The sequence below is a fragment of the Roseateles sp. GW821-FHT09B06 genome (genome assembly GCF_059418245.1).
Window position 1 is genome coordinate 1 of the sequence record NZ_JBWKPM010000014.1, and the last position, 111,979, is coordinate 111,979.

Here is a 111,979-nt window from a genome sequence, read left to right on the forward strand (position 1 = left end):
GTACCCCAGCGCCACCAGCGCATACATGCTGCCCAGCACCAAGCCATTGATGATTTGCTGGAAAAAGATTTCCATAGACCCTCTGCAATTTGCGACGGATGGCCGTCTCCTGGGTGGGTACCGTTTGCAAGCGATATGCCAAAAACGGATTTCCGCGGGTAATCACCGAGGTTTGACCCCGAAAAGCGGCGCGATTCACCGAAATGACACCTCCATGCACCAGGGATCGGCACCCGACAGGGCGGAAATCCACACTCCGCCCCGCCGGATGGTGCGGCTTTCCGCATTGCCATGAAAGCCGGCCCGCCGGGCGCGACAGGCGGCGGCACATTGGGCACACTGCGCGGCATTCATCATGATCGACCGCTTCCTCCTCGACGCACTCAAGGCCCGGCTGACCCGCCGCCTGAGCCGCCCCAGCTTCTTCATCTACGCGACCGCCGGCCTGATGGTGCTGGGCATGCTCGTCGGCCAGCGCCTCAGCGAGAACGCCGGCATGGCCCATCTGGAGGCGCTGGCCAACGAGCGCCTGGAGCTCTACGCCTCCAATCTGGAGGCCGAGCTGGGCCGGCACGCCTACCTGCCCAGCCTGCTGGCCATCGACGAGCAGGTGCTGGCGCTGCTGAGCCAGCCGCAGGATGCGGCGCTGCGCCGGCGCGTGGCGCAGGACCTGGCGCGCATCAATGTGCGGGCCGGCACCATGCAGATCCTGGTGGCCGATGCCCAGGCCCAGGTGCTGGCCGCGAGCGACGCCAGCCCCGCCCCCGCCAGGCTGAGAGAGGCCATCGACGCCGATCTGCGGCATTTCTTCGCCAGCGACGCGGCCCGGCGCAGCACCGACTTCTATCTGCTGCAGCCGGTGCGTCAGCAGGAGCGGCTGCGCGGCGTGATCGTCGTGCGCCTGAGCCTGGCGCCGCTGGAAGCCACCTGGGTGGACCTGGGGCTGCGCACTCAGGGCGAGCGCCTGCTGGTGGCCGACGAGCAGGACGTGATCATCATGAGCTCGGTGCCCTACTGGAAGTATTTCGTGCTGGGCAGCGGCGACGAGGACCAGCGCCAGGCCCTGCGCGCCAGCGGTCGCTACCCCGCCTCGCCCTTCACCAGCGTGGGCGTGGCTCAGCGTCTCTTGACCGGCACCAATGCCAGCCTGGTGCGCGTGCCGCCGCTGGAGGACAAGCCACGCCTGATCGAGGGCCCGCTGCTGCTGGCCCAGGAGCGCGGCCTGGTGCCGCTGGGCCTGCGCATGGTGGCGCTGTCCGATCCCAGCGAGGTCTGGCGCCAGGCCCGCTACGCCGGCTGGAGCGGCGCCGCCTTCGGTGCCTGCCTGGGGCTGCTGGCGCTCTACCTGGCCTCGCGCCGGCGCGCCTTGCGCCAGCTGTTCCAGGCCAAGGCCGAGCTGCAGCAGGCGCATGGTCAGCTGGAGCGCGTCGTCGACATGCGCACCGCCGAGCTGCGCAGCGCCAACCAGGAGCTGAAGCGCCAGATCGCCCAGCGCATCCAGGCCGAGGACGAACTGGTGCAGGCCGGCAAGCTGGCGGTGCTGGGCCAGATGTCGGCCGGCATCTCGCACGAGGTGAACCAGCCGCTGACCGCGCTGCGCGCGCTGGCGCGCAATTCCCAGCTGCTGCTGGAAGGCGGCCGCCACAAGGCGGTGGCGGACAATCTGCGCATCATCGACCAGATGGTGGAACGCATGGGCCAGATCACGCGCCAGCTGAAGAGCTTCGCGCGCCGCGCCGAGCTGGTGACGGCTCCGGTCTCGCTGCTGGACGCCGTGCGCAATGCGCTGCTGCTGGTGCAGCACCGGCTGCGCGAGGAGCAGGTGGAACTGCAGCTGGAGGTGGCCGCCGGACTGCGCGTGCGTTGCGAGGGCAACCGCCTCGAGCAGGTGCTGGTCAACCTGCTGGGCAATGCGCTGGACGCGATGCAGGGCGAGCCCGAGCGCGTGTTGCGCATCGACGCCCTGCCCCAGGGGGCGGAGCGCGTGCTGGTGCGCGTCAGCGACAGCGGCAGGGGGCTGGACGAGGCCCAGCTGCCGCGCCTGTTCGAGCCTTTCTTCACCACCAAGCCGGCCGGTGAGGGTCTGGGCCTGGGTCTGGTGATCTCGTCGAAAATCGTGCATGAGTTCGGCGGCAATCTGCGCGCCGTGCGCCAGGAGCGCGGCCTGGCCTTCGAGTTCGATCTGGCCGTCGTGACCTGGGAAGCCGTTGAGGAAGAGACACAGCATGTTTGAGGGATACAGCATCGTCTTCGTCGAGGACGATCTGCCGGTGCGGGTCAGCCTGACGCAGACCCTGGAACTGGCGGGCCTGACGGTCACGCCCTGCCGCTCGGCCGAGGAGGCCCTGCCCCATATCAACGCCGGGGCGCAGATCATCGTCATCACCGACGTACGCCTGCCCGGCATGGACGGCCGCGCGCTGCAGGCCCATGTGCAGGCGGTGGACGCCGGCATCCCGGTGATCCTGATCACCGCCCATGGCGACGTGGCGATGGCCGTGCAGGCGATGCGCGACGGCGCCTACGACTTCATCGAGAAGCCCTTCGCGCCGGAACGCCTGATCGACACCGCCCGCCGCGCGCTGGACACGCGGCTGCTGCGCTGCGCCGCCGAGGACCTGCGCGCCCAGCTGCAGCGCGCCAACGGCATCGAGGCGGCGCTGCTGGGCAGCTCGCCGTCAATGCAGCAGCTGCGCCGCCAGATCCTGAACCTGGCCGGCACCTCGGCCGACGTGATGATCCTGGGCGAGACCGGCACCGGCAAGGAGCTGGTGGCGCGCTGCCTGCACGACCAGAGCGCGCGGCGCGACCGCAACTTCGTCGCGATCAATTGCGGCGGCCTGCCCGAGGCCCTGTTCGAGAGCGAGCTGTTCGGCCACGAACCCGGCTCCTTCACCTCCGCCGCCAAGCGCCGCATCGGCAAGATCGAGCATGCCAACGGCGGCACCCTGCTGCTGGACGAGATCGAGACCATGCCGATCGGCCTGCAGATCAAGCTGCTGCGCGTGCTGCAGGAGCGGCGCATCGAACGCCTGGGCTCCAACGAGGAGCTGCCGATCAATGTGCGCTTCGTCGCCGCCAGCAAGGCCGATCTGCGCGAGCTGGGCGAGCAGGGCAAGTTCCGCAGCGATCTCTACTACCGCCTCAATGTCGCGCTACTGCAGATCCCGCCGCTGCGCGAGCGGCGCGAGGACATCCCGCTGCTGTTCCAGCATTTCGTCGCCCAGGCCTGCGCGCGCTACGAGCGCGCCGCGCCGGAGCTGAGTGCCGAGCGCTTACGCGATCTGATGGCGCATGACTGGCCCGGCAATGTGCGCGAGATCCGCAATGCCGCCGACCGCTTCGTGCTGGCGCTGGACAACCTGGACAGCGCCGCCGTGCTGCGCGATGTGCCGGCCCTGAACCTGGCGCGGCAGATGGACCTGGTCGAAAAGACCCTGATCGAGCAGGCCCTGCGCCGTACCCAGGGCAAGGTGCCGGCGGCGATGGAGCTGCTCGGCATCGCGAAGAAGACGCTCTACGACAAGCTGCACCGGCACGCGATCGACATTGACTCGTTCCGTTGAGCCTCAGCGGTAGAAGGCGGGGTCGGGCGTGTCGGTCGGGTTCGCGATCACGCGCTTGAAGGCCTCGCTCATCGGCATCCTCAGGTTGATGCCCTTGGGAGGGATCGGCGATTCGAACCAGCGCTTGTAGATCGCGAAGATCTCGCCGCTGCGGTAGAGCCCGGCCAGCACCTCGTCGACCAGCTTCTTGAATTCGGGGTCGTCGCGGTTCAGCCCGATGCCGTAGGGCTCCACGGTCAGCGCCCGGTCCGAGATCATGTAGTCCCCGGCACTGGGCAGCTGGGCCAGCAGGCTGCGCAGCAGTACGTCGTCCATCATGAAGGCGCGCGCGCGGCCGGTCTGCAGCAGATGGAAGGCCTCGGGATCGTCCAGGCCCGCGATGATGCGGAAGCCGAGATCCTGCTGCCCGTTGACGCTGTGCAGGTACTGGATGCTGGTGGTGCCGATGGTCGATGCCACCGGCTTGCCGCGCAGCTCGGCCAGGCTCTGGAAAGCGTCGGCGCGGCGCGACATCAGCTTGGTTTCCGTGACGAAGGTGGTGACCGAGAAGGCCTGGCTGCGCGCGCGCTCGGCGGTGTTGGTGGTGATGCCGCATTCCATGTCCAGCGTGCCGTTGGCCACCAGGGGCATGCGCGTGGCCGAGCCGACCGCGATGCGCTTGACCTCCAGCTCCGGCAGCTGCAGCCAGGTCTTCAGCGCCGCGATCACGCGGTCGCACAGCTCGATCGAATAGCCGACCGGCCTGAGCCTGGCATCGAGGTAGGAGAACGGCAGCGAGGCGGGCCGGTAGCCGATCACGACGACGCCGGTGGCCTTGATGCGCGCCAGCGAGGGGCCGTCGGCGGCCCGCACGGGCGGCACGAGGCCTGCCAGCAGCGCGAGCACCAGAGCAACAAAGCGGCCGGGAAAGCGAGGAGGCATCGGCATGTGCAGGAATGGAAGCGAGCGCATTGTTCCCACAGCGCGGCCGGATCCGCATGCGCATCTTCACCGATACGAACCGGGCGGACCCGAAAGCAAAAAGCCCAGCAACTCATCGAGTCACCGGGCTTTCGTGTACCTGAGGTACCTACCGAATTTGGTAGGCGCGATTGGATTCGAACCAACGACCCCCACCATGTCAAGGTGGTGCTCTAACCAACTGAGCTACGCGCCTGAAGAGCTTCGCAGTATAGCACGCATTTTTCAGAGGTCCAGCAAGTTCTTTGGCGAAGCGACGAAGACAGCGGCGGCGGCGATCACCTGCGCCGCGCGCCGCGCACGCCGTTGACCTGGGCCACGCTGCGCAGCACCTGGGCCAGGCGCGCCGAGTCGGCCACCTCGACGGTGAAGCTCATCCAGGCGGTGTCGCCCTTCGTGACCTTGACCGACTGGGTGTTCACCGCGGTGACATTCATCTTCTCCTTGGCGAAGACTTCCAGGATGTCACGCAGCAGGCCCTGGCGGTCGTTGCTCTCGACGATCACGTCGACCGGATAGAGCGCGACGCCCTTCCCCGGCGCCTCGCCCCAGGCCACCGCGATCACCCGCTCCGGCGCGCTGCGCGCCATCTCGCGGAAGTTGCTGCAGTCCACGCGATGGATGGCCACGCCCTTGCCGCGCGTCACATAGCCGCCGATCGCATCGGGCGGCGCGGGCCGGCAGCAGCGCGCCAGATTGGTCAGCAAGGAATCGACGCCCACCACCAGCACGCCGCCCCGCGGCGCCGTGCCGCTCGCGCTCTTGGTGCGGCGCTGCGCCAGCAGCTCGTCGCTGTCCGGCTCGGGTGCGGGCGGTCGCAACAGGTTCTCGATGTTGCGCAGCGAGTACTCGTCCTTGCCCACCACCTCGAACAGCGCGTCCGCATTCTTGAAGCCCAGGCGAGCGGCCAGATCCTCCAGCTTGATGGCGGTCTTGCCCTCGCGCTGCAGCAGCTTCTCGACCAGCTCGCGCCCCTTGGCGATGGTCTGCGCCTGCACCTGGGCGTTGAACCAGGCGCGCACCTTGGCGCGCGCGCGCTGGCTCTGCAGATAGCCGAGCTCGGCGTTCAGCCAGTCCAGCGAAGGGCCGCCCTCCTTCAGCGCGATCACCTCGACCGTCTGGCCGTTCTTCAGCCGGGTGTTCAGCGGCACCATCTGGCCGTCGACCTTGGCGCCGCGGCAGCGGTGGCCTAGGTCTGTGTGCAGGCTATAGGCGAAGTCGATCGGCGTGGCGTCCTTGCACAGCTCGACCACGGTGGCCTGCGGCGTGAAGACATAGATGCGGTCGTCGAAGACCATGTCCTCGCCCGCCGCGAAATCACGCTCCCAGGCCAGCAGCTGGCGCAGCACGGCCTTGCGCGCGGCCGCCACCTGCTCCTCGAAATCGCCCGCGGCCACCACGCCGGCATAGCCGCGCGCCCCGGCCTCCTTGTAGGCCCAGTGCGCGGCCACGCCATGCTCAGCATGCTCGTGCATCGCGCGCGTGCGGATCTGCACTTCCATGGTCCTTTCGTCCGGGCCCAGCACCACGGTGTGCAGGCTCTGGTAGCCATTGGGCTTGGGGCGGGCGATGTAGTCGTCGAACTCGCCGGCCACCGGTACGTAGAGCTCATGCAGACGGCTTAAGCAGGCGTAGCAGTCCGCCACCTCGGGCACGATGACACGCAGGGCGCGCAGGTCGAAGACCTTGTCCAGGGACAGGCCCTTGCCCTGCATCTTCTTCCAGATGCTGTAGAGATGCTTGGGCCGCCCCTGCACCTCGGCCTGCAAGCCATGGGCGGCCAGGTCGGCCTCCAGCGCCGCGCGCGCCGCCTCGACGCGCTGCTCGCGCTCCAGGCGCTTCTCGTCCAGCGCGCGCGCCAGCTCCTTGTAGGCCTCGGGCCGCAGGAAGCGGAAGGACAGGTCCTCCAGTTCCCACTTGATCTGCCAGATGCCCAGGCGGTTCGCCAGCGGTGCGAACACCTGCTGCGACTCGGCCGCCACCGCGCGCGGGCAGGCGGTCTTGCTGGCGGCGAAGAAGCGCAGGGTCTGCAGGCGCGAGGCCAGGCGCAGCAGCACCACCCGCAGATCGCGCGAGAACGCCAGCAGCATCTTGCGCACCCGCTCGGTCTGCTGCTGGCGCTGCTCGGCATCGGCCTTGCCGGAGGTCTCGGCCAGGGCCTGGGCCTCGCGCGCCGCGCGCTGGATCTGCACCAGCTTGCGCGTGTGCGTCACCAGGCTGGCATAGCTGTCGCCGAAGGCCTTGGCGACGATCTCCTCGGGCTTGTTCAGGTAGTCGCCCGCGTAGACCAGGTAGGACGCGGCCTGCATGGCCGGCGCCGCGCCGATGCCGGCCAGGATCGCGGCCACGCCGTCGGCATGGGCCAGGGCCTCCTCGCCGGTGTCCAGCGGCTGACCCGACAGCAGCGGTTCGGCAAAGGCGCGCGCGCGCGCCACCGCCGCCAGATCCGCCGCGCCATCGGCAAGGTCCTTGTCGGCCAGGGCCACGATGGCCGCCGCCTGTTCGCCCCCCAGGGGCAATCCTGTCTTCATGACTCCGCCACCAGCGCTACTTCAGAAATTGCCGCACGACCTCGATCTGTTCCGCGGACACCAGGGTGGGTGCATGGCCCACGCCGACAAACTCATGCAGCACGGCGCGCGGGCCGCGCTGCGTCATCGCCGTGGCCGTCGCGTGCGACAGCAGGTCGGACTCGGCCCCGCGCAGCAGCAAGGTCGGGCAGCGCAAGGCGTCGTAGCCCCGCCAGAGCGCCGCCTCGCCGGCCTCGGCCAGCGCCGGCGTCACGACGCCGAAGGGCACGGCGATGGCCGGGTCGTAGTGCAGGCGCACGCCCTGCCCATCTGCGGGCTTGAACATCGGCCGGGACAGCGCCAGCCAGTCCGCCTCGCTGTGCGGGCCGAAGCCGGCGGAAATCTCGCGCAGATGCGCGGCGCCCTCGGCCATGTCGCCGAACACCATGCGCCGGCCCAGGTAGCCGCCGATGCGCTGCAGGGCCGCGTACTCGATGGCCGGTCCCACGTCGTTCAGGACCAGGCGCGCGATCGGGCTGTTCGGCAGCGCCGCCAGGCCCAGGCCGATCAGGCCGCCCATCGAGGTGCCGACCCAGTCGACCTTCTCCACGTCCAGGCGCGCCAGCAGGGTCACCATGTCCGCCACATAGACCGGCACCTGGTAAAGCGAAGGCTCGGGCCGCCAGTCGGAACGGCCGCGCCCCATCACGTCCGGGCAGACCACACGGTAGCGTGCGCTCAGCGCCCGGGCCAGCGCGTCGAAATCGCGCCCCTGGCGCGTCAGGCCGTGCACGCACACCAGCACGCGCGGGTTGGCGCGCTCGCCCCACTCCCAATAGGCCATGCGATGCAGGCCCGAGGTGCTCAGGCATTGCACATGATTCAGCCGCGGTTCAGACATTGTTTGTATCCTCTACACCCATCCTAACAACCCTCGAGGATCTGACATGTTGTTGAAAGGCAAGACCGCCCTGGTCACCGGCTCCACCAGCGGCATCGGTCTGGGCATCGCCCTCTCGCTGGCGCGCCAGGGCGCCAACATCGTGTTGAACGGCTTCGGCGATGCCGAAGGGCCGAAGGCCGAGGTGGCCGCGCTGGGGGTAAAGGTCGGCTACCACGCGGCCGACATGAGCAAGCCCGCCGAGATCGAGGCCATGATGGCCTATATCGAACAGGATTTCGGCGGCTGCGACATCCTGGTCAACAACGCCGGCATCCAGCATGTGGCGCCGGTGGACCAGTTCCCGGTGGAGCGCTGGGACGCCATCATCGCCATCAACCTCAGCTCGGCCTTCCACACCACCCGCCTGGCACTGCCGGGCATGAAGCAAAAGGGCTGGGGCCGGGTGCTGAACATCGCCTCGGTGCACGGCCTGGTGGCCTCGGCCGAGAAGTCGGCCTATGTGGCGGCCAAGCATGGCATCGTCGGCTTCACCAAGACGGTGGCGCTGGAGACCGCCACCACCGGCGTGACGGTCAACGCGATCTGCCCCGGCTGGGTGCTGACCCCGCTGGTACAGAAGCAGGTGGACGCGCGCGCGGCCGCCGCCGGCATCAGCGACGCGGAGGCCAAGAAGCAGCTGCTGGCCGAGAAGCAGCCCTCGCTGCAGTTCACCACCCCCGAGCAGTTGGGCGAGCTGAGCGTGTTCCTGTGCTCGGACGCCGCCAGCAATGTGCGCGGCCAGGCCTGGAGCCTGGACGGCGGCTGGACCGCGCAGTAGCCAATCAGCGACAGCGGGCCGAGCGCCGGGCCGCCCCAAGCCGGCCCGCGGCCACCGCGAGACGCGGCGGCCGCTCCAGGCGTCCGGGCTGGCGCAGGCCAGCCCAGAGCCGCGCCCTTCGCTCCCCTCGGGGGATCGCTCGACGTACCCGTCGAGCGAGGGGCCTCATTTGGTCATCACGACCACGCCGTTGACCGTCACGCTGACCGTCGCCTTGCCGGCCTCCACCGGCAGGGCCTCGTCGGCGGCCATCCCGGCGGACTTCATGCGCAGCATCGGCGCGGCCATCGGCGTCGGGCCGGAATCGGCCGTGTTCACGCTGACCTCGCCGATCTGGTAGCCGCTGAAGCCGAATTGGCGCGCATAGTCACCGGCGCGCGCCCGGTAGCGTGCGATGGCCTGCGTCACCACCTCGCCCTCGATCTTCTCGCGCGCCTCGCGCGACAGGCTGTAGCCGACCCGGGCGATGCTCAGGCTGCCGATGCGCCCGGTCAGCTGGGCGATCGCGGCCGTGTCCTTGCCTTCCACCAGCAGCTCGGCCGTGCCCTGCCAACCGGTGATCGCATTCGGCGCGCCCGGTTTGCTGGAATAGCGCGGATAGAGCGAGAAATTGCCGGTCTGCACCTCCACCTGCCCGGGCTTGGCAATCTTGCGCGCCTCGGCCAGCGCGGCGTCCAGGGCCTGCTTCAGCTGCGCCTGCACCAGGGCCGCATCGCTGCCCTCGCGCGTGGTGGAGAACACCACGCCCAGCACGTCGCGCGTCACCTCCCGGCTTGCGGTCGCGCTGAGGTTCAGCGCGTCCTGACGCGGGGACTGCGCCTGGGCCGCGGAGGCGGCACCAAGCAAGGCCAGGGCAACAAAAGTCTCGATTCGCTTCATGGTTCTCCCGTTAAATATCAAAGCGGCACCAGCTTAGCGTCTGGCCGCGGCAGACCGTTGACGACGAAACATCCATTCACAATCCCAAGGTCGGAACATGTAACAGCGGCCCAAACCCCTGCAAAATGCCGCTGTTACATATTCAGGAATGGCCATGAACAGCTCTAGCAACACCCGGCCCAATCGCGTTCTGGTGGTCGACGACGACGCCCGCATCCGCGATCTGCTGCGCCGCTATTTGACCCAGGAAGGCTTCGAAGTCCTGCTGGCCGAGGATGGCAAGGCCTTGAACAAGCAACTGACCCGCGAGACCGTGGATCTGCTGGTGCTGGATCTGATGCTGCCCGGCGAGGACGGCCTGTCGATCTGCCGGCGCCTGCGCGCCGCCAACGACAACACGCCCATCATCATGCTGACCGCCAAGGTCGAGGAAGTGGACCGCATCGTCGGCCTGGAGGTCGGCGCCGACGACTATCTCGCCAAGCCCTTCAACCCGCGCGAGCTGCTGGCCCGCATCAATGCCGTGCTGCGCCGCCGCCCGGCGATGGAGGCGCCCGGCGCGCCCTCCAAGGAGCCGATGACCGTCACCTTCGGCCCCTTCGAGTTCGATCTGGCGATGCGCCGGCTGTCGAAGAACGGCGAGGCCCTGCCGCTGACCACCGGCGAGTTCTCGATGCTGAAGGCCCTGGTGCGCCACCCGCGCCAGCCGCTGTCGCGCGACAAGCTGGCCCAACTGGCGCGTGGCCGCGAGTTCGAACCCTTCGACCGCAGCCTGGACGTGCAGATCTCGCGCCTGCGCAAGCTGCTGGAAGCCGATCCGGCCCAGCCCCGCTTCATCCAGACGGTTTGGGGCGTCGGCTACGTCTTCGTGCCCGATGACGTGAGCTGATGTCGAGGCCACAGCTTGCGCTGAACCTGTTCTGGCGCACCTTTGCCCTGCTGGCGCTGCTGCTGGTGGGTGCAGTGCTGGCTTGGCAGCAGACCTTCAAGGCCCTGGAGGCCGAGCCGCGCGCGCTGGAAAGCGCGCAGCAGCTGGCCGGCCTGGTGAACCTGAGCCGCGCGGCGCTGGCCAATGCCGATGCGATCGGCCGCGTCGCGGTGATCAGCTCGCTGTCCAGCACCGAGACGGTACAGGTGCGGGTGGCCGAACTGCACGACCGCTGGCTGGCCTACGAGGACGACCCCTTCTCCAAGCGACTCGCGGCCGAGCTGCGCAGCCGCCTGGGGCCGGACACGGTGGTGGCACGCAGCGTCAATGGCGAGCCCGGCCTGTGGGTGCGCTTCGGCATCGACCGCGACGCCTACTGGCTGCGCACCAGCCCGGCCCCGCTGTCCATCCAGCTCAGCAGCAACTGGTGGTGGATCGCGATCGCGCTGGTGGCCACGGTCCTGGGTTCGGCCACGATCGCGCGCCTGATCAACCAGCCGCTGCGCGAGCTGGCCGACGCGGCCGGCCGCATCCGCGACGGCGAGTACGACTCGCGCCTTGACGAGAGCACCCGCACCAGCGAGATCCGCGAGGTCAATATGGGCTTCAACCGCATGGCCCGCGAGCTGGCCAAGATGGAGGAAGACCGCACGGTGATGCTGGCCGGCATCAGCCACGACCTGCGCACGCCGCTGGCGCGCCTGCGCCTGGAGGCCGAGATGAGCGTCAACGATGAGCTGGCGCGCCAGTACATGGCGCAGGACATCGACCAGCTCGATGCCATCATCAACAAGTTCATGGACTACGCCAGGCCCAGCGAGCTGCAGCTGCAGCCGCTGAACCTGAGCGAACTGGTGGAGCGCGAGGCGCAGGCCTTCCGCGACCCCAGCCAGTTGCGCATCAGCCTGCAGCTGAGCAGCCAGCTGCGCATCTGGGCCGACGAGACCGAGCTGGGCCGGGTGCTGCTGAACATCTTCGAGAATGCGCGCCGCTACGGCCATGGCCCGGACGAGGCCGCCTGGGTGGAGGTCTCGGCCGAGGTGCAGGGTACCTGGGTGCAGCTGAAACTGCGCGACCACGGCCCGGGCGTGCCGCCGGACAAGCTGGCGCGCCTGACCACGCCCTTCTTCCGCGGCGATGCGGCGCGCACCGCCGCCACCGGCGCGGGCCTGGGGCTGGCGATCGTCGAGAAATCGATCCAGCGCATCGGCGGCCAGCTCAAGCTGGCGAATGCCGAGGGCGGCGGCTTCGTGACGATGATCCGCCTGCAGAAGGCCAGCTGAACGCCGGCCGGCAAGGCCGGATCCCGGGGCGCCGCGGGCTCAGGCGGCGCTGAGCAGCGCGACGGCGCGGGCCTCGATGGCCCGGCCCTCGCCCACCGGGCCCATCTTCTCGGCCGTCTTGGCCTTCACATTGATCTGGCCCGCATCGACGCCCAGCACCTCGGCCAGGCGCGCGCGCATGGCCGGGATATGGGGCGCCATCTTCGGGGCCTGGGCCACGATCGTCGAGTCGATGTTGACGAGCTGCCAGCCCGCCTCGCGCACCTTGCGGTAGGCCTCGGCGAGCAGGCGCATCGAATCGGCGCCCTTGAATTCGGCCGCAGTGTCGGGAAACAGCTTGCCGATATCGCCCAGCGCCGCCGCGCCCAGCAGCGCGTCGGTGATCGCATGGGCCAGGGCGTCGGCGTCCGAATGGCCCAGCAGACCATGCGTGTGCGGGATCGTGACGCCGCCCAGCACCAGCGGCCGGCCCGTGACGAGCTGGTGCGTGTCCCAGCCTTCTCCAATACGCAGCTTCATCGCGGGCGCCTTCATCAATGCCGGGTCACGACGAGGGGCGCGCCGTGGGTGACGATCAGGGTGTGCTCGAACTGGGCCGACAGATTGCCCTTGACGCCGGCCAGGGTCCAGCCATCGGCCTGCTCCTCCACCTGCGTGCTCTTGGTCGACAGGAAGGGCTCGATCGTGATCACCATGCCGGCCTTCAGCACCCGGGTGTCGCGCGCGTCGTAGTAGCCGGGGATGTACTCGGGCTCCTCATGCAGCGAGCGGCCCACGCCATGGCTGCACAGGTTCTCGATGATCTTGAAGCGGTGCGACCTGGCCACGCGCTCGATCGCGTGGCCGATGCGGTTCATGCGCGCGCCGTCGCGCACCTCCTTGAGCGCCTGCTCCAGCGCATAGCGCGCCGCGAACACCAGCTGGGTCTTGGTGGGCGTGGCGGGCGGCACGATGCGGGTGCCGCCGGTGTCGGCGTAGTAGCCGCCCAGCTCGGCCGACACGTCGACGTTGACCACATCGCCCTTGGCGATCACGCGCCCGCCGGGGATGCCGTGGGCGGTTTCCTCGTTGATGCTGATGCAGGTGGCGCCCGGAAAGTTGTAGCTGATGGCCGGCGCCGATTTCGCGCCGAACTCGGCCAGCCAGCGCGCGCCCATCTCGTCGAGCTCGCGCGTCGTCATGCCGGGGCGGATCGCGTCCAGCATGCGGTTCAGCACGCCGGACACGGCATGTCCGGCGGCCTTCAGGCCGGCGATGTCGGCATCGCTTTCTACAGTCATTTCAGCTTCCTCATCGGTTCGTCAGCAGGCGCTCGGCCAGCGCGAAATCGGCCGGCCAGGTCACCTTGAAATTCTCCAGCGGCGCTTCCACCAGCAGCGGCTGGTGGCCCAGCGCCTCGATGGCGCTGGCCTCGTCGGTCACGGCCTCGGCGGCGCCCGCCAGCGCCGGCTGCAGCAGGCCCAGGCGGAACATCTGCGGCGTCTGGGCGGCCCATTTGCCGGCGCGGTCCACCGTGCACATCACGCGGCCATGGCTGCCCTGCTTCAGCGTGTCGGCCACCGGCAGGGCCAGCAGGCCACCGACCTCGTCGTCGGCGCAGGCCGCGATCAGCTGCTGCACCCATTCGGGCCGCAGCAGGCAGCGCGCGGCATCATGCACCAGCACCCAGTCATGCGCCTGCGCGCCCCGCGCCTGCAGCTCGCGCAGGCCGCTGGCCACCGTGTCGGCGCGCGTGGCGCCGCCGCTGCGCGCCACCCAGCCGGCGTCGAAGCCCGGCACCGCGGCCTCGAACTGGTCGTCCTCGGGTGACAGCACCACCAGGGTGCCGGCAAGACCCGGCACCCGGGCCAGCGCGTCCAGCGTGTGGGCCATCATGGCCCGGCCCGCCAGCGCCACATATTGCTTGGGAATCGCGGCGCCCGAACGCGCGCCGACGCCGGCCGCGGGCACCAGGGCGTAGCAGCGCGGCTGCAGGCCCATTGCATAGTCACTCATGGCTTGATTGTAGGGAGTGCCTCTCCGCGCACGATGAGCCGGACCGCGCGAAGGCCGCAGATCCGGCCTCGCCGGGCTGCCGGCCTTGCCCTCTCGAGGGGGCGCGCGCAGCGCGTAGGGGGTGGATCACATCAAGCAATAGTCGACCGGCTTCAGCGGCGGCGGCAGCTCGGTGTCGCCCAGCGCCTGGCGCAGGTCGATTTCGATCGTGCGGCAGATCGCGTCCAGCGGCAGGTCGTTCGGCTCCAGGCCGAAGGGCTCCTCGATCTCGTCGCCCAGCGCATCCAGGCCGAAGAAGGTGTAGGCCACGATGGCCACGACAAAGGGCGTCATGAAGCCGATCGCATCGACCAGGCCGAAGGGCAGCAGGAAGCAGTAGAGATAGGCGGTGCGGTGCAGCAGCAGGGTGTAGGAAAAGGGCAGCGGCGAACTCTTGATGCGTTCGCAGGCCGCGGCCGCCGCGGTCATCGCCGACAGGGTGTTGTCGATCTGGGCCGTCAGCACGCTGTCCAGCCGGCCGTCGCGGCGGCATTGCGCCAGGTCGGCGCCCATCGTCATCATCAGCGCCGCCGAGGGGTTGGCGGCCGGGGCCAGGGCTTGCCATTCGGCCGGGCGCAGCAGCGCCCTCACCTCGCCGGCGGTATCGGCGCTGCCGCGCAGCTGGTGCTTCAGCGCCTGGCAGAAGGCCACGGCACGCAGCACCATGCGCACCCGCAGGTCTTCCGGATCGCGCGGCCCCGCCGGCGGCGCCGGCGCCTCGACCAGGCTCAGCACCTGACGCGCCAGGTTGCGCGCGCGCAGCAGCAGGTCGCCCCAGAGCTTGCGGGCCTCCCAGTAGCGGTCGTAGCAGGCGCTGTTGCGGAAGCCCAGGAAGATGGCCAGCGGCAGGCCCATCAGCGTGAAGGGAATCGTGGTGACGACGATCTTCTGGTGGAACAGCGGCGCGCCATGGGTCCAGGTCACCAGCACCGCCACCGCGACATTGGCCAGCAGCGTCCAGCGGATCTGCTTCAGGATCGAGCCGCGCAGCAGGAAGAACAGGCGCAGCCCGGAGGGCCGCTCGCGCACGATCATGATGCGCTCGTCGGCAGCATGCGGCCCTCGCGCAGATAGCGCGTATGCCAGCCGAGGGCCTCGTCCAGCAGATGCGGCGTGTGCTGGCCCGGCGCGCCGCGGCGCGCGCGCTCGAAATAGTCGCGCAGGGCGGGCCGGTAGTCCGGATGGGCACAGCGCTCGATCAGCAGCACGGCACGCTCCTTCGGCGAGAGGCCGCGCAGATCGGCCAGGCCCTGCTCGGTGACGACGATCTGCACGTCATGCTCGGTGTGGTCCACATGCGAGGCCATCGGCACGAGGCAGGAGATCTTGCCGTCCTTGGCGGTCGAGGGCGTCATGAAGATCGACAAGTAGGCATTGCGCGCGAAATCGCCCGAGCCGCCGATGCCGTTCATGATGCTGGAGCCCATCACATGGGTGGAGTTGACGTTGCCGTAGAGGTCCACCTCGATCATCGCGTTCATCGCGATCAGGCCCAGGCGGCGGATCAGCTCCGGGTGGTTGCTGATCTCCTGCGGGCGCAGCACGATGCGCTGGCGGAAGAACTCGATCTCGCGCTCGAAACGCGCCGCCGCCGCGGGGCTCAGCGAGAGGGCCGTGGCCGAGGCGCTGGCCAGCTTGCCGCTGACCAGCATGTCCAGCATGCCGTCCTGCAGCACCTCGGTGTAGGCACTCAGGCGCTCGAAGGGCCCGTCGTTCAGCCCGGCCAGCACGGCATTGGCGATATTGCCCACGCCCGATTGCAGCGGCAGCAGCTCCGGGCCCAGGCGGCCGCGCTGCACCTCGTGCTGCAGGAAGTCGATGATGTGGCCGGCGATCGCCTGCGACACCGCATCGGGCGCGGCGAACGTCGAATTGCGGTCGCCCTGGGCGGTTTCCACCACCGCGATCACCTTGTCCGGGTCGCAGCGCAGATAGGGTTCGCCGATGCGGTCGTCGGGCCGGATCAGCGGGATCGGCACGCGATGCGGCGGCAGCTGGGTGCCGTAGTAGATGTCGTGCATGCCCTCCAGGCCCGCGGGCATCTGGCCATTGACCTCGAGGATGATCTGGTCGGCCTGGTCCAGCCAGGTCTTGTTGTTGCCCACCGAGGTGGACGGAATCAGGCGCCCGTCCGGCAGGATGCCGGCCACCTCGATCACCGCCACGTCCAGCTTGCCGAAGAAGCCGAACCAGACATACTGGGCCACATGGCTGAGGTGGATGTCGGTGTACTCCATCCTGCCGTCGTTGATCAGCGCGCGGCTGGTCGGGTCCGACTGGTAGGGCATGCGCAGCTCGACGCCGTTCACCTTGGCCAGGGCGCCGTCCAGCTCCGGCGCGGTGGAGGCGCCGGTCCACAAGCCGATGCGAAAGCCCTGGCCCTGTGCGTTCAGGCGCGCGATGCGCGCCGCCAGCGCCTGCGGCACGGCCTTGGGATAACCTGCGCCGGTGAAGCCGCTCATGCCCACATGAGCCCCCGCCGGGATCAGCTCGGCGGCCGCCTCGGCCGACATCAGGCGCCTGCGCAGGCCCTCATGGTGGATACGGGAGACGGCTGACATCGGCAACTCCTGGACAATCGAGGGCAAGACGCAAACCATGCAGCATAGCCCGAACCTAGGGTTAACACCGACAATGGCCTCCACTCCTCGCCCATTCTTCGCATGCAGCTCCAAGATCTCCAGCAGCGCCTGAGCGCCCTCGGCGCCAAGCCCGCCCATCAGCAGCGGGTGCTGCGCCACTGGGTGCAGGCGATCCCGCTGAGCCAGGGCCGGCGCGCGCTGGAGGATTTCCTGCCGCTGGCGGTGCGCGAGGCCCTGCCGGGGCTGATGGCCCAGCTGCAGGGCCTGGCACGGCTGCGCTCGGCCCATCCGGCCGAGGACGGCTCGGCGCGGCTGCTGGTGGACCTGGCCGACGGCCAGATGGTGGAAAGCGTGCTGCTGCCGCGCGACGGGCTGTGCGTCTCCAGCCAGGTGGGCTGCGCGGTCGGCTGCCGCTTCTGCATGACCGGGCGCGATGGCCTCGTGCGCCAGGTGACGAGCGCCGAGATCGTGGCCCAGGTGGCGCTGGCGCGCGGCCAGCGCGCCGTCAAGAAGGTCGTGTTCATGGGCATGGGCGAGCCGGCCCACAACCTCGAGCATGTGATGGAAGCCATCGAGCTGCTGGGCACGCTGGGCAATATCGGCCACAAGAACCTGGTGTTCTCCACCGTGGGCGACCCGCGCGTGTTCGAGCGCCTGCAGGGACCGGACTCGGGTCCGGTGAAGCCGGCGCTGGCCCTGTCGCTGCACACCAGCAAGCCCGGGCTGCGCGAGCAGTTGCTGCCGCGCGCACCGCGGCTGACGCCGGCCGAGCTGGTCGCGGCCGGCGAGCGCTATGCGCGCGCCACCGGCTATCCCGTCCAGTACCAATGGACCCTGCTGGACGGCATCAACGACGGCGAGGACGAGCTGGACGGCATCGTCGCCCTGCTGAAGGGCAAGTACGGCGTGCTGAACATGATTCCCTACAACAGCGTGCCCGAGCTGCCCTATGTGCGGCCCGGCTGGGACAAGGCCCGCGACATCGCGCGGCGCCTGCACCAGCGCGGCGTGCTGACCAAGCTGCGCGACTCGGCCGGCCAGGACGTGGACGGCGGCTGCGGCCAGCTGCGCGCGCGCGCCGAAAGGCCGGCCATGCGCCGCACCGTCGCCATCAAACCGGCCTGAGCCCGCCGCCCGGCGCGCCGCCGAAAGCCCTTTTGCGCCGCTTTTTGCGCCGGATACTCCGGCCTGCCCCGAGCGCGCGTCGGTAGCCCCCCGTAAAATCGCCGCCTTCCCTCAATCAGACAACGCACGCGATGTCCCACGCCCCCGAAGACAGCCACAAGCCCCACAACTTCCTGCGCGCCATCATCGAGCGCGACCTGGAGGGGCAGGAACAGGGCCAGGGCCAGTTGCAGGGGGAGCGCCGCTTCGCGGGCAGCCCGGGCGACGCGGCCCACCATGGCGCCGGAGCGCTGGACCCGGCCAGGATCCGCACCCGCTTCCCGCCCGAGCCGAACGGCTATCTGCATATCGGCCATGCCAAGAGCATCTGCCTGAACTTCGGCCTGGCGCGCGACTACGGCGGCATCTGCCATCTGCGCTTCGACGACACCAACCCGGAAAAGGAAGAGCAGGAGTATGTCGACGCGATCAAGGAGATGGTGGCCTGGCTGGGCTGGAGCTGGGACGCCCAGTCCGACGGTAGGACCACCTCGCACCTGTTCTACGCCAGCGACTACTTCGACTTCATGTACCGCGCGGCCGAGCACCTGATCTCGGCCGGTGACGCCTATGTGGACGAGCAGACACCCGAGCAGATGCGCGCCAACCGCGGCGACTTCACCAACCCGGGCAGCAACAGCCCGTTCCGCGACCGCACGCCGGCGGAGAACCTCGCGCGCTTCCGCGAGATGCGCGACGGCAAGCATCCGGACGGCGCGATGGTGCTGCGCGCCAAGATCGACATGGCCGCGCCCAATATCAATCTGCGCGACCCGGCCCTCTACCGCATCCGCCGCGCCACCCACCACAACACCGGCGACCGCTGGTGCATCTACCCGATGTACACCTATGCGCATCCGATCGAGGACGCGCTGGAGCGCATCACCCACTCGATCTGCACCCTGGAGTTCGAGGACCAGCGGCCCTTCTACGACTGGCTGCTGGAGCACCTGGCCGACGGCGGCCTCTTGGCCCGCCCGCTGCCGCACCAGTACGAGTTCGGCCGCCTGAACCTGAGCTATGTGGTCACCAGCAAGCGCAAGCTGCGCCAGCTGGTCGAGGAAGGCCATGTGTCGGGCTGGGACGATCCGCGCATGCCCACCCTGGTCGGCATGCGCCGGCGCGGCTACACGCCCGCGAGCATCCGCGCGATGGTGGAAGGCTCCGGCACCACCAAGGCCAACAGCTGGCTGGACTACTCGGTGCTGGACGGCTGCCTGCGCGCCGACCTGGAAGGCAAGGCGGCACGCGCCAGCGTGGTGCTGGAGCCGCTGAAGCTGAAGATCGGCAATTTCGCCGAGGTTTTCGGTTCGCTGGAGCACCGCGAGCCCTGCTCGGCCCCGGCCCATCCGCACCTGCCCGAGCTGGGCCAACGCAGCTTCTCCTTCGGCCCCGAGCTGTGGGTCGAGCGCGAGGACTTCATGGAGGTGCCGACCAAGGGCTACCACCGCCTGTTCCCCGGCAACAAGACGCGCCTGAAGTACGGCTATGTGGTCGAGTGCACCGGCTGCGAGAAGGATGAGCGGGGCAATATCACCGCGGTGCTGGCCCAGGTCGTGCCCGACACCAAGAGCGGCACGCCGGGCGCCGACGCGGTCAAGGTCAAGGGCGTGATCACCTGGGTCGGCGCGCACGACGCGGTGGCCGCCGAGGTGCGCCTGTACGACCGCCTGTTCAGCGTGCCGCAGCCGGGCGCCGGCGAGGCCGACTTCCTCAGCGAGATCAACCCGAACAGCTGCAAGACCGTGCAGGCCTGGCTGGAACCGTCGCTGGCGAACGCGGCCGCCGGCACGCATTTCCAGTTCGAGCGCCACGGCTATTTCATCGCCGACGCGGTGGACCACCGGGCCGACAAGCCGGTGTTCAACAAGATCACCGGGCTGAAGGACGGCTGGGGCAAATAAGCCCTGGCAACGGCGCCCGAAAGGGCGCCCCCAACAGCGTCAGCCGCGCAGCTGGGCGCTGCGCACCAGGGTCTCGACGCGAGACTGGTAGCGCGGGAAAAACACCAGGCGCGGCGCGCTGTAGTGGATCACGAACAGCTCGCCGTTGCGCACCGCGCCATAGGCCAGGCCGCGCAACGGCACGTCGTCGACCTTGCGGTTCAGCGAGTATTCGAAACGGAAGCCCTTGCCGCCGAGGAAGTCGGTCGGTTCCAGCTTGTCCAGCTGGAAACTGGAGCCGTCGCGCGTCAGCATGGCCTCGTACAGGGCCACGATCTCGGCCGGCTGCATTGCGGTCCTGAAGTTCAGCGGCTTCTGGCTCTTGGCCCCATTGGGCAGCTGCGCGATCGGCTGGCCATCCTTGATGCCCACATAGAACTGCAGCGCATCGACCGTCACCCCTTCGACCGTCCAGGTCGGCACGTTGTTGCCGAAACCGCGTTCGAACTGATTCCAGGCGGTGTCCAGCTTCAGGGCCATGCGGTTGCCGACGACCGCATCGCCGGTGGCAACCTTGCTGACCGCCGCGCAGCCAGCCAGCACGGCGGCCAAAGTCAACGCCGCCAGGCGCAGGCCCAGCGCGCCACGGCGGGAGGTCTTGTTCGTCATCGTCTGGTTCTTCATCACTTGTCCTGCCCTCACAGAAAACTCTTGATCATGGCGGCATCCGCAGCCTGCGGTACCCGCTCGATATAACGCGCGAAGGCCTCGCGGGCCTGCGCCGCCTGGTCGCGCCCCTGGTAGAGATAGCCCAGCGCCCGGTGCAGTTCCGGCGGCTCCTGGCCAAGGCCCAGGGCCTGCTCGAAATCACGCAGCGCCAGATCGCCGTCGCCAGAGGCGGCGCGCAGGCGGCGCGTCTCGCCGCGGAAGTACAGCAGATCGGCGCGCTGGGGCGAACGCCCCACCAGCCGGTCGAGCAACACCAGGGTCTCGCCATGCTGGCCGCGCCGCAGTTCGTCCTCCAGCATCAGCTGCTGCAGGCCCGCCAGACGGCCGTCCAGTTCCGTCGTGCCCAGGAAGCCGCCGTTGTCGGCCTCGGCCAGCCGGCTCAGCGTCGCGCTGCGCTCCTCCGAAGCCGGATGGGTGGCGAACATCGGGCTGCCCTTGGCCGGGTCATGGGCCGCAGCCGCCTCGGCGCGCAGGTTCTCCCAGATCTTGCTCGCCTCGCGCGTGTCATAGCCAGCCTGGCGCATCAGTTGCAGACCAATGGCATCGGCCTCGCGTTCATGCTCTCGCGAAAAGCCGAAGGCGCCGGCCAGCGCCGCCATCTGGCCGACCAGGCCGACAACGCCGAACATGCCGATAAACATGCCAAAGGCGCTGCGTGCCTTCATGTCACGCAGCCGCTCCAACGAATGGCGCTGCAGGTAATGCCCGATCTCATGCCCCAGCACCGCGGCCAGTTGCGCTTCGTTGTCCACCCGCAGCAGCAGACCGCTCCAGACCTGCATCATGCCGTTGGGCGCCATGCTGGCGTTGAAAAAGGGCGTGCGCACCGGATAGACGCGGATGTCGACCGCATGTTCGCCGGCGAGTTTGGCGACGATGCTCTGCAGATAGTCGCGCAGCGGCGCATCGCGGAGCATGAAAGGGCTGCGCCGCAGCCGCGTCTCCTCGCGGTCCATCAATGCCCAGAGACCGCCCTCGTCCGAGCTCAGGTCGGGTTTGGAGAAACGTGCCGGTGCGGCCCAGTTGGTCTGAGCCCAGCCCACGCAATGCGCGCAGCCCGCGCCCAGCGCGAGCAACCAGTCGCGGCGTTTCAAATGAGGGGTATGGAGGCAGCGCCGTCTTGCGGCTCGCTGCATTCGTCCTCAGTCGTCCGTCTCGCGCAGTTCCGGCGTCGCGTACTCGCGCCCCACCACCGCGCGGGCGAACAGGTAGTTGTCCAGCGCGCGTTCGCTCAGCTGGTCCATCTGCACCTGGCCCCGGGCATCGCAGGGAAAGGCCAGGGCCTTGCCGGCGTCGAACAGGGACTGAAAACGCAGCTCGAAGTGGCGGGCATGCAGCAGGGGGGCGGGGGCGGTGTTCATGGCGACGGGTTCCTGAAAGCTCTGATCCGAGCCTAGGCGCCCCGGCGCCCGGCGCACGTGAATAGTACGCAAGCTGCTTTCGCCTTCCCTCTCTTTGGGGACAGGGGCTGCATTAGTTCACGCCGCGCTCAGTCCAGTTCGGCCAGGTCCGCCATGCGCCGCACCTTCACCTTGCGGCCCTTGAGTTTGCCGTTCGAGAGGCGCTTGACCACCTCGCGCGCCAGCTCGCGCCGCACCGCCACATAGCTGTGGAAGTCGGTGATGTTGATCTTGCCGATGTCGGCAGACTCGAAGCCGGCCTCGCCGGTCAGCGCGCCCAGGATGTCGCCGGCGCGGATCTTGTCCTTGCGCCCGCCCAGGATCTGCAGCGTGTCCATCGCCGGCTGCAAGGCCTTGCCGCCGGCGGCGGGCGTCAGCATGTCCAGCGCCTGCCACTGGAACTCGCGGCCCAAGAGCTGCTCGATGCGGCCCACCCGGCCCATCTCGTCCAGGCTGGCCAGGCTCAGGGCCAGGCCCTCGGCACCGGCGCGGCCGGTGCGGCCGATGCGGTGCACATGGGCCTCGGCGTCCTGGCTCATGTCCACATTGATCACGCATTCCAGCTGCGCGATGTCCAGGCCGCGCGCCGCCACGTCGGTGGCCACCAGTACCGAGCAGCTGCCGTTGGCGAACTGGATCAGCACCTGATCGCGCTCGCGCTGCTCCAGGTCGCCGTGCAGGGCCAGCGCGGCAAAGCCCTGGGCCGTCAGCACGTCCACCAGGTCGCGGCATTGCTGCTTGGTGTTGCAGAAGGCGATCGTGCTGGCCGGACGGAAATGCAGCAGCAGGGTCGAGACGGCATGCAGGCGCTCGCCCTCGCCGATCTCGAAGGCCAGCTGGCGGATCTGCGCCGGCGCCTGCACGGCATTGGCCGCGGCCTGCAGCTTGATCTCGGCCGGCTCGCGCATGAACTGCTTGGCCAGCTCGGCGATGCCCTCCGGATAGGTGGCCGAGAACAGCAGGGTCTGGCGCTGCTTCGGGCATTGCCTGGCCACCTTGGCGATGTCGTCGTAGAAGCCCATGTCCAGCATGCGGTCGGCCTCGTCCAGCACCAGGGTGTTCAGCGCGCCCAGCGCCAAGGTGCCGCGCTCCAGATGGTCCATCAGCCGGCCCGGCGTGCCGACCACGATATGCGCGCCGTACTGCAGGCTTTCCATCTGCGGCCGCATCGGCGCACCGCCGGTGAGGGTCAGCACCTTGATGTTGTCGGCCGCGCGCGCCAGGCGGCGGATCTCCTGCGTCACCTGGTCGGCCAACTCGCGCGTCGGGCACAGCACCAGGGCCTGCACGTCCATGCGCGCGGCGTCCAGCCGGTGCAGCAGCGAGAGCGCGAAGGCCGCCGTCTTGCCGCTGCCGGTCTGGGCCTGGGCGATCAGGTCGCGGCCCTGCAGCGCCAGCGGCAGGCTGGCCGCCTGGATCGGCGTCATCTGCGCATAGCCCAGCTGGGCGAGATTGGCCTGCAGGGCCGGGCTCAGCGTGAGCTGGGCGAAGGAGAGCTTGTCATTCATCGCCGGATTATCCCAGGCCCCACCGGGCCGGCCGATCCCCGCGACTTGTCCACCGGTTGAGGGACGGCGTCACCTTTCAATCTCCGGCCGCATCGCCGAATACTTCTGCGCATGGCGCTCTCAGGAGCCACTCCGGCCCCGGCACCATGGATGAGTCGGGAGTTCAAGATGAAGAAGGAAGGATCACGCCGGCCCCTCCCCGCCCCGCTGTCGTCCCTGATCGGCGCGGCCTGCCTGCTGGCCGCCTGCGGCGGCGGCGACGACGCAGCGCCGCCACGGGCGCAGGCGCTCGCGGCCAACGCAAGCATCGTCATCGACTCGAAGGGGCCGAACGCCGTGTCGATCTGGAACGAGATCGCCGTCAACACGATGCTGATGCCTGCCTCGCCCAGCGGGGCCACGCCCTCCGAGCGCATGCCGCGGGGGGTGGATGTCGTCACCGTGCAGCTGGCGGTGTACGACGCGGTCATCGCGATCGCCGGCACTCACCAGCCCTATGCGATCCGGCCCGCCACGCCGGGACGGGGCGCCGAACCGCTGGCCATGGAGGCGGCGGCGATCGAGGCCGCCTACCGGGTGCTGAAGGCCCTGTTCCCGAGCCGCGGCGAGCGCTACGAGGCGGCCTATGCCGGCGCCATCGGCGCGCTGCCGGACGGTGCGGCCAAGCACCTGGGCATGACCATCGGCCAGGAGGTCGCGGACGGCATGCTGGCGCTGCGCGCCGACGACGGCCGCGAAACCCCGCTGCCGCCCTTTGTGCCGGGCGCCGAGCCGGGCCAGTTCCGCGGCCTCAACCCGGTCAACCGCAGCCTGCCCCTGATCCGCCCCTTCACGACCCGCAGCCATGCGCAGTTCCGCGCGCCGCCGCCCTACGGGCTGGACAGCGCCGCCTATGTCGCCGATTTCGACGAGGTGAAGGCGATGGGCAGCGCCGGCAGCGCCCGGCGCAGCGAGACGCAGACCGGGATCGCGCGCTTCCACACCGAGTTTCCCGACGCCTTCTGGCCCCGCAATCTGCGCCAGTTCGCCACCGCCAACGAAGGGCTGGCCGACAACGCCAGGCTGCTGGCGATGCTCCTGACCGCCCAGAGCGATGCGATCGGCGCCTGCTTCGAGTCCAAGTACCACCATGGCTTCTGGCGCCCGAGCAGCGCGATCCGCCTCGCCGACACCGACGGCAATGCGGCGACCGAGCCCGACCCGGCCTGGACGCCCGTGCTGCCGACGCCCAACCACCCCGAGTACCCGGCCGCCCATGGCTGCGCCAGCGGCTCGGTGATGGAGGTGGTGCGCAGCTTCTACGGCAGCAAGAACGTCACGTTCGAGTTCAGCAGCACCGCAACGGGCACGACGCAGCGCTATGCACGCACCGACGATCTGGTGCACGAGATCCGCGACGCGCGGGTCTGGGGCGGCATGCATTTCCGCAACTCGGTGGATGCCGGGGCCGAGCAGGGCAAGGCCGTCGCGAAATGGCTGCTGAAGCAGCATTTCCAGGCGCTCGACTGAAGCGGGGCAGCGTCCGCGGCTGTCCGGAGGCCTGTCCGGACTGCCCGCGGACACCGTCCCGGGCCGAGCGGAAGCCTGCAAGCCCTTGATTCTTCTACTGCCAGATCGCCGTCGCGGACCGGCACGGGGCTTGCGGATAGAGCGGCCATGATCCGCGGCGCCTCCGCCCAAGACCTTCCGCTGCCGCAGCGGCACCACAAGCGTCGCCGCCTGCTGCTGCTGGCCCTGCCCGCCGCCCTGCTGCTGCCCTTCGCCACCTTGGGCGGCAGCAGCCTGCTGGACTTCCTGACGATGGCAAAGATCTAACCGGGCATCACGTACCTCACCCTACACTGCCCTGCATGCATCCATCATCGCCACCCCGTCTTCTTCGTCCCGCCCCGGCAGGCGGGCGATTGAATGGTCCAGCCCGCGCGGCAGACTGACCGAACGCCGATGGACACCTCGCACCGCGGCCGATGAGGATCTTGACGACACCGCGGCTCACGCTGGAACCCCAGCTTGAGACCCATGCCGCCGAGATGTTCGCGGTGCTCGCCGATCCGGCCATCTACGAGTACGAGAATGCGCCGCCGGCCTCGGTCGAGGCGCTGGCCGCGCGCTACCGGCGGCAGCAGGCGCGGCGCTCACCGGACGGCCGGGAGCAATGGCTCAACTGGGTGGCACGGCTGCGCGCCGGCGGCGCGGCCATCGGCTATGTACAGGCCACGATCTTCGCGGACGGCCATGCCGCCATCGCCTACGAGCTGAACAGCCGCTACTGGGGCCGGGGACTGGCGCAGGAGGCGGTGCGGGCGATGCTGGCCGAGCTGCTTGGGATCTATCGTGTACGGCTGTTGAGCGCAACGCTGAAGCAAGCCAACCAGCGCTCGCAGCGACTGCTGCTGCGGCTCGGCTTCGAGCGCGCCGACGAGGCGCTCGGCCCGGCCCGCGGCAGGGCGGCGGACGAGTGGGTCATGTGGCGGCCGGCGTAGGCAACGGACAGGGCGGTCCGGCTCGCCAGCTTGCCTCGCTGCTCAACGACGGCAGGAGCGCTGGAATGCCCGGTTCGCGGGATTCGGCAAGCTGCGCATTCGATTCGAGCGCGGTGCCTCGACTCACGTCGCCTTGCTCAGCTTGGCTTGTTGCATCATCTGCGCTCGGCCCTTGCGGCTCTGTTTGGTTAGCCGCTCCTAGGCCGCCTCCCGCACCGCAGCGGGCACCGATTCCGTCGCCACCCGGCACTGCAGGTCCAGCGCCCGGATGCGGATGGTCATGTAGTCGATGAAGACACGCACGCGGGACGGCAGATGTTGCCGGCTCTGGAAGCAGATGTAATGGCCGGTGCCTCTCGGCGCATACTGCGACAGGCAGGCGACGAGCTCGCCGCTGCGCAGGCCCTCGCAGACCATGTAGTCCGGCAACTGCGCCAGGCCGCGGCCGCTGAGGACGGCGCGCAGCACGAGCTCGGCATCGTTGCAAGTCAGAATGCCGCACGGCGCGAACCGCCTCGATTGGCCATCCACCAGGAATTCCCAGTCGACCACCCGCCCTGATGCGTGCCTGTACTTGACGCAAGGGTGCAGGGCAAGATCGTCGATCGTGGCCGGCAGCCCGCGCGTGCGCGCGTATTCGGTCGAGGCGCAGACCAGCGTCTGCATGGGCACGACATGCTTGGCGATCGTCTGGGTATCCTCGAGGAGGCCGTTGCGGAACGCAATATCGATCCGGTCGGCGACGAAGTCCGGAGCCCTGTCGTTCAGCAGCAGTTCGATCGTGACCTCGGGTTGATCCCGCTGGAACTCGTTCAACAGCGGGGCAACGACCCGGCGCCCGAAGCCTACCGACGCGTTGATGCGCAGGTGGCCGCGCGGCGGGCCGTCGCGCAGGTCACGCATCTCCTCGACGGCCTGGACGATGTGGTCGACCCCGGCACGGCAACGGGCGTGAAAGAGTTCGCCCTCACGCGTTAGCGACGTGCTGCGCGTGGTGCGTACGAACAATCGCGCCGACAACTGGTCCTCGAGCCGCTGCACGCTGCGGCTGACCGCCGAGCGGCCGATGCCCAGGCGCTCGGCGGCTCGGGCGAAGCTGCCCTCCGCCACAACGGCGATGAAGGCGATCACGCCGGCATAGGTGGTGGCGAAGCTGGAGGCCAGCGGATCGGAGCGTGCCGGGCTGGCGCGCGGCGGCGAAGCGGAGAAGGGAAGGTCGTTCATGAGGCAGCTTCGCGGAAGTGGCAGTCACGCCCGGGGGACGATGGCGGTGGATCCCGGCGAGCCCGCCACTCTGTGCGACGCGGCAGCACGTCGCCAGTAAAAGCTCGTCAAAGCCCGTAAATCCCATTTGACATGCGCATATCGCACTTTTTGACACAATCGCCCCCCCCTTCCACAATTTGAGGTAACGCGCTGCTCGCCGTTCACTCCAGCCACGTCATCGGGGCGCTTCCCGCTGGATCCCCCATGTTGCCGCCACCAGATTCGCCGATCACACCGCCCGCCGCCGAAGTGCGCTGGCATTTCGGCAGCTTCGTGCTGTCGGAGACGGCCCGGCGGCTGGAGCAGTTCGGGAAACCGGCCCGTATCGGGCCCCGCTCCTTCGATCTGCTGGTGCAACTGGTCCGACGCGCCGGCGAGTTTGTCGCCAAGGAAGAGTTGCTGGCCACCGTCTGGGCCGGCGTCGTGGTCGAGGAGGCCAGTGTGCGGGTGCACATTTCCATGCTGCGCAAGGCGCTGGGCGACCCCGGGCAGAGCGACGACTGCCAGGAATGGATCACCAATGTGCCGCTGAAGGGCTACCGCTTCAACGGTCGCGTGCGATACGAGGCGGTGGACGGCGAAAGAAACCTGCGCACACCATCGGACGAGCCAAGGTTCACCGCAGCGCCGGTGCGGCTCACCGAGCTTGTCGGCCGCGACGACGACGTCGAGGCCGTGCTGTGCGCGATCGACACACACCGGCTGGTCACGATCGTGGGCCCCGGCGGCATCGGTAAGACCAGCGTGGCGATCCGTGCTGCCGAATGCCTGCGGCAGCGCCAGGCAGTGCAGACCGCCTTCGTCGACCTGGCGCCGCTGATCTCCAAGGACCATGCGCTGGACGCCATCGCGAGGGCGCTGGGGGCCGCGCCCGACCTGCCCGACACGCTCCAGGTGCTGACCCAGCGGCTGGCCGGCAGCGCCGTGCTGCTGCTGATCGACAACTGCGAGCATGTCATTGACTCGCTGGCACAGCCGCTCTCCTGCCTGCTGTCGATGCTGCCGCGCACGCGCATCCTGGCCACGAGCCGCGAGGCCTTGCGTCTGACGGGCGAATATGTGTTCAGGCTCTCGCCGCTGGCGGTTCCGCAGGAAGAGCAGCTTGTGCTCGACGAGGCGCTGCGATGGCCGGCGGTCGAGCTGCTCGTCGGCCGGGCGCGGGCGGCCGGTGCGCCCGCCTTCCATGAGTCGCAGGGGCCGTTGCTCGCCCGGGTCTCGCGTCACCTCGACGGCATCCCGCTGGCCATCGAGCTCGTGGCCGCCCGCCTGGGCGCGCAGTCGATCGCAGACCTATCGCAGCGCCTGGACGACAAGATCCGGCTCTTCTCGGTCGGCGGCCGGTCCGTGCTGCCGCGGCACCGCACACTCGCTGCGGCGCTGGACTGGAGCGTGGCGCTGCTCAGCGACGACGAGCTGCGGCTGTTCCGTCGTCTTTCGGTGTTCCGCGGGCGTTTCGACATCGAGTCCGCGCTTGAACTGGCGATAGACATGGACCCCGATGTGGCCATGGAAGCCCTGATGACGCTGGCCGGCAAGTCGCTGGTGCACTTCGACGGGCTGGACGCGGTCGCGCCGTACCGCCTGCTCGACACGACGCGCAGCTACGCTGCGGCGCTGCTCGCGCACAGCGAGGAGCGCGGCGAGGTGATGCGGCGCTATGCCTTGCTGATCCTCGACCTCGTGAAGGCGGCCAGCGCGGAAATTCAGGGGCTGGACGAGCGCGCCTGGGACGAGCGCTATGCATTCCGGCTCGACGACGTGCGCTTTGCGCTCGAGATCTGCGTCACGCAGCAACCGGAACACAAGATCGCCACGGCGCTGGCGGTCGCGTCGATGCCGCTGTGGTTCCACCTGTCGCAGGTCGTGGAGTACCGCGACCAGGTCGCGGTGGTGCTGCGGCTGATCGACCGGCAGCCAGATCCGGACGACGAGGCGGTGGCGTGGCTGAACACCTCGCTGTTTACCGCGCTGCTGCACACCGGCGTGGTCGATGACGAGATGGACATGGTTTGCAGCCGGGCGCTGTCGGGCGCGCTGAAGTCGGGCGTGCCGGCGCTGGAGCTGCGCGCGCGCTGGGCGAGCTGCACGCGCGACCTGTTTCGCGGCGATTACGCCGCCGCGCTGCATCATGCCAAGGCGCTGGAGGCGTTCGCGCAGTCATGGAGCGAGCCATCGGCGCTGATCCTGTCGCACCGGGTCAGTGCGATGGCGCTTCATTTCGGCGGCCAGCTGGCCGCCTCGCGGCAGCACAGCCTGCGGGCGGCGGCCATCGCCATCTCCGGCCACACGCAGGTCAATGTCGTCGGTCCCGACGCCCTGGCGGCGGCCCGGAGCCTCCTGTGCCGCACGCTGTGGCTGCAGGGCGAGCAGGCGGCGGCCCTGGACATGGCGCGCGGCGTGGTCGAGCGCGCCGAGTCGCTCCGCCACGCCGTCTCCGTTTGCGCCGCCCTGTTCGGGGCCTGCCCCGTGGCCTTGTGGTCGGGCGAGATCGAATTGGCGACGCGGTGGATCGAGCTGATGCGGGAAGAGGCCCTGCGGCGCGGCCTGATCGGTTGGCTGCGCTACGCCGAATGGTTCGCGCAAGGCGCGCGCTTGCAGACGGCGCCCGACCGGGACGCCTATGTGCGCAAGATCGCGAGCGAACTGCACGCCTACGGCGCGCCGCACAAGGAGATGCTGGTCACGTTCTGCCCGGACTGGCTCGACGACGACTTGACCGAGCGGCTTGCGCGCGGCGAGGCCCTGTGGTGCGCGCCCGAGATCTGGCGGGCGCTGGGCTGGCGACGGGAGCGGCGCGGCGAATTCGCCGACGCCGAACGCTTTTATCTCCGCGCCCTGGAGACCGCGCGATCGCAAGGCGCAGGAGGCTGGGAAATCCGGGCCGCGCGCAGCCTGGCGGCGCTCCGGGCCCTGCCGCGGGAGCGCTGACGCCACCGCGACGCCATCCCGGCGCGGGCGACGGCCGGCGCTTGGTGCGAAGCGCTCAGATCGTCTCTTCGATCGAGCCGCCCTTCACGGCATTGTTGAACTCGATGCACTTCTTGAACAGCTCGGACGCCTGCTGCGCGGCGCTGAGGTGCCGGGTCATGATGCTTCCTTGCTTGGCTTCCTTGCTTGAGGCGAGCGGACGACTGCCAGGTAGCCGTCGAGCGCGCCACCGGGTGGCCAGCCATCAAATCAATGTTGTCCGGCATGCGCGGCCGTCGGCAGCGTCATCAGGCCGCCGAGGCACAAGCCCAGCAAGCCCCGATGATCTCCTGCATGGGGCGGCTCGCTGGAGAAGCGATGTGCAGTCGATGTGGGGGCGGTGCATTCAATGCGGGCGCGGGCATGCGCCGCGATTGGTGCCGCGGATTCAACGCTGCGGTCCAGGCCGCGGACCTAGTCCGCGCGACAGGGCCTGCCTACGATTTGCTCGAGCCGATGGCAGCGGCGCAATTGCCGGCCCGTGCCGTCCTCGTCATCCCCTCCCCAATCGCCACCGAAGGAAACGTCATGACCGAACGTATCAATTACATGAAGCAATCGCCGGAGCTCTTCAAGAAGCTGGTCGAGTTCTCCCAGCTGGTGCATGGCAGCACGATCGAGGCTTCGATCGCCGAGCTGATCTCGATCCGCGCCTCGCAGCTGAACGGCTGCGCGTTCTGCGTCGACATGCACGTCAAGCAGGCGCACCTGCATGGCGAGCGCGCGCTGCGCCTGCACCACCTGGCCACCTGGCGCGAGTCGACGCTGTTCGCGCCGCGCGAGCGCGCCGCGCTGGCCTGGACCGAAGTCCTCACCAGGCTGCCCGAGCAGGGCGTGGCCGACGACCTCTACGAGCGGGTGCGCACGCAACTGTCCGAGAAGGAACTGTCCGACCTGACCTTCCTCGTCATGTCGGTCAATGCCTGGAACCGCGTCAACGTCGCCTTCCGCCCCGTCCCCGGCAGCTACGACAAGGCCTTCGGCCTCGACAAGGCCGACCTGAACTGATGGACGACCGCCCGCAGGCTGAACTCGATTCCGCCCGCGCGGCGGGCCGCCCCCTTGTCGGCGCCGCCGAACTGCCGGACCTGTCTGTGCACGAGAACCTGTTCCGGCGCATCGAGGAACAGCAGTTGGCGGCGCTCGTTCATTCGTACCGGTCGAACGGCGGCCTGCTGGCCGCCGATGACTGGACTCGCCGGATGCACGGCGTCTGCGACCGGCCGATCTCGCGGCTGGCCAAGTGGATCGTGCATGGAGAAATCGTCCATGTGTCCGGCCGGTCGGGGCTGCTGCTACCGATGTTCCAGTTCGGCGCGAGCTTGCAGGAGCTGCGTCCCGCGGTCCGCGGTGTGCTCGCGGAGCTGCACGGCGTGTTCGACGGCCGGGAGACCGCGCAATGGTTCGTGCAGCCGAACTGCTGGCTCGACGACTGGTGGCCGCTCGACCTGCTGGACGTCGACGATGCGGCCATCGTCGAGGCGGCGCGCGCCGACCGCTACATCGCCCGCGGCTGAGCGCCGCGGCGGCGAGCCTTCTCTCGATGGATGAGGCGCCTCCTCCGCGAGGGAACGCCGCAGAATTCACATCGATCAAGAGCCGAGGCGTTCGATCGCCGTCGCCACGCCGACGCCGTATTCCGGATCGACCCTCATGCAGTTTGCGACATGCCGCTGGCCGATCTCCGCGCCGGCGCCCGCGATGGCGCGCGCGGTGTTGTCGTAGAGGCGCTGGCGCTCCGCCGCCGAAAGCAGCTGGAACAAGGCACGCGGCTGCGAGTAGTCATCCGCATCGACCCGGTGGTCCCAATGCCGGGCCTCGCCGCGCAACGCCAGCGGCGGCTCAGACATCTGCGGGCTGTCCTGCCAGCCGCCGAAGCTGTTGGGCACATAGCCGGGCATGCGGCCCTGGTTGCCGTCGACGCGCATCGCGCCGTCGCGGTGGTAGGGATGGAAGGGGCAGCGCGGCGCGTTCACGGGAATCTGGTGCGCGTTGACGCCAAGGCGGTAACGCTGCGCGTCGCCATAGCTGAACAGGCGCGCCTGCAGCATCTTGTCCGGCGAGAAGCCGATGCCGGGCACCACATTGGCCGGCGTGAACGCCGCCTGCTCGACCTCGGCGAAGTAGTTGTCCGGATTGCGGTTCAGCTCCAGCACGCCGACCTCGATCAGGGGGAAGTCGCCGTGCGGCCAGACCTTGGTCAGGTCGAACGGATGGAAGGGGCTGCGCTCGGCCTGATCCTCGGTCATGACCTGGATGTACAGGGTCCAGCGCGGGAAGTCGCCGGCCTCGATCGCGTTGAACAGATCGCGCTGCGCGCTCTCGCGGTCGCCGGCGATGAGGCCGGCGGCCTGCGCGTCGGTCAGGTTGCGGATGCCCTGCCGGCTCTTGAAGGTGAATTTGACCCAGACCCGCTCGTTGTCGGCATTGATCATGCTGAAAGTGTGGCTGCCGAAGCCGTGCATGTGGCGGTAGCCGTCGGGCAGACCGCGGTCGCTCATCAGGATCGTGACCTGATGGATGGCTTCGGGCAGCAGCGTCCAGAAATCCCAGTTGTTGCGCGCGCTGCGCAGATTGGTGCGCGGGTCGCGCTTGACCGCGTGATTCAGGTCGGGGAAGCGCAAGGGGTCGCGCATGAAGAAGACCGGCGTGTTGTTGCCGACCAGGTCCCAGTTGCCTTCCGCGGTGTAGAACTTCACCGCAAAGCCCCGGATGTCGCGCTCCGCGTCGGCCGCGCCGCGCTCGCCCGCAACGGTGGAGAAACGCACGAAGACATCGGTCCGCTTGCCGATGCCGGCGAACAGCCGCGCCTTCGTGAAACGCGTGATGTCCTTCGTGACGGTGAAGCTGCCGAAGGCGCCGGATCCCTTGGCATGCATGCGACGCTCGGGGATCACCTCGCGGTCGAAGTGGGCGAGTTTCTCGAGCAGCCAGATGTCCTGCAGCAGAGCGGGGCCGCGCGGGCCGGCGGTGACGATGTTGAGGTTGTCGGCGACGGGCGCGCCGTTGGCGTGGGTGAGTTTTTTCATGCGGTGTGTGATGTGGATGATTGGGATGACGGACCCGATGCGGCTGCGCGGGGCGCATTTCGGAAAGGGGGCGTGGGCTCTTGAGGGTCCGTGCCTCAGAGCGAGGCCAGAACCACCCGGATCAGGAAGGACAACACCGACAGTACGAACGTCGCGAGGATCCTTGCCATTGCTCTTCTTCTCCTGCCGGCCGTGAAGGGGAGTGGCTGCGACCGCCCGATCGACGATGTCGACGGCCTTGCTGCGGCCGAGCGCATGCTAGGGAAAGCCTCGCGCGGCCGGTAGACGGCGCGCAGCGCTCACTGCGATGAGCGATCGGAACCAATGTCGCGACGATCGCCGGAACCGGCTTGCTGATTGCGCGGCGAACCACGATCACTGTGCCGCAATCGATGCGCGCCATTGATGCCGGCGAGGCAACACTCCAACGCTCCAAGGATGGCTGGTTTGCGGCGGGCGCGATTCCTAAGATCGACGCCGACACAGATGCGGCCCTTCATTGAATTGCCGCAGATCGCTGTGCGCATCCCGTGACACAAGGAATCCACACATGATGAATACGAACGCAATCGACCCGAACGACGGCACGGCGCGCCGCAAACTTCTGATCGGCGGCGGCGCCGCCGCGCTGGCCGCGGCCTCGCTGTCGATGGGCATGTCGCAGGCCGAGGCGGCTCCGGCGAAGGCCGAGGGCTCGCGCGGCGGCTCGCCCTACATCACGACGAAGGATGGCGTGCAGCTGTACTACAAGGATTGGGGGCCGCGCGATGGCCAGCCGATCGTCTTCAGCCACGGCTGGCCGCTGAGCTCGGACAGCTGGGACGCGCAGATGATCTTCTTCGCCAGCCAGGGCTTTCGCGTCGTCGCGCACGACCGCCGCGGCCATGGCCGCTCGAGCCAGCCCTGGGATGGCCACGACATGGATCATTACGCCGACGACCTGGCCGCGGTGGTCAAGGCGCTGGACCTGCGCAAGGCGGTGCACGTCGGCTTCTCGACCGGCGGCGGCGAGGTGACGCGCTACATCGGCCGCCACGGCACAAAGCGCGTGGGCAAGGTCGCGCTGGTGTCGGCCGTGCCGCCTCTGATGGTGAAGGGGCCGACCAATCCGGACGGCGTGCCCATCGAGGCCTTCGACTCGACGCGCGCAGCCCTGCTCGCGAATCGTGCGCAGCTGTTCAAGGACATCCCGAGCGGCCCCTTCTACGGCTTCAACCGGCCCGGTGCGAAGGCATCGCAGGGCATGATCGATTCGTGGTGGCTGCAGGGCATGCAGGGCAGCCACAAGGCGACGCACGACTCGATCAAGGCATTCTCGGAGACCGACTTCCGCGAGGATCTGAAGAAGTTCGACGTGCCCACGCTGGTGGTGCACGGTGACGACGACCAGATCGTGCCGATCGACGTGGCCGGCCGCATGAGCGCGAAACTGGTGAAGGGCGCGCGCCTGGTCGTCTACGCCGGTGCGCCGCACGGCCTGGCGGAGACGCACAAGGACCAGCTCAACGCCGACCTGCTGAGCTTCATCCGGTCCTGACCGGGCCGCTCTGCGGCCCGTGGCCGCTCCGGCACTCTGCGGCGATGCGGTCGTTCATCAGGACGATTGCGCCGTCGAACCGCGGTGGTCAGGGGCGGGCCGAGGGGATGCAAGGCAAGGAGATGATGCTGACGCGGCGCGGCCCGGGCTAGCCGCCCGCGCGCTTGACCCTGTGCCCGGCCTGGCTGAGCCGCGCCATCACGGTCTCCACATGGTCGCCCTGCACCTCGATCACGCCGTCCTTGACCGTGCCGCCGGAGCCGCAGGCGGCCTTCAGCTGCTTGGCCAGCTCGGCGAGCGCCGCCGCGTCGAGCGCCAGGCCCTTGACCAGGGTGACGCCCTTGCCCTTGCGGCCCTTGGTCTCGCGCGAGACCCGCACGATGCCGTCGCCTGCAGGCACGGCCCTGCTCTTGAGCTGCTTGCAGACGCACTGCGCCAGCGGGCGGCGGCAAGCCGGACAGGTGCGGCCCAGTTCGGTGGAATAGACGAGTCGGCTGTGGGCATCGGAGGACATGGGCCGTATTTGACCCCATGCCGGCCCCGACTTCAGGACGGCGCCGTTCCGGTCCCCCTGGGCCGGGGTGGTGCAGGCCCGGACGGCGGCGCACCGCCCCCCACCTTGCCGGGCGGTGGCGAGCCTTCTGCGGTGAAATCGCTTTGCTGCTGGCGCAGGCGCTTGGCGGAAGGCGCGGGGCGCTCGGGCGGCGGCGGCTTGGTGCTCATGGTGGCTCCCGGCGCGCGGCTCAGCGCTTGCCGAAGCGGGCCTCGGCGGCCGCCAGGCAGCCGGCCTTGGCATCGCCGGCCAGGCCCCCGCATTTCTCGATGGCAACGCGATGGTCGGCGTCGCGTCCTGCCCCGACCGCGTCCTGGCGGGCCGTGTCGATCTGCTGGCCCATGTGGGCATCGGCCAGCGCCTTGGACTGCTGAGCCTTGGCCTCCTCGACGCAGACGTTCTTGCGGGTGCCGGCCAGCTCATCGCATTTCTCCTTGGCCACCGCATAGGCGGCATCGGCCCTGATCTCCCCGAGCCTGCGCTGGTCCGCCGGCTTGGCGCTGTAGCCATACTCCAGCTCGGCCATGGCCACCTTCTCACGCCCCTTGGCCTCCACCACACAGACGTCCTTGTCGTTGCGGGCCAGGCCATCGCAGGCGCTGCGCTGCGCCTTGTAGTCGGCGTCGATGCGGGTCTTGCCGGCCTGGTAGTCGCCCTGACTCATCGGCCCCCCGGCCTGGACCGTGGTCGACAGCATCAGCCCCGCGACGATGGCCCAGTGCAGAGGAAAACTCAGTGACTTGTTCATGGTGTTCGTCTCGAAAGTGATGAAATCGATCTAGCCGCGCGGCTCGCCTTGACGGTTGACAGTCACGGTGGCGCCGGGCGGGCGGTCCATCTGGACGCGATGCTCCTGGCCGCGGAAGCGGTAGCTGACGTCCCAGTACTCGGTACGGGCATGGCCCGGGTTTTCGGTGCAGCGCCGCACGCCCGCGCGGTCGCCGCCGTCCCGCAGCTCTTGTTCGTCACGGCCCACCTGGGCGCCGATCAGGCCGCCCGCCACCACACCGCCGGCCGTGGCCAGATCACGGCCGCTGCCACCGCCCACCTGGTGGCCCAGGATGCCGCCGATCACGGCTCCTGCGATGGCGGCCGGCACGTTGGCACGCTGGCGCTCGGGAGGCAGCTGATCGCGCTCCAGCCAGCAACGCTGATCGGGCGTGGCCACCACGGCTCTCGAGCCGATGACCTCGGCCTGGTAGAGGCGTTCGTTGTTGCGCCGCCGGGCGTCATAGACAGGGGTGGGCGTGTCACGCCACTCGCCCTGCCGCGCGGCACGGCCGAGCGGGCGCAGCGAGGACAAGCGCTCGTCCAGACCCACCGAGCTCAGCGAGGGATAGCGGCCCTGGCGCAGCAGCACGCAGCGGCCGCCAAAGTCGGCATGCTCGCAGGCCTCCCAACGGCCGCTGTCGACCACCGCGGACGAAGCACGGTCGTTGAAACCCAAGCGCTGCAGATCCGCTACCGATCGGCTGATGCGCCAGTTGCGGCCTTCGAAGCCCTCGCGTTCATACAGGGTCACCTGGGCGCTGGCCGTCAGGGCCAGCAGCACGCCGCCCAGACCCAGCCAGCGACTTGTGTGCAAGCGCAGCAGCTTCATGTTCGTCTCCGGTAGTCGCCGATCGTCGGCCTTAGAGCCGCCCCATCAGCATCAGCACAATCAGCACCAGCAGCAACAGGCCCAGGCCGCCGCTGGGCACATAGCCCCAGCTGCGGCTGTGGGCCCAGGTCGGCATGGCACCAACCAGCAGCAGGATCAGCACAATCAGCAAAATCATCGACAGGCTCATGGCAGGCTCCTCAAGGGATCAGTGAGTAGATGGAACTGGCCGGCGCGGACGCCGCCACCGGCACTCGTGGGCAGGAAGCGGCTGATGTTGTCGTTCATGCGGACTCCTGGATGGACGCCGCGGACTGTCGCCCGGTGAGCAGGCTCAGGCTTTCATGCGAGCCCTGGCCCAAGGGTTTGCCGACCACCGCCGACACGGCCAGGGTCAGCATGCGCCGCACGCGGCTGGCGGGGGCGTCCCAGTACTCGGCGGTATCGGGCATGAACTTCAGCAAGGCCAGGTTGCGGCTGCCAGGCCCGTCGGGGAACCAGGGCCGGGACAGCGGCGACCACAGGCGCTTGATGCGTTCGCGGTCCATCACCACTTCGCCACGGCCCGACAGCGAGACATAGGTCGCATGCGCGGTGTCGCAGAAACTCAGGTTCATCGCCTGCAGGCGGGACAGCTTGTCCGATTGCAGGTCGGCAAAGAACCACAAAGAGCCCAGTGCATCCATCTCCAGCGGCGTCATCGGCTGGCTCAGCAGTTGCCCCCGTGCGTCCACCCCGGCCAGCATGGCCACAGGCATGTCCTTGACGAGCTGTGCCAGCAGGATCAGGTCCGGGCTGTGTTGAGGTTGGATCTTCATGGGCCGATCTTTCGTTGGGCCGGGCAGGGTCGCCGATTCACAGCGTAGGGAGGCTGCGTCGCCGGGTCGGTGCGATAGCGCACCGACCAGTTTCCAGGCGCCGGCCCGCCCGGTCGAGCTGTGCCAGGCCCCGTTTTGCGGCCGAACGGGCATGCCCCCGATGAACGGTCGAAGGCCGAAGAGGCGGTCTCAGCCAGCGAACTGACGGGCCGCAAAGGCCCAGACCATGCGCGAGGCATCGGGCCCGCGACCATCGCTGAATGGGCGGCCGGCGGCCCCGCCGCTCCAGGCATGGCCCAGGCCTGCCACCTCGACCAGGGTGGCCACCATGGCCCGGCGATGCTTGAATTCGGTCACCTGCATCGGATAGCGCCGGCCGCGCTGGATCCGCCGCTCCCGGCCGGCTCGCGCGCCTGCCGCCGCGGCCCATTGCTGCACGGCCGCATGGCCGTTGCGGGCCGACACCACGGTGTCGGCGCCTCCCTGTATCACCAGCAGCGGCGGCCAGCCCGGGGTCAGGGCTTGCACCGGGCTGGTGGCGGCCAGCGGCCGGGTATGGCCGCGGCCATGCATGGCGCCGAAGGCCGTGAGCGTGGAGTGCGCCGTACCGGGCGGGATGCCGGAATGCATCACCACCGCCTTGAAGCGCTGCGGATGGCGTGACGCCAGCAGGGCCGCCATGCTGGCACCCGAGGACAGGCCCGCCACCGCCACGCGCTCGCGATCGGCCGGATACAGCAGGCAGACCTGGTCGACCGCCTGCAGTATCAACGCCGCCTCGCCATAGGCCAGGCCGGAGGGTGTGTCGAACCAGTTCCAGCAGCCCTGCGCATTGGCCAGGCGGTCCTGCTGGGGATAGAGCACCAGGAAGCGCTCGCGCGCCGCCACCCGGTTCATGCGCGTGCTGAGCGCGAAGTCCTTGGCGCTCTGGCCGCAGCCATGCAGCATCACCAGCAAGGGAAGGCGCTCGTTGCGCCGCAGCCCGCTGGGGCGGAACAGCCAGAAGCGGCGCAACCCGGCCGGGCCGGCCACCATGCCGGCCAGCCAGTCGCCCGCCCGGGCGGCGGCCGCTGCGCAGCGACGGCGGGCCGCAGGCTGTGCTGCAGCGCCTGCGTGCCGGCACGCAGGGCGCCGCGAGTGGCCGCGCCGAAGCCGCGTCCCAGCGCCCGGACCCATGCCGCGCCGACCCAGCGGCCGGAACGCGCCACGCCGGCCTAGCGGCGGCGCTGGGCCGAAGCAGACGGGGCCGCCTCGGCCACCGCGGCGCCGGCCTGCTGGACGCGCCGCGCCATTTCGGCCTGGCCCTGTGCCACGGCCGCCATGCCGTTCCGGCCGACCTCCAGCACGAACTCGCTGTAGTTTTTCATCACGCCCTGCATCAACTGGGCGAAGGCGCCCGACTGCAGCAACTCGGCGGCAGACTGCTGGCCCTTGCGCACCAGGTCCTTGGCATCGGCCAGTGTTTGCGACATCACTTCGGGCGACATCGAGAACTGGGTTAGCAGTTCCATATTGGCCTGAGTCAGCTTGATCAAGGGCTGCATGGCCTGCTGCAGGGCGGGCGTATCGGGATCGTCAGGCATGGAGGCTCCTCGGTTCGATAGCAAAAGGTGAAGCGTCGCCGTCGCGAGCTTCCTTGAGTCGTGCAGTCTGTCGGCCGACCGGGTGTGCGTCTGTACGTCAGCGCACGGCCGGGCGCCCTGGCGCGCCGGATCGGCCCTGTTAGAGTCAAAGCTCCGAACGGCTCGGTCCACAACAGCATCAGAAACCGGAGACAAGCCCATGCAACGCCGCACGATCCTCCTGGCCGGCGCAGCCAACCCCCTGTCCCTCGCCCTGCCCCGGCTGGCCCTGGCCCAGGCGCCCGAAAAGCCCAAGCTGACGATCGCGGTGGGCGGCAAGAATCTGCTCTATTACCTGCCGCTGACGATCGCCGAGACCCAGGGCTATTTCAAGGCCGAGGGGCTGGACGTGACGATCGCCGATTTCGCCGGCGGCTCGCGCGCGCTGCAGGCCCTGGTCGGCGGCAGCGCCGACATCGTCTCCGGCGCCTTCGAGCACACGATCAATATGCAGACCAAGGGCCAGCGCCTGCGCGCCTTCGCGCTGCAGGGCCGCGCGCCGCAGATCGTGCTGGGCGTGAACCCCAAGACGATGCCCAACTTCAAGAGCGTGGCCGAGCTGAAGGGCAAGAAGCTGGGCGTGACGGCGCCGGGCTCGTCCACCAATGTGCTGGCCAATTTCGTGCTGGCCAAGGCCGGGCTCAAGCCCGGCGACGTGTCCATCATCGGCGTGGGCGCGGGCAGCGGCGCGGTGGCGGCGATGCGCGCCGGCCAGATCGACGCGATCAGCAATCTGGACCCGGTGATCACCTTGCTGGCCCGTTCGGGCGACCTGAAGATCGTCTCCGACACCCGCGTCGTGGCCGAGGCCGACAAGGTGTTCGGCGGGCCGATGCCGGCCGGCTGCCTCTACACCGCGCAGAGCTTCATCGACAAGCACCCGGCCACGGTGCAGGCGGTGACGAACGCGATCGTGCGGGCGAACAAGTGGATCCAGCAGGCCGGCCCGAGCGACATCATCAAGGCCGTGCCGGAGAGCTATCTGCTGGGCGATCGCGCGGTCTATGTGGACGCCTTCCTGGCCGCCAAGGGAGCGCTGTCGCCGGACGGCCTGATCCCCGAGGCCGGCGCCGAGACCGCGCGCCGTGCGCTGGCCAGCGTGGACAAGGAGATCGCCGCAGCCGGCAATATCGACCTGAAGGCGGTCTACACCAACGACTTCGTCCGCCAAGCGAATGCCAAATACCGCTGAGGCACCGGCGCTCGCGCTGAGCGACATCAGCTGCACCTTTGTCGCCAAGGACGATCCCGGCCAGCGCTACACCGCGGTGCGCGAGGTGGCGCTGACGGTGGGTGCCGGCGAGTTCGTCTCGGTGGTCGGCCCCACCGGCTGCGGCAAGAGCACCCTGCTCAATGTGGCGGCCGGGCTGCTGGAACCGAGCAGCGGCACGGTCTCGGTGTTCGGCGCGCCGCTCGTCGGCATCAACCAACGCGCCGGCTATATGTTCCAGGCCGAGAGCCTGATGCCCTGGCGCACCGCGCTGGGCAACGTGATGGCCGGGCTGGAATTCCGCGGCGTGGCGGACGCCAGGGCCCAGGCCGAGGACTGGCTGCGCCGTGTGGGCCTCGGGGCCTTCGGCGACCGCTACCCGCATCAGCTCTCGGGCGGCATGCGCAAGCGCGTCAGCCTGGCCCAGACCCTGGTGCTGGACCCCGACATCATCCTGATGGACGAGCCCTTCTCGGCGCTGGACATCCAGACCCGCCAGCTGATGGAGAACGAGCTGCTGGCGCTGTGGGCCGCGAAGAAGAAGGCCGTCCTGTTCATCACCCACGACCTGGACGAGGCGATCGCGATGAGCGACCGCGTGGTCTGCCTCAGCGCCGGCCCCGCGGCGCGGCCGATCGGCGAGTTCGCGATCGACCTGCCGCGCCCGCGCGACGTGGCCGAGGTGCGCAACCAGCCGCGCTTCGTCGAGCTGCACCAGGCGATCTGGAGCGTGCTGCGCGAAGAGGTGCTGAAGGGTTATCAACAGCAACTGGCGGCCTGATCCATGTGGAAACTGATCAAACCTCGCCCCGGCAATCTGCGCGTCTGGCAACTCACCCTGCTGCTGGCGGTGTTCGGCGTCTGGCATCTGCTGACCAAGCCCGGCCTGCTCCCGCCGCTGATGTTCGAGAACGAGCAGCAGGCCGCATTCTTCTTCGGCGAGCCGCTCAAGATCTTCGGCCGCATCTGGAACTGGTTCTTCGCCAATGCCGACATCTACGAGCACCTCTGGGTGACCCTGCTGGAAACCGCGCTGGCCTTCGCGATCGGCACCGCGCTGGGCCTGGGCGGCGGGCTCTGGCTGGGCCTGTCGCCGCTGGCCGCGGCCATCTGCGATCCCTATATCAAGGCGCTGAACTCGATGCCGCGCGTGATCCTGGCGCCGATCTTCGCGGTCTGGTTCGGCCTGGGCATCGCCAGCAAGGTCGCCCTGGGCGTGACCCTGGTGTTCTTCATCGTGTTCTTCAACGTCTACCAGGGCGTCAAGGAGGTCAGCCCGGTGGTGCTGGCGAACGCCCGCATGCTGGGCGCCAGCCAGCGCCAGCTGCTGCGCCATGTCTACCTGCCCAGCGCCACCAGCTGGGTGTTCAGTTCGCTGCACACCAGCGTGGGTCTGGCCTTCGTCGGCGCGGTGGTGGGCGAGTACCTGGGCTCCTCGCGCGGCGTCGGCTATCTGATCCTGCAGGCCGAGGGCGCCTTCGACATCAATACCGTGATGGCCGGCATCCTGGTGCTGACCGCCTTCGCGCTGGCGCTGGACGCCGCGGTGGGCCGCATCGAGCATCGCCTGATGAAGTGGCAGCCCAGGCAGGGGCAGACGGAAAAGCTCTGAGCCCCGGGCGCCCGCGGCTATGCCGCCGGCCATGACCTCGACGGCCCCACCGGCGCCCTCCTTGGGCGTGAGATAGCGAGCGGCGATAGGCGGCCTCCGGAATCTCGATCCGGCCGGCCGCGCGCGTTCACTGTGACGGCGGCACCGACGCCGTCGCCGTCGCATGCACGGCGAGCCGGCCGTCGGCCCCCCACAGCTTGGCCTCCAGGAAGACAAGCTGCTTGCCGGCCTTGACCACCGCGGCCTCGCCGCGGCATTCCCCCAGCTTCATCGGGGCGACAAAGCTGCTCTTGATCTCGACCGTGGGCAGCCAAGCCCTGGTCTTGGCGAAGGCCGTCACCGAGATCAGGACATCGACCATGGCGACCGCGAAGCCCCCCTGGACATGGCCGAAGTGATTCCTGAAGGCCGGCTGGGGCGCGAAGCGCAGGACAACCCGGCCCGCGTCGAAGTCCGCTTCCTCGACGGCGAAGGGGGTCAAGGCGGCACAGTCCGGTTGAGGCTGCGTGCCGAGAAGGCCTCGGAGCTCGGCTGCATGAGACATGGTGTCGCTCCTGCTGACGACCTCGGCCCGATGCCAGGTCGAAGGCCGCGGCCTGTCGACGAACGCCGAACCGACCGGTGACTCGGGCCTCAAGCTAATCGTTCCAGAGGCTCTCGACAAGCTCGCCAACCTCGGGCGAGGCGCCGGCACGCCTTGCATTCTTCCATTCCTGAGGCGCGGGGGCCGGCCGCTTCGATTCCTTGCCGTTCCAGGTGGCAATCTTCAGGGCAAGCACGACGGGTCCCCCGAGGACCTCGAACGGTCGGACGGCCGCGACCCTCGCGATGATCTGCTGCCTGAGTTCCAGGTCCAGCAGGGCATCGAAATCGAGCCAGACTCTCGACTCCAGCCCGGGTCGGACGGCCACCACCACAAAACCGCCAACGGCCTGCTTGGCCCCGCTGGCAATCACCGCCTCGCGCGTGGCCGCCTCCACCGCCCTGACATAGCCGGCCATGGCGTCGACGCTGGGCACGCGCGCTTCGAGCGTCGAGCTTGGCTGCAGAAGAATGACGTTGAAATAGCTGACGGGCTCGGACGCCTGCGCGCGCGCCATGGCGACAAGTGAGAGCAGCAGCAGGGACAGAAAACGCATCTTGGGAAGGCCTAGACCTAAGAATCGGGTAGGTCCGAAGGACCGAGCGGGCCGAGGGGGGCCCGGATCGGCGAATCTTAGGCCTCAAGTCGAATCTCCGACTGTTCGGCTCCCTCGTGATGGGGCCTGGCGCAGACCCGAGGCTCGGCGCCGTGCCCGCGGCGCGCTGAATCATCTCTTCCGGCGAGCCCCCACTGCGACCTCTTGGACGCGTCGCTTGGCCCACAGCGGCCCCGTCTTGCATGGCGCGTCTTAAGGAATCGCAAAGCATGGCTGCCCAGAATTCGCGCCATCGTCGGATTTCACCCCGCCCATGCGCGTATTTGCTGCTCTTGTCGCCCGCCTCCCCCGGCCCTCCCCGCGCTCGCCGCTGACCCTGGCCTGGCTGGGCGCGCTCTGGCTGGGCCTGCTGTGCAACTGGCCCCTGTGGCAGCGCCTGCTGCAGCTGCCCGAACTGGCCAACCCGCGCGGCAAGCTGTTCCTGCTGGCCTTCATGGGCATGGTCACCGCGCTGCTGGGCATGCTGCTGAGCCTGCTGGCCTGGCAGCGCAGCATCAAGCCGGTGCTGGTCGTGCTGCTGCTGGTGGCGGCACCGCTGGCCCATTTCATGGGCAGCTACGGCATCGTGATGGACGCCGGCATGCTGCGCAATGTGATGCAGACCGACGCGCACGAGGTGCGCGACCTGCTGAACCTGCCTCTGCTCGCCAGCCTCGCCCTGCTGGCCGGCCTGCCGCTGCTCTGGCTGCTGCGCAGACCGGTGGCGCCGGGCCCCTTGCTGCGCCGCGCGGGCTTCAATCTGCTGGCCTTCGTGCTGGGCCTGGGTCTCGCGCTGCTGCTGGCGGCGGCCACCTTTGCCGACCTGGCGTCGACGATGCGCAACCACAAATCGCTGCGCTACATGATCAACCCGCTGAATGCGGTCTATGCGCTGGGCAGCGGCCTGTACGGCCCCGGCGCCGGCACGCCCGGGCCGGTGCAGCCGCTGGGCCAGGACGCGCACTGGCAGCCGCGTCCGGGCAAGCCGCCGCTGCTCTTGCTGGTGGTGGGCGAGACGGCGCGGGCCGACAACTTCTCGCTCAACGGCTACGGACGCGCGACGAACCCGCAGCTGGCGCAGCGCGAGGTGCTGAGCTTTCGCGAGGTGAGTTCCTGCGGCACCAGCACCGCGGCCTCCCTGCCCTGCATGTTCTCGCCGCTGGGCCAGCAGGCCTTTGCCGCGCAGAAGCAGCCGCAGGAGAACCTGCTGGACATGCTGCAGCGCGCCGGCCTGGCGGTGCTGTGGCTGGACAACCAGTCGGGCTGCAAGGGCCTGTGCGATCGCGTGCCGCATGCTCAGGCCGGCGACGGCGGGGCCGAGCTGCCGAGCGGCCTGTGCAGCGAGGGCGAGTGCCTGGACGAGGCCCTGCTGGCCGGCCTGGAGCAACGCCTGGCCGCGCTCGACCCGGCCAAGCGGCAGCGCGGCGTGGTGCTGGTCATGCACCAGATGGGCAGCCATGGACCGGCCTACTACAAGCGCTCGCCGGCCAGTGCCAAGCCCTTCGGCCCCGAGTGCACCAGCAACGCGCTGCAGCAATGCGCGCGCGAGCAGGTGCTGAACGCCTATGACAACTCGATCATCTACACCGACCGCGTGCTGGCCCGCGCGATCGACTGGCTGGGCGGCCGGCAGGCCGTCTACGACCCGGCCCTGCTCTATGTGTCGGACCATGGCGAGTCGCTCGGCGAGGGCAATCTCTACCTGCACGGCATGCCCTATGCGATGGCCCCGCGGGAGCAGACCCATGTGCCGCTGATCCTGTGGCTGCCCGAGCGCAGCGCTGCGGCGCAGGGCCTGCGGCCCGGCTGCCTGGCCGGCCGGCTCGACCAGCCGGTCTCGCACGACGCGCTGGCCCACACGGTGCTGGGCTACAGCCGGGTCGCCACCCGGCTCTACCGGCCGGAATGGGACCTGCTCCAGCCTTGCCGGGCTTGAATCGCCCGCCCCCTACGCACCGCACGCCCCCTCCCGCAAGGAGCCAGCGGGCTAGAACAGCTCGTGCTGCGCCGGGCCGGCGCCACCCGGCGGCCGGAACTGGCTCAGGTCCACGCTGCGGCGTTCGCGCCGCAGGCCCAGGCGCTCGCAGGCCTTGCGCAGGCGCTGCTGCATCAGCTCGGCCCACAGCCCCTCCCCCGTCATGCGGGTGCCGAAGCGGGCGTCGTTGTCGCGGCCGCCGCGCATGTCGCGCAGCCGCGCCATCACGCGCGCGGCGCGCTCGGGGAAGTGCTGCTGCAGCCAGTCCTGGAACAGCGGATTCACCTCCCAGGGCAGGCGCAGCGGGATGCTGAAGGCGCTGCTGGCGCCGGCCTCGGCCGCGGCCTCCAGCACGCGCTCCAGTTCCGGCTCGTTCAGGAAGGGGATCAGCGGCGACACGCTGACGCCCACCGGCACGCCGGCCTCGGCCAGGGTCTTGATGGTGCGCAGGCGCCGGTGCGGCGCGGCGGCGCGCGGCTCCATCAGGCGCGCCAGTTCCGGATCCAGCGTCGTGATCGACAGATAGACCGAGACCAGGCCGCGCGCCGCCATCGGCGCGAGCAGGTCCAGGTCACGCTCGACGCCGGAGGACTTGGTCACCAGCGAGAAGGGATGCGCGCAGGCCGCCAGCACCTCGACGATGCCGCGCGTGATGCGCAGGCGCCGCTCTACCGGCTGGTAGGCATCGGTGGCCGTGCCGATCACCAGGGACAGCGGCTTGTAGTGGCGCCCCGCCAGCGTGGCGCGCAGCCGCTCGGCCGCGTTGACCTTGGCAATGATCTTGGTCTCGAAGTCCAGACCCGGCGAGAGGTTCAGGTAGCTGTGCGTCGGCCGGGCAAAGCAGTAGATGCAGCCATGCTCGCAACCCCGGTAGGGATTGATCGAGCGGTCGAAGCTGATGTCCGGTGACTGGTTGCTGGAGATGATGTTCTGCGCGCGCTCCTCGATGATCTCGGTCTCGGGCGGCAGGTGCTCCTCGTGCGCCTCCTGGTCCAGCGAACCCCAGCCGTCGTCGTACTGCTCGCGCAGCTCGCTTTGGTAGCGATGCGCGATCGCCCAGGCGCTGCCACGGCCCTTCAAGGCCTCGGGTTTCACATAGAGCGGCTGGGCCAGGGCAGGCTTGCGCTTGGTACTGGGATCGAATGGCATACTGTGAATTTATACAGTATTCAGCCAAATTACCAGCCGGCTTCAGCTCAGGGGGATGCCCGCATCCAGCAGGAAACGCGACGGTGCCGCGGGATTGAAGGCCAGGGTCAGGCATTGCCGGGCGCGGGTCATGGCCACATAAAGGAGATTGCGGCTCTCCGCGGCACTCCCCTCCCCGACGAACTCGCCGCGGGAGAGATGGGGGATGAGCACATGGTCGAACTCCAGGCCCTTCGCGGCCTCGATGCTGGACAGCGTCAGGCGCTGCGTCGCCCGCAGGCGGGACTGAGCCTGCTCCAGCGCATGCAGGAGCTGGAAGACGCCGTCCAGGCTCTCGTCCTCGCCAAGCACCAACTGCACCAGCTGCGCGATGTTGTCGCGCACCTGATGGATGTCCTCCTGGCGCACCAGGACGGCACCGGCCAGTCCCAGCGGATCGAGCGCCGTCACAAAGTCCCGACCGAAGGCCTGCAGATCACGCGTCTTGAGCACGGCCATGGCCGCCTGCAAGCTGGCGCGCGCCGGCGCCGCTGCATTGCGCAGGACCTGGCCTGCGATGAAGTCGCGCATGCCATCCGGATGCATCGACGCGTCCTCGATGGCATGCCGCTGCGCGGTCACGGCGTCGACATGGCGCAGCTCGGCGCTGTCGATCAGGGCGCCGGCAAAGAGCATCATGGCCTCCAGCGTTTGCGCACGCAGCGCCTTACTGGCGAAGCCCGTGAAGTCGTCGATGCAGAAGGCCTGCAGGCCGCGCACCAGCAGCACCTCGCGGCGCCGCAGGAAGGGCTGGAAGCCCTCGACGGCATAGCCGATGCCCAGCTTCAGCAGCTCACGCTCGATCAGGATCGAATGCGCCGGCTGGCGCAGCAGGATGCGCAGCTCCTCATGCCGGGACTGCGCCAGGTGATCGCGCCCGATCAGGGCGATCATGCGCGCCATCACCCGATGTGACTCGCAGGGCAGCGCCCGGATCTCCGTCTCGTGATGCCGGAAGGCCGCATAGGGCTTGCGGGCCAGCGCGCCGACCGCCTGCGCCAGGGCCGGGCCGAAACGATGGCTGGCCGTCAGCGGCAGGCGCGTGGGCCGGCCGATCTCCCGGACGAAATGCTCCTGCATGAAGGCGGCCTCGGCGCCCGCCTGCGAGTGGATCACCTGATCGCGATCGCCCACGCCGACGAAGGCGGCGCGCCGGTTGTGCTCGAGCAGGGCCTTGAGGAGGGTGAACATGGCCCGGTTGGTGTCGTGCATCTCGTCCACGACGATCAGGGCCAGGCCCAGCTCAAAGGGCGACTCCCCGGCGCCAAGCTCGTCCAGCATCACGGCCCGGGCCAGGTCATAGGTGGCATCGCCCTCGAAACGGAAGGCCGGCCGATCCGGGTACCCCCCGCGACGAATGAACTCGTAGGCGGCGCGCACGCGCAGGGTCAGGTAGTCGAAGCCGAGTTCCTCGGCCAACTCCGGACTCATCGGGCTCATCGGGCTCTCGGCAGACCATTGCTCGATCAGCATCCGCCCCTTGAGCAGGGCAAAGGACTTGAGCAGGCCCTCGACCAGGGCGCTCGGCGAGCCGCCCGTCACCAGCTCGTCGGGGTAGCGCTCCTGAGGCAGGGATTGGGTGCGCTCGATCGCGCGCAGCACATAGGGCTTGACCTGCTCCTGGCTGGGCAGTTGCAGCGTTCCCTGCCCCTCCAGACCCTCCAGCAGCGACGCACCGAAAGACTCAAAGGTATGGATGCGGATCCCGGCGATCAAGTCCGCCGACACGCCGATCAGGCTCAGCTGCTGGCGCAAGGCCTGGACGGCCGGCGCCGTGTAGGTCAGCGCCAGGATCATCGACGGCCCCGCGCCGCGCATCAGCGCCTGCGCGATGCGCAGCGCCAGCGTGGTCGTCTTGGCCGCGCCGGCATTGGCCTCGATCAGCAGGTGCCGGGCGCGCGTCGCCTGGATCAGGCGCTGCTCGTCCGTGGGCGTGAGGCCCGCCGGGAGAAAGATCGGGTCGCTCATCGGATCAGAAGCCATGGCCGCGATGCATTGTGCCGAGCACATGGGACGGCAGCGAAGGGCCGTGGGCGCTCAATACTCGTCGCGGCCGGGGCCTACATAGCCCGGCGCCAGGTTCTCGAACTTGGTATGCATGCGCTGGAAGGCCAGCTTCACCGTGCCCACCGGGCCGTTACGCTGCTTGGCGATGATGATCTCCGCGACACCCGGCTCCTGGCACTGGTCCTTGGTGTAGTACTCGTCGCGGTAGATGAACATGATGATGTCGGCATCCTGCTCGATGGCGCCCGATTCGCGCAGGTCGGACATCATCGGGCGCTTGTCGGGCCGCGTTTCCACCGAGCGGTTCAGCTGCGAGAGCGCGATCACCGGGCATTTCAGCTCCTTGGCCAGCGCCTTCAGGCCGCGCGAGATTTCGCCGATCACGGTGGCGCGGTTTTCCTCGTTGCCGCCGTTGCCGCTCATCAGCTGCAGGTAGTCGATGATGATCAGGCCCAGCTGGCCGCTGATGCGGGCCTGGCGGCGCGCGCGCGCGCGCACCTCGGACGGGCTCAGGCCCGGGCTCTCGTCGATGTAGATATGGGCCTTGCCGAGCTTGTCGACGGCCTCGGACAGGCGCCCCCATTCGTCGTCGGCCAGGCGGCCCAGGCGCAGACGACTCTGGTCGATGCGGCCGACCGAGCCGACCATGCGCAGCGCCAGCTGCGCCGCGCCCATTTCCATCGAGTAGATGACGACGGGCAGGCCTTCGTTGATGGCCACGTTCTCGCCGATATTGACCACGAAGGCGGTCTTGCCCATCGAGGGGCGCGCGGCCAGCACGATCAGGTCGCCGGGTTGCAGGCCGGCGGTCATGTTGTCGAGGTCGTAGAAGCCGGTGCGCACGCCGGTCACGTCTTCCGCGCCGTTTTCGGCCAACTCGTTGACACGGTCGATCAGCGCGACCACCAGGTTGTCCATGCTCTGGAAACCCTGGCTGCCCTTGTTGCCTTCCTCGTTGATGCGGAAGATCTTGCCCTCGGCCTCGTCGACGATCTCCTTGACCGCCCGGCCCTGGGGGTTCATCGCCGCGCTGGCGATCTCGTCGCTGGCGCTGACCAGCTTGCGCAGCACCGCGCGCTCGCGCACGATCTCGGCATAGCGCCGCAGATTGCCGGCGCTGGGCACGCTCTGCGCCAGCGCGTTCAGATAAGCCAGCCCGCCGCAGTCCGCGGCCTTGCCAAGCGAGGTCAGTTCCTCGAACACCGTCACCACGTCCGCCGGCTTGCCGGCGTTGATCAGCTTGCCGACGGCAGCAAAGATCAGCTTGTGCTCGAAACGGTAGAAGTCCGTCTCCGTCAGCAGGTCGCCGGCCCGGTCCCAGGCGCTGTTGTCGATCAACAGGCCGCCCAGCACGCTCTGCTCGGCCTCGACCGAATGCGGGGGCACGCGCAGACGGGCGACTTCATCGTCGTGGGAGCCGGACGGACCGGCGGGCGAGGCAGAGAAGATGGCAGACATGACAGCGGGCTTCGGGCCCATGGCCCTGTGGACAAGGCTGTGGGCAAGATGTTCACGGTCTGGGGTTACAGCTGTATAAGTCGCAGCCCAGAAGACAAAAAGCCGACGACTGGAGAGTCATCGGCTTTCTTGATCGTTGCAGCCCGAAGGCCGCAGCGCCATAGGGGGTGACGCTTATTCCGCTTCGGCGACCACTTGCACGGTCACTTCGGCGACCACATCGGTGTGCGGAGCCACGTTCACGGCGAACTCGCCCACGGTCTTCAGCGGGCCGTTCGGCATGCGGACCTGAGCCTTGGCCACGGCGAAGCCCAGCTTGCCCAGGGCTTCGGCGATGTCGGCGTTGGTGACCGAACCGAACAGACGGCCGTCCACGCCAGCCTTCTGGCTGACGCGCACGGTCTTGCCGCTCAGGCTCTCGCCCAGGGCCGTGGCGGCTGCCAGCTTCTCGGCGGCGGCCTTTTCCAGTTCGGCGCGCTTGGCTTCGAATTCCTTGATCGCGGCCGCGGTGGCACGACGTGCCTGGCGGGTCGGGATCAGGAAGTTGCGTGCATAGCCGTCCTTGACCTTGACGACGTCGCCCAGGTTGCCGAGGTTGGCCACTTTTTCAAGCAGGATGATTTGCATGACGGGTGACTCCTCAGACCTTGTGCTGGTCGCTGTACGGCAGCATGGCCAGGAAGCGGGCACGCTTGATGGCGACGGTCAGCTGGCGCTGGAAGAAGGCGCGCGTGCCGGTCAGGCGAGCGGGCGTGATCTTGCCGTTTTCGCCGACGAAATCGCGCAGCGTGTCGATGTCCTTGTAGTCGATGGACTCGACGCCAGTGACGGTGAAGCGGCAGAAACGCTTGCGGCGGAACAGCAGCGATTGTTGGTTGCGCTTGGGCTTGCGGTCCTTGGAGAACCGACCTTTACCACGTGGCGGGGGCATAGTAGACCTCTTTCAATTCAATCCGGATTCGAACAATTCGGTGCGGGGCCGAGGCTGGCTTCCAGTTCGGTAATGTGGAAGATCGTTCCACGACCGTTGCGCATGGCGGCGAGAAAGCCCGTGAAACAGGCCGAACCTCCGACGCCAAGCGCCTGAACGCGCTTGCAGATCTCACCGATCGCCACCGCCCGGATCTCCATCGAGACCTTGCGGGGCCTGCCGGCTTCCGTCACCTGGGACTCATGCTTCAAGCTGAAGTCCAGGGCAGTCTGGCCGGCGGGTGTGTATCTGATCAGTCCCAGCTCGAGCAGTTGCGCTTGCAGAACAAGGCGGTTCACTGCGCGAGCAACACCAGCTCTTTAGGCTTCTTGAGGCGCCTTGCGGGCCTCTTCGCGCTCCACGGCCTTCATCATCACCGAAGGCGTGGTCTCGGCCTTGCTCTTCACCACGGTCATGTGGCGCAGCACGGCGTCGTTGAAGCGGAAACCGGTCTCGAGCTCAGCCAGCACTTCCTTGCTGCACTCGATGTTCAGGCACAGGTAATGGGCCTTGGCCAGCTTCTGGATCAGATAGGCCAGTTGGCGGCGGCCCCAGTCCTCGACGCGATGCACCATGCCACCGCCAGCGGTGATCAGGCCCTTGTAGCGTTCCAGCATGGCCGGAACCTGTTCGCTTTGATCCGGATGGATCAGCAGAACGATCTCATAGTGACGCATAAACACTCCTTGTGGATTCCAGGCCGGGAACATCCGGGCCCGGGAAGCCGCCCCACAGCGTCAAAGTCATGGGTACGGCAAGGGAAAGCCCGCGATTGTAGCGCGATGTCGCCCTTTGGGCAAGAAGCCCGCTTCAGGGGCCGGCCGGCCGGCGCAGCGCCTCGATCAGGGAACGCTGCGCCGGCCCCGGTGCCGGGGTCAGCAGGCTGACCAGAACCGCCGCAGCCAGGCCCGCCGGCACACCGAACACGCCGGCCGAGATCGGCTGGATGCCCCACCAGAGCTCGGGCGGCCCGGCCAGCTTGAGCGCGGCGCGCAGCCAGGGATGGGCGGTGACCATGTAGTAGCCGGTCACCGAGAGGCCCACCAGGATGCCGGCCATCGCCCCCCAGGCATTGGCGCGCGCCCAGAACACGCCGAGCAGCAGCACCGGCACGAAGGCGGCGCCGGCAAAGGAGAACGCCGCCGAAACCAGCAGCAGGATGTCGGCCGGTTTCTGCGCCGCCACCGCCGCCGCGGCCAACGCGGTCAGCAGCAGCAGGGTCTTGGACACCATCACCCGCTTGGCCGCCGAGGCGCGCGGGTTGATCACGCGATGGTAGATATCGTGCGCCAGGGCGCTGGAGATGGTCAGCAACAGGCCATCGGCGGTGGACAGCGCCGCGGCCAGGCCACCGGCGGCCACCATGCCGGACACCACATAGGGCAGCCCGGCCAGCTCCGGCGTCACCAGCATCACGATATCGCCGCCGATCTGCATCTCGCCGAGCTGCAGGATGCCGTCGCGGTTGATGTCCGATACCGACAGCAGGCCGGGGTCCACCTTGGCCCATTGCGAGATCCAGCCGGGCAACTGACCAAAGGGCGTGCCGACCAGGGTGTCAAAGATCTCGAACTTGACCATCACCGCCAGCGCCGGCGCGGTGAAGTACAGCAGGCCGATGAAGAGCAGCGACCAGCCCACCGATTCGCGCGCCTCGCGCACCGAGGGCGTGGTGTAGCAGCGATTCAGGATATGCGGCAGGCCGGCCGTGCCCACCACCAGACAGAACACCAGGGCCAGGAAGTTGCGGCGCGACTCGTCGAAGGCGCGTCGCTCGGCCGGAGCGCCCTGCGGATCACCGGCAAAGGCCTGGGCATGGGGCGGCATGCCGCCGAGCGGCTTGGCGCGCGCCTCGAAGGCCGCCTGCTGGCGCAGCCACAGCTCGCGCGCCTCGGCCGGCGTCCTGGGCATGGCCCCGAGACGCTTCTCGGCCGCCTGGATCTGCGCCAGCGGCGCATCCTCGGCCTTGAGCCGGGCCACCTGGCGCAGATTCTCGGCGCGCTCCTGGGCCAGACTGGCCGGCACGTCACGCAGCTTCCTGTCCAGCACCTGCACACGCTGCTGCAGCGCCTCTATCACCTGCAGCTCGGCCGGGTCCTCGCGCAGCTCATGCTCGCGCTCGCTGATCTTCTGCACCTGGTAGCCGTAGACCACCTGCGGCAGCGGCGAGCCGGTCTGCTTGACCGAGAGCCAGACCACCGGCACCAGGTAGGCCACGATCAGGATGATGTACTGCGCCACCTGGGTCCAGGTCACGGCGCGCATGCCGCCGAGGAAGGAGCAGACCAGCACGCCGCCCAGGCCGACGAAGACGCCGATCTCGAAGGTCAGACCCGACAGCCGCGCGGTGATCAGGCCGACACCGTAGATCTGCGCCACCACATAGATGAAGGAAACGCCGACGGCGGCCAGCGCCGCGATCAGGCGCACCGCATTGCTGCCATAGCGGTCGCCCAGGAAATCCGGCACCGTGTATTTGCCGAAGCGGCGCAGATAAGGGGCCAGGCCCAGCGCCACCAGGCAGAAGCCGCCGGTCCAGCCCAGCACGAAGGCCAGGCCGCCATAGCCGCTCAGGTAGAGCGTGCCGGCCATGCCGATGAAGGAGGCCGCGCTCATCCAGTCGGCGCTGGTGGCCATGCCGTTGTAGAAGGCCGGCACCCGCCGGCCCGCGACGTAGTACTCGTCGGGATCGGTGGTGCGGCTCAGCACGCCGATGCCGGCATAGACACCGACGGTGGCGAACAGAAAGGAAAAGCCGATCCAGCTCTTCGACAGCCCCAGCCGCTCCAGCAGCGCCAGCAACAGCACAAAACCGGCAAACCCGAGGGTGTACCAGATGTAGATGCGGTTCAGGCGCGGCAGCAGCGACGACGAGGCGGAGCGACGGATCATGACCGCGGCATCATGCGAGAGGCGATTGCCGGCTGTCGATAGCGATCAACCCGCGAACGCCCGTTCCCATCAAGCGGGGTCCGAGGATCCGGCTTCGCCGGTCCTGCGGACCCGCCCCCTTGAGGGGCGCGCGCAGCGCGGGTGGGTCAATCAGCGCTTGGCCAGCCGCTGCCAGGTCTCGATCACCGTGTCCGGGTTCAGGGAGATCGAGACGATGCCTTCCTGGGCCAGCCAGTCGGCGAAGTCCGGATGGTCGCTGGGGCCCTGGCCACAGATGCCGATGTACTTGCCGGTGGCGCGACAGGCGGTGATGGCGCGCGAGATCAGGGCCTTGACGGCCGCATCGCGCTCGTCGAAATCGCCGGCCAGTTGCTCCAGGCCCGAATCGCGGTCCAGGCCCAGGGTCAGCTGGGTCAGGTCGTTGGAGCCGATCGACATGCCGTCGAAATGCTCCAGAAAAGCCTCGGCCAGGATGGCGTTGGACGGCACCTCGCACATCATGATGATGCGCAGGCCGTCCTGGCCACCGGTGGCCGCGCGCTTCAGGCCGCGCTCGGCCAGCATGCCGACCACGCGCTCGGCCTGTCTCACGGTGCGCACGAAGGGCACCATGATCTCGACGTTCGTCAGGCCCATCTCGTTGCGCACGCGCTTCAGCGCCTCGCACTCCATCGCGAAGGCATCGCTGAACTCGCCGCTGATATAGCGCGAGGCGCCGCGGAAGCCCAGCATCGGGTTCTCTTCGTCCGGCTCGTAGCGCGAGCCGCCGATCAGCTTGCGGTACTCGTTGCTCTTGAAGTCGCTCAAGCGCACGATCACCGGGCGCGGGAAGAAGGCGGCCGCGATCGTCGCGATGCCCTCGACCAGCTTGTCCACATAGAAGGCACGCGGCGAGGCATGGCCACGCGCCACCGACTCGACCGCCTTCTTCAGGTCGGCATCGATGTTCGGATAGTCGAGGATGGCCTTGGGGTGGACGCCGATATTGTTGTTGATGATGAACTCGAGCCGCGCCAGGCCGACGCCGGCGCTGGGCATCTGGGCGAAGTTGAAGGCCAGCTGCGGGTTGCCGACGTTCATCATGATCTTGATCGGGCAATACGGCAGCTCGCCGCGGTGCACCTCGCTGATCTCGGTCTCCAAGAGGCCGTCGTAGATATAGCCGGTGTCGCCCTCGGAGCAGGCCACGGTGACAAGCTGGCCGTCCTTCAGCTTCTCGGTGGCGTCGCCGCAGCCGACCACGGCCGGGATGCCCAGCTCGCGCGCGATGATGGCGGCATGGCAGGTGCGGCCGCCGCGGTTCGTCACGATGGCGCTGGCGCGCTTCATCACCGGCTCCCAGTTCGGGTCGGTCATGTCGGTCACCAGCACGTCGCCGGGCTGCACGCGCTCCATCTCGGCCACGCTGTCGACCAGGCGCACCGGGCCGGTGCCGATCTTCTGGCCGATCGCGCGGCCCTCGGCCAGCACCGCACTGTGACCCTTGAGCTTGTAGCTCATCTCGGCCTGACCCTCGGCCTGGCTCTTCACCGTCTCGGGGCGGGCCTGCAGGATGTAGAGCTTGCCGTCGACGCCGTCGCGACCCCACTCGATGTCCATGGCGCGCTGGTAATGCTGCTCGATGGTCAGCGCGTAACGGGACAGCTCGATCACATCGGCGTCATTGAGCGAATAGCGGTTGCGCTGCTCGGGCAGGTTGTCCACCGTCTTCACCAGCCGGCCAGAGGCGGCCTTCTCCTCGGCCGTGGCGAACTCCATGCGTATCAGCTTGGATCCCAGGTTGCGGCGGATGATGGGCAGCTTGCCGGCCTTCAGCGCCGGCTTGTGGACATAGAACTCGTCGGGGTTCACCGCGCCCTGCACCACCGTCTCGCCCAGGCCGTAGCTGGAGGTGATGAAGACCACGTCCTTGAAACCGCTCTCGGTGTCGATCGTGAACATCACGCCGGCCGAGCCCAGGTCGGAGCGCACCATGCGCTGCACACCGGCCGACAGGGCCACGTCGCTGTGCGCGAAGCCCTTGTGCACGCGGTAGCTGATCGCGCGGTCGTTGTAGAGGGAGGCGAACACCTCCTTCATCTTGTGCAGCACCTCCTCGATGCCCACCACGTTCAGGAAGGTCTCCTGCTGGCCGGCGAAGGAGGCGTCCGGCAGGTCTTCCGCGGTGGCGGAGGAACGCACGGCAAAGGACACGCCGGGATTGTCGGCGGTCAGCTGGGCGAAGGAGGCGCGGATCTGCGCCTCCAGATCGGCCGGAAAGGGCTGCGCCTCCAGCCAACCGCGAATCTCGGCGCCGGCCTCGGCCAGCGCGCGCACGTCGTCGGTATCCAGCGTGAGCAGGCGGTCCTGGATGCGCTTGTCCAGGCCCTCATGCTTGAGGAACTCGCGGAAGGCATGGGCCGTGGTGGCGAAGCCGCCGGGCACACGCACGCCGGATTCGGCCAGTTGCGAGATCATTTCGCCGAGGCTGGCGTTCTTGCCGCCAACCACCTCGACGTCGGTCATTCTCAGATTCTCAAAGGGAACGACCAGGGCGGTCGCGTCATAGCGAGAAGACATGGGAGGGCTCCGTGATGTTGAAAATGCGGGGCTCCCGCCGTACCGATGACGGATACGGGCTGGACGCGCAAAGCCGGGCCACCATTGCTGGATTCTTGTAGGAGGCGGGCGGGCTGCATGGGGCGTCGCTAAGGATTTGGGGACGATTCTACGGGCAAGCCCACTTATGATGGAAACGAACTCCTGCAGGCCCCATGACCATGCCCATTCGCACCGTGTATTTCGTCTCGGACGGCACCGGCATCACCGCCGAGACCTTCGGCAACTCCATCCTGGCCCAGTTCCCGATGAAGCATCGCCATGTGCGGCGCCCCTTCGTCGACACCCCCGAGAAGGCCTATGCCGTGGTGCGCGAGATCAACGAGACCGGCGAACGCGAAGGTCAGCGCGCCATCGTGTTCGCCACCCTGGTGGACCGCGACGTGCTGAAGATCGTGCGCGACCATTGCACGGGCCGCGTGGTCGACATGTTCGCCACCTTCATCGAGCCGCTGGAGGAGGAGTTCCAGGTCAAGAGCAACCACCGGGTCGGCCGCTTCTCCGACGTGGCCCGCAGCCAGGAGTACCACGACCGCATCGAGGCGATCAACTTCTCGCTGGCCCACGACGACGGCCAGTCGGCCAAGAACCTGGCCTCGGCCGATGTGATCCTGGTCGGCGTGAGCCGCTGCGGCAAGACGCCCACCTCGCTCTATCTGGCGATGCAGCATGGCATCAAGGCCGCCAACTACCCGCTGATCCCCGAGGATTTCGAGCGCAACAAGATCCCGGCCTCGCTGGCGCCGCACAAGGGCAAGTGCTTCGGCCTGACCATCGACCCCGACCGCCTGGCACAGGTGCGCAACGAGCGCCGCCCCGGCAGCAAGTACGCCGATCTGGTGAACTGCCGCTACGAGGTCAACGAGGCCGAGAAGATGATGAAGCGCGAGGGCATCTCCTGGCTGTCGTCGACGCACAAGTCGATCGAGGAGATCGCGACGACCATCCTGCGGGACATCCGCCCCGATCGACTCATCTACTGACCCACCCCCTACTCGCTTCGCGAGCCCCCTCAAGGGGGCGCGCCCGCAGGCCCGGCAAAGCCGGAGCCTCGGGCGCCGCTTGGTGAATACCGTTCAGCCCGTCAGGCGCTGGCGGGCACTCTCGTACAGGCAGACCGCCGCCGCGCTGCCGACGTTCAGCGATTCCTCGCCGCCCGGCTGCGGAATGCCCACGGTCAGCGCGCAGCGCTGCAACAGCTCGGCCTGCACGCCCTGCCCCTCGTGGCCCATCACCCAGGCGCAGGGGCTGGGCAGCCGCAGCCGATGCAACTGCTCGTCGGCATGCGAGCTGGTGGCGACCAGGGGCAGGTCCAGCCCGTCCAGATCCTCGGGCGCCAGGCCCTCGACCAGGCGCAGGCCGAAATGCGCGCCCATGCCGGCGCGCAGCACCTTGGGCGACCAGAGCGCCGCCGTGCCCTTCAGCGCCAGCACCTGTCGGAAGCCGAAGGCCGCGGCGCTGCGCAGGATGGTGCCGACATTGCCGGCATCCTGCAGCCGGTCCAGCACCACGGTGTCGACGCCGGTCAGCGGCGCCAGGCCCGCGGCATGCGGCACCTCGAAGCCGAGCTGGGCCGGCGATTCCAGGCCGCTGAGGCTCTTGAAGAGGGCATCGGGCAGGACCAGCACCTTGGGCGCGGCGTCGGCCAATGCCCGCAGGCCGGCATCGGCATAGCCGGTCTCGGTCACCACGGCCAGGCTCACCGCATGGCCGCGCTGCAGGCAGGCGCGGGCCAGATGGTCGCCCTCCAGCCAGACCGAACCCAGCTTGCGGTAGGCGCCGCCGTCCTGGCCGAGCTTGCGCAGGCGCTGCAGCGCCGGGTTGTCGCGCGAGGTGATGTGGAGAACGGTCGTCATAGCGAATCCAGAACTTGGCGCACCGGCGCGAAGCTGCGGCGGTGCCAGGCGGTCACGCCATGCGCCTGCAGGGCCGCGATATGGTCGGCGGTCGGGTAGCCCTTGTGGGCGGCGAAACCGTACTCGGGGTGCGCCTCGTGCATCGCCAGACATTGGCGGTCGCGCGTCACCTTGGCCAGGATGGACGCGGCCGAGATCGCCTGCACCTTGGCGTCGCCCTTGACGATGGCCTCGGCCGGGATCTTCAGCACCGGCAGGCGGTTGCCGTCCACCAGCACCTTGGCCGGCCGCAGGCGCAGGCCCTCGACGGCGCGGCGCATCGCCAGCATCGTGGCATGCAGGATGTTGAGCCGGTCGATCTCCTCCACCGAGGCCTCGGCGATGCAGAAGCACAGGGCCTTGGCATGGATCTCGTCGAACAGGCGCTCGCGCTTCTTCTCCGTCAGCACCTTGGAATCGGCCAGGCCGGTGATCGGACGCAGTTCGTCGAGAATCACCGCGGCCGCCACCACCGGCCCCGCCAGCGGACCGCGGCCGGCCTCGTCCACGCCGGCGACAAGGCCCGGCGCGTCCCAGCTCAAGCCCAGTTGGGTGGGCGGCTCAGACACCGAGGACTTGCGCGATCGCATCGGCAGCCACCCGCGCCGTGTCGCGGCGCAGGGTCTCGTGTTGTTCGACAAAGCGCGCGCGCAGCCGCGCCACCCGGGCCGGGTCGTCCAGCCAGGCCAGGCCCTCGCGGGCCAGGGCCGCAGGCGTGCAGTCGTGCTGGATCAGCTCCGGCACCAGGAATTCGCGCGCCAGCACATTGGGCAGGCCCACCCAGGGCTGGTAGTTCTTCCCCTTCATGCGCCACCAGTTCAGCGCCCCCACCTTGTAGGCGATCACCATCGGCTTCTTGAACAGCGCCGCCTCCAAGGTCGCGGTGCCGCTGGCCACCAGGGTCAGGTCGCAGGCGGCCAGGGCTTCGTGCGAGCGGCCGTCGAGCAGGTCCAGCGCCAAGCCCGGCGCCTGCGCGCGCACCAGCGGCTCGACGAGTTCGCGCAAGCCCGGCGCCACCGGCATCACGAAGCGCAGGCCCGGCCGGGCCCGAGCCATCAGCACCGCCGCCTGCAGCAGCGGCGGCGCGATGTACCTGATCTCGCTCTTGCGGCTACCCGGCAGCAGCGCGACCACGGTGGCGCCGTCGTCCAGGCCCAGCGCGACACGGCTGGCCGCCTGCGGCGGCTCCAGCGGGATGGCATCGGCCAGCGGGTGGCCGACATAGGTGGCGGCGATGCCATGCTGGTGCAGCAGCGCGGGCTCGAAAGGGAAGAGGCACAGCACATGGTCGGCCGCCTTCTTGATCTTCTCGACGCGTTCGGCCCGCCAGGCCCAGATCGAGGGGCAGACGAAGTGCACCGTCTTGATGCCGGCCTCGCGCAGGCGCTGCTCCAGGCCGAAGTTGAAGTCCGGCGCGTCGATGCCGACAAAGACCGCGGGCGGTGCAGCCAGCAAGCGGTCGCCCAGTTGGCGGCGGATCGCCAGCAGTTCGCGGAGGTTCAGCAGCGCATCCACATAGCCGAAGATCGACAGCTTGTGCGAGGGCCACCAGGCCTCGAAGCCCGCCTTCGCCATGCGCGGACCGCCGATGCCCTGGGCGCTCAGCGCCGGCCAGCGCGCCTGCAGGCCGGCCAGCAGCAGGCTGGCGAGCAGATCACCGGAGGCCTCGCCGGCCACCATGCCGATACGGGGCGCGGTGTCTTGCATCGGCGCTCAGCGGACGATGCCGCGCTCGGCCTTGGCGAGGAAGTCCAGCATCAGCCGGACCTCGGCGTCGCCCCCCTGCCCGCGCAGCTCGCCGATCGCGGCCACGGCCTGCTCCAGGGTCAGCGAGCTGCGGTAGAGCAGCTTGTGCATCTGCTTGACGACCGCGATCTGCTCGGCCGAGAAGTCGCGCCGCTTCAGGCCCACCAGGTTCAGCGCACGCGCCGCCAGCGGGTGGCCGTCCGCCGTCATGAAGGGCGGCACGTCCTGGGACACATGGGCCTGGAAGCCCACCATGGCATGGGCGCCGATGCGCATGCGCTGCAGCACGCCGGTCAGGCCGCCGATGGTCACCCAGTCGCCCACCTGCACATGGCCGGCCAGCGTCGCGCCGTTGGCCAGCACGCACTGGTTGCCCAGCACCACGTCGTGGGCCAGGTGCACATAGGCCATGATCCAGTTGTCGTCGCCGACGCGGGTCTCGCCGCGGTCCTGCACGGTGCCCACATTGAAGGTGCAGAACTCGCGCACCGTGTTGCGGTCGCCGATCACCAGCGTCGTCGGCTCGCCGGCGTACTTCTTGTCCTGGTTGGCCGCGCCGATGGAACTGAACTGGAAGAAGCGGTTGTCGCGGCCGATCATGGTGTGGCCCTCGATCACGCAGTGCGGACCGATCACGGTGCCGGCACCGACCTTCACATGCGGCCCGATCAGCGTATAGGCGCCGACCTCGACCGACGCATCCAGCTCGGCCGCCGGATCGACGATGGCGCTCGGATGAATCGTCGCCATGGCGCGCTCAGGCCTCGATGCGACGCATCGTGCACATCAGCTGCGCCTCGACGGCCAGTTCCTCGCCTACCAGCGCGCGGCCGCTGAACTTGTAGACGCCGGCCTTGACGCGGTCCAAGGTCACGTCCAGGAAGAGCTGGTCGCCCGGCTCGACCGGGCGCTTGAAGCGCGCGCTGTCGATGCCAGCGAAATAGACCACCGACTTGTCGTCCAGCTCCAGGTCCATGCTGATCAGGGCCAGCACCGTGGCCGCCTGGGCCAGGGCCTCCAGCATCAGCACGCCGGGCATCACCGGGCGGTTGGGGAAGTGGCCGAGGAAATGCGGCTCGTTGATGCTGACGTTCTTCAGCGCACGGATGCGCTTGCCCTTCTCCAGCTCCAGCACGCGATCGACCAGCAGGATCGGATAGCGGTGCGGCAGCTTCTTGAGGATCTGATGGATGTCCAAATTCATGATGTCTTGTTCTCCAGCGCGCCCGGTCCCGGGCACGCGGCAATGTGGCCAAGCCGGCCTCAGGCCTTGTTCTTCTCGAGCGCACGCACGCGCTCGCGCAGCGCATGCAGTTGCTTCAGGGTGGCCGCGTTCTTTTCCCAGCTCGCATTGTCGTCGAAGGGGAAGGCACCGGTGTACTGCCCCGGCTTGGCGATCGAGCGGGTGATCAGGGTGAAGGCCGAGATGTGCACATGATCGGCAATGCGCAGATGGCCGATGATGCCGGCGGCGCCGCCGACCGTGCAATGCGCGCCGATGCGGGTGCTGCCCGCCACGGCCACGCAGCCGGCCATCGCGGTATGGGCGCCGATGCGCACGTTATGGCCGATCTGGATCAGATTGTCGAGCTTGACGCCCTCCTCGATCACCGTGTCGTCCAGCGCGCCGCGGTCGATGCAGGTGTTGGCGCCGATCTCGACAGCGTCGCCGATGCGCACGGCGCCGAGCTGCTCGATCTTCTCCCAGCGAGCCGTCCCGTCGGCCGACTTCGCCGGCGCGAAGCCGAAGCCGTCCGCGCCGATCACGACGCCGGCGTGCAGAATGCAGCGCGCGCCGATGCTGCAGTCGTGGCCCAGGGTGACATGAGCGGCCAGGCGGCTGCCGGCGCCGACGCTGGCATTGCGCTCGATCACGCAATGCGCGCCGATACGGGCACCGGCACCGATGCGCGCGCCGGCCTCGACAACCGCCAGCGCGCCGATGTCCACGCCTTCGCCCAGCTCCGCGGCGGGGTCGATCACGGCGCTGGGATGGATGCGCGGCGCGGCGGTGGGCCGCTGCCGCGCCGCCCACCATTGGGTCAGGCGGGCAAAGTAGAGGTAGGGATCGGGCGTGAGGATATGGCAGCCGCCGCGCGCCTGCGCGGCATCGCGCAGCACCGGCGCCAGGATCACGCAGCCGGCCTTGCTGCCCGCAAGCTGGGACTGGTAGCGCGGATTCGCCAGGAAGGCGATGGTGTCCGCCTGCGCCTCTTCCAGCGGCCCGATGCGCTCGATCAGCGGATCGGACTCACCAAGAAGATCGCCGCCCAGGGCGGCGATGATGGTGCTGAGGCGGACGCCGGGCACCGGCGATCACTTCTGGCTGTTGAGCGCGTCGATCACCTTCTTGGTGATGTCCACGCGGGAGCTGGCGTGCAGCGCGTCCTGCACGATCAGGTCGTACTTGTCGGCCTCGAAGATCTGCTTGATGACCTTGTTGGCGCGATCGACCAGCACCGACAGTTCCTCGTTCTTGCGCTGGGTCAGGTCTTCCTGCCATTCGCGGCGCTTGCGCTGCAGGTCGCGATCGGCCTCGACCAGATCGCGCTGGCGGCGGTTCTTCTCGGCCTCGCTGAGCGTCGGGGCATCCTTCTCCAGCTTGTCGGCGGCGCCGCGCAGCTTGGTCTCCAGATCCTTCAGCTCTTTCTCGCGCTTGCCGAACTCGGCTTCCAGCTTCGCCTGCGCTGCCCTGGCCTGGGTGGCCTCGCGCATCACACGCTCACTGTTGACATAGCCGATCTTCATTTCCTGTGCTTGCAGGGCCGCGGCCGAGGCGCACAGCGTGGCGGCAACAGCCACCGACTTCAACAGCTTGCTCTTCATCAGAATGCAGTCCCGATCTGGAATTGGAAACGTTCTATTCTATCCGTGGGCTGCTTGCGCACCGGCGTACCGTAGCTCATCTTCAATGGGCCCATCGGTGACAGCCAGCTCAGACCGATACCGGCCGAGGCTCGCACGGAATCTCCCGTGATCTTCTCCTGCTCGCTCCAGACGTTGCCGGCGTCGAAGAAACCGAACAGGCGGAAGGTCTTGTCATTACCCGCTCCAGGAACGGGCACGTACAACTCGGCGTTGGCATTGATGCGTCGATTGCCGCCCGAATAGGAACCGGTCACGTCGACCGGACCCAGCGAGTTGGCCTCGAACACGCGCACCGAGCCCAGGCCGCCGGCGTAGAAGTTCTTGAAGATCGGATAGGGCCGGCCACTGATGCCCTTGCCCCAGCCCAGCTCGCCGTTCAGGCCGATCGTGAACTTGCTGCCCAGCGGAATGTAATGCTGGTACTGCAGATTGGCGCGGGCGTAGCGCGACTCGCCGGCCGCGCTCAGCTCCAGGTTGACGCGCTGGTACTTGCCGCGCGTCGGCGAGATCACGCTGTCGCGGTCGTCGCGCTGCCAGCCGATCGTCAGCGGGATGGCGATGCTGGAGGAGCCGAACTGGTGACGGAACAGGAAATAGCTGTTGGGCAGGCCGGCCGAGGTGCTGATACGGGTCTGCTCGTAGCCGATGCCGAAGAACACGGTATCGACCTCGGAGAAGGGCACGCCGAAGCGGATCGCGCCGCCATGGCTGACCAGCTCGTACTCCTCGCCCAGCGTGTTGACCGGTTTGGTGGTGCGATAGAACAGGTCCACCGCGCGCGACACGCCGTCCACCGTGAAATACGGATCCACGGTCGACAGCACCAGCGCCCGGCCGGTCTTGGCCGTGTTGAGCTCGATGCCGAGGTAGTTGCCGGAGCCGAACACGTTCTCCTGCTTGATCGAGCCCGACAGCGATAGCCGGTTGGCGCTGGAATAGCCGGCGCCCACCATGATGTTGCCGGTCGGACGCTCGGTCACCGTCAGGGTCACGTCCACCTGGTCGGGAGCGCCCGGCACCTCGGTGGTGTCGACATTGACGTCCTTGAAGTAGCCGACGCGCTCGACGCGGTCGCGCGAGGCCTTGATGCGCTGGCCGTCGTACCAGGCCGATTCGAACTGCCGGAATTCGCGGCGGATCACCTCGTCACGGGTGCGCGTGTTGCCCGAGATGATGACGCGGCGCACATAGACGCGGCGCTGCGGCTCGGCCACGAAGGTCACCACCACCTGGCCGGTGGCGCGGTCGATGTCGGGCCGGCTGTCGACCCGCGCGAAGGCGTAGCCGAAGGTGCCGTAGAGATCGGTGAACTGGCGGGTGGTCTGGGCCACCGCCTCGCCGCGATAGGGCTCGCCCGGCTTCAGCGCCACCAGGCTCTTGAAGTCCTCCTCGCGGCCCAGGTATTCGCCCTCCAGCTTCACCGCGGTGACGGTGTAGGGCTGCCCCTCGCTGACCGTGATGGCGATGCTGATGCTCTGCTTGTCCGGCGAGATCGTCACCTGGGTGGAGGTGACGGCGAACTCCAGATAGCCGCGGTTCAGGTAGTAGGAGCGCAGCGTCTCCAGATCGGCATTGAGCTTGGCGCGCGAGTAGCGGTCGGTCTTGGTGTACCAGGTCAGCCAGCCGCTGGTGGTCTGCTCCAGCAGGCCCGTCAGCGTGCTCTCGGAGAACACCTTGCTGCCCAGGATGCGGATCTCGCCGATCTTGGCCGGCTCGCCCTCGGTCACCGCGAAGCTGACGTTGACCCGGTTGCGCTCCAGCGGCGTGATGGTGGTGCTGACCTCGGCGCCGTAGAGGCTGCGGGTCAGGTATTGCCTTTTCAGCTCCTGCTCGGCGCGGTCGGCCAGGGCCTTGTCGAAGGGCTTGCCCTCGCCGATGCCCACATCCTTCAGCGACTTGGTCAGCGCCTCGGTGTCGAATTCCTTCAGACCGACGAAGCTGACGTTGGCGATGATGGGTCGCTCCTCGATCACCACCACCGCGGACTCGCCGTCGATCTGGATGCGCACGTCCTTGAACAGGCCGGTGGCGAACAGCGCGCGGATCGCGGCGGCGCCCTTCTCGTCGTTGTAGCTGTCGCCGATGCGGAAGGGCAGCGACGCGAACACCGTGCCGGGGTCGGTGCGCTGCAAGCCCTCGACGCGGATGTCCTTCAGCACGAAGGGATCGACCGCCCAGGCCGAGCCGGCTTGCAGGGCAGCGGCCAGCGCCAGACTCAGGACAGACGGGCGCAGACGCGCGGACTTGCGAAAGGATACGGACATGCGGGTGAAGTCAGTGCAGGCCCAGCAAGCGGGCCATGTCGTTGGAAAGGGCCAGTGTCATCATCAGCAGCATGATCAGCACGCCAGCGCGCTGCAGCTGCCTGAGCCACCATTCCGAGACGGGGCGGCCGCTCAGACCCTCGAAAAGATAATACATCAGGTGTCCGCCATCGAGCATCGGCAGCGGCAGCAGGTTCAGCACCGCGAGACTCACGCTGACCAGGGCCAGGAAGCTCAGGTACTGCGTCAGCCCCATGCGGGCCGACTGCCCCGCATAGTCGGCGATCGTGATCGGGCCGCTGAGGTTCTTCAGCGAGGCCTCGCCGATCAGCATGCGGCCGAAGGTGCTCAGGGTCAGGGCCGAGACCTCCCAGGTGCGCTGCGTGCCCAGCCACAGCGACTCCAGCGGCCCGTGGCGCACCGTCACCAGCGTCGGCGGCGCCCCCACCTGCGCCTCGATGCGGCCCAGCAACTGGCCGCCCTCGCGCACGATCTTGGGCTGCACGACCAGCTCAAGCGCTTGGCCGGCACGCTCCACCTGCCAGCGCATCGCGGCCGCACGCTCGCCCTCGGCGCCCTCGCGGCCCGCGTTGCGGATGCGCTCGCGCAGCGATGCGGCATCCGCCACCGGCTGGCCGTCGACGCTGAGCACGCGGTCGCCGCTCTTCAGCCCCGCCTGCGCGCCGGCACCGCCGGGCGCCAGCTCGCCCAGCAGCGGCTCCATGAAGGGGCCGCCCAGGCCGATGCGGCGCAGCAGCTGGGCATCCAGCTCGCGCGTCTCCAGCGCGTCGGTATCCAGCCTCAGCTGGCGCTCGCCATGGCCGCGCGCATCGCTGACGCTGAGGTGCAGCCCACGCCCGTCCGAGACGGCCTGCGTCAGCTGCCAGCGCAGTTCCGGCAGCGACTGCAGCTCGGTCCAGTCCTGGCCATCCGTCGAGCTGGCCCTCACCCAGTCGCCGGCGCGCAGGCCGGCGCGCTCGGCCAGGCTGCCGGCCAGCGGCGCGCCCAGCACCGCTTTGGGCTCGTCCACGCCCATCACATTGACCAGCGCGAACAGCAGGATGGCCAGCACGAAGTTGGCCGCCGGCCCGGCCGCGACGATGGCGACGCGCTGCGCCAGCGGACGGTTGTTGAAAGCCTGCGCGCGCTCGTGCGGCGCTACCGGCCCCTCGCGTTCGTCGAGCATGCGCACATAGCCGCCCAGCGGCAGCGCCGACAGCGTGAACTCGGTGGCGTCGGGCCCGCGCTGACGGCGCAGGATCACGCGACCGAAGCCGACCGAGAAGCGCAGCACCTTGACGCCGCAGGCCTTGGCCACCCGGTAGTGGCCCCACTCGTGCACGACGATCAGGACGCCCAGGGTGAGGACGAAGGCCAGCAGCGTCGTGATCACGCGCCCAGCTCCTGCATCAGCCGGCCCGCATGGCGGCGCGCGCGCGCGTCCAGGCCCAGCAGCCCCTCGACACTGGCGCATTCGCCAGCCTCGGGATGCAGTTCCTCCAGCGTCTGGCGGTTGATCCGGTAGATCTGGTCGAAGCGCAGGCGGCGCTCCAGGAAGGCGGCCACGGCCTCTTCGTTGGCGGCGTTCAGCACCGCCGTCGCCCCCTCGGCCGCGCGCAGCGCCTGCCAGGACAGGTAGAGGCCGGGGAAGCGGCGCTCGTCGGCATCCTCAAACGTCAACGTCGGCTTGGCCAGGAAGTCCAGTGTCTCGGCGCCGGATTCGATGCGCTCCGGGAAGGCCAGGCCGTAGGCGATCGGCACGCGCATGTCCGGCGTGCCCAGCTGGGCCAGCACCGAGCGGTCGCGGCAGACCACCATCGAATGGATGATGCTCTGCGGGTGGATCACCACCTTGATCTGCTCCGGCGTCAGATTGAACAGCCAGCGCGCCTCGATCACTTCGAGCGCCTTGTTCATCATGGTCGCGGAGTCGACCGAGATCTTGCGCCCCATCACCCAGTTCGGGTGCGCCACCGCCTGCTCGGGCGTCACCTCGGCCAGGCTGGCCGGGTCACGCTGGCGGAATGGACCGCCGGAGGCAGTCAGCACGATGTGGTCGACGCGCTGGGGCCAGGTCTTGCGGTTCTCCGGCAGGCACTGGAAGATCGCCGAATGCTCGGAGTCTATCGGCAGCAGGGTTCCGCCGCCCTGTTCCACGGCCTGCATGAAGAGCGCGCCGCCGACGACGATGGCCTCCTTGTTGGCCAGCAGCAGCTTCTTGCCGGCGCGCGCCGCCGCCAGGCAGGGCGCCAGACCCGCCGCGCCGACGATCGCGGCCATCACCGCATCCACCTCGGGATGCGCGGCGATCTCGGACAGCGCGGCCACGCCCACCAGCACCTCGGTGCGGCAGCCCTGCTCGCGCAGGCGCAGGCGCAGCTGTGCGGCCAGCGTCGCATCGGGCAGCACCGCGTAGCGCGGCCGGTGTTGCAGGCATTGCGCCGCCAGTTCCTCGACGCGGCTCATCGCGCTGAGCGCGAACACCTCGTAGCGCTCGGGATGGCGCGCCAGCACATCCAGCGTGCTGGTGCCGATGGACCCGGTGGAGCCCAGCACGCTGACACGTTGGCGCAAGGATGAGGGGTTCATTTCAGGAGGCTCAGGGAACTCAGGGCCAGGGCCAGCGGGAACACCGGCAGCAGGGCATCGACACGGTCCAGCACGCCGCCGTGGCCGGGCAGCAGCTGGCTGCTGTCCTTGGCACCTACCGCGCGCTTGATCAGGGATTCGAACAGGTCGCCGACCACGCTCATGCCGGCCAGGAACAGCAGGGCCAGCACGCCGATGGCCGGGCCGAGCCCGCTCAGCAGCAGGCCGTAGAGACTCACCGAATCGACCGCCACGCGAGCATCGATCACGAAGGCCCAGACGAAGCCCAGCACCAGCACGCCAACCATGCCGGTCCACACGCCCTCCCAGCTCTTGCCGGGGCTGATGGCGGGGGCCAGCTTGCGCCGGCCGAAGACGCGGCCGCCGAAGTAGGCAAAGATGTCGGCCACCCACACCAGGCAGAAGATCGACAGCAGGAAGTTGATGCCCCGGGTCTTGGCCAAGGCGATCGCCAGCCAGGCCGCCCACAGCGCCAGCGCGCCCAGCACCAGGCGCAGCAGGCGCGAGGCATGCGGCCAGGCCGCCGGCCCGCCGCGCAGGGCATAGGCCCCACCCAGCACCCAGATCAGCCCGGCCAGCCACCAGCACCAGGGCGGCGGCGCCCGCAGTTGCCCGCCCTGCCCCAGGGCCAGCAAGGTGCCGCCGCAGGCCAGCGCCAGGCCGCCGCCGAACAGCAGGGCCGGCAGGCCGGGCGCGCCATTCAGGCGTGCCCATTCCCAGCCGGCCGCCGCGATCATCCCGAGGGTCAGCAGGGCAAGGGGCCAGGGCGAGGCCGCGGCGACCGCCGGCAGCAGCACAGCCAGCAGCACCAGGGCCGTGATCACGCGTTGCTTGAGCATGAGTGTTAGGGGGAAATGGGGTTCAGGCGCCGGCCAGGGCCGGCGCTTCCTTGACGCCGCCGAAGCGCCGGTCGCGCTCGCGGAAGGCCTCGATCGCCGCGTCCAACTGGGCTTCGCCGAACTCGGGCCACAGGCAGTCGGAGAACACGAATTCGGTGTAGGCCACCTGCCACAACATGAAGTTGCTGATGCGCACCTCGCCACCGGTGCGGATGAAGAGGTCCGGGTCGGGTGCGTAGCTCATCGCCATGAACTCACCGAGCTTGGCCTCGGTCAGTTCCTCCGGCGACACGCCGGCCTTGATCGCGGCGCGGGTGGCTTGCACGATGTCCCAGCGGCCACCGTAGTTGAAGGCGACGTTGAGGGTCAGCTTGCTGTTGTGGCGGGTTGCCGCCTCGGCCTCGTTCCAGGCGTTGCGCAGCTTGTCGGAAACCGCCTCGCGATCGCCGACGATGCGGATGCGCACGCCCATCGCGCCCATGCGCGCCAGGTAGCGCGACACCGCGGCCAGCACCAGGCCCATCAGGCCCGAGACCTCGTCGCTGGGACGTTTCCAGTTCTCGCTGGAGAAGGCGAACACCGTCAGGTATTCGATCTCGCGGTCGATGCAGGCCTGGACGATCTTGACCAGCGCATCGACCCCTTGCTTGTGCCCGAAGAAGCGCGGCAGAAAGCGCTTCTTGGCCCAGCGACCGTTGCCATCCATCACGATGGCGACATGGCGGGGCACCGCCTTGCTCTCGCTTGCCACCGCGAACTCAGACCGCCAGGATCTCGGCTTCCTTGCTCGAGATCAGCTTGTCGATCTCGGCAATGGTGCGGTCGGTCAGCTTCTGCACCTCGTCGGCGCTGCGGCGCTCGTCGTCCTCGGTGATCAGCTTGTCCTTCTGCAGCTTCTTGGCCTGCTCGTTGGCATCGCGGCGCAGATTGCGCACAGCCACCTTGCAGTCCTCGCCGGCATTGCGCACCACCTTGGTCAGTTCCTTGCGGCGCTCCTCGGTCAGCGGCGGCAGCGGCACGCGGATCAGGTCACCCTGGGAGGCGGGGTTCAGGCCCAGATCCGATTCGCGGATCGCCTTCTCGATCTTCGCGCCCATGCCCTTTTCCCAGGGCTGGACGCTGATGGTGCGGGCGTCCAGCAGGGTGACGTTGGCCACCTGCGAGATCGGCACCATCGAACCGTAATAGTCGACGCTGACCTGGTCGAGGATGCCCGGGTGGGCACGGCCGGTGCGGATCTTCTGCAGTTCGTTCTTGAAGGACTCGATCGACTTGGCCATCTTGGCTTCGGCCGTCTTCTTGATGTCAGCAATGCTCATGATTCTTGACCTTGATGTCTGCGGATCGGACTCTAACGCGCGGCCGCGCTCAGACGTGCACCAGCGTGCCCTCGTCCTCGCCCAGCACCACGCGCTTGAGCGCGCCCGGCTTGAAGATCGAGAACACCTTGATCGGCAGCTTCTGGTCGCGACACAGCGCGAAAGCGGTCGCATCCAGCACCTGCAGATTCTTGGTGATGGCCTCGTCGAAGCTGATGCGCGAGTAGCGCGTCGCCATCGGGTCCTTCTTGGGGTCGGCGGTGTAGACGCCGTCCACCTTGGTCGCCTTCAGCACGATCTCGGCGCCGATCTCGGCGCCGCGCAGCGCGGCGGCGGTGTCGGTCGTGAAGAAGGGGTTGCCGGTGCCGGCGGCGAAGATCACCACCTTGCCCTCTTCGAGGTACTGCAGGGCCTTGGGGCGCACATAGGGCTCGACCACCTGCTCGATCGCGATGGCCGACATCACGCGCGCCGTCATGCCTTCCTGGCGCATCGTGTCGGCCAGGGCCAGCGAGTTCATCACGGTGGCCAGCATGCCCATGTAGTCGGCGGTGGCACGGTCCATGCCGACCGAGCCGCCGGCCACGCCGCGGAAGATGTTGCCGCCGCCGATCACCACCGCCACTTCACATCCGAGCTGCGTGACCTCCTGGATCTCGCGCACCATGCGCACGATGGTGGCGCGGTTGATGCCGAAGGCGTCGTCGCCCATCAGGGCTTCGCCGGAGAGTTTGAGCAGGATGCGTTTGTGTGCGGGCATTCGTACCTCGTCAATGCTGTGCTAGCGTGCCGCGATTCTTCCAGACCTTGTGAGCCGAAACCGCGGGCACAAGTGTAAAGGGCGCCAGAGGCGCCCTTCTTGGTCTGCCGGAGCTTATTGCCCCTTGGCAGCGGCCACCTGGGCGGCCACCTCGGCGGCGAAATCGTCCACCTTCTTCTCGATGCCCTCGCCCACCACGTACAGGGTGAAGCCCTTCACCGCGGTAGCCTTTTCCTTCAGCATCGCGGCCACGGTCTGCTTGCCGTCGGCGGCCTTCACGAAGACCTGGTCCAGCAGCGAGACTTCCTTCAGGAACTTCTGCACCGAACCCTCGACCATCTTGGCGACGATTTCGGCGGGCTTGCCGGACTCGGCAGCCTTCTCGGTGGCGATCTTGCGCTCCTTCTCGACCAGCTCGGCCGACACGTCGGCCGACGACAGGGCGGCCGGCTTCATTGCGGCGACATGCATCGCGACGTCCTTGGCGGCCACGTCGTCACCGTCGAACTCGACCATCACGCCGATGCGGGTACCGTGCAGGTAGGAGGCCAGCTTGGCGCCCGCGGCGTAGCGCTGGAAGCGGCGGATCGTCATGTTCTCGCCGATCTTGCCGATCAGGCCCTTGCGCACGTCTTCCACGGTCGGGCCGAAGCCCTCCTGCGACAGCGGCAGCGCCGACAGGGCCTCGATGTCGGCCGGGTTCTTCTCGGCCACCAGGCCGGCCAGCGCGTTGACGAAGGCCAGGAAGGCGTCGTTCTTGGAGACGAAGTCAGTTTCGCAGTTGACTTCGATCAGCGCGCCGGCGCTGCCCACCACGGCCGTGGCGACCACGCCCTCGGCGGTGACGCGCGAGGCGGCCTTGCCGGCCTTGTTGCCCAGCTTGACGCGCAGGATTTCCTCGGCCCGAGCCAGATCGCCGTCGGCCTCGGTCAGGGCCTTCTTGCATTCCATCATCGGGGAGTCGGTGCGGGCACGCAGCTCGGCCACCATGCTTGCGGTAATTGCAGCCATATCAATCTCCGTTGTGCAGCGGGGCCGGCCTTGCATGCCAACCCCTGAATTCATTCAGCTTTGAAAAAAAGGGGCTGAATCAGCCCCCTTCGTTCCGGTTCTTCCGGGGATCCGAGAGGATCAGGCGCCTTCGTTGACTTCCACGAATTCGTCGCCATCGGCGGCCACGGCCTGCACCAGCTCGTTACTGGCGTTGGCACGGCCTTCCAGCACGGCGTCGGCCACGGCCTTGGCGTACAGGGCCACGGCCTTGGCGGAGTCGTCGTTGCCGGGGATCACGTAGTCGATGCCTTCGGGCGAGTGGTTGGTGTCAACCACGCCGATCACGGGAATGCCCAGCTTCTTGGCTTCGGCCACGGCGATCTTGTGGTAGCCGACGTCGATCACGAAGATGGCGTCCGGCAGCGCAGTCATGTCCTGGATGCCGCCGATGTTCTTTTCCAGCTTGGCGATGTCGCGCTGGAACAGCAGGGCTTCCTTCTTGATGGCGGGCTGAGTGCCGGCATCGATCTGGGCCTGCATGTCCTTCAGGTTCTTCAGCGAGGTCTTGACCGTCTTGAAGTTGGTCATCATGCCACCCAGCCAACGCGAGTCGACATAGGGCATGCCGGCGCGCTGGGCTTCCAGGGCGACAACTTCACGGGCCTGGCGCTTGGTGCCGACCATCAGGATCGTGCCGCGCTTGGCAGCCAGCTGGCGCACGAACTTCATCGCTTCCTCGAACTTGGGCAGGGTCTTTTCGAGGTTGATGATGTGGATCTTGTTGCGATGGCCGTAAATGAACGGGGCCATCTTGGGATTCCAGAAGCGGGTTTGGTGACCAAAGTGGACGCCTGCTTCCAGCATCTCGCGCATCGTGACGGACATGGGTAACTCCGAAGGTTGTGTCTAAAATCCGGCCCGAATTGCGCTGCAAAGAATTGAAGCAGCTGCAACACCTTGAAGTGGCCGGTTTGCGATTTGTTTCGCTGCAAGGAGACATTCCTGATCGCAGGAGCGACCGGCAGCAAAACCCAAAGAGTATACACGATTCATGCCCCATGACCTGAGCAGCGCCCTACAGGGCCTGCGCCAAGGCCGGCTGCACGCCGCCGAGCTGCTGCAGCAAAGCCTGGCCGCCGCCAGCGGCCCCGCCTGCCGCCATGCCTTCGTGCGGATGTTCCCCGCGCCGCCGATCGACGCGCCCCACACCCCGCTGGGCGGCCTGGCCGTCAGCGTCAAGGACCTGTTCGACGTGGCGGGCCAGCCGACGACGGCGGCCTCGGCCGCGCTGGCCGATGCGCCGGCGGCCGCGCTCGACAGCCCCGCCGTGGCACGCCTGCGCGCCGCGGGCGCCGCGCTGATCGGGCACACGAACATGAGCGAGTTCGCCTTCTCCGGCCTGGGACTGAATCCGCACCATGGCACGCCCGCCAACCCGGCCACCCGGGCGATCGACGGCCTGGAGCGCATCCCCGGCGGCTCCAGCTCGGGCGGCGCGGTCAGCGTCGCGGCCGGCGCCGCCTGGGCGGCCCTGGGCTCGGACACCGGCGGCTCGATCCGCATCCCGGCCGCGCTGCAGGGCCTGGTCGGCTTCAAGAACACCGCACGCCTGACCCCCGCCGAGGGCTGCATCCCGCTGGCCACGAGCCTGGACACGGCCTGCGCGATCACGCGCACCGTTCGCGACGCGGTGCTGCTGCACGAGGTCCTGGCCGCGCGCCGGGTGGCGCCGCAAGCGCGGCCCTGGAGCGCGCTGCGCCTGGGCGTGCCGCGGGCGATGCTGGCCGACCTGGACACCCAGGTGGCGCGCGACTTCGAGCGCAGCCTGACGCGCCTGAGTGCCGCTGGCGCCCGCATCGAAGCGATCGACCCGGTGCCGCTGCGCGATTTCTCGGCCCTGCAGCTGCAAGGCGGACTCGCGGCCGCCGAGAGCTGGGCCTGGCACCGCCAGCGCCTGGCGGAGCGCGAGGCCGACTACGACCCGCGCGTGGCCCTGCGCATCCGGCGCGGCGCGGCCCTGTCGGCCGCCGACTACATCGACACGCTGAACGCCCGGCGCGCCTGGATCGCGCAGATGGAGGCCGCGCTGCGCGGCTTCGACGCGCTGCTGAGCCCCACGGTGCCGCAGGTCGCCCCCGAGCTGGCGCCGCTGCTCGCCAGCGACGAACTGTTCTTCGCCACCAATCTGTTGATGCTGCGCAATACCTCGGTCGTCAACCTGCTGGATGGCTGCGCCATCACCCTGCCCTGCCACCAGCCCGGCAGCCTGCCGACGGGCCTGATGCTGTGGGCCCCGGCCCTGCACGACGACGCGCTGCTGGGCCTGGCCCTGCAGGCCGAAGCCTTGCTGGCGCACGAGGAGGCCTGAGCGATGCGAGTTGCAGTCGTGGGCGCCGGCATCATCGGCGTCAGCACCGCCTACGAACTGGCCGCCGATGGCCACCAGGTGACCGTGCTCGAACGCAGCGGCGGCGTGGCCGCCGAGGGCAGTTTCGCCAACGCCGGCGTCGTCGCGCCCGGCTATGTCGGCCCCTGGTCAGGCCCCGGCATGACGCTGAAGCTGCTGCGCCAGAGCTTCGGCGCCCATGCGGCGATGCGCCTGGGCGGCGCGCCCGGCCCGCGGGAGCTGGCCTGGCTGTGGCGCTGGTGGCGCGCCGGCAGCGCCAAGACGCATGAGCTGAACCGTCAGCGCATGCACCGCCTGGCCAGCTACAGCCAGCAGCGCCTGCAGACCTTGCGCCAGCAGCTGCAGCTGGACTACGAGCGCGCCGAAGGCTACCTGGTGCTGCTGCGCGGCGCGCGCGAGCTGGCGGCGGCGCAGGGCAGCTTGCGCCTGCTGAGCGAACTGGGCGTCGCGCACCGCCTGCTGGATGCGCAGCAATGCCTGGCCGTCGAGCCCGGGCTGAATGCCGAGATGCCGCTGCAGGCCGGCATCCACCTGGCGCAGGATGAGGTCGGCAACTGCCGCCAGTTCGCACAGGCCCTGCGCGTCGAGGCGCAGCGCGCCGGCGTGCGCTTTCGCTTCCACACCACGGTGCGCCGCATCGAACCCGGCAGCGCTCCCAGCCTGATCCATGAGTACACGCCGCCCGAGGAGAGTCTGGCCGCGCCAACGCGCATCGACTTCGCCTCCAGCGACGGCCCGGCCACCGTGCCGCAGGCGCCCGAGCCGCAGCAGGAGCGCTTCGACGCCATCGTCATCTGCGCCGCGCTGGGCGCACCGGCGCTGCTGCGCCCGCTGGGCCTGAAACTGCCGCTGCAGGCGGTCTACGGCTACTCGATCACCGCGCCGCTGCGCCAGCTGGAGGCGCACCCCGACCTGGGCCCGCGCGCCGCGCTGATGGACGAGCGCTTCAAGGTCGCGATCAGCCGCATCGGCCAGCGCGTGCGCGTGGCCGGCAGCGCCGAGCTGGGCGGCAGGCCCGAGGCCTTCAATCCCAAGCCGCTCGCCACCCTGCACAAGGTGCTGCACGACTGGTTCCCCGGCGCCACGCTGAACGGCCAGCTGCAGCGCTGGAAGGGCGCGCGGCCGATGCTGCCGGACGGCCCGCCGGTGCTGGGCAGCAGCGGCGCGGCCGGCGTCTGGCTGAACCTCGGCCATGGCAGCAGCGGCTGGGCGCTCGCCTGCGGCTCGGCGCGGGTGCTGGCCGATCAGCTGGCGGGGCGCGCGCCGGCCGTCGACACCGAAGGCCTGGACGTCGCGCGGCTGCGCTAGCCGCCTGCTAATCTGCGGCCATGCGTCGCGTCCTGCATGCCCCGGAGAACCTGCCCCTGCACGGCCTGGCCGCCAGCCGCGCCTGGGAGGCCGAGGCGCTGGCCCGCAGCGCGCCGCAGGCCCTGATGCGGCGCGCCGGCCTGGCCGTGGCCAAGCTGGCGTTGGCACTGAAACCCGAGGCGCGGCGCATCGCGCTGCTGTGCGGGCCGGGCAATAACGGCGGCGACGCCCTGGTGGCCGCGCGGGCGCTGGCCCAGACCGGCAAGCGGGTGGCGTTGTGGCTGTGCCCCGGCGCAGGCACCGCCCCACCCGATGCCGCCTGGGCGCTGCGGCAGGCGCTGGACATCGGGCTGGCGCCGCAGGCGACACTGCCGGACATGCTGCAAGCCGATCTGGTGATCGACGGCCTGCTGGGCCTGGGCGCAAACCGTGCGCCGGAAGGCTGGATCGCCGACGCGATCCGGCTCATCAACGCCCAGAGCGCGCCGGTGCTAGCGGTCGATCTGCCCAGCGGGCTGGACGGCCAGCATGGCCGGGCCGGGCTGGCGGTGCACGCCGACCATACCCTGAGCCTGCTGACACTGAAGCCGGGCCTCTTCACCGCGCAGGGCCGCGCGCTCGCCGGCGAGATCTGGTGGGACGCGCTGGAGCAGCACTGCCCCGCCCCGCCCGATGCCTGGCTGCAAGGGCCGCAGGCCCTGGCCGACTGGCGCTCACTCAGCGGCGCGCGCGGCCATGCCAGCCACAAGGGCCGCTGGGGCGATGTGCTGGTCGTCGGCGGCCAGCCCGGCATGCGCGGCGCAGCCTGGCTGGCCGCGCGCGCCGCGCTGGCGGCCGGTGCCGGGCGCGTCTATGCCTGCCTGCTGCAGGGCCCGGCCGGCGAAACCCCGCCGCAGGACCGACCCGAGCTGATGAGCTGGCCCGAAGCCCTGCTGCAGCAAGCCGAGCACTGGGCCCGCCACACCGTGGTGGCCGGCTGCGGCGGCGGCCAGGCCATCGCCTCGGCCCTGCCGTCGCTGCTGGCGCACGCGCATCGCCTGGTGCTGGATGCCGACGCGCTGAATGCGCTGGCCGCCGATGCGGCGCTGCGCCGGCTGCTGCAGGCGCGCCAGACCCAGGGTTGCCCGACGCTGCTGACGCCGCACCCGCTGGAGGCCGCGCGCCTGCTGGGCGGCGACAGCGGCTCGGTGCAGGCCGACCGATTGGGCGCGGCACAGACGCTGGCGCAGGAGCTGGGCTGCACGGTGCTGCTGAAGGGATCGGGCACGGTGATCGCGAGCCCCGGCCTGACGCCGGCCATCAATGCCAGCGGCAATGCGGCCCTGGCCACGGCCGGCACCGGCGATGTGCTGGCCGGCTGGCTGGGCGGATTGTGGGCCCAGTACGACGGCAAGGACCCGCAGGCCCCGCACCGGCTGGGCTGCGCCGGCGCCTACTGGCACGGCCGCGCCGCCGAGCCCGCACAAGGCGGCCCGCTGCGCGCCGCCGACCTGATCGAGCGCATGTACGCGCTGCACGCGGCCTGAGGGCCGCAGCAGCGCGTCAGCAGCGCATCAGCGGCTCATCTCAGCGGCGCTTGCGGCTTTCGCGCGCTTCACTCTTGGGCGCGCCGGCCTGGGCACGCGCCGCCTTGCGCGCGGCCTTCACCGGATGGGCGGCCGCCGTGCCGCCGGCGGGCTTGGGCACCCGGGGCGCGGCCTTGGCCTTCTTGCGGCCGGCCTTCAGCTCGCGGTCCTGACGCTTCACCTGCTCCAGCGCCGCGCTGGCCGTCTGCGGCTCGACCGGCACCATGCGCTCGCCGACCTTGTCGCCCGACTTGTCCCGCATGGCGCGCGCCACCAGCCTGGCCTCGTCGCTGTCGCGCACCAAGCGGAAGTCGATCTTGCGGCCGTCCAGGTCGACGCGGCTGACCTGCACCTGCACGCGCGCGCCGGTGGCGTAGCGCATGCCGGTGCGCTCGCCGCGCAGTTCCTGGCGCACCTCGTCGAAGCGGTAGTACTCGCCGCCCAGCTCGGTGATGTGGATCAGGCCCTCGACATAGAGCGCGTCGAGCTGCACGAACAGGCCGAAGCTCGTCACGGCGCTGACGGTGCCGGAGAACTCCTCGCCCAGATGCTCGCGCATGTAGCGGCACTTGAGCCAGGCCTCGACATCGCGCGAGGCCTCGTCGGCGCGCCGCTCGTTGGCGCTGCAATGCGCCCCCACCACCTCCCAGCGCTCGGCCTCGGTGGAGGCGCTGGCGGGATTGATAGGCTTGGCGCGGCCGGGCCGCTTGGGCGGCTCGGGCACGTTCATCTTGGCCGCGTCGAGCTGGTACTTCTTGCCGGCCAGGTTGGCCTTGATGACGCGGTGCACCAGCAGATCGGGATAGCGCCGGATCGGACTGGTGAAGTGGGTGTAGGCGGTATAGGCCAGGCCGAAATGGCCCGAGTTGCTGCCGGTGTAGATGGCCTGCTGCATCGAACGCAGCAGCATCGCATGGATCTGGGTCGCATCTGGGCGGTCCTTGGTGGCCGCGGCGATGGCCTGGTACTCGCCGGGCGTCGGGTCGTCGCTGATGGACAGGCCCAGCCCGAGCGCGCGCAGATAGGCCTGCAGCGCGGTGCGCTTCTCGGGCGTCGGGCCCTCGTGCACGCGGAACAGCGCGGCATGCTTGGTACCGGCGATGAAGTCGGCCGCGCTGACATTGGCGGCCAGCATGGCCTCCTCGATCAGGCGGTGCGCCTCATTGCGGGTGCGCGGCACGATCTTCTCGATGCGGCCGTTGTCGTCGCAGATGATCTGGGTCTCGGTGGTGTCGAAGTCCACCGCGCCGCGCTTGGCACGCTGGCCCAGCAGCGCGCGGTAGACCTCGTGCAGATGCAGCAGATGCGGCACCAGCTCGCGGCGCCTGGCGGCCTCGGGGCCATGGGTGTTGCCCAGCACCGCCGCCACCTCGGTATAGGTCAGGCGCGCATGCGAGCAGATCACGGCCGGGTAGAACTGGTAGGCACGGGTCTCGCCCGCCTCGTCCACCAGCATGTCGCAGACCATCGCGAGGCGATCCTGCTCCGGGTTCAGCGAGCACAGACCGTTGGACAGCTTCTCCGGCAGCATCGGGATGACGCGGCGCGGGAAGTACACCGAGGTGGCGCGCTCGTAGGCATCGGCATCGAGCGGCTCGCCGGGCTTGACGTAGTGGCTGACGTCGGCGATCGCGACGAGCAGGCGCCAGCCCTGGAAGGCGCTCTTGCCGCGGCCCTGCTTGTGGGGCTCGCAATAGACCGCGTCATCGAAGTCGCGCGCATCCTCGCCGTCGATCGTCACCAGCGGCACATCGCGCAGGTCGATGCGCTGCTTCAGATCCACCGCGCGCAGCTTGTCGGGCAGCTTGGCGGCCTGGGCCAGAGTCTCGGCGCTGAAGCGGTGCGGCACCTCGTACTTGCGCACCGCGATCTCGATCTCCATGCCGGGATCGTCGATCTCGCCCAGCACCTCGACCACGCGCCCCACCGGCTGCGAATAGAGCGACGGCGGCTCGGTCAGCTCGACCGCCACCACCTGTCCGGCCGCGGCATTGGCGATGCCGTTCTTCGGGATCAGGATGTCCTGGCCCATGCGCTTGTCTTCCGGCGCCACCAGCCAGATGCCCGACTCCAGCAGCAGCCGGCCGATGATGGGCCGCTTCTTGCGATCCAGGATCTCCAGCACGCGCCCTTCCGGGCGGCCACGTTTGTCGTAGCGCACGACGCGCACGCGCAACCGGTCGCCATGCATCACGGCATGCATCTCCTGGGCCGACAGATAGACGTCCTGGCCGCCCGCATCGGGCAGCAGGAAGCCATGGCCATCGCGGTGTCCTTGCACCACGCCCTCGATCTCGCTCAACAGGGCCCCGCCCTGGTTTTGGGAGGCGCTTGCAGACTTAAAATTTTTGATGATAGAATCCTTGTCTTTCCTGAAATGCCCAGGTGGCGGAATTGGTAGACGCACTAGTTTCAGGTACTAGCGGGTAACTCCGTGGAGGTTCGAGTCCTCTCCTGGGCACCAAATATCGAAGGCCAGCACATTGTGCTGGCCTTTTTCGTTTCTCCAAGCCGCAGCGGGTCGAATGCTGCCGCAGATACAACAAAGCCGGCCATCCCCTGGGGCATGACCGGCTTCGCTGTGCAATGCATCGCGTAGACGGGGATTTCTCAGACGACGAATTTCTTGGCCAGCGCGTCCGGCCGCATGTCGTCGTATTCCTCGAAGGGCTGGTGGATCCAGGGGCTGGTCTCCAGCATCTCGACATAGTAGTCCGGTGTGTAGCTGGACACGCCCTTGGTCCAGATCACCGCCGAGCGCAGCTCGCTGATCGCGGGCATGCCGCGCAGGCGCTCGACCACGGCCCGCAGGGTCACGCCCGAATCGGCCAGATCATCGACCAGCAGCACGCGGCCGGCCAGCTCGCCCTTGGGCATGGTGATGTACTTGGCAATGTCCAGACGTCCCTGGATCGTGCCGGCCTCGGCGCGGTAGGAGCTGGTGGACATGATGCCCAGCGGCTTGTCGAACACGCGCGACAGCACGTCGCCCGGACGCATGCCGCCGCGGGCCAGGCAGAGGATCTGGTCGAACTGCCAGCCGGAGTTGTGCACCTTGAGCGCCAGGCGCTCGATCAGCATGTGGTACTCGTCCCAGGATACGTACAGATGCTTGCCGTCGTCGGTCAACATGGATGGTTGCTCCTCGTTGGATTTGATTGGAGAAGAAGAGGATCAGGCCTTGAAGGGGTGCCGCAAGACGATGGTGTGCTCGCGGTCGGGGCCGGTGGAGACCATCGCGATCGGCGTGCCGGCCACTTCCTGCACACGCTCCAGGTAGCGGCGCGCATTCAGCGGCAGCTTGTCCCATTCGGTGATGCCGGCGGTGCTGTCGGTCCAGCCCGGGAAGGTTTCGTAGACGGGCCTGCAGGCGACGATCTCGTCGGCATCCAGCGGCAGGATATCGAGGGTCTGGCCGTTCAGCTCGTAGCCCACGCACATCTGCACCTCGGCCAGGCCGTCCAGCACGTCCAGCTTGGTCATGCACAGGCCGCTGATGCCATTGATGATGATGGAGCGCTTCAGCGCGGCGGCGTCCAGCCAGCCGCAGCGGCGCGCGCGGCCGGTGACGGTGCCCTTCTCCTGGCCGACGGTCGACAGGTGATAGCCGACCGTACCTTCCTTCTCCCATTCCAGCTCGGTCGGGAACGGGCCCGAGCCGACGCGCGTCGTGTAGGCCTTGGTGATGCCCAGCATGTAGTGCAGCATCTGCGGCCCCACGCCGGCGCCGGCGGCGGCATTGCCGGCGACGCAGTTGCTCGAGGTCACATAGGGATAGGTGCCGTGGTCGATGTCCAGCAGCGTGCCCTGCGCGCCCTCGAACAGGATGTTCTGGCCGGCCTGGTGGGCCTTGTGCAGCATGTAGCCGACATCGGCCATCATCGGCTTGATCTGCTCGGCCATCTTCATGGCCTCGTCGAAGATCGGCTGAAACTCCAGCTCGCCGCAATTCAGATAGCCGCACAGTGCGAAGTTGTGCAGCTCCACCAGCTCCCTGAGCTTCTTGGCAAAGCGCTCGGGATGCTTCAGATCCTGCACGCGCAGCGCGCGGCGCGCCACCTTGTCCTCATAGGCCGGGCCGATGCCCTTGCCGGTGGTGCCGATCTTGCCGCCGCCGCTGCTCTCGCGCAGGGCTTCACGCGCCTTGTCCACTGCCACATGGAAGGGCAGGATCAGCGGGCAGGACTCGGAGATGTAGAGACGCGAACGCACCTCGACACCGGCCTTTTCCAGGCGCTCGATTTCGCCCAGCAGATGGGTCGGGTCCAGCACCACGCCGTTGCCGATATAGCAGGCCACGCCGTCGCGCATGATGCCCGAGGGGATCAGCTGCAAGGCGGTCTTCACGCCCTTGATCACCAGCGTGTGGCCGGCGTTGTGGCCGCCCTGGAAACGCACCACGCCCTGGGCATGCGGCGTCATCCAGTCGACCACCTTGCCCTTGCCTTCGTCACCCCATTGGGTGCCCACCACAACCACGTTACGACCGCGCGCGATTTCGCTTTGCATGATGACTCTTGATTCGTTGAAAAGGTTGTTGGCGACGCTGCGCGCTCAAAGCGCGCGCAGCACCCACTGAGAATCGATGCGGACCAGCTCGCGGTCGCAGTCGAATTCGTCGCCTTCGTGCTCGTGCCCGGGCAGCACGCACACCACGGTCTCGCCCAGCTCGCGCAGGCGGCGGATCGCCGTGCGCAGGCCCGCGTCCCCTTGCTCACTGTCACTCCAGGGCGCACGCACCGCGGCACGCAGGGGCGTGGCCGGGCTGAGCTGCACCAGGGCCTTCAGATCCAGGCTGAAGCCCACGGCCGGACGGCGGCGGCCGAACACCGCCCCCACCTCGTCATAGCGGCCGCCGCGCAGCACGGCATCGCTGGAACCGGCGGCATAGACGGCGAAGCGCACGCCGCTGTAGTAGGCGTAGCCGCTCAGGTCGGCCAGGTCGAAGCCCAGGGCCACCTCGGGATGGGTCTGCTGCAGATGGCTGGCCAGCCATTGCAGATCGTCCAGCGCGGCGGTGACCGCCGGCGTCTTCGGCAGACGCTCGCGCGCCTGGGCCAGCACCTCGATGCCGCCGTACAGCGACAGCAGGGCCTGCAGCCCGGCCACAGCCTCTGCGGCCTCGGCCGGCAGCTCGGGCGTCAGGGCGCCCAGCGCGGCCGCATCCTTGGCCGCCAGCGCGGCCACGATCTCGGACAGCAGGGTCGGGGCCAGCTTCAGTTCGCCCAGCACCCCTTGCACCAGACGAGCATCGCCCAGATCGATCGCGATATCGGCCAAGCCGGCGCGGCGCAGCGCATCCAGCGCCGCCTCCTGCACCTCCAGGTCGGCCTCCAGGCCGGCATGGCCGTAGATCTCGACGCCGAACTGCAACGGCTCGCGCGTGGCATTCAGGCCCGCCGGGCGGGTGTGCAGCACCGGGCCGCAGTAGCACAGGCGGGTAACGCCGGCGCGGTTCAGCAGGTGCGCGTCGATGCGCGCCACCTGCGGCGTGGTGTCGGCGCGCAGGCCCAGCGATCGCCCCGAGAGCTGATCCACCAGCTTGAAGGTCTTCAGATCCAGCTCGCGTCCGGTACCGGACAGCAGCGAATCCAGATGCTCCAGCAGCGGCGGCATCACCAGCTCGCAGCCGTAGCTGCGCGCCATGTCCAGCATGTCGCGGCGCAACTCTTCGATGCGGCGCGCCTGGGACGGCAAGACGTCGGCAAGATGCTCGGGCAGCAGCCAAGCAGAAGACATGGACGTAAGGGAGGCGGTTAAAAACGGCATTGTACCGGCCCCGCAAGGCGGCCGAGCAATGCCCGAGTGGAGCGGCCCCTAAAAACGGCGCATGAGGCGGCGGCGCCTCAGGGGCAGCTCAGGCCCACAGCGCCAGCAGCAGCATCAGGCCGGCCAGCATGCTGGACAGACCGATGAAGCGGATCTGTCCGTCACTCATGGCCAACAGGCGCGCGAACAACTGGCGCCAGGCCGCGGGGTTCAGGAAGGGCAGCAGCCCTTCGATCACCAGCATCAGGGCCAGCGCCCCCAGCAGGGTCTCGCCCATGCTGCCGGCGCCGGCTTACTTGCCCTTGGCCGGGGCAGCGGGCCCGCTGCCACGCATGGCCTTGAAGAAGTCGCTGCTGGGGTCGACCACCATCACGTCGGACTTGTTGCGCCAGGCGGCGCGGTAGGCCTCCAGCGAACGGTAGAACTGCGCGAACTGCGGGTCCCGACCGAAGGCTTCGGCATACAGCGCCGAGGCCTTGGCGTCGCCCTCGCCCTTGATCTTCTGGGCGTCGCGGTAGGCCTCGGCGACGATCACCTCGCGCTGACGGTCGGCGTCGGCCTTGATCTTTTCGCCCTCGGCCGAGCCGGTCGAGCGCAGCTCATTGGCGACGCGCTTGCGCTCGGATTCCATGCGGCGGTAGACCGAGTCGGTGATGTTGGCGGCGAAGTCGACGCGCTTGATGCGCACGTCCACCACCTCGATGCCGAACTGCTTGGCCTCGTCCGCCAGGCGCCGCTGCACGTCGTTCATCACCTTCTCGCGCTCGGTGGCCAGCACGGCCAGCACGGTGCGCTTGGTGACCTCCTCGTTGAAGGCGGCCTGCACGATGGGACTGAGGCGGCTCTCGACATTGCGCATGTCGGTGCCGCTGTTGCGGATGAACTGGCGCGGCTCGGCGACGCGCCATTTGACCAGCCAGTCGATCACCAGGCTCTTTTTCTCGGCGGTGAAGATGGCGCGCGACTCGGGGCTGTCCAGGGTCTGCATGCGGCGGTCCAGGAACACCACGTTCTGGAACGGCGGCGGCAGCTTGAACTTCAGACCGGGCTCGGTGACCACGGCTTTGATCTCGCCCAGGGCATAGACCACGGCGAACTGGCGCTGATCGACGATGAAGAGGGTCGAGCTGGCCAGCATGAAGGCGATCAGGGCGCCGATGACGATGGAGGCAATGCGATTCATGTTCTTGTTCTCCTCGCCTCAGCGGCTCTCGCGGTCGCGACCACGCAGACCGTCGCGCGAACGCACGTCGGCAGCGCTGCCCTGCGACGCAGTATCCGGCAGCACGGCCGGCACGGGAGGGCTGGCGGTCACGGTGGAGCCGGCCTGCTGCAGCAACTTGTCCAGCGGCAGGTACAGCAGGTTGGAGCCGTTGCGGCTGTCCACCATCACCTTGCTGACATTGCTGTAGACCTGCTGCATGGTGTCGATGTAGAGGCGGTCGCGCGTCACGGCCGGCGCCTTCTGGTACTCGGCCAGCACGCTCTTGAAGCGCTGCGCATCGCCCTCGGCCTGCGCCTCGACTCTCGACTTGTAGCCCTCGGCCTCCTCGCGCAGGCGCGCGGCCGTACCCTGGGCCTTGGGAATCACGTCGTTGGCATAGGCCTGACCCTCGTTCTTCAGGCGCTCGCGGTCGGCGCCGGCCTTGAAGGCGTCATCGAACGCGGCCTGCACCTGCTCGGGCGCCTGCACGTTCTGCACGTTCACATTGGCCACCAGGATGCCGGCCTTGAGGCGGTCCAGCTGGTTCTGCACCGATTTGGCCAACTCGGCGGCGATGGCATCGCGCTGCTCGTACAGCACCGAGTCCATCTTGCTCTTGCCGACTATCTCTCGGACCGCCGATTCCGCGGCCTGGATCACCGCCTCGTCGGGACTGCGGTTCTCGAATAGATAGTCGCGCGCATCCTTCAGCCGGTACTGCACGGTAAAGCGGATGTCGACGATGTTTTCGTCCAGGGTCAGCATCGATGAGTCGCGCAGGCCGGTGGCCTGCACCACCGAGTTGCGCCCCACCTCGACCGAGCGCAGCTGGGTGACGGGCACGACCTCGTTGGCCTGGAAGGGGTAAGGCAGGCGCCAGTTGAAACCGGCATCCACCGTCTTGCTGTACTTGCCGAAGGAGGTGACGACCGCCTGCTGGCCTTCCTGCACGATGTAAAAGCCGCTGCCCAGCCAGCCCAGCGCCACGACGCCGGCGATCAGGCCGACGCCGATGCCGGCGCTCTTCATGTCGGGCTGGAAGTTGTTGCCGCCGCCGCCATTGCCGCCCTGGGGCGAACCACCGCCGCCCTTGCCGCCGAACAGGCCCGAAAGCTTGCGGTTGAAGTCGCGCCAGAGCTCGTCCAGATCGGGCGGGCCGTCGTTGCGGCCATTGCTCAGCAGGCGACCGGCCAAGCGTTGCCAGGGCCGCGCACGCACGGACTCAGATTTGTTCATGCTCATGCCTGTCATTCATGTTGTGGGCAGATGGGGTCGGGTCATGTCCGTTCAAGCCCGCGGCCGGCGGCTGCATGCACTGCACGATGCGCGCGCGCAGCACATCCAGGCCCTCGCCGCTCAGGGCGCTGACGAAGACGCGCGGCACGCGCAGGCCACCGGGCCGCTCCAGCCAGTCCTCGTCCGAGCGCGGGCGCTGGTTGTCTTCCAGCAGGTCGAGCTTGTTGTAGACCAGGATCTGCGGAATGCCGGCGGCACCGATCTCGTCCAGCACCCGCTCCACCTCGACCATCTGCTCGTCCAGCACCGGGCTGGCGGCGTCGATCACATGCAGCAGCAGGTCGGCCTCGGCCGCCTCCTGCAGGGTGGCCTGGAAGGCCTCGACCAGCTTGTGCGGCAGGTCGCGGATGAAGCCCACGGTGTCGGACAGCGAGACGCTGGCCCCGGCGGCCTCCAGGTAGAGCGAGCGCGTGGTCGTGTCCAGCGTGGCGAACAGCTGGTTGGCCGCATAGGCGCGCGCCTTCACCATGGCGTTGAACAGGGTCGACTTGCCGGCATTCGTGTAGCCGACCAGCGAGACCCGGAACACCTGGTTGCGCTCGCGCGCGCGCCGCTGGGTGCCGCGCTGGCGCTGCACCTTCTTCAGACGCTCCTTGGTGACCTTGATGCGGTCGTCGATCATGCGGCGGTCCAGCTCGATCTGGGCCTCGCCGGGGCCGCCGCGCATGCCGATGCCGCCGCTCTGACGCTCCAGGTGGCTCCAGCGCCGCACCAGGCGCGTGGCCAGGTATTGCAGCCGCGCCAACTCGACCTGCAGCTTGCCTTCATGGCTCTTGGCGCGTGCCGCGAAGATCTCCAGGATCAGCGCGGTGCGGTCGGCCACCGGCACGCCCAGCACGCGCTCCAGATTGCGCTGCTGGGCCGGCGAGATCGCCTGATCGAACAGCACGGTATGGGCCTGGTGCGCCTGCACCAGCAGCTTGATCTCGTCGGCCTTGCCGGAGCCGACGAACAGCGCGGCGTCCGGCGCCTGGCGACGCGCGATGACCTTGGCCACCGGCGTATCACCGGCGGACTCGGCCAGCAGGGCCAGTTCATCGAGCGTGGGATCGAAATGGCCGCTGCGGCCGATCTCGACGCCCACGAGAATGGCGCGCGCCGCCTCGGAGGGCGGCGACGCGGGAGTGGGAGAAAAGGAAGAGGAACTCAAGGGTGCGAGGGGCTCAGGCGCCCCCGAAGCGCTTTATTGGGCGTTTTCGCCGCCGTTCTCGGCCGCGTGGAAATTCACCGCACGGCCCGGCACCACGGTGGAGATCGCGTGCTTGTAGACCATCTGGGTCACGGTATTGCGCAGCAACACGACGTACTGGTCGAAGGACTCGATATGCCCTTGCAGCTTGATACCGTTGACCAGGTAGATGGACACCGGCACATGCTCCTTGCGCAGCAGGTTCAGGAAGGGATCTTGCAAGAGTTGGCCTTTGTTGCTCACGATATGCTCCGTGTTAGAGAGAACGAGGGGATGAGAAAGCGTTGGGAGGCTTCACCTTAACACAGGGAAAGCCCCGATGGTCGGACCGATCAGGCCTCTTTGTCCGCAAAGGGATTCTTGGCCGAGCGCAGCTCGATGCGCAGCGGCGTGCCGACCAGCTTGTAGTGCGTGCGGATGCGGCCTTCCAGATAGCGCTTGTAGGCATCGGTCACCCCCTCCAGCGAGTTGCCGTGGATCACGACGATCGGCGGATTCATGCCGCCCTGGTGGGCGTAGCGCAGCTTGGGGCGGAAATGCCCGCTCTTCTTGGGCGTCTGGTGCTCCACCGCTTCCTGGATCAGGCGGGTCAGCACCGGCGTGGTCATCTTCTTGAAGGCTGAAGCGTAGGCGTCGGCCATCGCGTTCCACAGCGGCCCCAGACCCTGGCGCTTCAGCGCCGAGATATGGTGCAGCGGCGCGAACTTCAGGAAAGACAGACGATGCTCGATCGAGCGCTCCAGCTGCTGACGCTGGTAGCTGTCGATCGCGTCCCATTTGTTGATCGCCACCACGACGGCGCGGCCGCTGTCCAGCACATAGCCGGCGATATGCGCGTCCTGGTCCGACACGCCCTGGGTCGCATCGATCAGCAGCAGCACCACATGGGCGTCGGCAATGGCCTGCAGGGTCTTGACCACCGAGAACTTCTCGATCGCCTCGAACACCTTGCCCTTGCGGCGCAGGCCGGCGGTGTCGATCAGCTTGAACTTCTGACCCTGGCGCTCGAAGTCCACCGCGATCGCGTCGCGCGTGGTGCCGGGCATGTCGAAGGCCACCAGGCGCTCCTCGCCCAGCCAGGTGTTGATCAGGGTGCTCTTGCCCACATTCGGGCGACCCGCCACCGCGAGACGGATCACGCCCTCCTCTTCCGGCAGCTCTTCCTCGCTCTCGGGCCCGAAGGGCTCCAGCACCGCCTCCAGCAGGCTGCGGATGCCCTGGCCATGGGCGGCCGAGACCGGATGCGGCTCGCCCATGCCCAGTTCGTGGAACTCGGCCAGCAGCGGCGATTCGCTCATGCCCTCGGCCTTGTTGACCGCGAGGTGGACGCGCTTGTTGGCCTGGCGCAGATAGCGCGCGATGTCCTGGTCCTGGCCCGACAGGCCGGTGCGCACGTCGACCACGAACACCACGGCGTCGGCCTCGGCCACCGCCTGGCGGGTCTGCTTGGCCATCTCCTTGACGATGCCCGTGGTGCTGTCCGGCTCGAAGCCGCCGGTGTCGATGACGATGAACTCGCGTGCCCCAAGGCGCCCGTCGCCGTAGTGGCGGTCGCGCGTCAGCCCGGCGAAGTCGGCCACGATGGCATCGCGGCTCTTGGTCATCCGGTTGAACAGCGTGGACTTACCCACGTTCGGGCGGCCGACCAGGGCGATGACGGGTTTCATGATGTTCTTGTTCTTCTAAGGTTGGGAAAGAAAGCTCTGCTCGGGCTTTACTCCGGGCTTCACTCGGGCCGGAGCGCGAAGAGGCCGCCGTTGCGGGTCACCACCAGCACGGTGTCGCCCAGTTGCACCGGCGCGGCCACCACCGGCGAGCCGTCGGTGGCCAGACGGGCCACGGTCTTGCCGCTGTCGAGCGCCAGGAAATGCACATAGCCCTCGTAGTCGCCCACCAGCAGGTGCTTGCCCGCCGACAGCGGCGCGCTGAGCTTGCGGTTCAGCAGTTGCTCGGCGCTCCAGACGGTGTCGCCGTTGCCGAGCTTCCAGGCAGTGATGCGGTCGGTGGCATCGGCGCCGTAGACCTGCTGGGCATCGACGCCCACGCCCAGGGTGCCGCCGACATTGCGGCTCCACAGCGTCGAGCCGCGCTCGGCGTTGACGCAGCCCACGGCCGACTGGAAGGCGCGCGCGCACAGCGTGTCGCCCTGGCGGGCCAGCGGGCCCACCAGGTCGGCCAGACGCTCCACCTCGTTGGTGCCGCGCGGCGTGGCCACATTGGCCTCCCAGCGCAAGGTGCCGCGCAGCGGGTCGATGCCGGCCAGACGCGCGCCCTGCCCCACCACCAGGGTGTCCTTGTAGGCGGCGAGCACGCCGGGCTGCGACAGGGTCAGCGGGTCGCCGGGGCGACGCAGATCCCACAGGCGGCGGCCGTCCAGCGCGTCGAAGGCCAGCACCTGGCGATCCACGGTCAGCAGGAAGACGCGCTCGCCGGCCACCAGCGGCGCGGTGCTGACGGTCGAACCGACGGTCTTGCGCCACACCGGCTTGCCGGCATCCAGCACCACCAGTTCGTTGTTGCGGGTCACGACCGCGGCGAAGCGGCCGTCGCTGCCGACGCCGGCCTGCAGCTTGGCACCGGCCTCGCCGCGCCACAGCACCGATCCATTCGCGGCCGAGAAGGCCTGCACCACGCCATCGCTGCCGGCGACCACGAAGCGGTCGCCGCGCGCCGCAACCGCCAGCGGGAACTGCACGCCATCCAGGCGCGCGTTCCACAGCTGGCGCGCGCCGACGGCGCCGCCACCGAGCGTTTCCAGCGGCGCCGGCTTGGGCGCGCTGGAGGAGCTGAACCACGCGCAGGCGCTCAGCAGCGCCGTCAGCCCCAGGATGGCGAGCGGCCGCATCAGGTGACGGGCGGCCTTCATTGCGCGGCTCCCGACGCGGCGGCGTCCGGTGCGGCCACGCCCAGCGAGGCCAGCTTGGCCTCGATCAGGCGGCGATAGTCCAGGGTCTTGTCCATCGCGGCATAGGCCTTCAGGAATTCGGTCTTGGCCGCATCGGGCTTGTTCTGCAGCAGGGCCAGATCGCCGCGGCGGTCGGCCACCAGGGCGGCGAAGTCGGCCCCCTTGACGCCGTCCAGGGACTTGGCGGCCTCGTCGAGCTGTTTGGCGTCGAGTTGCAGCGCCGCCAGGCGCAGGCGCGCGATGTCGCGGTACTCGGTCTCACCGGCGCTCTCGGCGGCCCAGGCGAGGCTGGCGCGGGCCGCGTCGGCCTGGCCCTTGTCGGCCTGCAGCTTGGCGGCCACCAGCGCGGCCTGGGCGGCGTAGACGGTGCGCGGGAAGCGTTCCTTCAGGTCGGCGAAGACGCGGCCGGCCTTCTCGGCGTCCTGCGCCTCGGTAGCCGTCTCCAGCGCCTCGAACATCGCGGCGGCCTTGGCGGCCTGGTCGCGCTGCCAGTAGTTCCAGCCGTTCCAGCCGGCAAAGGCCAGCAGGACCAGCGTGACCACCCAGGTGATCAGATTGCCGTAGCTTTGCCAGAAAGCCTTCAGCTGGTCCAGCTGTTCCTGTTCTTCGAGATCGAGATGAGACGCCATTGCGGGAGCTGTTCTAGGTGGTCGGGGTCAAAGATGCGCGATTATGCGTTGAGCAAAAGCTCGGCCGCCCAGTCGGGCACGGCCGTCAGCGCGCGGGTGTACTGGGCGGCATTGGCGTCGCGCAGCGGCTTGATGGCCACCTGCCCCTGCGCCAGCTCGTCCTCGCCGAAGATCAGCGCGAAGGCGGCACCGCTGGCGTCGGCCTTCTTGATCTGCGATTTGAAGCTGCCACCACCGGCATGCATCTGCACGGCCAGGCCGGCCGAGCGCAGCGCTTCCAGCGCAAGCTGGACCTGGGGGCTGACAGCCGGATTCGGCACGACGGCATAGACCTGCGGCGCGGCGCTGGGCACCGGCAGCTTCAGCTCGTCGATCAGGAGCAGCAGGCGCTCGATGCCGAGGCCAAAGCCCACCGCCGGCGTCGGCTTGCCGCCGAGCTGCTCGAACAGACCGTCGTAACGACCACCGCCGCAGACGGTGCCCTGCGAGCCGAGATGGTCGGTGACCCACTCGAACACGGTCAGGTTGTAATAGTCCATGCCCCGCACCAGGCGCGTATTGACGCGGTAGGCCAGGCCGGCCGCGTCAAGCACCGCACGCACCGCGTTGAAATGGGCCAGCGTCTCTTCGCCCAGGAAGTCCATCAGCCGCGGGGCGCCTTCGACAAGCGCCTGCATCGCCGGGTTCTTGCTGTCGAGGATGCGCAGCGGGTTGCTATGCAGGCGGCGCTTGGCGTCCTCATCAAGCTGCTCGGCATGGGCCTCGAAATAGGCAATCAGCGCCGCGCGGTGCGCCGCGCGTTCGGCCGGCTGGCCCAGGCTGTTCAGCTCCAGCCGCACATGCTGGCCTTCGATGAGACCCAGCTCCTTCCAGAGCCGGCGCGCCATCAGGATCAGCTCGGCATCGACGTCCGGCCCGGCAAAGCCCAGCGCCTCGACGTCGAGCTGATTGAACTGCCGGTAGCGGCCCTTCTGCGGCCGCTCGTGGCGGAACATCGGGCCGACGGTCCACAGGCGCAGCGGCCCGTTGTAAAGCGCGTTGTGCTCGACCATCGCGCGCACGATGCCGGCCGTCGCCTCGGGGCGCAGCGTCAGCTTGTCGCCGTTCATCGAGTCGGTGAACGAGTACATCTCCTTCTCGACTATGTCGGTCACCTCGCCAAGGCCGCGCACGAACAGCGCCGTCGGCTCGACGATGGGCGTCAGCATGTACTGATAGCCATAGCGGGCCAGCACCGAGCGCAGCGTGTTCTCGAACCACAGCCAGAGCTGCGAATCCGGCAGCTTGTCCTTGCGCGTGACGCTGCCGGGCAGGATGTCATTCATGCCCTTGACCGCCTGCAAGACGGTGGGCTTCTTCGTTTCTGTCATGCGGATGCGGTCGCGCCGAAGCGCTTCTCGATGTAGTTCTCGACCAGGGCGTGGAACTCGGCTGCGATGTTCTCGCCGCGCAGGGTCAGGGCCTTCTCGCCGTCGATGAATACGGGCGCGGCCGGCGCCTCGCCGGTGCCGGGCAGGCTGATACCGATGTCGGCATGCTTGCTCTCGCCGGGGCCGTTGACGATGCAGCCCATCACGGCCACCTTCATGTTCTCGACGCCGGGGTACTTGCTGCGCCAGACAGGCATCTGCGCGCGCAGGAAATCGTCGATCTGCTTGGCCAGTTCCTGGAAGGTGGTGCTGGTGGTGCGGCCGCAGCCGGGGCAGGCAGTGACGCTGGGGTTGAAGGCGCGCAGCCCAAGGGACTGCAGGATCTCCAGCGCGATCACCACCTCCTGGGTGCGCGCCTCGCCGGGCTGCGGCGTCAGCGACACGCGGATGGTGTCGCCGATGCCCTCCTGCAGCAGGATGGACAGGGCCGTGGCCGAGGCCACCGTGCCCTTGGTGCCCATGCCGGCCTCGGTCAGGCCCAGGTGCAGCGCGTAGTCGCAGCGCGCGGCCAGGGCCCGATACACCGAGATCAGGTCCTGCACGCCGCTGACCTTGCAGCTGATGATGATGTTGTCGGGGTTCAGGCCCAGTTCGCGGGCGTAATCGGCCGAACTCAGCGCCGACTGGATCAGCGCCTGGTACATCACCTGCTTGCCGTCCCAGGGCTCGGCGCGCTTGGCATTGTCGTCCATCATCTGGGCCAGGATCTCCTGGTCCAGGCTGCCCCAGTTCACGCCGATGCGCACCACCTTGTCGTACCTGGCGGCGGCCTCCACCATCATCGCGAACTGGCGGTCCTTCTTGTCGCCCTTGCCGACGTTGCCCGGGTTGATGCGGTACTTGGACAGCGCCCGGGCCATCGCCGGGTGCTCGGTCAGCAGGCGGTGGCCGTTGTAGTGGAAATCGCCGACCAGGGGCACGTCGATGCCCATGCGGTCGAGCTGCTCGCGGATATGCGGCACGGCATCGGCCGCCTCGGGCGTGTTGACCGTGATGCGCACCAGCTCCGAGCCGGCCACGGCCAGCTCCTTGATCTGGATCGCGGTCCCGATCACGTCCACCGTGTCGGTATTGGTCATCGATTGCACGCGCACCGGCGCATCACCGCCGATCGTGACCACGCGCGAGCCCCACACGACGCGCGCCTGACGGCTGCGGCGAGCCGCCGGGCTGGCGGCGGCAATGGCTTCGGCAATGCTGGTTTGGGTGTCGATCATGGGCAGACTGCTTCGGACGATTACTTCAGTTCCAGACGTGCGACATTGTCCCGGCTCTGGGCGGCCAGATCCACGGCCGCGCCGCGCAGAGTGATTTCGGTGCCGGCCACATTGCCGATGCGCAAGCGCAGCGGCGGCAGCACGGCCAGCTCGGCTACGTCGCCGGGCCTCATCAGCCGGGACAGCATGACCTGACCCCGGGCGTCGGTCACCTCGACCCAGGATTCCTGGACGGCCTTGACACGCATCGGCACCTGCCCCGCCTGCAGGGGGGCGGGCGCCATCGGCGCGGCGACGGAGGCGGCCGTGGGCATGCCGATGGCGGCCACGCTGGCCGCCGCCGTTGCGGGGGCGGCGGGGGCGGTAGATGTAGTAGGTGCGGCGATCGCGGGCAGGGCCGCCGGAGCCAGTTGCTCCGCCGCGCTGCCGGCAACGACCGGTGCCGCCGCGTCGAACTGCGGCGCCGGGGCGGGCTGGATCTCGACCGGGGCGGGCTTGACGGCCTCGGGGCCGGACAGCGGCGGCAGCCATTCGCCGGGCAGCAGGTAGACCGCCAGGGCCGCCAGCAGCAGCAGCAGCGGTGCCCAGACCACCGGACGCTTGAGCCATTCCAGCGAAACCTGCTCCTCGCGCAGCGCGCGCTCGCGGAAGGGCTGGTTCAGCCCCCTGGAGACGCGCTCCAGCGCCGGATCGGCGCCGCGCGGCAGCAGGTCCAGCACCGGCGCCGCGTCGATCTTGAGCACGCGGCACATGGCCTTGGCCAGCGCGCGGGCGAAGGTGGCATCGGGCAGCTCCTCGTGGCGGTCGGCCTCCAGAGCCTCCAGCTTGGCCTGCGGCACCTTCAGCTGGGCAGCCAGCACGGCAATGTGCAGGCCCTGGGCCTGACGGGCGGCGCGCAGCCAGGCGCCGGCGCTCTGCCGCGCGCCGGCCGGCGAGGCGGCCTCGGGCGCCTCGCTCAGGATGGTTGACATGCGTTCCCTCTCACTCATCGAATCGACCATTGTTCAGTGCCTGCACTTCCGGCGACTGCGGGAAGCGGCGGCGCAGTTGCTGGCCCAGATCGGCCACCGTGGCGCTGTTGCCCAGGCGCCGTTCCACGCGCAGCGAGAGCCACAGACTCTGCGCATTGGCCTGCTCGGCCTGCTCGTTGACGCGCTTCACATAAAAGCGTGCGCGCTCGTACTGACCGTTGCGGTACAGCACCTCGGCCAGGTTGACGGCGATCGCCGGGTTCGCGGGATCCAGCTCGAAGGCCCGGGCCAGGGTCTTCTCGGCCTCGGCCGGGCGGCCCGCCGTGGCCTCGCAGGCCCCCTTGGCCAGCAGCGAGCGCGACACGCCGCGGTACTGCGGCTGCGCCAGCGCGAGGTCGAACTGGGCGAAGGACTCGGGAAAGCGGCGTTGCTGGCATAGGAACCAGGCGTAGTTGTGCAGGCTGTCCGGGTCGTTGGGATAGAGGCTCAGCGTGCGCTTGAAGCTCTCCTCGGCCAGCGGAATCTCGCCCAGTGCCGCATAGACCAGACCGCGCAGATTCAGGGCCTCGCGCATATCGGGTTTGACGGCGAGGGCCTGCTTCAGTTCGTCCAGCGCGGTGTTGTACTGGCCGCGGGTGAAATAGCCGTAGGCCAGCTCGATGCGCACATTGGCACGCCGGTCGAGCTCGGTCTGGTCGGAGGCGGTGCGCGGCACCTGGCCGGCGCCGCTCTGGCCGCCGGTGCCGGTGCCGGCGCAGGCCAGCAGACCCAGCGCCAACGCCAGGCTCAGGGAAATTTGCAGGAGTTGTTTGTTCATGAGCGCCGTGTCATCAGTGATTCACTGTGGATTGCGCCCCCCGAGACCATGAACCATCACCGGCGCCCGCACCATGCGCTGCTGCACACGGGTACGGTCCTGCACTTCGCCGGCCAGTTGGCCGCAGGCGGCATCGATGTCATCGCCACGGGTCTTGCGCACCGTGGTGACGATACCGGACTTGATCAACACCTCGGCAAAGGCCTGCACGCGCGCGTTCGAGCTGCGCTTCAGACCCGAGGCCGGGAAGGGGTTGAACGGAATCAGATTGATCTTGCACGAGACATGGCCGCGCAGCAGTTGCACCAGTTGGACGGCCTGCTCCGGCGTGTCATTGACGCCGTCCAGCATGCAGTACTCGAAGGTGATGAAGTCGCGCGGCGCCTTCTCCAGATAACGGTTGCAGGCCTCGAGCAGCTCGTCGATCGGGTACTTCTTGTTCAGCGGCACCAACTGGTCGCGCAGCGGATCGGTCGGCGCATGCAGCGACACCGCCAGCGCCACCGGCACATCCTCGCGCAGCCGGTCGATCATGGGCACGACGCCCGAGGTCGACACCGTCACGCGGCGGCGCGACAGGCCGTAGCCATGGTCGTCCAGCATCATGCGCAACGCCGGCACCAGGGCCGAATAGTTCTGCAGCGGCTCGCCCATGCCCATCATCACGACATTGGTGATCACGCGCTCGCCGCTGTTGAAGCGCCGGCGCAGGCTGTGCTCGGCGAACCAGAGCTGGGCGATGATCTCGGCCGTCTCCAGGTTGCGGCTGAAGCCCTGGTGGCCGGTGGAGCAGAAACGGCAGCCCACCGCGCAACCGGCCTGGCTGGAAATGCACAGCGTGCCGCGGTCGTCCTCGGGGATGAACACCGCCTCGACCGCATTGCCGGCGCCGACGTCAAACAGCCACTTGACCGTGCCGTCGGCGGAAAGATGTTCGGAGATCACGGGCAGCGCCGTGACATGGGCCGTGCCGCGCAGCTTCTCGCGCAGCGACTTGGCCAGGTCGCTCATCTGATCGAAGTCAGCGGCGCCCTTCTGATGAATCCAGCGAAACAGCTGGGTGGCGCGAAAACGCTTCTCACCCAGCTGCTCGCAGAACGCAGCCAGTCCTTCCAGATCGAATCCAAGCAGGTTGACCGCGTTCATGGTGTTCACCTCTTTTCTATGGCCTCATGGCCAGAGCACCAGAGGCGTTGGCCGGCTTTTCAGCGGCTGTAGACGTTCATGCCGGGGAAGAAGAACGCAATTTCTTGCGCTGCGGTTTCGGCGGCATCCGAGCCGTGCACGGCGTTGGCGTCGATGCTGTCGGCGAAATCGGCGCGGATCGTGCCCTTCTCGGCCTTCTTCGGGTCGGTGGCGCCCATCAGGTCGCGATTCTTCAGGATCGCGCCTTCGCCTTCCAGTGCCTGGATCATCACCGGGCCGGAGATCATGAAGCTCACCAGGTCGTTGAAGAAGGGACGGGCCTTGTGCACGGCGTAGAAGGCCTCGGCCTCGCCACGCGACAGGTGCGCCATCTTGGCGGCCACGACCTTCAGGCCGGCGGCTTCAAAACGGGCATAGATCTGGCCGATCACGTTCTTGGCGACGGCATCGGGCTTGATGATGGAAAGGGTGCGTTCGATCGCCATGTTTTTCTCCTGAAAGCTTGGGCTTGGCAAAGCCCTAGATTGTACTGTGTGATGATGACGGCCCCTTGCGGGGCCGGGAAATAGGGACCGACAGCCGCTCAGCGCCGACCGCCGCGGCCACCGCCGCCGCCGGAGCGACCGCCGCCACCGCCCGATCGGTTGCCGCCGCCACCGCCACCGCCGCCCCGCCCACCGCGACGGGTGAAGGCGTCGGCGCCGATATAGCCGACCGAGGTCTGCATCGGATCGGGCTCGCGCGGGCCATTGCCGCCACCGCCGCCCTTGCCGCGGCCGCCCCGACCGGGCGCACCGGTGCCCTGGGCGCCGCTGCCGCCGGCGCCGAAGCCGCTCGGAATGCCACGCTTGCCGCTGCTGGCGAAGCGACGGTCGAAGGTCTGCTCCAGCGGGTTGATGTTGTGCGGGATGAAGTCGTCGTCGCTCTCGTCGTCGCGGTCGCGGCCGCGCTCGACGCCACGCTCTGCGCCGCGCTCCTGCTGACGCATCTCGGGCGGACGCTGCGAAGGCTCGGGCCGGCTCGGACGCGGGCCGCCGGTGCCGCCGCGACGGTTGCGCTTGCTGTTGCCGCCGCCACGTTCCTCGCGCGGCGCCTGGCCTTGCTGACCCTGACCCTGGCGCGGTTCGCGGTCCTGACGGTCCTGGCGACCACCGCCGGCCAGGCGGCGGATCACGCGCACATCGTCCTCGCCCAGTTCCACCCAGACGCCGCGCTTGAGGCCGCGCGGCAGCACCACGGTGCCGTAGCGAATGCGGATCAGGCGGCTCACCACCAGGCCCACGGCCTCGAACAGCCGGCGCACCTCGCGATTGCGGCCCTCGGTGATGACGACGCGGTACCAGCGGTTCACGCCCTCGCCGCCGCCGTCCTCGATGCTCTTGAAGCCGGCCTGCTGACCCTCGATCTGCACGCCCTCCAGCAGCCGGGCGCGCTGCTCGTCGCTGAGCGTGCCCAGCACGCGCACCGCGTACTCGCGCTCGACGCCGAAGCGCGGATGCATCAGCTGGTTGGCCAGCTCGCCGGAATTGGTGAACAGCAGCAGGCCTTCGGTATTCAGATCCAGGCGGCCGACCGACTGCCACTTGCCCTGATACAGCTTGGGCAGGTGGCGGAACACGGTGGGACGGCCCTCCGGATCGTTGAAGGTCACGACCTCGCCGGTGGGCTTGTGATAGGCCAGGATGCGCGGCGCCGGCGGCGAGATGCGCACGCGGATCTGCTTGCCGTTGACCGCGACGCGGTCGCCGAAGGAGATGCGCTGGCCGATATGGGCCACCTCGCCGTTCACTTCGATCTTGCCCTCGGCGATCATGTCCTCGATGTCGCGGCGCGAGCCGACACCGGCCTGCGCCAGCACCTTCTGTAGCTTGGGCGCATCCGGCTCGGGGGCCAGCACGCGCTTCTGCTCGACCTCGGTCACGGTCTCGGCGGACGACGCCTCCTCGGAGCCGTCGAACTCGCCAGCCAGCACCTGGGCAAAACGTTCGCCGACCTCGGCCTGCAACTGCTCGGGCGCAGGCTCGGCGCGCTGCGGACGCGCAGCCGCGGCCTCGTCGCCCTCGGCCTGCTCGTCGCCGGCCTCGTCGCGGGCGCCCTCGCCCGCCTCAAACTCACCGCGACGGCGGCCGCGGCGACGGTTGCGGCCGCGGCGCTCGTCGGACTCGGCACGCTCGCCGGCGTCCGCCGCCTGCGGCTGCGCCGCCTCGACCGCGGGCTGCGGCTCACCGACCGGTTCGGCCGGCGCCGCAGCGCTGGCCTGTGCCGCCACCTCGCCTGCTGCCTCGCCCGTCGGTTCGGCGGCCGCCTTGCGCGGGCTGCGGCGCTTGGGCGCCGGCGCCTCGTCGGCTGCCACGATCGGTTCCGCAGCCACCGCCGGCGCCGCTTCCTCCGCCTTCTTGGCGGCGGTCTTGCGCGGCGCGCGCGGCTTCACCGGCTTGGCCTCGGCGCCCTCCGCAGCGGCGACCGGCTGAGCGTCGGCCTCCGCCTTGGCTCGGGTCGTGCGGCGGCGCTTCGGCGCCTCTTCGGCCAGGCCCTCGGGGGCGGCCTTGATGTCGTTATCGTCTGAATTCATGCGTCGGCTTGCACCTTCTCGCTAGCGTCGGATTCGGAGCCCGGGGCGGTGTCGCCCGCGGTCACCGGAACGGATGCGCCCTCAGGAGAAACCTCGGGCGCCGGGGTAAGTAGGAACTCGGTGGAAATATCGGTGGAAATGTCGGCAGGAGGTGCGGCGGGCTCGGCCGCCGCGGCCACGTCCAGCAAGGAGGCCTGCCCCTCCAGCATCTGCGCCAGCGCCGGACCGGGCTCGCCGCCGGACTGCAGCTCGGGCAGCTGCTCCAGACTGGCCAGCCCCAGATCGTCGAGGAACTGGCGCGTCGTTGCATAGAGCGCCGGACGGCCCGGCGCCTCGCGATGACCGATCACCTCGATCCAGGCGCGATCTTCCAGCTGCTTGATGATCTCGCTGGAAACGACGACACCGCGGATGTCCTCGATGTCGCCGCGCGTCACCGGCTGGCGGTAGGCAATGATGGCCAGGGTCTCCAGCACCGCGCGCGAATAGCGCCGCGGCTTCTCGGGGTGCAGCCGGTCCAGGTACTCGCGCAGCTCGGGGCGGCTCTGGAAACGCCAGCCCGAGGCCACCGCCGTCAGCTCCACGCCGCGACCCTCCCAGTCGCGGCCCAGCTCGTCGAGCAGGCCGCGCAGGGTATCGGCGCCGACCTCGTCGGCGAACAGGGTCCGCATCTCGCGCACGGTCAGCGGCTGCTGGGCGCAGATCAGCGCGGTCTCGAGGACGCGCTTTGCATCCTGTGTGTTCATGGACTGCTGTCAGCTGGCCGCCATCCTGGCGGTCGTGTTTGGAACATTCGCTGCATTCAGCGGGCTGTCGGGTCTAGGGGCTGTGATCCTCGGCGGGCCGCCGCTTGCCCTCACGGACTGCGGCATGGCCGGCATGGCCCCGGGGCAGCGGCGACTGATCGCGAATGGCTACTACTTTCTTCGCGGCGCTTGGCTGACCCAGCTGGCGCCATTGTAGCGCTTGTCGCGCGCTCAGGCGCCTTTGCCGTCCAGCCCCGCTGCGGGCAAGCCCGCCGCGGTCCAGCTATCGGCCAAATCCTGTGGCACGGATGCATCAAACCTCAGGGCCTGGCCGTCGATCGGGTGCGCAAAACTCAGCCGCGCCGCATGCAGGGCCTGACGCCCGAGGCCCAGCGCCGGCGTGCCGCCGTACAGCGCATCGGCCACCAGCGGGTGCCCCTTGCTGGCCAGATGCACCCGGATCTGGTGGGTGCGGCCGCTGTGCAGCACGCAGCGCACGGCGCTGTAGCTGCGGCCCTCGAGCTCGGCCTGCGCCAGCAGATAGACATCGGTGCGCGCCGGCTTGCCGCCGGCCAGCACCGCCATCTTGACCCGCGACACCGGATCGCGGCGCAGCGGCGCGTCGATCACCAGCTCCGCGGGTACCCGGCCATGCGCCAGCGCCAGGTATTCGCGATGCACCTCGCGCGCCGCGATCATGCGCACCAGGGCCGTCACCGCCTCCAGGGTCTTGCCGACGACCATCAGGCCCGAGGTGTCCTTGTCGAGCCGGTGCACGATGCCGGCGCGCGGCAGGGTCGCGGCCGCCGGGTGATGCGCCAGCAGCCCGTTCATCACGGTGCCCGACCAGTTGCCGGCCGCCGGGTGCACCACCATCCCGGCGGCCTTGTTCAGCACCAGCAGATGGTCATCTTCATAGACGATGGCCAGCGGCAGCGCCTCGGCGCGGAAGGCCTGGCTCTCGGCCGTGGGCTGCAGCTCCAGCTGCACGCGCTGGCCGGCCTGCAGCTTGCGCGCGGCCGTGGTGGCGGCTTGGCCGTTCACCAGCACGCAGCCGCGGCCGATCAGGGCCTGCAGATGGTTGCGCGAGAACTCGGGGGCCAGGCCGGTCAGCCAGCGATCCAGGCGCTGGCCATGGCCGGCGGCATCGACCTGGGCTTCGCGCCGCTCGACGCCCTCCTCGGCCTGCTCCAGATCCTGCTCGTCGCCACTCTCGGCCAGCGCTGCCGCGGCCAGGTCGGACTCGGCCTCAACCATATAATCAAACTCCATTATTTGATGGCCGGCGCCATGTTGCTGTCGGCATGGACCATGACAGAACACAGCTCGCGACTGCGCGGCTCGCTCGGCCCACTCGCAACCGGTATGTTGGCCCTGGCAATGGGCCTGCTGGCGGCCTGCTCCACCCCGCCGGAAGACCAGAACTCCCAGGCGGCGCTGGACAAATTGTACGCAGACGCCAAGGCCGACATCGAGAGCGGCAGCTACGAGCGCGCGATCAAGACCTTGGAGCGCATCGAGGGCCGCGCCGCCGGCACCCTGATGGCGCAGCAGGCCGCGCTGGACCTGGCCTGGGCCCAGTACCGCAGCGGCGAGCGCGCCGCCGCCGTGACCACGCTGGACCGCTTCATCAAGCTCAACCCCTCCAGCGCGGCGCTGGACTATGCGCTGTACCTGAAGGGCCTGGCCAACTTCAACGAAGATCTGGGCCTGTTCGGCAAGCTCGCCAACCAGGACATCTCCGAGCGCGACCAGCAGGCCTCGCGCGACGCCCTGCTGTCCTTCCGCCAGGTGGCGGAGCAGTTCCCCGAGTCCAAGTACGCCGAGGACGCGCGCATCCGCGTCGACTACATCACCAACACGCTGGCCGCCTATGAGGTGCATGTGGCGCGCTACTACTACAACCGCGGCGGCTACGTGGCCGCGGCCAACCGCGCGCAGCAGGCGGTGGTGGAGTTCCAGCAGGCCCCGGCGGCCGAGGAGGCGCTCTACCTGATGGTGCAGAGCTACGAGAAGCTGGGCCTGAAGCCGCTGCGCGACGACGCCGAGCGGGTGCTGCGGAAGAACTTTCCCAACAGCGAATACCTGGCCGGCGGCAGCGGCAAGCGCAAGCGCGCCTGGTGGCAATTCTGGTGAGCTGAGATCCTGCAGCCGAGAAGGCGCCGCACCGCGGCGCTTTTTTATGCCCGCTCGACGCGTTCGGCGGCCAGCATCCGGAGCCAGTCCAGCGCCTCGCCCTCGGTCTCCAGGCGCGTCATCGGCGGCAGCGCGGCGCGCAGGCGCCGGCCGTAGTTCATGCCGGCCATGCGCGGGTCGCAGACGATCAGCAGGCCCTTGTCCGTTTCGCTGCGGATCAAACGCCCGCCGCCCTGCTTCAGCGCGATCGCGGCCTCGGCGATGAAGAATTCCGCAAAGGCATTGCGCCCCTCGGCCTCCAGCTTCTGCACGCGCGCCTCCACCAGCGGATCGCTGGGCGGCGGGAACGGCAGCTTGTCGATCAGCACGCATTGCAGATCGTCGCCCGGCACGTCGATCCCCTCCCAGAAGCTGGCCGAGCCGACCAGCACCGCGCGCGGGTTCTCCATGAACTGCTGCAGCAACAGGCGCTTGGGCGCCGCCCCCTGCACCAGCACCTTGATCGGCTCGGCATCCTGCTCGAAGTCGTCGCGCAGCGCGTCACCGATGGTCTGCAGCGCCCGCAGCGTGGTGGTGAGCACGAAGGTGCGGCCGTCGAGCGCGCGCGCGCAGCGCGCCGCCATGATCGCCACCGAGGGCGCATGGTCGGGTTCGCTGGGCTTGGGGAAGCCGCGCGGCACGTAGAGCCGCGCATGGTTGGCATAGTCGAAGGGGCTGCCGACGCGCAGCACCCGCGCATCGTCCAGGCCCGCCGGCTCGGTGAACCATGTCAGGCGCTCGTCGTCGCCCAGAGTGGCCGAGGTGAAGATCCAGGCCTTGGCCGGCCCCTCGAACTGCTCCAGCATGGCCTCGCGGATGTCCAGCGGCGACTCGACTAGGCGCGCCTGATGCGTGCTCAGGTCGATCCAGCGCACCGCCCCGGCATCGGGCTCGGCCGCAAAATGCTGCGCCAGCTTCAGCAGGGCGCCGGCGCGCTCGCGCAGGCGCACGAAGTCGGGCGAGATGGCGCCCACGGTTTCCAGCGCCGCCTCGGCCAGCTCGGCCGTGCGCGCCACGCCATCCAGCGCCGCGGCAAAGCCGGGCGTGCCGGCGCGCTCCTGCCAGCGCAGCTTCAGCATGCCGCGCAACTCCTTGGCCGCGCCGGCCGCGGCCAGGCGCAGCTCGCGCGCGGCGCGCTCCAGCTGCGCCGCCAGGCCCTGCCAGTCCTGCAGGCCGCGCGCCTCGGTCAGCCCCTGGGCCAGCACATCGCGGGCGAAGTCGGTCAGCTGGCTGGTTCCCAGCAGGGTGCCGAGAAACTGCAGCCCGGCCTCGGGCAGCTGGTGCGCCTCGTCGAAGATGGCCATGTCGACGCTGGGCAGCAGCTCGGCCACGCCGCTGTCGCGCAGCGCCATGTCGGCGAAGAACAGGTGGTGGTTGACCACCACCACATCGGCCTCCATGGCCTCGCGCCGCGCCTTCACCACATGGCAGGCACGGTAGTCGGGGCAGTCGGTGCCCAGGCAGTTGTCGCGCGTGGAATTGATGAAGGGGATCAGCGGCGAGCGCTCGTCCAGCCCCTCCATTTCGGCCAGGTCGCCGCTGACGGTGCCCTGCGCCCATTGCTCGACGCGGGCCAGCAGCAGCACCGAGCGCCGGTCCGGCAGGTCCGCGCTGTGGCGCGCCTGCTTCATGCGGTGCAGGCACAGATAGCTGCCCCGCCCCTTCAGCAGTGCGCTGCGCAAGGGCAGCTGCAGCGCACGGGTCAGGCGCGGCAGGTCGCGCAGGAACAGCTGGTCCTGCAGGCTCTTGGTGGCCGTGCTGATCAGCGCGCGGCCGCCCGACAGCAGGGCCGGCACCAGATAGGCGAAGGTCTTGCCGACGCCCGTGCCGGCCTCCACCACCAGGGCCTCGCGGCGTGCGATCGCCTGGGCCACGGCCCGGCTCATCAGCAGCTGCGGCTCGCGTGGCGCATAGTTCGCATCGGCACGCGCCAGCGGGCCGCCGGTGTCGAAGGCGGCCAACACCCATTGCTCCAGCTCGCTCGGCGGCTGGTCCGGCTGCGTCTGATCCATCAGGCCGGCTCGGCGGGGTCGGTGGCTTGTTCGATGCGGGCGATCAGGTCGCGCAGGGCCAGGCGGCGCTTCTTCAGGCGCTGCAGGGCCAGCTCGTCGAGCGGCTGCTGCCGGGCCAGGCTGTCGATCATCACGTCCAGATCGGCATGCTCGATGCGCAGCTCGATCAGGCGGCGCGGCAAGGAATGTAATTGTTCATCCATGTAAGGCTAGGATGGCATGCGAAACTGCCTGCCGAGCATTGGTTGCCGATTATATTTCCGTCATGACGCGCAGCGCCCCCGGATTTCGACTCAACGCCGCCACCGGCACCCATCGTGGGGACCGCCCCTACCAGCAGGATCAGGTGGAGATCTTCAGCCATCCGCGCCAGAGCGGCTGCCTGTTGGCCCTGGTGGCCGACGGCATGGGCGGCAAGAGCGGCGGACGCAAGGCGGCGGACCAGGTGGTGATGACCGCCCGCCAGCTGTTCGAGCGCTTCGTGCCCGGCGACGAGGCCCCCGAAGCCTTCCTCAGCCATCTGGCGGCCGAGGCGCACCTGATGATCAAGCTCACCGCCATCGCCACCGAGGAGGAGCCGCACAGCACGCTGGCGGCCTTTCTGATCATGCCGGACCGGCAATGCCATTGGGTCCATGCCGGCGATTCGCGCATCTACCATTTCCGCGGCCCGAGCATGCTCAGGCGCACGCTGGACCATTCCTTCGTGCAGCGCCTGCTCGACGAAGGCCAGATCAGCGAGGCCGAGGCGGCGGTGCACCCGCAGTCGAACCTGCTCACGGGCTGCCTGGGCACCGAGCAGGACCCGGAGCCGAGCAGCGAGACCGTCGAGCGCCTGCAACTGGGCGACTGCCTGGTCGCCTGCAGCGACGGGCTCTGGCATTACTTCACGCCGCACGAGCTCGGCACGGTGCTGCACAGCCTGCCGCCGCGCGAGGCGGCCGAGCTGCTGGTCGAGAAGGCGCGCCAGCGCGCCCATGGCGGCGGCGACAACCTGTCGCTGGCCATCGTGCGCGTCGAGGCGATCGCTTAAATACCGCTATCTCGGCGCGGCTATCTCGGCGCAGCCGACTCAGCGCGTCGGCGTCGGCCCCGACGCCCGGGGGGGCGCCGGCAGCGCCGCCAGGTCGGCGGCACTCGGCGTCGGCAATGCCTGGACGGGCTTGGGCGGACGCTCCTGCTGCTTGCGCAGCACGCTGTCGCGACGCGTGGCGGCCTGACGCTGACGCTCGGCCGCCTGCTCGCGGCGCTGCGCGGCCTCCTGCTCGTTCTTCTTCAGTTCGGCTTGCACCGAGCGCGCATGGCCGGCGCTGTCCGGCACATGGGCGGGCTTGGGCGCGGATGCCGGCGGCGCGGCCGGCACGGCCCCCTGCACGGCCTTGGCCTGGCTCTCGGCCTCGCGGCGCGTGCTCTCCTGCTGCTTGGCCTCCAGGCGCTCGCGCTGGCGCGCGGCACGGACATGGCGCTCCTCGGCGTCGAGCCGCAACTCGCGCTCGCGCAGGGGCTTGAGCGCTTCGAGGCGCTCGTCGGTGGCGGACTGACGGCAGCGGTTGACCTCAAAACGGTCGCCGCAGGCCTGCAGCGCCTCCTTGTAACGCGCCTCGATGCGAGCGCGCTGCTGTGCGATGTCGCGGCGGCCCTCATCGGCGGCCCGCGCCTGTGGCGGCAGGGTCGACAGGGCAAGCCCGAACAGCAGGATTCCGAACTTCATGCCCTAGCCTATCAGGTCAGCGAGGTGTCGACCTCGCGGCGCGCCAGCGCCAGGTACTCGGCGCTCTGCATCTCCTGCAGGCGCGAGACGGTGCGCGGGAACTCGTGCGCCAGCGGGCCCTCGGTGTAGAGCGCCTCGGGCGGCACCGCGGCCGAGATGATCAGCTTGACGCGGCGATCGTAGAGCACGTCGACCAGCCAGGTGAAGCGACGCGCCTCGCTGGCCAGGCGCACCGGCATCTCCGGCACGTCCGAGAGGATCAGGGTGTGAAACTGGCTGGCCAGCTCCAGATAGTCGTTCTGCGAGCGCGGGCCGCCGCACAGGGTCTGGAAATCGAACCAGACCACGCCGCCGGCACGTCGCCGGGCATGCAGCTCGCGGTGCTCGATATGCAGCAGCGGGCTCTCGTCGCGCGCCTCGGCCAGCGATTCGAAGGCCTCGGTCAGCGCCGCGTCGGCGCGCTCGTCCAGCGGGCAGTGATACAGCTCCACATGCTCCAGCGAACGCTGGCGGTAATCGGTGCCATGGTCGACATTGATGACCTCCAGCTTCTCGTTGAGCAGGGCGATCGCGGGCAGGATGCGGTCGCGGTGCAGGCCGTTGGGATAGAGCTCGTCGGGCCGGAAATTGGAGGTGGTGACGATCGAGACGCGGTGCTTGAACATGGCGTCCAAGAGGCGATGCAGGATCATCGCATCGGTCACGTCGGCCACGTGGAACTCGTCGAAGCAGATCAGGCGGAAGCGCTTGGCGATGCGCTTGCCCAGCTCTTCCAGCGGGTCGGCGATGCCCTTCAGGTCCTGCAGCTCGCGGTGCACCTCGCGCATGAACTCATGGAAGTGCAGGCGGGTCTTGCGCGTCAGCGGCACGGCCTGGAAGAAACAGTCCATCAGGAAGCTCTTGCCGCGCCCCACCCCGCCATACATGTAGACACCACGCGGCAACGGCGGATGGCGCAGCAGCTTGGTCACCGCATTGCTGCGGCGCGCCTTGTAGTCGGCCCATTCGTCCTGGCAACGCTGCAGCGCCGCAATGGCGTGCAGCTGGGCCGGGTCGGCGGTGTAGCCGCGCTCCGCCAGGGTCTGCTGATAGAGCTCGGTGACTGAGGTCATGGAAGAAGGAAGGTCCTCGGGAGTCCAGCAAGGCAAAGGGGCGACCTTCGCCGCCCCTTTTCACTTTGAAACGCCGCTGGCGATCAGAAGTTGAGGGTGCGCTTGTCGATGGCCAGCGCGGCTTCCTTGGTCGCCTCGCTCAGGGACGGGTGGGCATGGCAGATGCGCGCGATGTCCTCGGCCGAAGCCTTGAAGGCCATCGCCACCACGGCCTCGGAGATCAGCTCCGAGGCAAAGGGGCCGATGATGTGCACGCCCAGGATCTCGTCGGTCTTGGCATCGGCCAGGAACTTGACGAAGCCATTGGTGTCGCCCAGCGCGCGCGCGCGGCCGTTGGCCAGGAAGGGGAACTGGCCGGCCTTGTAGGCGCGGCCCTCGGCCTTCAGCTGCTGCTCGGTCTTGCCGACCTGCGCGATCTCGGGGCTGGTGTAGATCACCGAGGGAATGATGTCGAAGTCGACATGGCCATGCTGGCCGGCGATGCGCTCGGCCACCGCCACGCCTTCTTCCTCGGCCTTGTGCGCCAGCATCGGCCCCCGCACCACGTCGCCCACCGCCCAGACATTGGACAGGTTGGTCTTGCAGTCCGCGTCGACCACGATCGCGCCGCGCTCGTCCAGCTGCAGGCCCACGGCCTCGGGGTTCAGACCGATGGTGTTGGCGCTGCGGCCGATCGAGACGATCAGCTTCTCGACTTCCAGCACCTGGGAGGCACCCTTGGCATCGGTGTAGCCGACCGTCACGCCCTTCTTGTCCTTCTTGACCTCGGTGATCTTGACGCCCAGCTCGATGGCGAGGCCCTGCTTCTTGAACAGCTTGGCGGCTTCCTTGGCGACCGACTCGTCGACCGCGGGCAGGAAGGCCGGCATGGCTTCCAGCACCACGACCTCGGCGCCCAGGCGGCGCCACACCGAACCCAGTTCCAGGCCGATCACGCCGGAGCCGATCACGCCCAGCTTCTTGGGCACGGCGGCGATGCGCAGCGCGCCGTCGTTGGAGAGGATCTGCTCCTCGTCGAACGGCGCACCGGGCAGCGCGCGGGCGTTCGAACCGGTGGCCAGGATCACATGCTTGGCCTGGATGGTTTCATCGCCGGCCTTGATCTCATAGCCGCCGTCCTTGGCAGCGACGAAGCTGCCGCGGCCGTGGAAGAACGTGACCTTGTTCTTCTTGAAGAGATACAGGATGCCGTCGTTGTTCTGCTTCACGACCTGGTCCTTGCGGCCCAGCATCTTGGCCACGTCCATCGTGACCTTGCCGGTCGAGATGCCATGGTCGGCAAAGTGCAGGCTGGCGTGCTCGAAATGCTCGCTGGACTGCAGCAGGGCCTTCGAGGGAATGCAGCCGACATTGGTGCAGGTGCCGCCGGGCGCGGGACCGCCCTTGTCGTTCTTCCACTCGTCGATGCAGGCGGTGTTGAAACCCAGCTGGGCCGCGCGGATCGCCGCGATATAGCCGCCGGGGCCGCCGCCGATCACGACGACGTCAAAGTTCTTGGTGCTCATGAATATTCCTTCGTACGCAAGCCCCAACCTTGCGGGGCGTAGCGAGCGGGATGCAGGGCTAGGCGCGGGTGTCGGGGAACCTGAACGTAGCAGCGCTACGTGAGGATTCCCCGATCGAGCCCCGCAACGACGCCATGCACCCGCGCAGTAGCCCTAATCTCAGATGTCGAACAGCAGGCGGGCCGGATCTTCCAGCGCTTCCTTCATCGTGACCAGGCCCAGCACGGCCTCGCGGCCGTCGATGATGCGGTGGTCATAGGACATCGCCAGATAGTTGATCGGACGCACCACCACCTGACCGTTCTCGACCACGGCACGGTCCTTGGTCGCGTGCACGCCCAGGATGGCCGATTGCGGCGGGTTGATGATGGGGGTCGACAGCATCGAGCCGAAGGTACCGCCGTTGGAGATCGAGAAGGTGCCGCCCGACAGTTCCTCGATCGACAGCTTGCCGTCCTTGGCCTTCTGGCCGAAGGAGGCGATGGTCTTCTCGATATCGGCGAAGCTCAGCTGGTCGGCATTGCGGATGATGGGCACCACGAGGCCACGCGGCGAACCGACGGCGATGCCGATGTCGAAGTAGCCGTGGTAGACGATGTCGTTGCCGTCCACCGAGGCGTTCAGCACCGGGTACTTCTTCAGCGCGGCGACCGCGGCCTTGACGAAGAAGCTCATGAAGCCCAGCTTGACGCCATGCTCCTTCTCGAACTTCTCCTGGAACTTCTTGCGCATCTCCATCACCGGCGCCATGTTCACCTCGTTGAAGGTGGTCAGGATGGCGTTGGTGGACTGCGACTGCAGCAGGCGCTCGGCGACGCGGGCGCGCAGGCGGGTCATCGGCACGCGCTGCTCGGGGCGCTCACCCAGGTTCTGCACCGCGGGCGCGGCGACGGCCGGCAGGGGCTTGGCCACGGCCGGAGCGGCCGGCACGGCGATCGCAGCGGCGGCGGCAGGCTTGGCCGAGGCGGCCAGCGCGTCGCCCTTGGTGACGCGGCCATCCTTGCCGGAGCCGGCGACGTCGGTCGCGGCCAGGCCCTTCTCGGCCAGGATCTTGGCGGCGGCGGGCATCGCCACATCGCCCTTGGAGCCACCGGTGGCGGCAGCGGGCGCAGCGGCGGCAGCGGCCGGCGCGGCCTCGGCCACGGCCTTGACTTCCAGCGGGCTGACCTGGGCGGAGGCCTCGGTGTCGATCTTGGCGATCAGTTCCTCGCTGACGACGGTCTCGCCGTCGTTCTTCAGGATCTGGGCCATCACGCCGGCGGCCGGCGCGGGCACTTCCAGCACGACCTTGTCGGTCTCGATCTCGATCAGGGTCTCGTCGATCGCGACGGCCTCGCCGGGCTTCTTCTTCCAGGAGATCAGCGTGCCTTCGGAAACGGACTCGGAAAACTGCGGAACCTTGACTTCTACGATTGCCATGATGTGAATTCTTTCTGTTCTGAACGCAAGAGGCCCCGTGCCGCTTGGGCAGTACGGGGCCTTTCTTCGCTGCTTTACTTGGTCAGGATGAAGCCCTTGAGCTTGGCGAAAGCCTGCTCCAGCAGGGCCTTCTGCTGGTCCTGGTGCAGATGGGCATAGCCGACGGCCGGCGAGGCCGAGGCCGGACGGCCGGCATAGCCGAGCTTCTGGCCTTCCACCATGTTCTCGTGGATGTAGTGCTGGACGAAGAACCAGGCACCCTGGTTCTGCGGCTCGTCCTGGCACCAGACGATGTCGCTCAGGTTCGGGTACTTCTTGATCTCGGCGGCGAAGGCCTTGTGCGGGAAGGGATAGAGCTGCTCGACGCGGATGATGGCCACGTCCTTCTTGTCGCCGCGCGCCTTCACCAGGTCGTAGTACACCTTGCCCGAGCAGGCGACGATGCGCTTGACCTTGTCGGCCACGATGCTGTCGTCGCGTTCGCTGATCACGGTCTTGAATTCGCCCTTGGTGAATTCGCTGATCGGCGATGTCGCGTCCTTGTTACGCAGCAGGGACTTCGGGGTCATGATGACCAGCGGCTTGCGGAACATGCGCAGCTGCTGACGACGCAGCAGGTGGAAGATCTGCGAGGCCGTCGTCGGCTGCACCACCTGCATATTGTTGTCGGCGGCCAGCTGCATGAAGCGCTCCAGGCGCGCCGAGCTGTGCTCGGGGCCTTGGCCCTCGTAGCCATGCGGCAGCATCAGGGTCAGGCCGTTGGAGCGGCCCCACTTGACCTCGCCGGAGGCGATGAACTGGTCGATCACCACCTGCGCGCCGTTGACGAAGTCGCCGAACTGGGCTTCCCAGATCGTCAGGGTCATCGGGTCGGCCGAGGCGTAGCCGTACTCGAAGCCCAGCACCGCCTCTTCGGACAGGATGGAGTCGATCACGACGAAGGGCGCCTGGCCCTCGGCGACGTTCTGCAGCGGGATGTAGGTGCCTTCGTCGAACTTCTCGCGGTTCTGGTCGTGCAGCACGGCATGACGGTGCACGAAGGTGCCGCGGCCGCAGTCCTCGCCCGACAGGCGCACCGGGTAGCCGCTGGCCACCAGCGAGGCGAAGGCCATGTGCTCGCCCATGCCCCAGTCGACATTGATGTCGCCGCGGCCCATCGCGGCGCGGTCGGCGATCACCTTCTCGACCAGCGGGTGGGCCTTGAAGTTCGACGGGATTGTGGTGATCTTCTCGGCCAGGCGCTTGAATTCGGCCACCGGCAGCGCGGTGTCGCAGCTGTCGGTCCACTTCTTGCCGAGATACGGCGACCAGTCGGTCGCGTACTTGCTCTTGAAGTTGGTCAGCACCGGGTCCACCGTGTGGCGGCCCTCGTCCATCGCGGCGCGGAAGGCCTTGAACACCTCGTCCGGACCGTCGGCCGCCAGCACACCCTGGGCGACCAGCTTCTCGCCATAGAGCTTGCGAGTACCGGGATGCTGGGCGATCTTCTTGTACATCAGCGGCTGGGTCAGGGCCGGCGTGTCTTGCTCGTTGTGGCCCAGCTTGCGGAAGCAGACGATGTCGACGACGACGTCCTTCTTGAATTGCTGACGGTATTCCAGCGCCCATTGGGTGCACAGCACCACGGCTTCCGGATCGTCGCCGTTCACGTGCAGCACCGGGGCCTCGATCATCTTGACGACGTCGGAGCAGTACAGGGTCGAGCGGGTGTCGCGCGGATCGGAGGTGGTGAAGCCGATCTGGTTGTTGATCACCAGATGCACCGTGCCGCCGGTGTAGTAGCCGCGGGTCTGGGCCAGTGCCAGGGTTTCCATCACGACGCCCTGGCCGGCGAAGGCCGCATCGCCGTGCACCAGCACCGGCAGCACCTGGGCGCCGACCGGGTCGCCGCGGCGGTCCATGCGCGCCTTGACCGAGCCCTCGACCACCGGGTTGACGATTTCCAGGTGCGAGGGATTGAATGCCAGCGACAGATGCACCGGGCCGCCGGGGCTGGTCACGTCGCTGGAGAAGCCCTGGTGGTACTTGACGTCACCGGCCGGCAGGTCTTCCGGCGCGGTGTGCTCGAACTCGGCGAACAGGTCCTTGGGCATCTTGCCCAGCGTGTTCACGAGCACGTTCAGGCGGCCGCGGTGGGCCATGCCGATCACGATCTCCTGCACGCCCATCAGGCCGCCGCGCTGCACCAGCTCGTCCATCGAGGCGATGAAGCTCTCGCCGCCTTCCAGCGAGAAGCGCTTCTGGCCGACGTACTTGGTATGCAGATAGCGTTCCAGTCCTTCGGCGGCGGTCAGGCGGCCGAGGATGTGCTTCTTCTTCTCGGCATCGAAGCTGGGCTTGGAACGCACCGACTCCAGACGTTCCTGCCACCAGCGCTTCTCGACCTGGTCGGTGATGTGCATGTATTCCGCACCGATCGAGCCGCAGTAGGTCTCGCGCAAGGCCTGCACGATCTCGCGCAGGGTCATCTGCTCGGCCTTGGAGAAATAGGTGTTCGTGGCGCTGAACGAGATGTCCATGTCGGACTCGCTCAGGTCGTAGAAGGCCGGCTCCAGCTCGGGAATGCGCGGGCGCTCGGTGCGCTTGAGCGGATCCAGATCGGCCCAGCGCGAGCCGACATTACGGTAGGCCGCGATCAGCGACTGCACATGGACCTGCTTGCGGGCCACGGCCAGGTCTGCGCCGGAGGCCTTGTTGCCGAAGGCATTGGCCTTGGCACGCTGGGCGAAAGACTCGATCACGGGCGCATGGGCCACGTCGCGGGCCTCGCTGCCGTCGGTGGCCGGCACATGCTGGAGCGCGTCGAAATAGGCGCGCCAGTTGTCGGGCACGGAACCCGGGTTGTCGAGGTAGGCCTCGTACATCTCTTCGACGTAGGGCGCATTGCCCCCGAACAGGTACGAGTTCGACCTGTATTGCTGCATCATCTTTCGCTCACCTTCTGCCCCGGTTTCCAAGGCTGTTGGCTGGTAAATACACCTTCCGCGACACGGCTCGACCGGTTGGCGGATTGCGACCCGCCTTGACTGTTGCCAGAAAAGGGGACGGGAAGGACCGAGAAAAGTCTCGGGGCGGACTGTAGCATCGCTGGCTTACCCTAGGTAGCCACTTAAGCTTTGTCAGCATCGCGCATGATTCCTTGCGCACATCGCCCTCATGTGCGCTGGCGCACCATCGAAGCGGGGTCCCTCCCGCGGGCGCCCTGCCTCACCATATTGCGGGCGTCGGCAGTCTGCAAACGTTTGCGAATCTGCCACCCTTGCCCTAGACTTCGTCTTGCACGCCCCAGCCCCGCGATTGAATGGCTGACCGGCGTCGGGACGATTCAGGAGAGTTCCCATGCAAGTCAAAGTCGTTGACTACAAGGCCGCGGACGCGGCCGAGCAGTTCACCCGCTCGTTGCACGAAACCGGCTTCGGCGTGCTCGTCAACCATCCCCTTCGGCAGGCCCTGGTGGAGAAGATCTATGC

At 68.6% G+C, this 111,979-nt stretch carries 105 protein-coding genes and 2 tRNA genes (1 of these 107 cut by a window edge); 29 read left to right on the forward strand and 78 right to left on the reverse strand.

The genetic code is table 11. From position 1 onward, the window contains the following. The 3 genes from AC07OQ_RS13640 to AC07OQ_RS13650 all read left to right on the forward strand — a co-directional run. On the forward strand, positions 1-295 hold a 295-nt coding region (locus AC07OQ_RS13640), incomplete at its 5' end, for a hypothetical protein (protein ID WP_495053668.1). A gap of 60 nt (positions 296-355) precedes the next feature. Continuing rightward, complete coding sequence (locus AC07OQ_RS13645) at positions 356-2,233, forward strand: sensor histidine kinase (RefSeq protein ID WP_495053669.1); 1,878 nt, start codon at positions 356-358, stop codon at positions 2,231-2,233. Continuing rightward, positions 2,226-3,566, forward strand: coding sequence for a sigma-54-dependent transcriptional regulator (locus AC07OQ_RS13650; RefSeq protein WP_495053670.1), 1,341 nt, complete (start codon positions 2,226-2,228; stop codon positions 3,564-3,566). Before AC07OQ_RS13645 ends, AC07OQ_RS13650 begins: the two co-directional genes overlap by 8 nt. A gap of 3 nt (positions 3,567-3,569) precedes the next feature. On the opposite strand, the gene AC07OQ_RS13655 is transcribed toward AC07OQ_RS13650, so the two are convergent. The 4 genes from AC07OQ_RS13655 to AC07OQ_RS13670 all read right to left on the reverse strand — a co-directional run bounded on the left by AC07OQ_RS13655 (position 3,570) and on the right by AC07OQ_RS13670 (position 7,937). Continuing rightward, complete coding sequence (locus tag AC07OQ_RS13655; RefSeq protein WP_495053671.1) at positions 3,570-4,493, reverse strand: amino acid ABC transporter substrate-binding protein; 924 nt, start codon at positions 4,491-4,493, stop codon at positions 3,570-3,572. Positions 4,494-4,645: 152 nt separating this feature from the next. Next, positions 4,646-4,722 (reverse strand) — tRNA-Val (locus AC07OQ_RS13660). A gap of 82 nt (positions 4,723-4,804) precedes the next feature. Next, positions 4,805-7,057, reverse strand: a complete 2,253-nt coding sequence (locus AC07OQ_RS13665; protein ID WP_495053672.1) for a RelA/SpoT family protein — start codon at positions 7,055-7,057, stop codon at positions 4,805-4,807. Positions 7,058-7,073: 16 nt separating this feature from the next. Beyond that, the gene (locus tag AC07OQ_RS13670; protein ID WP_495053673.1) at positions 7,074-7,937 is read right to left on the reverse strand and encodes an alpha/beta fold hydrolase; all 864 of its coding nucleotides are present in this window, start codon (positions 7,935-7,937) and stop codon (positions 7,074-7,076) included. Between the two features lie 49 nt (positions 7,938-7,986). Between AC07OQ_RS13670 and AC07OQ_RS13675 the strand changes: the two genes are divergently transcribed. Further along, on the forward strand, positions 7,987-8,757 hold the full coding sequence (locus tag AC07OQ_RS13675; RefSeq protein ID WP_495053774.1) for a 3-hydroxybutyrate dehydrogenase: 771 nt from the start codon (positions 7,987-7,989) through the stop codon (positions 8,755-8,757). A gap of 165 nt (positions 8,758-8,922) precedes the next feature. Here the strand turns inward: AC07OQ_RS13675 and AC07OQ_RS13680 are convergent, their stop codons facing one another. Then, entirely contained in the window at positions 8,923-9,636 is a 714-nt protein-coding gene (locus AC07OQ_RS13680; RefSeq protein ID WP_495053674.1) for an SIMPL domain-containing protein, read from the reverse strand. 154 nt (positions 9,637-9,790) lie between these two features. On the opposite strand from AC07OQ_RS13680, the gene ompR reads away from it, so the two are divergent. Both ompR and AC07OQ_RS13690 read left to right on the forward strand, forming a co-directional pair. Further along, positions 9,791-10,525 (forward strand): osmolarity response regulator transcription factor OmpR, encoded by a 735-nt coding sequence (gene ompR / locus AC07OQ_RS13685; protein ID WP_495053675.1) that lies wholly within the window; start codon positions 9,791-9,793, stop codon positions 10,523-10,525. Further along, complete coding sequence (locus AC07OQ_RS13690) at positions 10,525-11,847, forward strand: ATP-binding protein (RefSeq protein ID WP_495053676.1); 1,323 nt, start codon at positions 10,525-10,527, stop codon at positions 11,845-11,847. Before ompR ends, AC07OQ_RS13690 begins: the two co-directional genes overlap by 1 nt. A 39-nt stretch (positions 11,848-11,886) precedes the next feature. Here the strand turns inward: AC07OQ_RS13690 and ispF are convergent, their stop codons facing one another. The 5 genes from ispF to scpC form a co-directional block, all read right to left on the reverse strand. Then, a complete protein-coding gene (ispF, locus tag AC07OQ_RS13695; RefSeq protein WP_495053677.1) occupies positions 11,887-12,366 on the reverse strand; it encodes a 2-C-methyl-D-erythritol 2,4-cyclodiphosphate synthase in 480 nt (159 codons plus the stop codon). A 14-nt stretch (positions 12,367-12,380) separates the two neighbouring features. Beyond that, on the reverse strand, positions 12,381-13,127 hold the full coding sequence (gene map / locus AC07OQ_RS13700) for a type I methionyl aminopeptidase (protein WP_495053678.1): 747 nt from the start codon (positions 13,125-13,127) through the stop codon (positions 12,381-12,383). A 10-nt stretch (positions 13,128-13,137) separates the two neighbouring features. Beyond that, complete coding sequence (ispD, locus tag AC07OQ_RS13705; protein WP_495053679.1) at positions 13,138-13,842, reverse strand: 2-C-methyl-D-erythritol 4-phosphate cytidylyltransferase; 705 nt, start codon at positions 13,840-13,842, stop codon at positions 13,138-13,140. A gap of 126 nt (positions 13,843-13,968) precedes the next feature. Then, positions 13,969-14,916, reverse strand: coding sequence for a bestrophin family protein (locus AC07OQ_RS13710; RefSeq protein ID WP_495053680.1), 948 nt, complete (start codon positions 14,914-14,916; stop codon positions 13,969-13,971). Continuing rightward, a complete protein-coding gene (gene scpC / locus AC07OQ_RS13715) occupies positions 14,913-16,442 on the reverse strand; it encodes a succinyl-CoA:acetate CoA-transferase ScpC (RefSeq protein WP_495053681.1) in 1,530 nt (509 codons plus the stop codon). Before scpC ends, AC07OQ_RS13710 begins: the two co-directional genes overlap by 4 nt. Positions 16,443-16,544: 102 nt before the next feature. On the opposite strand from scpC, the gene AC07OQ_RS13720 reads away from it, so the two are divergent. Together AC07OQ_RS13720 and AC07OQ_RS13725 are read left to right on the forward strand one after the other, a co-directional pair. Next, positions 16,545-17,588 (forward strand): RNA methyltransferase, encoded by a 1,044-nt coding sequence (locus AC07OQ_RS13720; RefSeq protein WP_495053682.1) that lies wholly within the window; start codon positions 16,545-16,547, stop codon positions 17,586-17,588. A 131-nt stretch (positions 17,589-17,719) separates the two neighbouring features. Then, on the forward strand, positions 17,720-19,531 hold the full coding sequence (locus AC07OQ_RS13725; RefSeq protein ID WP_495053683.1) for a glutamine--tRNA ligase/YqeY domain fusion protein: 1,812 nt from the start codon (positions 17,720-17,722) through the stop codon (positions 19,529-19,531). Positions 19,532-19,570: 39 nt separating this feature from the next. On the opposite strand, the gene AC07OQ_RS13730 is transcribed toward AC07OQ_RS13725, so the two are convergent. From AC07OQ_RS13730 to dbpA, 4 genes are all read right to left on the reverse strand, one after another. Then, the gene (locus AC07OQ_RS13730) at positions 19,571-20,194 is read right to left on the reverse strand and encodes a hypothetical protein (RefSeq protein WP_495053684.1); all 624 of its coding nucleotides are present in this window, start codon (positions 20,192-20,194) and stop codon (positions 19,571-19,573) included. A gap of 14 nt (positions 20,195-20,208) precedes the next feature. After that, complete coding sequence (locus AC07OQ_RS13735; RefSeq protein WP_495053685.1) at positions 20,209-21,333, reverse strand: M48 family metallopeptidase; 1,125 nt, start codon at positions 21,331-21,333, stop codon at positions 20,209-20,211. A 48-nt stretch (positions 21,334-21,381) separates the two neighbouring features. Next, positions 21,382-21,600, reverse strand: coding sequence for a hypothetical protein (locus AC07OQ_RS13740; protein ID WP_495053686.1), 219 nt, complete (start codon positions 21,598-21,600; stop codon positions 21,382-21,384). 128 nt (positions 21,601-21,728) lie between these two features. Continuing rightward, positions 21,729-23,147: an ATP-dependent RNA helicase DbpA gene (dbpA, locus tag AC07OQ_RS13745; protein ID WP_495053687.1), complete on the reverse strand. Its 1,419-nt coding sequence runs from the start codon at positions 23,145-23,147 to the stop codon at positions 21,729-21,731. 168 nt (positions 23,148-23,315) lie between these two features. On the opposite strand from dbpA, the gene AC07OQ_RS13750 reads away from it, so the two are divergent. The 3 genes from AC07OQ_RS13750 (at position 23,316) to AC07OQ_RS13760 (ending at position 25,630) form a co-directional block, all read left to right on the forward strand. Continuing rightward, a complete protein-coding gene (locus AC07OQ_RS13750) occupies positions 23,316-24,656 on the forward strand; it encodes a vanadium-dependent haloperoxidase (protein ID WP_495053688.1) in 1,341 nt (446 codons plus the stop codon). Between the two features lie 147 nt (positions 24,657-24,803). Further along, the gene (locus tag AC07OQ_RS13755) at positions 24,804-24,962 is read left to right on the forward strand and encodes a hypothetical protein (RefSeq protein ID WP_495053689.1); all 159 of its coding nucleotides are present in this window, start codon (positions 24,804-24,806) and stop codon (positions 24,960-24,962) included. A 152-nt stretch (positions 24,963-25,114) separates the two neighbouring features. Continuing rightward, positions 25,115-25,630 carry a GNAT family N-acetyltransferase gene (locus AC07OQ_RS13760; RefSeq protein WP_495053690.1) on the forward strand — a complete coding sequence of 172 codons (516 nt, stop codon included), beginning with the start codon at positions 25,115-25,117 and terminating at the stop codon, positions 25,628-25,630. Between the two features lie 198 nt (positions 25,631-25,828). On the opposite strand, the gene AC07OQ_RS13765 is transcribed toward AC07OQ_RS13760, so the two are convergent. After that, positions 25,829-26,854 carry a LysR family transcriptional regulator gene (locus AC07OQ_RS13765; protein WP_495053691.1) on the reverse strand — a complete coding sequence of 342 codons (1,026 nt, stop codon included), beginning with the start codon at positions 26,852-26,854 and terminating at the stop codon, positions 25,829-25,831. A gap of 246 nt (positions 26,855-27,100) precedes the next feature. On the opposite strand from AC07OQ_RS13765, the gene AC07OQ_RS13770 reads away from it, so the two are divergent. The 3 genes from AC07OQ_RS13770 to AC07OQ_RS13780 all read left to right on the forward strand — a co-directional run bounded on the left by AC07OQ_RS13770 (position 27,101) and on the right by AC07OQ_RS13780 (position 31,380). Further along, positions 27,101-29,824, forward strand: coding sequence for an ATP-binding protein (locus AC07OQ_RS13770; RefSeq protein ID WP_495053692.1), 2,724 nt, complete (start codon positions 27,101-27,103; stop codon positions 29,822-29,824). Positions 29,825-30,391: 567 nt separating this feature from the next. Further along, positions 30,392-30,871, forward strand: coding sequence for a carboxymuconolactone decarboxylase family protein (locus AC07OQ_RS13775; protein ID WP_495053693.1), 480 nt, complete (start codon positions 30,392-30,394; stop codon positions 30,869-30,871). Beyond that, positions 30,871-31,380, forward strand: a complete 510-nt coding sequence (locus AC07OQ_RS13780) for a hypothetical protein (RefSeq protein ID WP_495053694.1) — start codon at positions 30,871-30,873, stop codon at positions 31,378-31,380. The genes AC07OQ_RS13775 and AC07OQ_RS13780 overlap by 1 nt, the downstream gene beginning before the upstream one ends. 75 nt (positions 31,381-31,455) lie before the next feature. Here AC07OQ_RS13780 and AC07OQ_RS13785 read toward each other — a convergent pair whose 3' ends face one another. After that, entirely contained in the window at positions 31,456-32,892 is a 1,437-nt protein-coding gene (locus AC07OQ_RS13785; protein WP_495053695.1) for a catalase, read from the reverse strand. A gap of 350 nt (positions 32,893-33,242) precedes the next feature. Here AC07OQ_RS13785 and AC07OQ_RS13790 point away from each other — a divergent pair, with 350 nt between their 5' ends. Both AC07OQ_RS13790 and AC07OQ_RS13795 read left to right on the forward strand, forming a co-directional pair. Further along, the gene (locus tag AC07OQ_RS13790; protein ID WP_495053696.1) at positions 33,243-33,395 is read left to right on the forward strand and encodes a hypothetical protein; all 153 of its coding nucleotides are present in this window, start codon (positions 33,243-33,245) and stop codon (positions 33,393-33,395) included. A gap of 50 nt (positions 33,396-33,445) precedes the next feature. Continuing rightward, entirely contained in the window at positions 33,446-34,429 is a 984-nt protein-coding gene (locus AC07OQ_RS13795) for an alpha/beta fold hydrolase (protein WP_495053775.1), read from the forward strand. Between the two features lie 148 nt (positions 34,430-34,577). Here AC07OQ_RS13795 and AC07OQ_RS13800 read toward each other — a convergent pair whose 3' ends face one another. The 7 genes from AC07OQ_RS13800 to AC07OQ_RS13830 all read right to left on the reverse strand — a co-directional run bounded on the left by AC07OQ_RS13800 (position 34,578) and on the right by AC07OQ_RS13830 (position 38,983). Continuing rightward, positions 34,578-34,943 carry a translation initiation factor Sui1 gene (locus AC07OQ_RS13800; protein WP_495053697.1) on the reverse strand — a complete coding sequence of 122 codons (366 nt, stop codon included), beginning with the start codon at positions 34,941-34,943 and terminating at the stop codon, positions 34,578-34,580. Between the two features lie 229 nt (positions 34,944-35,172). Continuing rightward, on the reverse strand, positions 35,173-35,730 hold the full coding sequence (locus AC07OQ_RS13805) for a hypothetical protein (RefSeq protein WP_495053698.1): 558 nt from the start codon (positions 35,728-35,730) through the stop codon (positions 35,173-35,175). A 30-nt stretch (positions 35,731-35,760) separates the two neighbouring features. After that, the gene (locus AC07OQ_RS13810; RefSeq protein WP_495053699.1) at positions 35,761-36,582 is read right to left on the reverse strand and encodes a beta/gamma crystallin-related protein; all 822 of its coding nucleotides are present in this window, start codon (positions 36,580-36,582) and stop codon (positions 35,761-35,763) included. Between the two features lie 31 nt (positions 36,583-36,613). Beyond that, on the reverse strand, positions 36,614-36,772 hold the full coding sequence (locus tag AC07OQ_RS13815) for a DUF3309 family protein (RefSeq protein ID WP_495053700.1): 159 nt from the start codon (positions 36,770-36,772) through the stop codon (positions 36,614-36,616). Positions 36,773-36,866: 94 nt separating this feature from the next. Beyond that, complete coding sequence (locus tag AC07OQ_RS13820; protein ID WP_495053701.1) at positions 36,867-37,400, reverse strand: pyridoxamine 5'-phosphate oxidase family protein; 534 nt, start codon at positions 37,398-37,400, stop codon at positions 36,867-36,869. Positions 37,401-37,589: 189 nt separating this feature from the next. Beyond that, on the reverse strand, positions 37,590-38,435 hold the full coding sequence (locus AC07OQ_RS13825; RefSeq protein ID WP_495053702.1) for an extracellular catalytic domain type 1 short-chain-length polyhydroxyalkanoate depolymerase: 846 nt from the start codon (positions 38,433-38,435) through the stop codon (positions 37,590-37,592). A 179-nt stretch (positions 38,436-38,614) separates the two neighbouring features. Next, on the reverse strand, positions 38,615-38,983 hold the full coding sequence (locus tag AC07OQ_RS13830; protein ID WP_495053703.1) for a hypothetical protein: 369 nt from the start codon (positions 38,981-38,983) through the stop codon (positions 38,615-38,617). 199 nt (positions 38,984-39,182) lie between these two features. Here AC07OQ_RS13830 and AC07OQ_RS13835 point away from each other — a divergent pair, with 199 nt between their 5' ends. The 3 genes from AC07OQ_RS13835 to AC07OQ_RS13845 are packed head-to-tail and all read left to right on the forward strand — an operon-like array spanning position 39,183 to position 41,844. Next, positions 39,183-40,214: an ABC transporter substrate-binding protein gene (locus AC07OQ_RS13835; protein ID WP_495053704.1), complete on the forward strand. Its 1,032-nt coding sequence runs from the start codon at positions 39,183-39,185 to the stop codon at positions 40,212-40,214. Then, positions 40,198-41,013 (forward strand): ABC transporter ATP-binding protein, encoded by an 816-nt coding sequence (locus AC07OQ_RS13840; RefSeq protein WP_495053705.1) that lies wholly within the window; start codon positions 40,198-40,200, stop codon positions 41,011-41,013. The genes AC07OQ_RS13835 and AC07OQ_RS13840 overlap by 17 nt, the downstream gene beginning before the upstream one ends. 3 nt (positions 41,014-41,016) lie before the next feature. Then, positions 41,017-41,844, forward strand: coding sequence for an ABC transporter permease (locus AC07OQ_RS13845; protein ID WP_495053706.1), 828 nt, complete (start codon positions 41,017-41,019; stop codon positions 41,842-41,844). Between the two features lie 127 nt (positions 41,845-41,971). Here the strand turns inward: AC07OQ_RS13845 and AC07OQ_RS13850 are convergent, their stop codons facing one another. Both AC07OQ_RS13850 and AC07OQ_RS13855 read right to left on the reverse strand, forming a co-directional pair. After that, positions 41,972-42,325, reverse strand: a complete 354-nt coding sequence (locus tag AC07OQ_RS13850; protein WP_495053707.1) for a PaaI family thioesterase — start codon at positions 42,323-42,325, stop codon at positions 41,972-41,974. Between the two features lie 157 nt (positions 42,326-42,482). Further along, on the reverse strand, positions 42,483-42,983 hold the full coding sequence (locus AC07OQ_RS13855; protein ID WP_495053708.1) for a hypothetical protein: 501 nt from the start codon (positions 42,981-42,983) through the stop codon (positions 42,483-42,485). A 313-nt stretch (positions 42,984-43,296) separates the two neighbouring features. On the opposite strand from AC07OQ_RS13855, the gene AC07OQ_RS13860 reads away from it, so the two are divergent. Then, positions 43,297-44,958 carry a phosphoethanolamine transferase gene (locus tag AC07OQ_RS13860; protein WP_495053709.1) on the forward strand — a complete coding sequence of 554 codons (1,662 nt, stop codon included), beginning with the start codon at positions 43,297-43,299 and terminating at the stop codon, positions 44,956-44,958. Between the two features lie 51 nt (positions 44,959-45,009). Here the strand turns inward: AC07OQ_RS13860 and AC07OQ_RS13865 are convergent, their stop codons facing one another. The 9 genes from AC07OQ_RS13865 to ppsA form a co-directional block, all read right to left on the reverse strand. Then, positions 45,010-46,146: a PA0069 family radical SAM protein gene (locus AC07OQ_RS13865; RefSeq protein ID WP_495053710.1), complete on the reverse strand. Its 1,137-nt coding sequence runs from the start codon at positions 46,144-46,146 to the stop codon at positions 45,010-45,012. Between the two features lie 42 nt (positions 46,147-46,188). Beyond that, on the reverse strand, positions 46,189-48,168 hold the full coding sequence (locus tag AC07OQ_RS13870) for a UvrD-helicase domain-containing protein (protein ID WP_495053711.1): 1,980 nt from the start codon (positions 48,166-48,168) through the stop codon (positions 46,189-46,191). 54 nt (positions 48,169-48,222) lie between these two features. Next, the gene (gene dnaB / locus AC07OQ_RS13875; protein WP_495053712.1) at positions 48,223-49,650 is read right to left on the reverse strand and encodes a replicative DNA helicase; all 1,428 of its coding nucleotides are present in this window, start codon (positions 49,648-49,650) and stop codon (positions 48,223-48,225) included. Positions 49,651-49,824: 174 nt separating this feature from the next. Next, on the reverse strand, positions 49,825-50,277 hold the full coding sequence (gene rplI, locus AC07OQ_RS13880; protein ID WP_495053713.1) for a 50S ribosomal protein L9: 453 nt from the start codon (positions 50,275-50,277) through the stop codon (positions 49,825-49,827). A gap of 13 nt (positions 50,278-50,290) precedes the next feature. After that, complete coding sequence (gene rpsR / locus AC07OQ_RS13885; RefSeq protein WP_495053714.1) at positions 50,291-50,581, reverse strand: 30S ribosomal protein S18; 291 nt, start codon at positions 50,579-50,581, stop codon at positions 50,291-50,293. Positions 50,582-50,598: 17 nt separating this feature from the next. After that, on the reverse strand, positions 50,599-50,919 hold the full coding sequence (gene priB, locus AC07OQ_RS13890) for a primosomal replication protein N (RefSeq protein ID WP_495053715.1): 321 nt from the start codon (positions 50,917-50,919) through the stop codon (positions 50,599-50,601). Between the two features lie 21 nt (positions 50,920-50,940). Continuing rightward, entirely contained in the window at positions 50,941-51,297 is a 357-nt protein-coding gene (gene rpsF, locus AC07OQ_RS13895; RefSeq protein WP_495053716.1) for a 30S ribosomal protein S6, read from the reverse strand. 133 nt (positions 51,298-51,430) lie between these two features. Next, entirely contained in the window at positions 51,431-53,512 is a 2,082-nt protein-coding gene (locus AC07OQ_RS13900; protein WP_495053717.1) for a VC_2705 family sodium/solute symporter, read from the reverse strand. A gap of 150 nt (positions 53,513-53,662) precedes the next feature. Beyond that, positions 53,663-56,071, reverse strand: coding sequence for a phosphoenolpyruvate synthase (ppsA, locus tag AC07OQ_RS13905; RefSeq protein WP_495053718.1), 2,409 nt, complete (start codon positions 56,069-56,071; stop codon positions 53,663-53,665). A 200-nt stretch (positions 56,072-56,271) separates the two neighbouring features. Here ppsA and ppsR point away from each other — a divergent pair, with 200 nt between their 5' ends. After that, positions 56,272-57,093 carry a posphoenolpyruvate synthetase regulatory kinase/phosphorylase PpsR gene (ppsR, locus tag AC07OQ_RS13910; RefSeq protein ID WP_495053776.1) on the forward strand — a complete coding sequence of 274 codons (822 nt, stop codon included), beginning with the start codon at positions 56,272-56,274 and terminating at the stop codon, positions 57,091-57,093. Positions 57,094-57,186: 93 nt separating this feature from the next. Here the strand turns inward: ppsR and AC07OQ_RS13915 are convergent, their stop codons facing one another. The 16 genes from AC07OQ_RS13915 to rpsB all read right to left on the reverse strand — a co-directional run bounded on the left by AC07OQ_RS13915 (position 57,187) and on the right by rpsB (position 72,289). Next, positions 57,187-57,966 (reverse strand): TrmH family RNA methyltransferase, encoded by a 780-nt coding sequence (locus tag AC07OQ_RS13915; protein ID WP_495053719.1) that lies wholly within the window; start codon positions 57,964-57,966, stop codon positions 57,187-57,189. Then, entirely contained in the window at positions 57,963-58,595 is a 633-nt protein-coding gene (gene rnhB / locus AC07OQ_RS13920) for a ribonuclease HII (RefSeq protein WP_495053720.1), read from the reverse strand. The genes AC07OQ_RS13915 and rnhB overlap by 4 nt, the downstream gene beginning before the upstream one ends. Further along, on the reverse strand, positions 58,567-59,712 hold the full coding sequence (gene lpxB, locus AC07OQ_RS13925) for a lipid-A-disaccharide synthase (RefSeq protein ID WP_495053721.1): 1,146 nt from the start codon (positions 59,710-59,712) through the stop codon (positions 58,567-58,569). Before lpxB ends, rnhB begins: the two co-directional genes overlap by 29 nt. Positions 59,713-59,718: 6 nt before the next feature. Continuing rightward, on the reverse strand, positions 59,719-60,501 hold the full coding sequence (gene lpxA / locus AC07OQ_RS13930) for an acyl-ACP--UDP-N-acetylglucosamine O-acyltransferase (protein ID WP_495053722.1): 783 nt from the start codon (positions 60,499-60,501) through the stop codon (positions 59,719-59,721). A gap of 7 nt (positions 60,502-60,508) precedes the next feature. After that, entirely contained in the window at positions 60,509-60,955 is a 447-nt protein-coding gene (fabZ, locus tag AC07OQ_RS13935) for a 3-hydroxyacyl-ACP dehydratase FabZ (protein ID WP_495053723.1), read from the reverse strand. Between the two features lie 59 nt (positions 60,956-61,014). After that, positions 61,015-62,061, reverse strand: a complete 1,047-nt coding sequence (gene lpxD, locus AC07OQ_RS13940; protein WP_495053724.1) for a UDP-3-O-(3-hydroxymyristoyl)glucosamine N-acyltransferase — start codon at positions 62,059-62,061, stop codon at positions 61,015-61,017. Between the two features lie 6 nt (positions 62,062-62,067). Then, positions 62,068-62,577, reverse strand: a complete 510-nt coding sequence (locus AC07OQ_RS13945; RefSeq protein WP_495053725.1) for an OmpH/Skp family outer membrane protein — start codon at positions 62,575-62,577, stop codon at positions 62,068-62,070. After that, the gene (bamA, locus tag AC07OQ_RS13950; RefSeq protein ID WP_495053726.1) at positions 62,577-64,883 is read right to left on the reverse strand and encodes an outer membrane protein assembly factor BamA; all 2,307 of its coding nucleotides are present in this window, start codon (positions 64,881-64,883) and stop codon (positions 62,577-62,579) included. The genes AC07OQ_RS13945 and bamA overlap by 1 nt, the downstream gene beginning before the upstream one ends. A gap of 10 nt (positions 64,884-64,893) precedes the next feature. After that, entirely contained in the window at positions 64,894-66,276 is a 1,383-nt protein-coding gene (gene rseP / locus AC07OQ_RS13955; RefSeq protein WP_495053727.1) for an RIP metalloprotease RseP, read from the reverse strand. Beyond that, positions 66,273-67,457 carry a 1-deoxy-D-xylulose-5-phosphate reductoisomerase gene (gene ispC / locus AC07OQ_RS13960; protein WP_495053777.1) on the reverse strand — a complete coding sequence of 395 codons (1,185 nt, stop codon included), beginning with the start codon at positions 67,455-67,457 and terminating at the stop codon, positions 66,273-66,275. The genes rseP and ispC overlap by 4 nt, the downstream gene beginning before the upstream one ends. 11 nt (positions 67,458-67,468) lie before the next feature. Next, positions 67,469-68,332 carry a phosphatidate cytidylyltransferase gene (locus AC07OQ_RS13965; protein ID WP_495053728.1) on the reverse strand — a complete coding sequence of 288 codons (864 nt, stop codon included), beginning with the start codon at positions 68,330-68,332 and terminating at the stop codon, positions 67,469-67,471. 22 nt (positions 68,333-68,354) lie between these two features. Beyond that, entirely contained in the window at positions 68,355-69,083 is a 729-nt protein-coding gene (gene uppS / locus AC07OQ_RS13970; protein WP_495053729.1) for a polyprenyl diphosphate synthase, read from the reverse strand. Positions 69,084-69,090: 7 nt separating this feature from the next. Beyond that, on the reverse strand, positions 69,091-69,651 hold the full coding sequence (gene frr, locus AC07OQ_RS13975; protein WP_495053730.1) for a ribosome recycling factor: 561 nt from the start codon (positions 69,649-69,651) through the stop codon (positions 69,091-69,093). A gap of 49 nt (positions 69,652-69,700) precedes the next feature. Continuing rightward, on the reverse strand, positions 69,701-70,411 hold the full coding sequence (gene pyrH, locus AC07OQ_RS13980; protein ID WP_495053731.1) for a UMP kinase: 711 nt from the start codon (positions 70,409-70,411) through the stop codon (positions 69,701-69,703). A gap of 114 nt (positions 70,412-70,525) precedes the next feature. Then, the gene (gene tsf, locus AC07OQ_RS13985; protein WP_495053732.1) at positions 70,526-71,422 is read right to left on the reverse strand and encodes a translation elongation factor Ts; all 897 of its coding nucleotides are present in this window, start codon (positions 71,420-71,422) and stop codon (positions 70,526-70,528) included. A 120-nt stretch (positions 71,423-71,542) separates the two neighbouring features. Next, positions 71,543-72,289 (reverse strand): 30S ribosomal protein S2, encoded by a 747-nt coding sequence (gene rpsB, locus AC07OQ_RS13990; RefSeq protein ID WP_495053733.1) that lies wholly within the window; start codon positions 72,287-72,289, stop codon positions 71,543-71,545. Between the two features lie 166 nt (positions 72,290-72,455). Here rpsB and AC07OQ_RS13995 point away from each other — a divergent pair, with 166 nt between their 5' ends. The 3 genes from AC07OQ_RS13995 to AC07OQ_RS14005 are packed head-to-tail and all read left to right on the forward strand — an operon-like array spanning position 72,456 to position 76,645. Continuing rightward, positions 72,456-73,772: an amidase gene (locus tag AC07OQ_RS13995; protein WP_495053734.1), complete on the forward strand. Its 1,317-nt coding sequence runs from the start codon at positions 72,456-72,458 to the stop codon at positions 73,770-73,772. Positions 73,773-73,775: 3 nt separating this feature from the next. Then, positions 73,776-75,119, forward strand: a complete 1,344-nt coding sequence (locus tag AC07OQ_RS14000) for an FAD-dependent oxidoreductase (protein WP_495053735.1) — start codon at positions 73,776-73,778, stop codon at positions 75,117-75,119. Positions 75,120-75,139: 20 nt separating this feature from the next. Then, entirely contained in the window at positions 75,140-76,645 is a 1,506-nt protein-coding gene (locus AC07OQ_RS14005; protein ID WP_495053736.1) for an NAD(P)H-hydrate dehydratase, read from the forward strand. 40 nt (positions 76,646-76,685) lie between these two features. Here the strand turns inward: AC07OQ_RS14005 and rnr are convergent, their stop codons facing one another. Beyond that, positions 76,686-78,986 (reverse strand): ribonuclease R, encoded by a 2,301-nt coding sequence (gene rnr / locus AC07OQ_RS14010; RefSeq protein WP_495053737.1) that lies wholly within the window; start codon positions 78,984-78,986, stop codon positions 76,686-76,688. A gap of 77 nt (positions 78,987-79,063) precedes the next feature. Here rnr and AC07OQ_RS14015 point away from each other — a divergent pair. Beyond that, positions 79,064-79,148 (forward strand) — tRNA-Leu (locus AC07OQ_RS14015). Positions 79,149-79,294: 146 nt separating this feature from the next. On the opposite strand, the gene AC07OQ_RS14020 is transcribed toward AC07OQ_RS14015, so the two are convergent. The 19 genes from AC07OQ_RS14020 to scpB form a co-directional block, all read right to left on the reverse strand. Next, positions 79,295-79,816, reverse strand: a complete 522-nt coding sequence (locus tag AC07OQ_RS14020; RefSeq protein WP_495053738.1) for a phosphoribosyltransferase — start codon at positions 79,814-79,816, stop codon at positions 79,295-79,297. 42 nt (positions 79,817-79,858) lie between these two features. Continuing rightward, a complete protein-coding gene (locus AC07OQ_RS14025; protein ID WP_495053739.1) occupies positions 79,859-81,193 on the reverse strand; it encodes an adenylosuccinate synthase in 1,335 nt (444 codons plus the stop codon). A gap of 45 nt (positions 81,194-81,238) precedes the next feature. Continuing rightward, the gene (locus AC07OQ_RS14030; RefSeq protein WP_495053740.1) at positions 81,239-82,423 is read right to left on the reverse strand and encodes an ATP phosphoribosyltransferase regulatory subunit; all 1,185 of its coding nucleotides are present in this window, start codon (positions 82,421-82,423) and stop codon (positions 81,239-81,241) included. 118 nt (positions 82,424-82,541) lie between these two features. Beyond that, entirely contained in the window at positions 82,542-82,730 is a 189-nt protein-coding gene (locus AC07OQ_RS14035; protein WP_495053741.1) for a DUF2065 domain-containing protein, read from the reverse strand. Between the two features lie 15 nt (positions 82,731-82,745). Further along, a complete protein-coding gene (gene hflC, locus AC07OQ_RS14040; protein WP_495053742.1) occupies positions 82,746-83,636 on the reverse strand; it encodes a protease modulator HflC in 891 nt (296 codons plus the stop codon). An 18-nt stretch (positions 83,637-83,654) separates the two neighbouring features. After that, positions 83,655-84,893, reverse strand: coding sequence for an FtsH protease activity modulator HflK (hflK, locus tag AC07OQ_RS14045; RefSeq protein WP_495053778.1), 1,239 nt, complete (start codon positions 84,891-84,893; stop codon positions 83,655-83,657). Next, positions 84,880-86,103: a GTPase HflX gene (hflX, locus tag AC07OQ_RS14050; RefSeq protein WP_495053743.1), complete on the reverse strand. Its 1,224-nt coding sequence runs from the start codon at positions 86,101-86,103 to the stop codon at positions 84,880-84,882. Before hflX ends, hflK begins: the two co-directional genes overlap by 14 nt. Positions 86,104-86,136: 33 nt before the next feature. Then, entirely contained in the window at positions 86,137-86,385 is a 249-nt protein-coding gene (hfq, locus tag AC07OQ_RS14055; protein ID WP_495053744.1) for an RNA chaperone Hfq, read from the reverse strand. 89 nt (positions 86,386-86,474) lie between these two features. Beyond that, complete coding sequence (gene der / locus AC07OQ_RS14060) at positions 86,475-87,809, reverse strand: ribosome biogenesis GTPase Der (protein WP_495053745.1); 1,335 nt, start codon at positions 87,807-87,809, stop codon at positions 86,475-86,477. Between the two features lie 59 nt (positions 87,810-87,868). Then, the gene (gene bamB, locus AC07OQ_RS14065; RefSeq protein WP_495053746.1) at positions 87,869-89,008 is read right to left on the reverse strand and encodes an outer membrane protein assembly factor BamB; all 1,140 of its coding nucleotides are present in this window, start codon (positions 89,006-89,008) and stop codon (positions 87,869-87,871) included. Then, positions 89,005-89,676, reverse strand: coding sequence for a YfgM family protein (locus AC07OQ_RS14070; protein ID WP_495053747.1), 672 nt, complete (start codon positions 89,674-89,676; stop codon positions 89,005-89,007). The genes bamB and AC07OQ_RS14070 overlap by 4 nt, the downstream gene beginning before the upstream one ends. Positions 89,677-89,717: 41 nt before the next feature. Beyond that, positions 89,718-91,046: a histidine--tRNA ligase gene (hisS, locus tag AC07OQ_RS14075; RefSeq protein ID WP_495053748.1), complete on the reverse strand. Its 1,329-nt coding sequence runs from the start codon at positions 91,044-91,046 to the stop codon at positions 89,718-89,720. Next, a complete protein-coding gene (gene ispG, locus AC07OQ_RS14080; RefSeq protein ID WP_495053749.1) occupies positions 91,043-92,323 on the reverse strand; it encodes a flavodoxin-dependent (E)-4-hydroxy-3-methylbut-2-enyl-diphosphate synthase in 1,281 nt (426 codons plus the stop codon). Before ispG ends, hisS begins: the two co-directional genes overlap by 4 nt. 20 nt (positions 92,324-92,343) lie before the next feature. Continuing rightward, on the reverse strand, positions 92,344-93,294 hold the full coding sequence (locus tag AC07OQ_RS14085; RefSeq protein WP_495053750.1) for a helix-turn-helix domain-containing protein: 951 nt from the start codon (positions 93,292-93,294) through the stop codon (positions 92,344-92,346). Between the two features lie 10 nt (positions 93,295-93,304). Further along, the gene (gene pilW / locus AC07OQ_RS14090; RefSeq protein WP_495053751.1) at positions 93,305-94,111 is read right to left on the reverse strand and encodes a type IV pilus biogenesis/stability protein PilW; all 807 of its coding nucleotides are present in this window, start codon (positions 94,109-94,111) and stop codon (positions 93,305-93,307) included. A gap of 21 nt (positions 94,112-94,132) precedes the next feature. Further along, a complete protein-coding gene (gene rlmN, locus AC07OQ_RS14095; RefSeq protein WP_495053752.1) occupies positions 94,133-95,257 on the reverse strand; it encodes a dual-specificity RNA methyltransferase RlmN in 1,125 nt (374 codons plus the stop codon). 59 nt (positions 95,258-95,316) lie between these two features. Continuing rightward, a complete protein-coding gene (gene ndk / locus AC07OQ_RS14100) occupies positions 95,317-95,742 on the reverse strand; it encodes a nucleoside-diphosphate kinase (protein ID WP_495053753.1) in 426 nt (141 codons plus the stop codon). 98 nt (positions 95,743-95,840) lie between these two features. Then, positions 95,841-97,829, reverse strand: a complete 1,989-nt coding sequence (rluB, locus tag AC07OQ_RS14105) for a 23S rRNA pseudouridine(2605) synthase RluB (protein ID WP_495053754.1) — start codon at positions 97,827-97,829, stop codon at positions 95,841-95,843. Further along, the gene (gene scpB / locus AC07OQ_RS14110) at positions 97,826-98,575 is read right to left on the reverse strand and encodes an SMC-Scp complex subunit ScpB (RefSeq protein WP_495053755.1); all 750 of its coding nucleotides are present in this window, start codon (positions 98,573-98,575) and stop codon (positions 97,826-97,828) included. The genes rluB and scpB overlap by 4 nt, the downstream gene beginning before the upstream one ends. Here scpB and AC07OQ_RS14115 point away from each other — a divergent pair. Continuing rightward, positions 98,574-98,792, forward strand: a complete 219-nt coding sequence (locus AC07OQ_RS14115; protein ID WP_495053756.1) for a hypothetical protein — start codon at positions 98,574-98,576, stop codon at positions 98,790-98,792. The two genes, scpB and AC07OQ_RS14115, sit on opposite strands and share 2 nt — an antisense overlap. Before the next feature lie 14 nt (positions 98,793-98,806). Here AC07OQ_RS14115 and AC07OQ_RS14120 read toward each other — a convergent pair whose 3' ends face one another. After that, positions 98,807-99,832, reverse strand: coding sequence for an RluA family pseudouridine synthase (locus tag AC07OQ_RS14120; protein WP_495053757.1), 1,026 nt, complete (start codon positions 99,830-99,832; stop codon positions 98,807-98,809). A 108-nt stretch (positions 99,833-99,940) separates the two neighbouring features. Here AC07OQ_RS14120 and AC07OQ_RS14125 point away from each other — a divergent pair, with 108 nt between their 5' ends. Then, positions 99,941-100,711, forward strand: coding sequence for an outer membrane protein assembly factor BamD (locus AC07OQ_RS14125; protein ID WP_495053758.1), 771 nt, complete (start codon positions 99,941-99,943; stop codon positions 100,709-100,711). 44 nt (positions 100,712-100,755) lie between these two features. On the opposite strand, the gene yoaA is transcribed toward AC07OQ_RS14125, so the two are convergent. Both yoaA and AC07OQ_RS14135 read right to left on the reverse strand, forming a co-directional pair. After that, positions 100,756-102,762, reverse strand: a complete 2,007-nt coding sequence (gene yoaA, locus AC07OQ_RS14130) for a DNA repair helicase YoaA (protein WP_495053759.1) — start codon at positions 102,760-102,762, stop codon at positions 100,756-100,758. After that, positions 102,762-102,965, reverse strand: coding sequence for a YdcH family protein (locus AC07OQ_RS14135; RefSeq protein ID WP_495053760.1), 204 nt, complete (start codon positions 102,963-102,965; stop codon positions 102,762-102,764). The genes yoaA and AC07OQ_RS14135 overlap by 1 nt, the downstream gene beginning before the upstream one ends. A 62-nt stretch (positions 102,966-103,027) precedes the next feature. Between AC07OQ_RS14135 and AC07OQ_RS14140 the strand changes: the two genes are divergently transcribed. After that, positions 103,028-103,795 (forward strand): PP2C family protein-serine/threonine phosphatase, encoded by a 768-nt coding sequence (locus tag AC07OQ_RS14140; RefSeq protein WP_495053761.1) that lies wholly within the window; start codon positions 103,028-103,030, stop codon positions 103,793-103,795. A gap of 39 nt (positions 103,796-103,834) precedes the next feature. On the opposite strand, the gene AC07OQ_RS14145 is transcribed toward AC07OQ_RS14140, so the two are convergent. The 5 genes from AC07OQ_RS14145 to AC07OQ_RS14165 form a co-directional block, all read right to left on the reverse strand. Continuing rightward, the gene (locus AC07OQ_RS14145) at positions 103,835-104,473 is read right to left on the reverse strand and encodes a hypothetical protein (RefSeq protein ID WP_495053762.1); all 639 of its coding nucleotides are present in this window, start codon (positions 104,471-104,473) and stop codon (positions 103,835-103,837) included. Between the two features lie 11 nt (positions 104,474-104,484). After that, a complete protein-coding gene (zapE, locus tag AC07OQ_RS14150; RefSeq protein WP_495053763.1) occupies positions 104,485-105,585 on the reverse strand; it encodes a cell division protein ZapE in 1,101 nt (366 codons plus the stop codon). Positions 105,586-105,668: 83 nt separating this feature from the next. Next, positions 105,669-107,090: a dihydrolipoyl dehydrogenase gene (gene lpdA, locus AC07OQ_RS14155; RefSeq protein WP_495053764.1), complete on the reverse strand. Its 1,422-nt coding sequence runs from the start codon at positions 107,088-107,090 to the stop codon at positions 105,669-105,671. 159 nt (positions 107,091-107,249) lie between these two features. Continuing rightward, a complete protein-coding gene (gene odhB, locus AC07OQ_RS14160; protein ID WP_495053765.1) occupies positions 107,250-108,509 on the reverse strand; it encodes a 2-oxoglutarate dehydrogenase complex dihydrolipoyllysine-residue succinyltransferase in 1,260 nt (419 codons plus the stop codon). Between the two features lie 74 nt (positions 108,510-108,583). Beyond that, positions 108,584-111,436, reverse strand: a complete 2,853-nt coding sequence (locus AC07OQ_RS14165) for a 2-oxoglutarate dehydrogenase E1 component (RefSeq protein WP_495053766.1) — start codon at positions 111,434-111,436, stop codon at positions 108,584-108,586. Between the two features lie 412 nt (positions 111,437-111,848). Here AC07OQ_RS14165 and AC07OQ_RS14170 point away from each other — a divergent pair, with 412 nt between their 5' ends. After that, on the forward strand, positions 111,849-111,979 hold the 5' portion of the coding sequence (locus AC07OQ_RS14170; RefSeq protein ID WP_495053767.1) for an isopenicillin N synthase family dioxygenase. It continues 712 nt past the right edge of the window; only the first 131 of its 843 coding nucleotides appear in the window; its start codon is at positions 111,849-111,851; the stop codon falls past the right edge of the window.

Coding starts and splice junctions, on each gene's coding strand:
- AC07OQ_RS13780 (WP_495053694.1), top strand. CDS start 30,871: ATGGACGACCGCCCGCAGGCTGAACTCGATTCCGCCCGCGCGGCGGGC.
- AC07OQ_RS13820 (WP_495053701.1), bottom strand. CDS start 37,400: ATGAAGATCCAACCTCAACACAGCCCGGACCTGATCCTGCTGGCACAG.
- AC07OQ_RS14115 (WP_495053756.1), top strand. CDS start 98,574: ATGGACTGCTGTCAGCTGGCCGCCATCCTGGCGGTCGTGTTTGGAACA.
- AC07OQ_RS13870 (WP_495053711.1), bottom strand. CDS start 48,168: ATGGCTTCTGATCCGATGAGCGACCCGATCTTTCTCCCGGCGGGCCTC.
- AC07OQ_RS13670 (WP_495053673.1), bottom strand. CDS start 7,937: ATGTCTGAACCGCGGCTGAATCATGTGCAATGCCTGAGCACCTCGGGC.
- AC07OQ_RS13815 (WP_495053700.1), bottom strand. CDS start 36,772: ATGAGCCTGTCGATGATTTTGCTGATTGTGCTGATCCTGCTGCTGGTT.
- AC07OQ_RS13810 (WP_495053699.1), bottom strand. CDS start 36,582: ATGAAGCTGCTGCGCTTGCACACAAGTCGCTGGCTGGGTCTGGGCGGC.
- AC07OQ_RS14125 (WP_495053758.1), top strand. CDS start 99,941: ATGTTGGCCCTGGCAATGGGCCTGCTGGCGGCCTGCTCCACCCCGCCG.
- AC07OQ_RS13965 (WP_495053728.1), bottom strand. CDS start 68,332: ATGCTCAAGCAACGCGTGATCACGGCCCTGGTGCTGCTGGCTGTGCTG.
- AC07OQ_RS14000 (WP_495053735.1), top strand. CDS start 73,776: ATGCGAGTTGCAGTCGTGGGCGCCGGCATCATCGGCGTCAGCACCGCC.
- rpsF (WP_495053716.1), bottom strand. CDS start 51,297: ATGCGTCACTATGAGATCGTTCTGCTGATCCATCCGGATCAAAGCGAA.
- AC07OQ_RS13840 (WP_495053705.1), top strand. CDS start 40,198: ATGCCAAATACCGCTGAGGCACCGGCGCTCGCGCTGAGCGACATCAGC.
- rplI (WP_495053713.1), bottom strand. CDS start 50,277: ATGCAAATCATCCTGCTTGAAAAAGTGGCCAACCTCGGCAACCTGGGC.
- AC07OQ_RS13750 (WP_495053688.1), top strand. CDS start 23,316: ATGAAGAAGGAAGGATCACGCCGGCCCCTCCCCGCCCCGCTGTCGTCC.
- AC07OQ_RS13800 (WP_495053697.1), bottom strand. CDS start 34,943: ATGTCCTCCGATGCCCACAGCCGACTCGTCTATTCCACCGAACTGGGC.
- AC07OQ_RS13865 (WP_495053710.1), bottom strand. CDS start 46,146: ATGCCATTCGATCCCAGTACCAAGCGCAAGCCTGCCCTGGCCCAGCCG.
- fabZ (WP_495053723.1), bottom strand. CDS start 60,955: ATGAATTTGGACATCCATCAGATCCTCAAGAAGCTGCCGCACCGCTAT.
- AC07OQ_RS13740 (WP_495053686.1), bottom strand. CDS start 21,600: ATGAACACCGCCCCCGCCCCCCTGCTGCATGCCCGCCACTTCGAGCTG.
- AC07OQ_RS13845 (WP_495053706.1), top strand. CDS start 41,017: ATGTGGAAACTGATCAAACCTCGCCCCGGCAATCTGCGCGTCTGGCAA.
- rpsR (WP_495053714.1), bottom strand. CDS start 50,581: ATGCCCCCGCCACGTGGTAAAGGTCGGTTCTCCAAGGACCGCAAGCCC.
- AC07OQ_RS13995 (WP_495053734.1), top strand. CDS start 72,456: ATGCCCCATGACCTGAGCAGCGCCCTACAGGGCCTGCGCCAAGGCCGG.
- zapE (WP_495053763.1), bottom strand. CDS start 105,585: ATGACCTCAGTCACCGAGCTCTATCAGCAGACCCTGGCGGAGCGCGGC.
- ispD (WP_495053679.1), bottom strand. CDS start 13,842: ATGAGTGACTATGCAATGGGCCTGCAGCCGCGCTGCTACGCCCTGGTG.
- AC07OQ_RS13650 (WP_495053670.1), top strand. CDS start 2,226: ATGTTTGAGGGATACAGCATCGTCTTCGTCGAGGACGATCTGCCGGTG.
- rlmN (WP_495053752.1), bottom strand. CDS start 95,257: ATGAACGCGGTCAACCTGCTTGGATTCGATCTGGAAGGACTGGCTGCG.
- AC07OQ_RS14135 (WP_495053760.1), bottom strand. CDS start 102,965: ATGGATGAACAATTACATTCCTTGCCGCGCCGCCTGATCGAGCTGCGC.
- ppsR (WP_495053776.1), top strand. CDS start 56,272: ATGCCCATTCGCACCGTGTATTTCGTCTCGGACGGCACCGGCATCACC.
- AC07OQ_RS13915 (WP_495053719.1), bottom strand. CDS start 57,966: ATGACGACCGTTCTCCACATCACCTCGCGCGACAACCCGGCGCTGCAG.
- AC07OQ_RS13760 (WP_495053690.1), top strand. CDS start 25,115: ATGAGGATCTTGACGACACCGCGGCTCACGCTGGAACCCCAGCTTGAG.
- rluB (WP_495053754.1), bottom strand. CDS start 97,829: ATGAATTCAGACGATAACGACATCAAGGCCGCCCCCGAGGGCCTGGCC.
- AC07OQ_RS14035 (WP_495053741.1), bottom strand. CDS start 82,730: ATGGGCGAGACCCTGCTGGGGGCGCTGGCCCTGATGCTGGTGATCGAA.
- tsf (WP_495053732.1), bottom strand. CDS start 71,422: ATGGCTGCAATTACCGCAAGCATGGTGGCCGAGCTGCGTGCCCGCACC.
- AC07OQ_RS13785 (WP_495053695.1), bottom strand. CDS start 32,892: ATGAAAAAACTCACCCACGCCAACGGCGCGCCCGTCGCCGACAACCTC.
- AC07OQ_RS14025 (WP_495053739.1), bottom strand. CDS start 81,193: ATGCAAAGCGAAATCGCGCGCGGTCGTAACGTGGTTGTGGTGGGCACC.
- bamA (WP_495053726.1), bottom strand. CDS start 64,883: ATGTCCGTATCCTTTCGCAAGTCCGCGCGTCTGCGCCCGTCTGTCCTG.
- AC07OQ_RS13755 (WP_495053689.1), top strand. CDS start 24,804: ATGATCCGCGGCGCCTCCGCCCAAGACCTTCCGCTGCCGCAGCGGCAC.
- ndk (WP_495053753.1), bottom strand. CDS start 95,742: ATGGCGATCGAACGCACCCTTTCCATCATCAAGCCCGATGCCGTCGCC.
- AC07OQ_RS13860 (WP_495053709.1), top strand. CDS start 43,297: ATGCGCGTATTTGCTGCTCTTGTCGCCCGCCTCCCCCGGCCCTCCCCG.
- AC07OQ_RS13680 (WP_495053674.1), bottom strand. CDS start 9,636: ATGAAGCGAATCGAGACTTTTGTTGCCCTGGCCTTGCTTGGTGCCGCC.
- rnhB (WP_495053720.1), bottom strand. CDS start 58,595: ATGCGATCGCGCAAGTCCTCGGTGTCTGAGCCGCCCACCCAACTGGGC.
- AC07OQ_RS13795 (WP_495053775.1), top strand. CDS start 33,446: ATGAATACGAACGCAATCGACCCGAACGACGGCACGGCGCGCCGCAAA.
- scpB (WP_495053755.1), bottom strand. CDS start 98,575: ATGAACACACAGGATGCAAAGCGCGTCCTCGAGACCGCGCTGATCTGC.
- rpsB (WP_495053733.1), bottom strand. CDS start 72,289: ATGTCCGTCACGATGCGCGAGATGCTGGAAGCAGGCGTCCACTTTGGT.
- der (WP_495053745.1), bottom strand. CDS start 87,809: ATGAAACCCGTCATCGCCCTGGTCGGCCGCCCGAACGTGGGTAAGTCC.
- bamB (WP_495053746.1), bottom strand. CDS start 89,008: ATGAAGGCCGCCCGTCACCTGATGCGGCCGCTCGCCATCCTGGGGCTG.
- lpdA (WP_495053764.1), bottom strand. CDS start 107,090: ATGAGCACCAAGAACTTTGACGTCGTCGTGATCGGCGGCGGCCCCGGC.
- AC07OQ_RS13830 (WP_495053703.1), bottom strand. CDS start 38,983: ATGCCTGACGATCCCGATACGCCCGCCCTGCAGCAGGCCATGCAGCCC.
- AC07OQ_RS13730 (WP_495053684.1), bottom strand. CDS start 20,194: ATGAAGAACCAGACGATGACGAACAAGACCTCCCGCCGTGGCGCGCTG.
- frr (WP_495053730.1), bottom strand. CDS start 69,651: ATGAGCATTGCTGACATCAAGAAGACGGCCGAAGCCAAGATGGCCAAG.
- AC07OQ_RS14020 (WP_495053738.1), bottom strand. CDS start 79,816: ATGTTGACCGACGACGGCAAGCATCTGTACGTATCCTGGGACGAGTAC.
- AC07OQ_RS14120 (WP_495053757.1), bottom strand. CDS start 99,832: ATGGTTGAGGCCGAGTCCGACCTGGCCGCGGCAGCGCTGGCCGAGAGT.
- yoaA (WP_495053759.1), bottom strand. CDS start 102,762: ATGGATCAGACGCAGCCGGACCAGCCGCCGAGCGAGCTGGAGCAATGG.
- AC07OQ_RS14070 (WP_495053747.1), bottom strand. CDS start 89,676: ATGGCGTCTCATCTCGATCTCGAAGAACAGGAACAGCTGGACCAGCTG.
- AC07OQ_RS13655 (WP_495053671.1), bottom strand. CDS start 4,493: ATGCCGATGCCTCCTCGCTTTCCCGGCCGCTTTGTTGCTCTGGTGCTC.
- AC07OQ_RS13720 (WP_495053682.1), top strand. CDS start 16,545: ATGCAGCTCCAAGATCTCCAGCAGCGCCTGAGCGCCCTCGGCGCCAAG.
- ppsA (WP_495053718.1), bottom strand. CDS start 56,071: ATGTCTTCTCGCTATGACGCGACCGCCCTGGTCGTTCCCTTTGAGAAT.
- dbpA (WP_495053687.1), bottom strand. CDS start 23,147: ATGAATGACAAGCTCTCCTTCGCCCAGCTCACGCTGAGCCCGGCCCTG.
- AC07OQ_RS13945 (WP_495053725.1), bottom strand. CDS start 62,577: ATGAAGAGCAAGCTGTTGAAGTCGGTGGCTGTTGCCGCCACGCTGTGC.
- dnaB (WP_495053712.1), bottom strand. CDS start 49,650: ATGTCTGCCATCTTCTCTGCCTCGCCCGCCGGTCCGTCCGGCTCCCAC.
- ompR (WP_495053675.1), top strand. CDS start 9,791: ATGAACAGCTCTAGCAACACCCGGCCCAATCGCGTTCTGGTGGTCGAC.
- ispG (WP_495053749.1), bottom strand. CDS start 92,323: ATGATCGACACCCAAACCAGCATTGCCGAAGCCATTGCCGCCGCCAGC.
- AC07OQ_RS13765 (WP_495053691.1), bottom strand. CDS start 26,854: ATGAACGACCTTCCCTTCTCCGCTTCGCCGCCGCGCGCCAGCCCGGCA.
- AC07OQ_RS13825 (WP_495053702.1), bottom strand. CDS start 38,435: ATGGTGGCCGGCCCGGCCGGGTTGCGCCGCTTCTGGCTGTTCCGCCCC.
- hisS (WP_495053748.1), bottom strand. CDS start 91,046: ATGACAGAAACGAAGAAGCCCACCGTCTTGCAGGCGGTCAAGGGCATG.
- AC07OQ_RS13645 (WP_495053669.1), top strand. CDS start 356: ATGATCGACCGCTTCCTCCTCGACGCACTCAAGGCCCGGCTGACCCGC.
- odhB (WP_495053765.1), bottom strand. CDS start 108,509: ATGGCAATCGTAGAAGTCAAGGTTCCGCAGTTTTCCGAGTCCGTTTCC.
- pilW (WP_495053751.1), bottom strand. CDS start 94,111: ATGAACAAACAACTCCTGCAAATTTCCCTGAGCCTGGCGTTGGCGCTG.
- hflC (WP_495053742.1), bottom strand. CDS start 83,636: ATGAATCGCATTGCCTCCATCGTCATCGGCGCCCTGATCGCCTTCATG.
- AC07OQ_RS13835 (WP_495053704.1), top strand. CDS start 39,183: ATGCAACGCCGCACGATCCTCCTGGCCGGCGCAGCCAACCCCCTGTCC.
- AC07OQ_RS14030 (WP_495053740.1), bottom strand. CDS start 82,423: ATGTCTTCTGCTTGGCTGCTGCCCGAGCATCTTGCCGACGTCTTGCCG.
- pyrH (WP_495053731.1), bottom strand. CDS start 70,411: ATGCCCGCACACAAACGCATCCTGCTCAAACTCTCCGGCGAAGCCCTG.
- AC07OQ_RS13805 (WP_495053698.1), bottom strand. CDS start 35,730: ATGAACAAGTCACTGAGTTTTCCTCTGCACTGGGCCATCGTCGCGGGG.
- ispF (WP_495053677.1), bottom strand. CDS start 12,366: ATGAAGCTGCGTATTGGAGAAGGCTGGGACACGCACCAGCTCGTCACG.
- AC07OQ_RS13855 (WP_495053708.1), bottom strand. CDS start 42,983: ATGCGTTTTCTGTCCCTGCTGCTGCTCTCACTTGTCGCCATGGCGCGC.
- AC07OQ_RS13665 (WP_495053672.1), bottom strand. CDS start 7,057: ATGAAGACAGGATTGCCCCTGGGGGGCGAACAGGCGGCGGCCATCGTG.
- AC07OQ_RS14165 (WP_495053766.1), bottom strand. CDS start 111,436: ATGATGCAGCAATACAGGTCGAACTCGTACCTGTTCGGGGGCAATGCG.
- AC07OQ_RS13725 (WP_495053683.1), top strand. CDS start 17,720: ATGTCCCACGCCCCCGAAGACAGCCACAAGCCCCACAACTTCCTGCGC.
- AC07OQ_RS14005 (WP_495053736.1), top strand. CDS start 75,140: ATGCGTCGCGTCCTGCATGCCCCGGAGAACCTGCCCCTGCACGGCCTG.
- AC07OQ_RS13775 (WP_495053693.1), top strand. CDS start 30,392: ATGACCGAACGTATCAATTACATGAAGCAATCGCCGGAGCTCTTCAAG.
- AC07OQ_RS13900 (WP_495053717.1), bottom strand. CDS start 53,512: ATGATCCGTCGCTCCGCCTCGTCGTCGCTGCTGCCGCGCCTGAACCGC.
- AC07OQ_RS14140 (WP_495053761.1), top strand. CDS start 103,028: ATGACGCGCAGCGCCCCCGGATTTCGACTCAACGCCGCCACCGGCACC.
- scpC (WP_495053681.1), bottom strand. CDS start 16,442: ATGTCAGCCGTCTCCCGTATCCACCATGAGGGCCTGCGCAGGCGCCTG.
- AC07OQ_RS13710 (WP_495053680.1), bottom strand. CDS start 14,916: ATGATCGTGCGCGAGCGGCCCTCCGGGCTGCGCCTGTTCTTCCTGCTG.
- lpxB (WP_495053721.1), bottom strand. CDS start 59,712: ATGCAAGACACCGCGCCCCGTATCGGCATGGTGGCCGGCGAGGCCTCC.
- AC07OQ_RS13690 (WP_495053676.1), top strand. CDS start 10,525: ATGTCGAGGCCACAGCTTGCGCTGAACCTGTTCTGGCGCACCTTTGCC.
- AC07OQ_RS13770 (WP_495053692.1), top strand. CDS start 27,101: ATGTTGCCGCCACCAGATTCGCCGATCACACCGCCCGCCGCCGAAGTG.
- AC07OQ_RS14085 (WP_495053750.1), bottom strand. CDS start 93,294: ATGTCAACCATCCTGAGCGAGGCGCCCGAGGCCGCCTCGCCGGCCGGC.
- map (WP_495053678.1), bottom strand. CDS start 13,127: ATGACTGTAGAAAGCGATGCCGACATCGCCGGCCTGAAGGCCGCCGGA.
- AC07OQ_RS14145 (WP_495053762.1), bottom strand. CDS start 104,473: ATGAAGTTCGGAATCCTGCTGTTCGGGCTTGCCCTGTCGACCCTGCCG.
- hflK (WP_495053778.1), bottom strand. CDS start 84,893: ATGAACAAATCTGAGTCCGTGCGTGCGCGGCCCTGGCAACGCTTGGCC.
- lpxA (WP_495053722.1), bottom strand. CDS start 60,501: ATGGCGACGATTCATCCGAGCGCCATCGTCGATCCGGCGGCCGAGCTG.